Annotated in this window: 107 protein-coding genes and 1 pseudogene (1 of these 108 only partly in view); 64 read left to right on the forward strand and 44 right to left on the reverse strand. The window is 73.1% G+C overall.

The annotated features are described in order from the left end of the window. Both VE546_RS06965 and deoC read right to left on the reverse strand, forming a co-directional pair. Positions 1-1,314 (reverse strand): aldehyde dehydrogenase family protein (locus VE546_RS06965; RefSeq protein WP_324919658.1); only part of this gene is annotated, 1,314 nt, incomplete at its 3' end. 5 nt (positions 1,315-1,319) lie between these two features. Beyond that, entirely contained in the window at positions 1,320-2,303 is a 984-nt protein-coding gene (gene deoC, locus VE546_RS06970; RefSeq protein WP_324919975.1) for a deoxyribose-phosphate aldolase, read from the reverse strand. 130 nt (positions 2,304-2,433) lie between these two features. Here deoC and VE546_RS06975 point away from each other — a divergent pair, with 130 nt between their 5' ends. After that, positions 2,434-3,063, forward strand: a complete 630-nt coding sequence (locus VE546_RS06975; RefSeq protein ID WP_324919660.1) for a PH domain-containing protein — start codon at positions 2,434-2,436, stop codon at positions 3,061-3,063. 46 nt (positions 3,064-3,109) lie between these two features. Here VE546_RS06975 and VE546_RS06980 read toward each other — a convergent pair whose 3' ends face one another. The 3 genes from VE546_RS06980 to VE546_RS06990 all read right to left on the reverse strand — a co-directional run bounded on the left by VE546_RS06980 (position 3,110) and on the right by VE546_RS06990 (position 6,349). Then, positions 3,110-4,792: a phospho-sugar mutase gene (locus VE546_RS06980; RefSeq protein ID WP_324919662.1), complete on the reverse strand. Its 1,683-nt coding sequence runs from the start codon at positions 4,790-4,792 to the stop codon at positions 3,110-3,112. 196 nt (positions 4,793-4,988) lie between these two features. After that, positions 4,989-5,810: a purine-nucleoside phosphorylase gene (locus tag VE546_RS06985; protein WP_324919664.1), complete on the reverse strand. Its 822-nt coding sequence runs from the start codon at positions 5,808-5,810 to the stop codon at positions 4,989-4,991. 101 nt (positions 5,811-5,911) lie between these two features. Beyond that, positions 5,912-6,349, reverse strand: coding sequence for a gamma-glutamylcyclotransferase (locus tag VE546_RS06990; RefSeq protein ID WP_324919666.1), 438 nt, complete (start codon positions 6,347-6,349; stop codon positions 5,912-5,914). Positions 6,350-6,443: 94 nt separating this feature from the next. Between VE546_RS06990 and VE546_RS06995 the strand changes: the two genes are divergently transcribed. After that, positions 6,444-7,892, forward strand: coding sequence for an NAD(P)H-quinone dehydrogenase (locus tag VE546_RS06995; RefSeq protein WP_324919977.1), 1,449 nt, complete (start codon positions 6,444-6,446; stop codon positions 7,890-7,892). A 156-nt stretch (positions 7,893-8,048) separates the two neighbouring features. Then, positions 8,049-9,053 carry a DeoR/GlpR family DNA-binding transcription regulator gene (locus VE546_RS07000; protein ID WP_414720424.1) on the forward strand — a complete coding sequence of 335 codons (1,005 nt, stop codon included), beginning with the start codon at positions 8,049-8,051 and terminating at the stop codon, positions 9,051-9,053. Between the two features lie 100 nt (positions 9,054-9,153). Here the strand turns inward: VE546_RS07000 and VE546_RS07005 are convergent, their stop codons facing one another. From VE546_RS07005 to VE546_RS07020, 5 genes are all read right to left on the reverse strand, one after another. After that, positions 9,154-10,932: an acetyl/propionyl/methylcrotonyl-CoA carboxylase subunit alpha gene (locus tag VE546_RS07005; protein ID WP_324919670.1), complete on the reverse strand. Its 1,779-nt coding sequence runs from the start codon at positions 10,930-10,932 to the stop codon at positions 9,154-9,156. Positions 10,933-11,376: 444 nt separating this feature from the next. Next, positions 11,377-12,006: a nucleoside triphosphate pyrophosphatase gene (locus VE546_RS07010; RefSeq protein WP_324919672.1), complete on the reverse strand. Its 630-nt coding sequence runs from the start codon at positions 12,004-12,006 to the stop codon at positions 11,377-11,379. 63 nt (positions 12,007-12,069) lie between these two features. Further along, the gene (gene mmpB, locus VE546_RS27955) at positions 12,070-12,189 is read right to left on the reverse strand and encodes a morphogenic membrane protein MmpB (protein WP_414720419.1); all 120 of its coding nucleotides are present in this window, start codon (positions 12,187-12,189) and stop codon (positions 12,070-12,072) included. A gap of 92 nt (positions 12,190-12,281) precedes the next feature. Next, positions 12,282-12,497, reverse strand: a complete 216-nt coding sequence (locus VE546_RS07015) for an acyl-CoA carboxylase subunit epsilon (protein WP_324919979.1) — start codon at positions 12,495-12,497, stop codon at positions 12,282-12,284. Positions 12,498-12,539: 42 nt separating this feature from the next. Beyond that, positions 12,540-14,147 (reverse strand): acyl-CoA carboxylase subunit beta, encoded by a 1,608-nt coding sequence (locus VE546_RS07020; RefSeq protein ID WP_324919674.1) that lies wholly within the window; start codon positions 14,145-14,147, stop codon positions 12,540-12,542. Between the two features lie 102 nt (positions 14,148-14,249). On the opposite strand from VE546_RS07020, the gene VE546_RS07025 reads away from it, so the two are divergent. From VE546_RS07025 to hutH, 5 genes are all read left to right on the forward strand, one after another. After that, positions 14,250-15,161: a biotin--[acetyl-CoA-carboxylase] ligase gene (locus VE546_RS07025; protein WP_324919677.1), complete on the forward strand. Its 912-nt coding sequence runs from the start codon at positions 14,250-14,252 to the stop codon at positions 15,159-15,161. A 76-nt stretch (positions 15,162-15,237) separates the two neighbouring features. After that, positions 15,238-16,314, forward strand: a complete 1,077-nt coding sequence (locus tag VE546_RS07030; RefSeq protein ID WP_324919679.1) for an adenylate/guanylate cyclase domain-containing protein — start codon at positions 15,238-15,240, stop codon at positions 16,312-16,314. Positions 16,315-16,499: 185 nt separating this feature from the next. After that, positions 16,500-17,300 carry an enoyl-CoA hydratase/isomerase family protein gene (locus tag VE546_RS07035; protein WP_324919981.1) on the forward strand — a complete coding sequence of 267 codons (801 nt, stop codon included), beginning with the start codon at positions 16,500-16,502 and terminating at the stop codon, positions 17,298-17,300. 58 nt (positions 17,301-17,358) lie between these two features. After that, entirely contained in the window at positions 17,359-18,555 is a 1,197-nt protein-coding gene (locus tag VE546_RS07040) for a GGDEF domain-containing protein (RefSeq protein ID WP_324919681.1), read from the forward strand. Positions 18,556-18,662: 107 nt separating this feature from the next. Beyond that, complete coding sequence (gene hutH, locus VE546_RS07045; protein ID WP_324919683.1) at positions 18,663-20,216, forward strand: histidine ammonia-lyase; 1,554 nt, start codon at positions 18,663-18,665, stop codon at positions 20,214-20,216. Here hutH and VE546_RS07050 read toward each other — a convergent pair. Then, positions 20,197-20,556, reverse strand: a complete 360-nt coding sequence (locus tag VE546_RS07050) for a hypothetical protein (RefSeq protein ID WP_324919684.1) — start codon at positions 20,554-20,556, stop codon at positions 20,197-20,199. The genes hutH and VE546_RS07050 overlap by 20 nt on opposite strands. A 457-nt stretch (positions 20,557-21,013) precedes the next feature. Between VE546_RS07050 and VE546_RS07055 the strand changes: the two genes are divergently transcribed. From VE546_RS07055 to VE546_RS07075, 5 genes are all read left to right on the forward strand, one after another. Next, on the forward strand, positions 21,014-22,282 hold the full coding sequence (locus VE546_RS07055) for a L,D-transpeptidase (protein ID WP_324919686.1): 1,269 nt from the start codon (positions 21,014-21,016) through the stop codon (positions 22,280-22,282). A gap of 129 nt (positions 22,283-22,411) precedes the next feature. Further along, a complete protein-coding gene (locus VE546_RS07060) occupies positions 22,412-23,857 on the forward strand; it encodes an ABC transporter permease (protein ID WP_324919688.1) in 1,446 nt (481 codons plus the stop codon). A gap of 111 nt (positions 23,858-23,968) precedes the next feature. Continuing rightward, positions 23,969-24,730, forward strand: a complete 762-nt coding sequence (locus VE546_RS07065) for an ABC transporter ATP-binding protein (RefSeq protein WP_324919690.1) — start codon at positions 23,969-23,971, stop codon at positions 24,728-24,730. Positions 24,731-24,945: 215 nt separating this feature from the next. After that, complete coding sequence (locus VE546_RS07070) at positions 24,946-28,266, forward strand: S8 family serine peptidase (RefSeq protein WP_324919692.1); 3,321 nt, start codon at positions 24,946-24,948, stop codon at positions 28,264-28,266. Positions 28,267-28,553: 287 nt separating this feature from the next. Beyond that, positions 28,554-29,096: a type 1 glutamine amidotransferase domain-containing protein gene (locus VE546_RS07075; RefSeq protein WP_324919983.1), complete on the forward strand. Its 543-nt coding sequence runs from the start codon at positions 28,554-28,556 to the stop codon at positions 29,094-29,096. Here the strand turns inward: VE546_RS07075 and VE546_RS07080 are convergent. From VE546_RS07080 to VE546_RS07090, 3 genes are all read right to left on the reverse strand, one after another. Then, complete coding sequence (locus VE546_RS07080) at positions 29,044-30,714, reverse strand: SpoIIE family protein phosphatase (RefSeq protein WP_324919694.1); 1,671 nt, start codon at positions 30,712-30,714, stop codon at positions 29,044-29,046. The genes VE546_RS07075 and VE546_RS07080 overlap by 53 nt on opposite strands. Before the next feature lie 16 nt (positions 30,715-30,730). Next, complete coding sequence (locus tag VE546_RS07085; protein ID WP_324919696.1) at positions 30,731-31,276, reverse strand: methanogen output domain 1-containing protein; 546 nt, start codon at positions 31,274-31,276, stop codon at positions 30,731-30,733. Positions 31,277-31,843: 567 nt separating this feature from the next. Continuing rightward, positions 31,844-32,350, reverse strand: a complete 507-nt coding sequence (locus VE546_RS07090) for a DUF4304 domain-containing protein (RefSeq protein WP_324919698.1) — start codon at positions 32,348-32,350, stop codon at positions 31,844-31,846. Between the two features lie 220 nt (positions 32,351-32,570). On the opposite strand from VE546_RS07090, the gene VE546_RS07095 reads away from it, so the two are divergent. Together VE546_RS07095 and VE546_RS07100 are read left to right on the forward strand one after the other, a co-directional pair. Further along, positions 32,571-33,953: an FAD-binding oxidoreductase gene (locus VE546_RS07095; RefSeq protein WP_324919700.1), complete on the forward strand. Its 1,383-nt coding sequence runs from the start codon at positions 32,571-32,573 to the stop codon at positions 33,951-33,953. 108 nt (positions 33,954-34,061) lie between these two features. Further along, positions 34,062-34,421: pseudogene (locus VE546_RS07100) on the forward strand (helix-turn-helix domain-containing protein); the annotation flags it as partial. 259 nt (positions 34,422-34,680) lie between these two features. Here the strand turns inward: VE546_RS07100 and VE546_RS07105 are convergent. Both VE546_RS07105 and VE546_RS07110 read right to left on the reverse strand, forming a co-directional pair. Continuing rightward, on the reverse strand, positions 34,681-35,283 hold the full coding sequence (locus VE546_RS07105) for an ATP-dependent Clp protease proteolytic subunit (RefSeq protein WP_324919702.1): 603 nt from the start codon (positions 35,281-35,283) through the stop codon (positions 34,681-34,683). Position 35,284: 1 nt separating this feature from the next. Further along, positions 35,285-35,938 carry an ATP-dependent Clp protease proteolytic subunit gene (locus tag VE546_RS07110; protein ID WP_324919704.1) on the reverse strand — a complete coding sequence of 218 codons (654 nt, stop codon included), beginning with the start codon at positions 35,936-35,938 and terminating at the stop codon, positions 35,285-35,287. A gap of 295 nt (positions 35,939-36,233) precedes the next feature. Here VE546_RS07110 and VE546_RS07115 point away from each other — a divergent pair, with 295 nt between their 5' ends. Beyond that, entirely contained in the window at positions 36,234-36,998 is a 765-nt protein-coding gene (locus VE546_RS07115) for a GNAT family N-acetyltransferase (RefSeq protein WP_324919706.1), read from the forward strand. A gap of 105 nt (positions 36,999-37,103) precedes the next feature. Here VE546_RS07115 and VE546_RS07120 read toward each other — a convergent pair whose 3' ends face one another. The 3 genes from VE546_RS07120 to VE546_RS07130 form a co-directional block, all read right to left on the reverse strand. Next, positions 37,104-39,506 (reverse strand): excinuclease ABC subunit UvrA, encoded by a 2,403-nt coding sequence (locus VE546_RS07120; protein ID WP_324919708.1) that lies wholly within the window; start codon positions 39,504-39,506, stop codon positions 37,104-37,106. A gap of 226 nt (positions 39,507-39,732) precedes the next feature. Further along, positions 39,733-40,149 (reverse strand): VOC family protein, encoded by a 417-nt coding sequence (locus VE546_RS07125; protein ID WP_324919710.1) that lies wholly within the window; start codon positions 40,147-40,149, stop codon positions 39,733-39,735. Between the two features lie 5 nt (positions 40,150-40,154). Continuing rightward, positions 40,155-40,580, reverse strand: coding sequence for a helix-turn-helix transcriptional regulator (locus tag VE546_RS07130; protein WP_324919712.1), 426 nt, complete (start codon positions 40,578-40,580; stop codon positions 40,155-40,157). 108 nt (positions 40,581-40,688) lie between these two features. Here VE546_RS07130 and VE546_RS07135 point away from each other — a divergent pair, with 108 nt between their 5' ends. The 5 genes from VE546_RS07135 to VE546_RS07155 are packed head-to-tail and all read left to right on the forward strand — an operon-like array spanning position 40,689 to position 44,361. Further along, entirely contained in the window at positions 40,689-41,171 is a 483-nt protein-coding gene (locus VE546_RS07135) for a DUF2975 domain-containing protein (protein WP_324919714.1), read from the forward strand. Beyond that, positions 41,171-41,455: a helix-turn-helix transcriptional regulator gene (locus VE546_RS07140; protein ID WP_324919716.1), complete on the forward strand. Its 285-nt coding sequence runs from the start codon at positions 41,171-41,173 to the stop codon at positions 41,453-41,455. Before VE546_RS07135 ends, VE546_RS07140 begins: the two co-directional genes overlap by 1 nt. Next, complete coding sequence (locus tag VE546_RS07145; protein ID WP_324919718.1) at positions 41,452-42,408, forward strand: ABC transporter ATP-binding protein; 957 nt, start codon at positions 41,452-41,454, stop codon at positions 42,406-42,408. Before VE546_RS07140 ends, VE546_RS07145 begins: the two co-directional genes overlap by 4 nt. Then, positions 42,405-43,172 (forward strand): hypothetical protein, encoded by a 768-nt coding sequence (locus VE546_RS07150; protein WP_324919720.1) that lies wholly within the window; start codon positions 42,405-42,407, stop codon positions 43,170-43,172. The genes VE546_RS07145 and VE546_RS07150 overlap by 4 nt, the downstream gene beginning before the upstream one ends. Before the next feature lie 31 nt (positions 43,173-43,203). Continuing rightward, a complete protein-coding gene (locus tag VE546_RS07155; RefSeq protein WP_324919722.1) occupies positions 43,204-44,361 on the forward strand; it encodes an NAD(P)/FAD-dependent oxidoreductase in 1,158 nt (385 codons plus the stop codon). 36 nt (positions 44,362-44,397) lie between these two features. Here the strand turns inward: VE546_RS07155 and VE546_RS07160 are convergent, their stop codons facing one another. Both VE546_RS07160 and VE546_RS07165 read right to left on the reverse strand, forming a co-directional pair. Then, positions 44,398-44,628, reverse strand: coding sequence for a hypothetical protein (locus VE546_RS07160; protein WP_324919725.1), 231 nt, complete (start codon positions 44,626-44,628; stop codon positions 44,398-44,400). Between the two features lie 558 nt (positions 44,629-45,186). Next, positions 45,187-45,555, reverse strand: a complete 369-nt coding sequence (locus VE546_RS07165; RefSeq protein WP_324919726.1) for a hypothetical protein — start codon at positions 45,553-45,555, stop codon at positions 45,187-45,189. Positions 45,556-45,825: 270 nt separating this feature from the next. On the opposite strand from VE546_RS07165, the gene VE546_RS07170 reads away from it, so the two are divergent. Then, positions 45,826-46,233 carry a hypothetical protein gene (locus VE546_RS07170; RefSeq protein WP_324919728.1) on the forward strand — a complete coding sequence of 136 codons (408 nt, stop codon included), beginning with the start codon at positions 45,826-45,828 and terminating at the stop codon, positions 46,231-46,233. Between the two features lie 175 nt (positions 46,234-46,408). On the opposite strand, the gene VE546_RS07175 is transcribed toward VE546_RS07170, so the two are convergent. The 7 genes from VE546_RS07175 to VE546_RS07205 all read right to left on the reverse strand — a co-directional run bounded on the left by VE546_RS07175 (position 46,409) and on the right by VE546_RS07205 (position 52,755). Further along, positions 46,409-48,550, reverse strand: coding sequence for an Lsr2 family DNA-binding protein (locus tag VE546_RS07175; RefSeq protein ID WP_324919730.1), 2,142 nt, complete (start codon positions 48,548-48,550; stop codon positions 46,409-46,411). A gap of 372 nt (positions 48,551-48,922) precedes the next feature. Continuing rightward, a complete protein-coding gene (locus tag VE546_RS07180) occupies positions 48,923-49,363 on the reverse strand; it encodes a phosphotransferase (RefSeq protein WP_324919732.1) in 441 nt (146 codons plus the stop codon). Between the two features lie 197 nt (positions 49,364-49,560). Beyond that, the gene (locus VE546_RS07185; RefSeq protein ID WP_324919734.1) at positions 49,561-49,860 is read right to left on the reverse strand and encodes a hypothetical protein; all 300 of its coding nucleotides are present in this window, start codon (positions 49,858-49,860) and stop codon (positions 49,561-49,563) included. A gap of 273 nt (positions 49,861-50,133) precedes the next feature. Continuing rightward, a complete protein-coding gene (locus tag VE546_RS07190) occupies positions 50,134-50,406 on the reverse strand; it encodes a hypothetical protein (protein ID WP_324919736.1) in 273 nt (90 codons plus the stop codon). Continuing rightward, entirely contained in the window at positions 50,403-50,759 is a 357-nt protein-coding gene (locus VE546_RS07195; RefSeq protein ID WP_324919985.1) for a DUF6247 family protein, read from the reverse strand. The genes VE546_RS07190 and VE546_RS07195 overlap by 4 nt, the downstream gene beginning before the upstream one ends. A gap of 136 nt (positions 50,760-50,895) precedes the next feature. Beyond that, complete coding sequence (gene msrA, locus VE546_RS07200; protein WP_324919738.1) at positions 50,896-51,561, reverse strand: peptide-methionine (S)-S-oxide reductase MsrA; 666 nt, start codon at positions 51,559-51,561, stop codon at positions 50,896-50,898. Between the two features lie 12 nt (positions 51,562-51,573). Then, on the reverse strand, positions 51,574-52,755 hold the full coding sequence (locus tag VE546_RS07205; protein WP_324919740.1) for a hypothetical protein: 1,182 nt from the start codon (positions 52,753-52,755) through the stop codon (positions 51,574-51,576). 37 nt (positions 52,756-52,792) lie between these two features. On the opposite strand from VE546_RS07205, the gene VE546_RS07210 reads away from it, so the two are divergent. After that, positions 52,793-53,959, forward strand: coding sequence for a cystathionine gamma-synthase (locus VE546_RS07210; protein ID WP_324919742.1), 1,167 nt, complete (start codon positions 52,793-52,795; stop codon positions 53,957-53,959). A gap of 125 nt (positions 53,960-54,084) precedes the next feature. Here the strand turns inward: VE546_RS07210 and VE546_RS07215 are convergent, their stop codons facing one another. The 3 genes from VE546_RS07215 to VE546_RS07225 all read right to left on the reverse strand — a co-directional run bounded on the left by VE546_RS07215 (position 54,085) and on the right by VE546_RS07225 (position 55,767). Then, positions 54,085-54,945 (reverse strand): rod shape-determining protein, encoded by an 861-nt coding sequence (locus tag VE546_RS07215; protein ID WP_324919744.1) that lies wholly within the window; start codon positions 54,943-54,945, stop codon positions 54,085-54,087. Continuing rightward, complete coding sequence (locus VE546_RS07220) at positions 54,942-55,316, reverse strand: TraR/DksA family transcriptional regulator (RefSeq protein ID WP_324919746.1); 375 nt, start codon at positions 55,314-55,316, stop codon at positions 54,942-54,944. Before VE546_RS07220 ends, VE546_RS07215 begins: the two co-directional genes overlap by 4 nt. A gap of 124 nt (positions 55,317-55,440) precedes the next feature. Further along, entirely contained in the window at positions 55,441-55,767 is a 327-nt protein-coding gene (locus tag VE546_RS07225) for a TraR/DksA family transcriptional regulator (RefSeq protein ID WP_324919748.1), read from the reverse strand. 389 nt (positions 55,768-56,156) lie between these two features. Between VE546_RS07225 and VE546_RS07230 the strand changes: the two genes are divergently transcribed. The 4 genes from VE546_RS07230 to secD all read left to right on the forward strand — a co-directional run bounded on the left by VE546_RS07230 (position 56,157) and on the right by secD (position 60,830). Beyond that, positions 56,157-57,140, forward strand: a complete 984-nt coding sequence (locus tag VE546_RS07230; RefSeq protein ID WP_324919987.1) for a HAMP domain-containing sensor histidine kinase — start codon at positions 56,157-56,159, stop codon at positions 57,138-57,140. Continuing rightward, complete coding sequence (locus tag VE546_RS07235) at positions 57,137-57,847, forward strand: response regulator transcription factor (RefSeq protein WP_324919750.1); 711 nt, start codon at positions 57,137-57,139, stop codon at positions 57,845-57,847. Before VE546_RS07230 ends, VE546_RS07235 begins: the two co-directional genes overlap by 4 nt. Positions 57,848-57,924: 77 nt before the next feature. Beyond that, on the forward strand, positions 57,925-58,446 hold the full coding sequence (locus tag VE546_RS07240) for a hypothetical protein (RefSeq protein WP_324919752.1): 522 nt from the start codon (positions 57,925-57,927) through the stop codon (positions 58,444-58,446). A gap of 59 nt (positions 58,447-58,505) precedes the next feature. Next, the gene (gene secD / locus VE546_RS07245; RefSeq protein WP_324919754.1) at positions 58,506-60,830 is read left to right on the forward strand and encodes a protein translocase subunit SecD; all 2,325 of its coding nucleotides are present in this window, start codon (positions 58,506-58,508) and stop codon (positions 60,828-60,830) included. A 109-nt stretch (positions 60,831-60,939) separates the two neighbouring features. Here the strand turns inward: secD and VE546_RS07250 are convergent, their stop codons facing one another. Then, entirely contained in the window at positions 60,940-61,155 is a 216-nt protein-coding gene (locus VE546_RS07250; RefSeq protein WP_324919756.1) for a hypothetical protein, read from the reverse strand. Between the two features lie 4 nt (positions 61,156-61,159). Further along, complete coding sequence (mca, locus tag VE546_RS07255; protein WP_324919758.1) at positions 61,160-62,032, reverse strand: mycothiol conjugate amidase Mca; 873 nt, start codon at positions 62,030-62,032, stop codon at positions 61,160-61,162. Positions 62,033-62,131: 99 nt separating this feature from the next. Between mca and VE546_RS07260 the strand changes: the two genes are divergently transcribed. After that, the gene (locus VE546_RS07260; protein ID WP_324919989.1) at positions 62,132-62,551 is read left to right on the forward strand and encodes a DUF4307 domain-containing protein; all 420 of its coding nucleotides are present in this window, start codon (positions 62,132-62,134) and stop codon (positions 62,549-62,551) included. 140 nt (positions 62,552-62,691) lie between these two features. Beyond that, positions 62,692-63,189: a transcription elongation factor GreA gene (greA, locus tag VE546_RS07265; protein ID WP_324919760.1), complete on the forward strand. Its 498-nt coding sequence runs from the start codon at positions 62,692-62,694 to the stop codon at positions 63,187-63,189. A 117-nt stretch (positions 63,190-63,306) separates the two neighbouring features. Here the strand turns inward: greA and VE546_RS07270 are convergent, their stop codons facing one another. The 3 genes from VE546_RS07270 to ilvA all read right to left on the reverse strand — a co-directional run bounded on the left by VE546_RS07270 (position 63,307) and on the right by ilvA (position 66,664). Further along, positions 63,307-64,167, reverse strand: a complete 861-nt coding sequence (locus VE546_RS07270) for an ABC transporter permease (RefSeq protein WP_324919762.1) — start codon at positions 64,165-64,167, stop codon at positions 63,307-63,309. Then, on the reverse strand, positions 64,164-65,171 hold the full coding sequence (locus VE546_RS07275) for an ATP-binding cassette domain-containing protein (protein ID WP_324919764.1): 1,008 nt from the start codon (positions 65,169-65,171) through the stop codon (positions 64,164-64,166). Before VE546_RS07275 ends, VE546_RS07270 begins: the two co-directional genes overlap by 4 nt. Positions 65,172-65,419: 248 nt before the next feature. Beyond that, positions 65,420-66,664 (reverse strand): threonine ammonia-lyase, encoded by a 1,245-nt coding sequence (gene ilvA / locus VE546_RS07280; RefSeq protein ID WP_324919766.1) that lies wholly within the window; start codon positions 66,662-66,664, stop codon positions 65,420-65,422. 280 nt (positions 66,665-66,944) lie between these two features. On the opposite strand from ilvA, the gene VE546_RS07285 reads away from it, so the two are divergent. After that, complete coding sequence (locus VE546_RS07285; protein ID WP_324919768.1) at positions 66,945-67,502, forward strand: MarR family transcriptional regulator; 558 nt, start codon at positions 66,945-66,947, stop codon at positions 67,500-67,502. Between the two features lie 188 nt (positions 67,503-67,690). Beyond that, complete coding sequence (locus VE546_RS07290) at positions 67,691-69,748, forward strand: thioredoxin domain-containing protein (RefSeq protein WP_324919770.1); 2,058 nt, start codon at positions 67,691-67,693, stop codon at positions 69,746-69,748. A gap of 68 nt (positions 69,749-69,816) precedes the next feature. Here VE546_RS07290 and VE546_RS07295 read toward each other — a convergent pair whose 3' ends face one another. Next, a complete protein-coding gene (locus tag VE546_RS07295; protein WP_324919772.1) occupies positions 69,817-70,434 on the reverse strand; it encodes a TetR/AcrR family transcriptional regulator in 618 nt (205 codons plus the stop codon). A gap of 174 nt (positions 70,435-70,608) precedes the next feature. Here VE546_RS07295 and VE546_RS07300 point away from each other — a divergent pair, with 174 nt between their 5' ends. Together VE546_RS07300 and VE546_RS07305 are read left to right on the forward strand one after the other, a co-directional pair. Beyond that, on the forward strand, positions 70,609-71,820 hold the full coding sequence (locus VE546_RS07300; protein WP_324919774.1) for a pyridoxal phosphate-dependent aminotransferase: 1,212 nt from the start codon (positions 70,609-70,611) through the stop codon (positions 71,818-71,820). 141 nt (positions 71,821-71,961) lie between these two features. Continuing rightward, on the forward strand, positions 71,962-72,387 hold the full coding sequence (locus VE546_RS07305) for a hypothetical protein (RefSeq protein WP_324919776.1): 426 nt from the start codon (positions 71,962-71,964) through the stop codon (positions 72,385-72,387). 156 nt (positions 72,388-72,543) lie between these two features. On the opposite strand, the gene VE546_RS07310 is transcribed toward VE546_RS07305, so the two are convergent. Continuing rightward, entirely contained in the window at positions 72,544-74,379 is a 1,836-nt protein-coding gene (locus tag VE546_RS07310; RefSeq protein ID WP_324919778.1) for a phosphoenolpyruvate carboxykinase (GTP), read from the reverse strand. Positions 74,380-74,616: 237 nt separating this feature from the next. Here VE546_RS07310 and trhA point away from each other — a divergent pair, with 237 nt between their 5' ends. Then, a complete protein-coding gene (trhA, locus tag VE546_RS07315) occupies positions 74,617-75,327 on the forward strand; it encodes a PAQR family membrane homeostasis protein TrhA (protein ID WP_324919780.1) in 711 nt (236 codons plus the stop codon). Positions 75,328-75,393: 66 nt separating this feature from the next. Here trhA and VE546_RS07320 read toward each other — a convergent pair whose 3' ends face one another. Both VE546_RS07320 and VE546_RS07325 read right to left on the reverse strand, forming a co-directional pair. Continuing rightward, on the reverse strand, positions 75,394-77,004 hold the full coding sequence (locus VE546_RS07320; RefSeq protein ID WP_324919782.1) for a D-aminoacylase: 1,611 nt from the start codon (positions 77,002-77,004) through the stop codon (positions 75,394-75,396). 81 nt (positions 77,005-77,085) lie between these two features. Further along, the gene (locus VE546_RS07325) at positions 77,086-78,447 is read right to left on the reverse strand and encodes an alanine racemase (RefSeq protein WP_324919784.1); all 1,362 of its coding nucleotides are present in this window, start codon (positions 78,445-78,447) and stop codon (positions 77,086-77,088) included. A 192-nt stretch (positions 78,448-78,639) separates the two neighbouring features. Here VE546_RS07325 and VE546_RS07330 point away from each other — a divergent pair, with 192 nt between their 5' ends. From VE546_RS07330 to VE546_RS07345, 4 genes are all read left to right on the forward strand, one after another. Then, positions 78,640-79,710: a sugar kinase gene (locus tag VE546_RS07330; protein WP_324919991.1), complete on the forward strand. Its 1,071-nt coding sequence runs from the start codon at positions 78,640-78,642 to the stop codon at positions 79,708-79,710. 3 nt (positions 79,711-79,713) lie between these two features. Beyond that, positions 79,714-80,502, forward strand: coding sequence for an IclR family transcriptional regulator (locus VE546_RS07335; protein WP_324919786.1), 789 nt, complete (start codon positions 79,714-79,716; stop codon positions 80,500-80,502). Further along, positions 80,499-80,924, forward strand: coding sequence for a RidA family protein (locus VE546_RS07340; RefSeq protein ID WP_324919788.1), 426 nt, complete (start codon positions 80,499-80,501; stop codon positions 80,922-80,924). The genes VE546_RS07335 and VE546_RS07340 overlap by 4 nt, the downstream gene beginning before the upstream one ends. 164 nt (positions 80,925-81,088) lie before the next feature. Continuing rightward, positions 81,089-82,450 carry an Nramp family divalent metal transporter gene (locus tag VE546_RS07345; protein ID WP_324919790.1) on the forward strand — a complete coding sequence of 454 codons (1,362 nt, stop codon included), beginning with the start codon at positions 81,089-81,091 and terminating at the stop codon, positions 82,448-82,450. 103 nt (positions 82,451-82,553) lie between these two features. Here the strand turns inward: VE546_RS07345 and VE546_RS07350 are convergent, their stop codons facing one another. Further along, positions 82,554-84,320, reverse strand: a complete 1,767-nt coding sequence (locus VE546_RS07350) for a chitinase (RefSeq protein WP_414720420.1) — start codon at positions 84,318-84,320, stop codon at positions 82,554-82,556. 583 nt (positions 84,321-84,903) lie between these two features. On the opposite strand from VE546_RS07350, the gene VE546_RS07355 reads away from it, so the two are divergent. The 14 genes from VE546_RS07355 (at position 84,904) to VE546_RS07420 (ending at position 96,668) form a co-directional block, all read left to right on the forward strand. Continuing rightward, a complete protein-coding gene (locus VE546_RS07355) occupies positions 84,904-85,797 on the forward strand; it encodes a hypothetical protein (RefSeq protein WP_324919792.1) in 894 nt (297 codons plus the stop codon). 105 nt (positions 85,798-85,902) lie between these two features. Beyond that, positions 85,903-86,607: a Flp pilus assembly protein CpaB gene (cpaB, locus tag VE546_RS07360; RefSeq protein ID WP_324919793.1), complete on the forward strand. Its 705-nt coding sequence runs from the start codon at positions 85,903-85,905 to the stop codon at positions 86,605-86,607. Positions 86,608-86,615: 8 nt separating this feature from the next. Further along, positions 86,616-87,896, forward strand: a complete 1,281-nt coding sequence (locus VE546_RS07365; protein WP_324919795.1) for an AAA family ATPase — start codon at positions 86,616-86,618, stop codon at positions 87,894-87,896. Between the two features lie 52 nt (positions 87,897-87,948). Then, positions 87,949-88,326 (forward strand): TadE/TadG family type IV pilus assembly protein, encoded by a 378-nt coding sequence (locus VE546_RS07370; RefSeq protein WP_324919797.1) that lies wholly within the window; start codon positions 87,949-87,951, stop codon positions 88,324-88,326. Continuing rightward, entirely contained in the window at positions 88,323-88,742 is a 420-nt protein-coding gene (locus VE546_RS07375) for a TadE/TadG family type IV pilus assembly protein (RefSeq protein WP_324919799.1), read from the forward strand. The genes VE546_RS07370 and VE546_RS07375 overlap by 4 nt, the downstream gene beginning before the upstream one ends. 71 nt (positions 88,743-88,813) lie before the next feature. After that, positions 88,814-90,151, forward strand: a complete 1,338-nt coding sequence (locus tag VE546_RS07380; protein WP_324919801.1) for a CpaF family protein — start codon at positions 88,814-88,816, stop codon at positions 90,149-90,151. Between the two features lie 16 nt (positions 90,152-90,167). Next, positions 90,168-91,106 carry a type II secretion system F family protein gene (locus tag VE546_RS07385; protein WP_324919803.1) on the forward strand — a complete coding sequence of 313 codons (939 nt, stop codon included), beginning with the start codon at positions 90,168-90,170 and terminating at the stop codon, positions 91,104-91,106. Positions 91,107-91,120: 14 nt separating this feature from the next. Then, positions 91,121-92,008: a DUF5936 domain-containing protein gene (locus VE546_RS07390; protein WP_324919805.1), complete on the forward strand. Its 888-nt coding sequence runs from the start codon at positions 91,121-91,123 to the stop codon at positions 92,006-92,008. Positions 92,009-92,019: 11 nt separating this feature from the next. Beyond that, positions 92,020-93,378: a sensor histidine kinase gene (locus tag VE546_RS07395; RefSeq protein WP_324919807.1), complete on the forward strand. Its 1,359-nt coding sequence runs from the start codon at positions 92,020-92,022 to the stop codon at positions 93,376-93,378. A 16-nt stretch (positions 93,379-93,394) separates the two neighbouring features. Continuing rightward, positions 93,395-94,306 carry a response regulator gene (locus VE546_RS07400; RefSeq protein ID WP_414720425.1) on the forward strand — a complete coding sequence of 304 codons (912 nt, stop codon included), beginning with the start codon at positions 93,395-93,397 and terminating at the stop codon, positions 94,304-94,306. A gap of 212 nt (positions 94,307-94,518) precedes the next feature. Further along, entirely contained in the window at positions 94,519-94,752 is a 234-nt protein-coding gene (locus VE546_RS07405) for a hypothetical protein (RefSeq protein WP_324919811.1), read from the forward strand. Then, positions 94,749-95,387: a pilus assembly protein TadG-related protein gene (locus tag VE546_RS07410; protein WP_324919813.1), complete on the forward strand. Its 639-nt coding sequence runs from the start codon at positions 94,749-94,751 to the stop codon at positions 95,385-95,387. The genes VE546_RS07405 and VE546_RS07410 overlap by 4 nt, the downstream gene beginning before the upstream one ends. 29 nt (positions 95,388-95,416) lie before the next feature. Beyond that, positions 95,417-96,010, forward strand: coding sequence for a hypothetical protein (locus VE546_RS07415; protein ID WP_324919815.1), 594 nt, complete (start codon positions 95,417-95,419; stop codon positions 96,008-96,010). 13 nt (positions 96,011-96,023) lie between these two features. Next, complete coding sequence (locus tag VE546_RS07420; RefSeq protein WP_324919817.1) at positions 96,024-96,668, forward strand: OmpA family protein; 645 nt, start codon at positions 96,024-96,026, stop codon at positions 96,666-96,668. A gap of 9 nt (positions 96,669-96,677) precedes the next feature. Here the strand turns inward: VE546_RS07420 and VE546_RS07425 are convergent, their stop codons facing one another. Then, a complete protein-coding gene (locus VE546_RS07425; protein ID WP_324919819.1) occupies positions 96,678-97,031 on the reverse strand; it encodes a DUF192 domain-containing protein in 354 nt (117 codons plus the stop codon). 121 nt (positions 97,032-97,152) lie between these two features. Here VE546_RS07425 and VE546_RS07430 point away from each other — a divergent pair, with 121 nt between their 5' ends. Beyond that, a complete protein-coding gene (locus VE546_RS07430) occupies positions 97,153-97,887 on the forward strand; it encodes an A24 family peptidase (protein ID WP_324919822.1) in 735 nt (244 codons plus the stop codon). Positions 97,888-98,048: 161 nt separating this feature from the next. Here the strand turns inward: VE546_RS07430 and mgrA are convergent, their stop codons facing one another. Then, a complete protein-coding gene (gene mgrA / locus VE546_RS07435; RefSeq protein WP_324919824.1) occupies positions 98,049-99,092 on the reverse strand; it encodes an L-glyceraldehyde 3-phosphate reductase in 1,044 nt (347 codons plus the stop codon). A gap of 242 nt (positions 99,093-99,334) precedes the next feature. Here mgrA and VE546_RS07440 point away from each other — a divergent pair, with 242 nt between their 5' ends. The 9 genes from VE546_RS07440 to VE546_RS07480 all read left to right on the forward strand — a co-directional run bounded on the left by VE546_RS07440 (position 99,335) and on the right by VE546_RS07480 (position 109,665). Continuing rightward, a complete protein-coding gene (locus VE546_RS07440; protein ID WP_324919826.1) occupies positions 99,335-100,132 on the forward strand; it encodes an isoprenyl transferase in 798 nt (265 codons plus the stop codon). A 279-nt stretch (positions 100,133-100,411) separates the two neighbouring features. Beyond that, the gene (locus tag VE546_RS07445; RefSeq protein WP_324919828.1) at positions 100,412-101,749 is read left to right on the forward strand and encodes a PhoH family protein; all 1,338 of its coding nucleotides are present in this window, start codon (positions 100,412-100,414) and stop codon (positions 101,747-101,749) included. A gap of 485 nt (positions 101,750-102,234) precedes the next feature. Further along, a complete protein-coding gene (locus VE546_RS07450; RefSeq protein WP_414720421.1) occupies positions 102,235-102,945 on the forward strand; it encodes a transglycosylase SLT domain-containing protein in 711 nt (236 codons plus the stop codon). Positions 102,946-103,157: 212 nt separating this feature from the next. Further along, positions 103,158-104,486 carry an AI-2E family transporter gene (locus VE546_RS07455; protein ID WP_324919830.1) on the forward strand — a complete coding sequence of 443 codons (1,329 nt, stop codon included), beginning with the start codon at positions 103,158-103,160 and terminating at the stop codon, positions 104,484-104,486. A gap of 198 nt (positions 104,487-104,684) precedes the next feature. Next, positions 104,685-105,629, forward strand: a complete 945-nt coding sequence (locus VE546_RS07460; RefSeq protein WP_324919832.1) for an SPFH domain-containing protein — start codon at positions 104,685-104,687, stop codon at positions 105,627-105,629. Then, on the forward strand, positions 105,626-105,925 hold the full coding sequence (locus VE546_RS07465; protein ID WP_324919834.1) for a hypothetical protein: 300 nt from the start codon (positions 105,626-105,628) through the stop codon (positions 105,923-105,925). Before VE546_RS07460 ends, VE546_RS07465 begins: the two co-directional genes overlap by 4 nt. 109 nt (positions 105,926-106,034) lie before the next feature. Next, on the forward strand, positions 106,035-106,559 hold the full coding sequence (locus tag VE546_RS07470) for a PadR family transcriptional regulator (protein WP_324919836.1): 525 nt from the start codon (positions 106,035-106,037) through the stop codon (positions 106,557-106,559). Further along, positions 106,556-107,242, forward strand: coding sequence for an ABC transporter ATP-binding protein (locus tag VE546_RS07475; protein WP_324919838.1), 687 nt, complete (start codon positions 106,556-106,558; stop codon positions 107,240-107,242). Before VE546_RS07470 ends, VE546_RS07475 begins: the two co-directional genes overlap by 4 nt. Continuing rightward, positions 107,239-109,665, forward strand: coding sequence for an ABC transporter permease (locus tag VE546_RS07480; protein ID WP_324919840.1), 2,427 nt, complete (start codon positions 107,239-107,241; stop codon positions 109,663-109,665). Before VE546_RS07475 ends, VE546_RS07480 begins: the two co-directional genes overlap by 4 nt. A 103-nt stretch (positions 109,666-109,768) precedes the next feature. On the opposite strand, the gene VE546_RS07485 is transcribed toward VE546_RS07480, so the two are convergent. Next, on the reverse strand, positions 109,769-110,452 hold the full coding sequence (locus tag VE546_RS07485) for a DUF1707 SHOCT-like domain-containing protein (RefSeq protein WP_414720422.1): 684 nt from the start codon (positions 110,450-110,452) through the stop codon (positions 109,769-109,771). A 142-nt stretch (positions 110,453-110,594) separates the two neighbouring features. Here VE546_RS07485 and VE546_RS07490 point away from each other — a divergent pair, with 142 nt between their 5' ends. Together VE546_RS07490 and VE546_RS07495 are read left to right on the forward strand one after the other, a co-directional pair. Further along, a complete protein-coding gene (locus VE546_RS07490; protein WP_324919842.1) occupies positions 110,595-112,301 on the forward strand; it encodes a fumarate hydratase in 1,707 nt (568 codons plus the stop codon). 42 nt (positions 112,302-112,343) lie between these two features. After that, a protein-coding gene (locus VE546_RS07495) for a class II fumarate hydratase (RefSeq protein WP_324919844.1) crosses the window boundary here: on the forward strand, positions 112,344-113,169 show its 5' portion. The gene runs 593 nt beyond the window's last position; only the first 826 of its 1,419 coding nucleotides appear in the window; the start codon lies at positions 112,344-112,346; its stop codon lies beyond the right edge, outside the window.

Genomic DNA, 113,169 nt, shown 5'->3' on the forward strand with positions numbered 1-113,169 from the left:
GGCCCGGAGCTTGTCGGCCACGGCCAGGATCAGCGAGCCCTTCTCCGACCAGATGCCGGCGGAGAGACCGTACGGCGTGTTGTTGGCCTTCTCGATCGCCTCCTCCGGCGTGCGGAAGGTAAGCACCGACAGCACCGGGCCGAAGATCTCCTCCCGGGCGATCCGGTGCGCCTGGGTGACGCCGGTGAACACCGTCGGCGCGAACCAGAAGCCCTGATCCGGCAGCTCGCACGGCGGCGACCAGCGCTCGGCGCCTTCGGCGGCGCCGATGTCCGACAGCTCGCGGATGCGGGCCAGTTGCGCGGCCGAGTTGATCGCGCCGATGTCGGTGTTCTTGTCCAGCGGGTCGCCGACCCGCAGGGTCGCCAGGCGGCGCTTGAGCGCCTCCAGCAGCTCGTCGTGGACCGACTCCTGGACCAGCAGCCGGGAGCCCGCGCAGCAGACCTGGCCCTGGTTGAAGTAGATGCCGTTCACGATGCCCTCGACGGCCTGGTCGATCGGCGCGTCGTCGAAGACGATGTTGGCGCCCTTGCCGCCCAGCTCCAGGGTGAGCCTCTTGCGCGTGCCCGCGACCGTGCGGGCGATCTGCCTGCCCACGGCGGTGGAGCCGGTGAAGGCGACCTTGTCGACGCCCTCGTGCGCCACCAGCGCGGCACCGGTGGAGCCGTCGCCGGTGAGGATGTTGACCACGCCCCGCGGCAGCCCGGCCTGGCGGCAGACGTCCGCGAAGAACAGGGCGGACAGCGGAGTGGTCTCGGCGGGCTTGAGGACGACGGTGTTGCCGGTCGCCAGCGCCGGGGCGACCTTCCAGGCCAGCATCAGCAGCGGGAAGTTCCACGGGATGACCTGGCCCGCCACGCCCAGCGGACGGGGGTCGGGGCCGAAGCCGGCGTGGGCGAGCTTGTCGGCCCAGCCCGCGTAGTAGAAGAAGTGCGCGGCGACCAGCGGCAGGTCCACGTCGCGGGTCTCGCGGATCGGCTTGCCGTTGTCCAGGGTCTCCAGCACGGCCAGCTCGCGCGAGCGCTCCTGGATGATCCGGGCGATCCGGAACAGGTACTTGGCGCGCTCGGCGCCGGGCAGGGCCGACCAGGACGGGAAGGCCCGGCGGGCGGCGGCCACGGCGGCGTCCACGTCCTCGGCGCCCGCGTGGGCGACCTCCGACAGGACCTCCTCGGTGGACGGCGAGACGGTCTTGAAGACCCGGCCGTCGGCGGCCTCGCGGAACTCTCCGTCGACGAACAGGCCGTAGGAGGGCGCGATGTCCACGACCGCGCGGGACTCGGGCGCGGGTGCGTACTCGAAGATGGGGCTCATCGTGATCAGTCCACCGTCACGTAGTCGGGGCCGGAGTAGCGCCCGGTGGTCAGCTTCTGACGCTGCATCAGCAGGTCGTTGAGGAGACTGGAGGCGCCGAAGCGGAACCAGTCGGGGTGCAGCCAGTCCGCGCCGAGGGTCTCGTTCACCAGCACCAGGTACTTGATCGCGTCCTTGGCGGTGCGGATGCCGCCCGCGGGCTTGACGCCGACCTGGCGTCCGCCGGCGGCGCGGAAGTCGCGCACGGCCTCCAGCATCACCAGCGTGTTCGCCGGCGTGGCGTTGACCGCCACCTTGCCGGTGGAGGTCTTGATGAAGTCCGCCCCGGCGAGCATCGCCAGCCAGGAGGCGCGGCGGACGTTGTCGTACGTGGCCAGCTCGCCGTTCTCGAAGATGACCTTCAGGTGCGCGTCGGTCCCGTCCGGGCGGGCGCACGCCTCCTTCACGGCCCTGATCTCCTCGAAGACCTTCATGTATCGGCCGGAGAGGAAGGCGCCGCGGTCGATCACCATGTCGATCTCGTCGGCCCCGGCGGCGACCGCATCGCGGGTGTCCGCCAGCTTGACCGGCAGGTCGGCGCGGCCCGAGGGGAAGGCGGTGGCGACGGAGGCGACCTTGACGTCCCGGTCCCCGGCGGCGGCCAGCGCCTCCCGGGCGGTGGCCACCATGTCCGGATAGACGCAGATCGCGGCGACCTTCGGGGTGGTGCGGTCGGTGGGGTCGGGGTTGACGCCCTTGGCGCACAGCGCCCGGACCTTGCCCGGGGTGTCGGCGCCCTCCAGGGTCGTCAGGTCGATCATCGAGATGGCCAGGTCGATGGCGTACGCCTTCGCCGTGGTCTTGATCGAGCGGGTGCCGAGCTGGGCGGCGCGGGCTTCGAGACCGACCGCGTCGACCCCGGGCAGGCCGTGCAGGAAGCGGCGCAGCGCGGTGTCGGACGCGGTGGCGTCGGCCAGCGCGGCGGGTGTGCTGGGAGACGTGGCAGGCATGGTCACCAGAGGAGCATATCTACGCGCGTAGCGACCTGTCATCCCCTCCAGGTCCCGCCGCCGCCCGCCCGTCCCCGGCCGGTCCCCGCCGCTCCGATGCCCCCGCCGGGGCATCGGGCAGAATCAGGGCATGACGCGTGAGCAGACCGGGTACGCCGACCACACCTACCGCTCCGGCTCGGCGATGGTGGGAGGCTCGCTGCTGCTGTTGCTCGTCCTGCTGCTGGCGGGCGACGGGCTCCTCAACGGAGAGGGCCGCACCCGGTGGACCGCGCTGGCCGGCCTGCTGTTCCTGGCGCCGCTGATCGTGGCCTTCTCCCTGCGGCCCGCGGTGTTCGCGGGCCGCGAGCGGCTGCGCGTGCGCAACCCGTTCCGCACGATCACGCTGCCGTGGGCGGCCGTGGAGGACGTCCGGGCCGGCTACTCCAGCGAGGTCTTCGCGGCCGGCCGGAAGTACCAGATGTGGGCGATCCCGGTTTCGCTGCGGCAGCGCAAGAGGGCTCTTCGGCAGGGCGGCGGCCGGGCCCCGGCGAACCTGTCCGGACCCGGTTCGGTGTTCGCCGGCAACCACCCGGCGGGCCCGGAGGGGACGTACCGGGCCCAGGCCGACCAGGCGGTGGCGGAGATCCGCACACTGGCCGGGCGCCACGCCTCCGACGAGGGGGCGCAGGGCGCCCCGGACGTCCGGTGGGCCTACGAGATCCTGGCCCCCGCGGCGGCCGGCGGGATCGCCCTGCTGTTCCTGCAGCTCCTGGGCTGAAGCCCCGCGGCCCGGGACCGTCCCCGGGCCGCGGGCGCACGCCGGATCAGATCCCCGCGGCGGCGGCGAGGTCCGTCCGCAGGGCTCCCAGCACCCGGTCCGCCGTGGCGCGGGCCGTGGCCAGCTCCGAGGCGTCCGCGACGGGGACGACCACCTCCAGGTAGCACTTCAGCTTCGGCTCCGTACCGCTGGGACGGACCACGATCCGCGCCCCGGCGACCCCCTGCCGGGGGTCGCCGGCCAGCCGGTAGCGCAGGGCGTCGGTCGGCGGGAGGGTCTCGTCGCCCCGGCTCAGGTCCTCGGCGGAGGTCACGGTCAGGCCGGCCAGCGCCACCGGCGGCGTCCGCCGCAGCCGGCGCATCACCGCGTCGATGCGGGACAGGTCCGCCACCCGCACCGAGAGCTGGTCGGTGGCGTGCAGCCCGTACCGCGCCGCGAGGTCGTCCAGCAGCTCGGTCAGGGTGCGGCCGCTCTCCTTCAGCTCCGCGGCCAGCTCGGCGACGAGCAGCGCGGCCGTGATGCCGTCCTTGTCGCGGACGCCCTCGGGGTCGACGCAGTAGCCCAGCGCCTCCTCGTAGGCGTAGCGCAGGCCGTCCACGCGGGCCAGCCACTTGAAACCGGTCAGCGTCTCGGCGTACGGCACGCCCGCCTCGGCCGCGATCTTGGACAGCAGCGAGGACGAGACGATCGTGGTGGCGAAGGCGCCCCGCGCCCGCTTGTGCACCAGGTGGGTGGCCAGCAGCGCCCCCACCTCGTCACCGCGCAGCATCCGCCAGCCCGCGTCGGTGCCGGGGTCGGGCACCGCCACCGCGCAGCGGTCGGCGTCGGGGTCGTTGGCGATGATCAGGTCGATGCCGTCGGCCTGGTGGGCGCGGGCCGTGGCGAAGGCCAGGTCCATCGCCCCGGGCTCCTCGGGGTTGGGGAAGGCGACGGTGGGGAAGTCGGGGTCGGGCTCGGCCTGCTCGGCGACGGCGACCGGGGCGGGGAAGCCCGCGCGTTCGAAGGCCGCGGCGAGCGTGGCGCCGCCGACGCCGTGCAGGGCGGTGTGGACGACCCGCACGTTCCGGGGGGAGCGCGGGGTGAGGACCGTGACCGCCCGGTCCAGGTAGGCGTCGACGACCTCCTCGCCGAGGACGTCCCAGCCGGAGTCGGCGCGCGGGACGTCGGCGAGCGAGCCGATCGAGGCGATCTCGTCGGCGATCCCGGCGTCGGCCGGCGGCACGATCTGGGAGCCCCCGCCCAGGTACACCTTGTAGCCGTTGTCGCGCGGCGGGTTGTGGCTGGCGGTGACCATGACGCCCGCGACGGCGCCCAGGTGCCGGATGGCGAAGGCCAGCACGGGGGTGGGCAGGGGCCGGGGCAGCAGGGCCGCCCGGAGCCCGGCGCCGACCATCACGGCGGCGGTGTCGCGCGCGAAGTCGGCGCTCTTGCGGCGGGCGTCGTACCCGACGACCACCAGGCCGCCGTCGTGCCCGTTCTTGCGGAGGTACGCCGCGAGCCCGGCGGCGGCCCGGATGACCACCACGCGGTTCATCCGCATCGGTCCGGCGCCCAGCTCCCCGCGCAGCCCCGCGGTGCCGAACCGGAGGGTGCCGGAGAACCGGTCGGCCAGCTCGTCGAGATCCCTGGCCTCGACGAGTCCGGCCAGTTCCTCCCGGGTCTGCGGGTCCGGGTCCTCGGCCAGCCAGGACCGCGCCCGCGCGGTCAGATCCTCGTGCACGGTTGCCACGGTTCTCTCCGTCTCTCGCGTGTCGCCTCGCGGACGGCGCCGGGCGCCGCTCCCGCTTCACTGCACTTCCGCGCCGGGCGGGCGCGGAACCTCCCACCCACGCCTACCCGGGACGCCCCCGGACCCCGCCCGCGCTCGGCTGTCCGTGGCGGGTGTCCGTGGTGGCCGTCCGCGGTGGGGCCTCCCGGGCGCCGGGTCAGACGCGCCCGAGGACCCGGGCCAGGAGGGAACCCATCCGGGCGGCCGAGTCGCGGCCCGCCTGGAGGACCTCCTCGTGGTTCAGCGGCTCGCCCGTCATGCCCGCGGCCAGGTTGGTGACCAGGGAGATGCCCAGCACCTCCGCGCCCGCCTCGCGGGCGGCGATCGCCTCCAGGACGGTGGACATGCCCACCAGGTCGCCGCCGATCGCCCGGAGCATGCCGATCTCGGCGGGCGTCTCGTAGTGCGGGCCGGGGAGCTGGACGTAGACGCCCTCCTCCAGGGTGTCGTCCACCTCCTGGCACAGCGTGCGCAGCCGCGGCGAGTAGAGGTCGGTCAGGTCGACGAACCGGGCGCCGACGATCGGCGAGACGCCGGTCAGGTTGATGTGGTCCCGGATGAGGACCGGCTGGCCGGGACGCATCCCCGGGCGGAGGCCGCCGCAGCCGTTGGTCAGCACGACGGTCTTGCAGCCGGCGGCCACGGCGGTGCGGATGCCGTGGACGACGGGCGCGACACCACGGCCCTCGTACAGGTGCGTGCGGCCGAGGAAGACCAGCGCCCGCTTGTCGCCGACGCGGTGGGAGCGGATCTTCCCGGCGTGCCCCGCCACCATCGGCGGGGGGAAGCCGGGCAGGTCGGTGAAGGGGAACTCGTGGTCCGGCTCCCCGAGCGCGTCGGCGGCGGGCACCCAGCCCGAGCCCATGACCAGGGCGACGTCATGGCTCTGCGCGCCGGTCAGTTCGCGCAGGCGGGTCGCTGCGGCGTCGGCGGCGGCGTACGGGTCGCCTGAGTAGTCCGTGGTGGCAGATGCGTTCACGCCGATGAGGGTAGCCGGTAATTGCCTACGCGCGTAGACGGCCGGGGGAGGTGGGCTTCTCTCCGGACGGCGAGGGCCGCCGGGGGATGCCGGCGGGGGTTTCAGCAGGGGCGCTTGCGCAGCTCCGTCACGTAGTCGTGGGGGGCTCCGGCGGACTCCGCCGCGTCGGCGATCTCCCCCAGGTAGCGGGCCGAGGGCAGCCCGCCCTCGTACCCGTTCAGCACGTAGCACCACGCCGCCTCGTCGCCGTCCAGGGTGTGCACCCGCACCCGGGTGCGGCGGTAGATGCCCATGCCCACGCCCTCCCAGCGGTCCATGGAGTCCTCGTCCATGGGCGCGATGTCGTACAGCGCCACGAAGACCGTGGACAGCGGCGCCTCGACGATGGTCGCCAGCGACCCCTCCCAGCCCATGTGCTCGCCGCCGAAGGTGAGCCGCCACCCGGTGAGCCACCCGGTGCCGCGCAGGGGGGAGTGCGGGGCGCGACGGGACATCAGCCGGGCGTCGAGGTTTCCGGCGTATGCGGCGTAGAGCGACATGCGACGAGGTTAGCGGGCCCCGCGTCCGCGCCCCGGGGAAGCCGCCGCACCGGCCCGGCGGGTGGTGGGCGGTGCGCGGAGGGGGCGTGCGAGACTGGAGAACGTGACTCGGATCGTGATCATCGGTGGTGGACCGGGCGGCTACGAGGCGGCGCTGGTGGCCGCCCAGCTCGGAGCGGAAGTGACCGTCGTCGACCGCGACGGGCTGGGCGGGGCATCGGTGCTGACCGACTGCGTTCCGTCCAAGACGCTGATCGCCACGGCCGAGGTGATGACGAACTTCGACTCCTCCTACGAGGAGCTCGGCATCATCGTCGAGGACGGCACCCCCGACCCGGAGCGCCCCGCCCGGGTCGTCGGCGTGGACCTCGGCAGGGTCAACCGGCGCGTCAAGCGCCTCGCGCTCGCCCAGTCGCACGACATCACCGCCTCCGTCACCCGGGCCGGCGCACGCGTGCTGCGCGGCCGGGGCCGCCTGGAGCCGCACCAGGCGCCGGACGGCACGCGCCGGGTCGCCGTGGAGCTGGCGGACGGCGGCGAGGAGCGGCTGACCGCCGACGCCGTGCTGATCGCGACCGGCGGCAAGCCGCGCGAGCTGCCCGACGCCCGGCCGGACGGCGAGCGCATCCTGAACTGGACCCAGGTGTACGACCTGGAGGAGCAGCCCGAGGAGCTGATCGTGGTCGGCTCCGGCGTCACCGGCGCCGAGTTCGCGGGCGCCTACCAGGCGCTGGGCTCCCGGGTGACGCTGGTCTCCTCGCGCGACCGCGTGCTGCCCGGCGAGGACCCGGACGCGGCCGCGGTGCTGGAGGACGTCTTCCGCCGCCGCGGCATGAACGTGATGTCCCGCTCCCGGGCGGCCTCGGCCAAGCGCGTCGGGGACCGGGTGGAGGTCACCCTCTCGGACGGCCGGGTCATCACCGGCAGCCACTGCCTGATGGCCGTCGGAGCCGTCCCGAACACCTCGGGCATCGGCCTGGAGGAGGCCGGGGTCAAGCTGAAGGAGTCCGGCCACATCAAGACGGACCGGGTCTCCCGCACCAGCGCCCCCGGCGTCTACGCGGCCGGCGACTGCACGGGCGTCCTCGCGCTCGCCTCGGTCGCCGCGATGCAGGGCCGCATCGCGATGTACCACTTCCTGGGCGAGCCGGTGGCGCCGCTGAACCTCAAGACGGTCTCGGCGAACGTCTTCACCGACCCGGAGATCGCCACCGTCGGCTACTCGCAGGCCGACGTGGACAGCGGCCGGATCGACGCCCGCGCCGTCAAGCTGCCGCTGCTGCGCAACCCGCGCGCGAAGATGCAGGGCATCCGGGACGGTTTCGTGAAGCTGTTCTGCCGCCCCGGCACGGGCATCGTGGTCGGCGGCGTGGTGGTGGCGCCGCGCGCGAGCGAGCTGATCCATCCGATTTCGATAGCGGTCGACAACAATCTGACGGTCGAACAGATCGCGAACACGTTCACGGTCTATCCCTCCCTGTCGGGTTCGATCGCCGAGGTGGCGCGGCAGCTCCAGACGCGGAAGGCCGCCGAGGAGGGCTGACCGGCGCCCGGTTCGCCGGAGCGGTCGCGTATACCACGGCAGGGGCGCGCCTACGAACAACTTCCGTTATTCAGCGGAAAGAGCTGAAAGCAGACGGTCGCTCGCGTTACTGTCAGTTTCGTGTTCGCTGCAGAACGTCGCCAACTGATCCTCGAAATGGTGCGCGCCAACGGAGCGGTCTCCCTCCGGGAACTCGCACGCGTCGTCCAGACCTCCGAAGTGACCGTACGGCGCGACGTCCGGGCGCTGGAGGCCGAAGGGCTGCTCGACCGCCGCCACGGAGGCGCGGTGCTGCCCGGCGGCTTCACCCGGGAGTCCGGCTTCCCCCAGAAGGCCCACCTGGCGACCGCGGAGAAGGCGGCCATCGCCGATCTGGCCGCGGGCCTCGTCCAGGAGGGCGAGGCCATCGTCGTCGGGGCGGGGACGACCACCCAGGAGCTGGCCCGGCGCCTGGCGCGCGTCCCGGGCCTGACGGTGGTCACCAACTCCCTGCTGGTGGCGCAGGCGCTGGCGCACGCCAACCGCGTCGAGGTGGTCATGACCGGCGGCACGCTGCGCGGTTCCAACTACGCGCTGGTCGGCAGCGGCGCCGAGCAGGCCCTGCAGGGGCTGCGGGTCTCGCGCGCCTTCCTGTCCGGCAGCGGGCTGACGGCCGAGCGCGGCCTGTCCACCTCCAACATGCTCTCGGCGAGCGTGGACCGGGCCCTGGTCCAGGCCGCCGCGGAGGTCGTCGTCCTCGCGGACCACACCAAGCTGGGCGTCGACACGATGTTCCAGACGGTGCCCCCGGACCTCATCGCCCGTCTGGTGACTGACGAGCCGCCGCCGCAGGAGGAACGGGCGGCGGCCGAGCTCCAGGCGCTGGCGGACCTGGGCGTGCAGGTCTCGGTGGCCGCGGGCCACGGCACGGCGCAGGGCGCGCCGCACGGCACGGCGGCGGGTACGGCGCAGCACGGCGGCCCGGAGGGCGAGGGCACGGCGGCGGGGGGCGCGGGCGCACCGGTGCGGCAGCCCCGCCGCGAGGTCCCCCTGCCGGGGCAGCGCCGCCAGCACCCGCCGGGCGGCGGTGGCGGGGCGCAGTTGCGCGCGGCTCCCCCGGCCGCGCCGGGCGAGGGGCAGACGGCGGGCCGGGCGACCGACCTGACCCAGCGGCGCCCCTGACGCGCCGCTCCGGCGCTCTGCTGCGCCCGGCGGGGAGAGAGTTGCGGAAAAAAGGGGGCGGGGCGGCCGTACGGCCGCCCCGCCCCGTGTGCCGCCCGGGTCAGTCCTTGATCTCGCAGATGGCGGCGCCGGAGCTGATGCTCGCGCCGATGTCGGCGGTCAGCCCCTTGATGGTGCCGGCCTTGTGCGCGGTGATGGGCTGCTCCATCTTCATCGCCTCCAGGACGACGACCAGGTCACCCTCGGCGACCTGCTGGCCCTCCTCCACCGCGATCTTCACGATGGTGCCCTGCATCGGGGAGGCCAGGGTGTCGCCGGTGACGGCCGGGCCGGACTTCCGGGCCGCGCGCCGCTTGGGACGGGCGCCGCCGGCCGCGGCGGTGCGGGCCAGCGTCATGCCCAGCGAGGCGGGCAGGGAGACCTCCAGGCGCTTGCCGCCGACCTCGACCACCACGGTCTCCCGGCCGGGCTCGTCCTCCTCCGCCTCGGCCTCGGCGGGACCGGCGAACGGCTTGATGTCGTTGACGAACTCGGTCTCGATCCACCGGGTGTGGACGTCGAACGGCCCCTCGGGACGGCCGTTTACCTCCGGCGCGAAGGCCGGGTCGCGCACCACCTTGCGGTGGAAGGGCAGGACCGTGGCCATGCCCTCGACCCGGAACTCCTCCAGGGCGCGGGCGGCGCGCTGGAGGGCCTGCTGCCGGGTGGCGCCGGTGACGATCAGCTTGGCCAGCAGCGAGTCCCAGGCGGGGCCGATGACGGACCCGGACTCCACGCCCGCGTCCAGCCGCACGCCCGGACCCGACGGCGGGGCGAACGTCGTCACGGTGCCGGGGGCCGGGAGGAAGTTGCGGCCCGCGTCCTCGCCGTTGATGCGGAACTCGAACGAGTGACCGCGCAGCGGCGGGTCGTCGTAGCCCAGCTCCTCGCCGTCGGCGATGCGGAACATCTCGCGCACCAGGTCGATGCCGGTGACCTCCTCGGTCACCGGGTGCTCCACCTGGAGGCGGGTGTTGACCTCCAGGAAGGAGATGGTGCCGTCCTGGCCGACCAGGAACTCGCAGGTGCCCGCGCCCTCGTAGCCCGCCTCCTTCAGGATGGCCTTGGACGCGCGGTACAGCTCGGCGTTCTGCTCGGGCGTCAGGAACGGCGCGGGCGCCTCCTCCACTAGCTTCTGGTGGCGCCGCTGGAGGGAGCAGTCACGGGTGGAGACCACCACCACGTTGCCGTGCTTGTCGGCCAGGCACTGGGTCTCCACGTGCCGCGGCCGGTCCAGGTAGCGCTCCACGAAGCACTCGCCGCGGCCGAAGGCGGCCACCGCCTCGCGGACGGCCGACTCGTACAGCTCCGGGATCTCCTCCATGGTGCGGGCGACCTTCAGACCGCGCCCGCCGCCGCCGAAGGCGGCCTTGATGGCGATCGGCAGGCCGTGTTCCTCGGCGAAGGCGATGACCTCCTCGGCACCCGAGACCGGGTCCGGGGTACCCGCCACCAGGGGGGCGCCGGCCCGCTGGGCGATGTGCCGGGCGGCGACCTTGTCGCCCAGCGCCCGGATGGCGTGCGGAGGCGGGCCGATCCAGATCAGCCCGGCGTCGATGACGGCCTGGGCGAACTCGGCGTTCTCCGACAGGAAGCCGTAGCCGGGGTGGACCGCGTCCGCGCCGGAGTCGGCGGCGGCCTTGAGGACCTTGGCGATGTCCAGGTAGCTGGTGGCGGGGGTGTCACCGCCCAGGGCGAAAGCCTCGTCCGCCACCCGGACGTGCAGTGCGTCCCGGTCCGGATCGGCGTAGACGGCCACGCTCGCGATTCCGGCGTCCCGGCAGGCACGGGCGACGCGGACAGCGATTTCACCGCGATTGGCGATGAGCACCTTGCGCACGATGACTCCCTCCTTGAAACAAGGTGAGTTTAGGTATCGGCGACATCGCACGCCGAGTCGCCCTGGGTGGTGAGCTTGCCCACACGGATTGTGACCCCGAGAACTCGTGGGAGGCTCAAATCCCTTGTGAGTACACGGTACGCCGGGTCTTCCGTCCTGGTGGGACATCCCGGATGTGGCCAAGGTTACTGTCGGGGCGGGGTGCGGATCTCCCCGTTCCTTTGTGGACTTCCTACGAACGGCGGGGCGAAACTTTGCCGGAGCGCGAATTCCCTCTTCTGGCCTTACCCGCTGGTAACACGCGTGCCGCCGCCCGGACACGACGCGGAAGGACACCGTCCGCGGATGCCGCGGCGACGGGCGGCCCCGGGCCGGAGGACACGGACGCCCGTCAGCCGCGCAACGGCGCGCCGTTGCTCCGTACGGCCCCGGGCCGGCCGCCGGTCAGGTCCACAGCTCCGTGATCCCCACGCCCAGCTCGGCCAGCAGGCGGCGCAGCAGCGGCAGCGAGAGCCCGATGACGGTGCCGGGGTCGCCGTCGATGCCGTCGACGAAGGGCGCGGACCGGCCGTCGAGGGTGAAGGCGCCCGCGACGTGCAGCGGTTCGCCGCTGGCCACGTAGGCGGCGATCTCCGCGTCGCTGGGCTCGCCGAAGCGGACGGCCGTGGCGGCGGTCGCACAGGCGCGGCGGCCGGCGGCCGTGTCGATGACGCAGTGCCCGGTGACCAGGACGCCCGTGCGCCCGCGCATGGCCTTCCAGCGGGCGGTGGCCTCCTCGGCGTCCGCGGGCTTGCCCAGCGGCTGCCCGTCCAGCTCCAGCACCGAGTCGCAGCCGATGACGAGCGCGCCGGCGGCCTCGGGCCGTCCCGCGACGGTCTCCGCCTTCGCCTCGGCCAGGCGCTGGGCCAGCTCGGCCGGTGTGGGGGCGCTGATGGCGTCCTCGTCCACCCCGCTGACGATCACCTCGGGGGCCAGACCGGCCTGGCGCAGCAGCCCGAGCCGGGCGGGGGACTGGGAGGCGAGGACGAGACGGCGGCGGCCGGACGCGGCGCCGGAAGTGGTGTCGTGGGCCATGCGGCCCATCCTAGGAAGGGCCGCGGCGGCTCGCGGCGGCGGTCGGCGGTCGTGGCAGGGCGGTCACAGCAGCAGGAAGACCACGACCATGGACACGGCGAGCAGCCAGCCGGCGCGGCGGAGCCTGGCCTGGGCGGCGCGCAGCTCCTCGGGGGGTTCGTCGGCCGGGTCGGACCAGAGCATGACACCGATCCTGCGCGACGGGCGGCCCGGGCGCCTGAGTACGCGTACTCAGGCGCCCGGGCCGCTCGGGGCCGGGCCGGTGCCTGTCCGCCTCAGCCGGGCCAGTACGTCGTCCGCCACGCCCGCGGCCCCGGGTGCGGCAGCCGGCGGCCGGGGACGGTGCGGGCCGGGTCGGACCACTCCGAGGCGCGCCCGGCGGCGGCCTCGGCGGGCCCTGCGGCCGCCAGTGCCGCCGCCCGCGTCCGCACCACCGCCAGGGCGGCGGCCAGCTCCTCGGGGGTGGGATTGCCGCGTACGACCTTGATCACTGTCACGGTCTCCTCGGGGGCTGGGGAAGCTGCGGGTGGCGGTCAGAGCGGGATGTTGCCGTGCTTCTTCGGCGGCAGCGCCTCGCGCTTGGTGCGCAGCGAGCGCAGGCCGCGCACGATGTGGCGCCGGGTGTCGGACGGCAGGACCACCGCGTCCACGTACCCGCGCTCGGCGGCGACATACGGGTTGAGGAGGGCGTCCTCGTACTCGGCGGTGAGCTTCGCCCGCAGTTCCTCCCGCTCCTCGTCGGTGGCGGCCGCCGCCAGGGCCTTGCGGTGCAGGATGTTGACCGCGCCCTGGGCGCCCATCACCGCGATCTGGGCCGTCGGCCAGGCGAAGTTGAGGTCCGCGCCCAGGTGCTTGGAGCCCATGACGTCGTACGCGCCGCCGAACGCCTTGCGCGTGATGACGGTGATCAGCGGCACCGTCGCCTCGGCGTAGGCGTAGATCAGCTTGGCGCCGCGCCGGATGATGCCGCCGTACTCCTGGTCGGTGCCGGGCAGGAAGCCGGGCACGTCCACGAAGGTCAGCACCGGCACGTTGAACGCGTCGCAGGTCCGCACGAAGCGCGCGGCCTTCTCGGACGCGTCGATGTCCAGGCAGCCGGCGAACTGCATCGGCTGGTTGGCCACGACTCCGACCGGGTGGCCCTCCACCCGTCCGAAGCCGGTGATGATGTTCGGTGCGAACAGCGGCTGGGTCTCCAGGAACTCGCCGTCGTCCAGCACGTGCTCGATCACGGTGTGCATGTCGTACGGCTGGTTGGCCGAGTCCGGGATCAGCGTGTCCAGCTCGCGGTCGGCGTCCGTGACCTCCAGGTCCGCCTCCTCGGGGAAGGCGGGCGGCTCGGAGAGGTTGTTGGACGGCAGGTACGACAGCAGCGCCTTGACGTACTCGATGGCGTCCTTCTCGTCGGCGGCCATGTAGTGCGCGACGCCGGAGGTGGCGTTGTGGGTGCGGGCGCCGCCCAGCTCCTCGAAGCCGACGTCCTCGCCGGTGACCGTCTTGATGACGTCCGGGCCGGTGATGAACATGTGCGAGGTCTGGTCGACCATCACGGTGAAGTCGGTGATCGCCGGGGAGTAGACCGCGCCGCCCGCGCACGGGCCCATCACCAGCGAGATCTGCGGGATCACGCCGGAGGCGTGGGTGTTGCGGCGGAAGATCTCGCCGTACGCGCCGAGGGAGGCCACGCCCTCCTGGATGCGGGCGCCGCCGGAGTCGTTGATGCCGATGACCGGGCAGCCGGTCTTCAGCGCGAAGTCCATCACCTTGGCGATCTTCTGGCCGAAGACCTCGCCCAGCGCGCCGCCGAAGACGGTGAAGTCCTGGGAGAAGACGGCCACCGGACGCCCGTCCACCGTGCCGTAGCCGGTGACGACGCCGTCGCCGTACGGGCGGTTCTCCTCCAGCCCGAAGTTGGTCGAGCGGTGGCGGGCGAACTCGTCCAGCTCGGTGAAGGACCCCTCGTCCAGCAGCAGCGCGATCCGTTCGCGGGCTGTCAGCTTGCCCTTGGCGTGCTGCTTCTCCACGGCGCGCGCCGAACCCGCGTGGGTGGCCTCCTCGACGCGCCGCCGCAGGTCCGCGAGCTTGCCCGCGGTGGTGTGGCGCTGCTGTTCCTCGGGGGCTGGGCTCTGCTGTCCGGACACGGGCTGCCGCTCCTCGTCGTGAACGTCGGGCTACCGGTTCGTAGCGTATCGGCGGCGGAGTGCTCCGTCGGTGCGGTGTTTGCCACACCTAGTCTGTCTTGCATGACACCGAAGGACCCCTCGGACCATCCCTGGTCCGACCTGGAGCGGCCGCCCCTGAGCGCCGCCGCGCTGCGCCGCGCGCTGCTGCGGCCCGGATCCCTGTGGACCTCCCTGGAGGTGGTCGCCAGCACCGGTTCCACCAACACCGACCTGGCCGCGCGGGCGGCCCGGGGCGAGGCGGCGCCGGGCGCGGTGCTGGTCGCCGAGCAGCAGACCGCCGGCCGCGGGCGGCTGGAGCGGGCCTGGACGGCGCCGCCCCGCTCGGGACTGTTCTTCTCGGTGCTGCTCGCCCCGGACGTGCCCGCCGCGCGCTGGGGCTGGCTGCCGCTGCTCGCCGGGATCGCCACGGCCGGCGCCCTGGCCCGCACCGCCGGGGTGGACACGGCGCTGAAGTGGCCCAACGACGTCCTGGTGCGGTACCGGGGCGAGGAGCGCAAGGTCGGCGGCATCCTCGCCGAGCGGGTCGCGCGGCCCGGCGGGGCCGCCTGCGTGGTGCTCGGCATCGGGCTCAACGTCTCGCTGCGCGCGGAGGAGCTGCCGGTGCCCACGGCCGGCTCGCTGGTGCTGGCGGGCGCGTCCGGCACCGACCGCGACCCGCTGCTGCGCTCGGTGCTCCGCTCGCTGGAGGAGTGGTACGGCCGCTGGCGCGCGGCGGACGGCGACCCGGAGGCGAGCCGGGTGCGGGAGGCGTACACCGCCGGATGCGCCACGCTCGGCAGGCGGGTGCGCGCCCTGCTGCCCGGCGACCGCGAGCTGCTGGGCGAGGCGGTCGCGGTGGACGGCGACGGGCGGCTGGTCCTGGCGAGCGGCGAGGGGGTGCAGCAGCCGGTGGACGCGGGCGACATCGTGCACCTCAGGCCCGCCTCCGGGACGTCGCCGGACCGGCCGCCGCAGGAGTCGCCGGGAGAGTGAGCCAGGGCACACCTGCCGTATCGTTGACTCGACCCAGCGCGGCGGGCGCGGCGGCAGTGAGTGGATCGGAAGGGCAGTGGACGACTCGGGCACCCCAGCCGAAGAGCCGACGGCCGAGGAGGCCGCGGCCCATACCGAGGAGGACCCCCTCGCACTCCGCATCGAGCAGCTGATCCTGGGTGCCGAGCGGCGCTACACCCCCTTCCAGGCGGCCCGCGCCGCCGACGTCCCGATGGAGCTGGCGGCCCGCTTCTGGCGCGCCATGGGGTTCGCCGACATCGGCCAGGCCCGGGCGCTGACCGAGGCCGACGTGATCGCGTTGCGGCGGCTGGCGGGCCTGGTGGAGGCCGGGCTGCTCAGCGAGGCGATGGCGGTCCAGGTGGCGCGCTCCACCGGGCAGACGACCGCACGGCTGGCGGAGTGGCAGATCGACTCCTTCCTGGAGGGCCTGACCGAGCCGCCCGAGCCGGGGATGACCCGCACCGAGGTGGCGTACCCGCTGGTGGAGCTGCTGCTGCCCGAACTCCAGGAGTTCCTGGTGTACGTCTGGCGCCGGCAGCTCGCCGCCGCCACCGGACGGGTGGTGCAGGCGGCGGACGACGAGGAGATGGTGGACCGGCGCCTCGCGGTCGCCTTCGCCGACCTGGTGGGCTTCACCCGGCTGACCCGGCGGCTGGAGGAGGAGGAGCTGGGCGAGCTGGTCGAGGCGTTCGAGACCACGGCCGCCGACCTGGTCGCCGCGCACGGCGGGCGGCTGATCAAGACCCTGGGCGACGAGGTGCTCTACGTCGCCGACGACGCGGGCACGGCGGCCGAGATCGGCCTGCGGCTGATCGAGACCCTGGCCAACGACCCGACCATGCCGGAGCTGCGCGTGGGCATGGCCTTCGGCACCGTCACCACGCGGATGGGGGACGTCTTCGGCAACACGGTGAACCTGGCCAGCCGGCTGACCTCGATAGCGCCCAAGGACGCGGTGCTGATCGACGAGGCGCTGCGCGCGGAGCTGATCGAGGCGGGGGCCGCGCCGGAGTCGGAGAAGGAGACCGACGACATCACGGCGTACCGCTTCGTGCTCCAGCCCCTCTACCAGCGGCCGGTGCGCGGGCTCGGCGTCATCGAGCCGTGGCTGCTGGCCCGCCGCACGTCCTGATCCGTCCTGGTTCCCGTCCTGTTTTCCGGCCCCCCGCCCCCGGTACCGGCCCTTCGGCCCCTGCCCCGTCGGGCGGGGGGATGGCATGATGCGCTCTACACCAGTGAGCGATCGTTAACCGGAAGGGCTGCGTGAACGACGTGAACGACGTGAACGGTGACGTGAACGGCGGCGCGAGCGGCGGTGTGAGCGAGGAGCGGTACGGCGAGTGGGTCGGCGTGCGGCGGGAGGCGGACACGCACGTCGCCGAGCTGGTGCTGGACCGGCCGAAGGCGATGAACGCCGTCTCCACCGAGCTGGCCCGCCGCATCGGCGAGGCGTGCGCCGCGCTCGCCGCCGACCGGGACGTGCGGGCCGTGGTGCTCAGCTCCACCCACGAGCGGGCCTTCTGCGTGGGCGCCGACCTCAAGGAGCGGAACTCCTTCAGCGACGCGGACCTGGCGCGGCAGCGGCCGTACGCCCGCGCCGCCTACACCGGGGTGCTGGAGCTGCCGGTGCCCACGATCGCCGCCGTGCACGGGTACGCGCTCGGCGGCGGCTTCGAGCTGGCCCTGTCCTGCGACCTGATCGTCGCCGACCGCACCGCCGTGGTCGGCCTGCCGGAGGTGTCCGTCGGGGTGATCCCCGGCGGCGGCGGCACGCAACTGCTGCCGCGCCGGGTGGGCGCGGCCCGCGCCGCGGAGCTGATCTTCACCGCGCGGCGGGTGGAGGCCGCCGAGGCCCGCGAGCTGGGCCTGATCGACCACCTGGTGGCCGAGGGCGAGGACCGCGCCGAGGCGCTGGCGCTGGCCCGGCGCATCGCCGCCAACTCCCCGGTGGGCCTGCGGGCGGCCAAGCGGGCGCTGCGCACCGGCTGGGGCATGGACCTGCGCGCCGGCCTGGAGGTGGAGGACGCGGCCTGGCGCACGGTGGCGTTCTCCGGCGACCGCGCCGAGGGGGTGGCCGCCTTCAACGAGAAGCGGGCCCCGCGCTGGCCCGGGGAGTGAGCCGATCGGCGCATCGGGAGGAAGGCCCATAACCTGGGACGTATGAGTTGGGTACGGCATGGGTGACGACGCGCGGCTGCGGGCCGTGGTGGCACTGGCGCAGGCGATGGCCGACGCCCCCACCCTGCGCGACGTCGCCCACGCCGCCGCCGAGGGCGCGCGGGTCGCGATGGACGGGGCCTTCGCGGCCGTCTCCGTCTGGGAGCGCGAGCGCGGACGGCTGCGGGTGCTGGTGAACACGGGCAAGCGGCACGGGGACGAGGAGGAGTTCCCCGAGGACGAGTCGTACCCGGTCCACGACTTCCCGGAGATCACCGAGGTCCTGCACCGGCGCTGGGCGGGCGGCGGCGAGCCGCGCGCCTGGGTGGAGACGGCGGACGGCGCGCAGGAGGACGTGCGGGACGGCACGGGGGGCGGACGGAGGCCGCCGAACGCCCGGCGCACGGCCGCGCTGCGCCGCCGCGGACGGGGCTGCTGCGTGGTCGCCCCGATCGTGCTGCACGGACGGGCGTGGGGCGAGCTGTACGTGGCGCGGGAGCACGGGCAACTGGTCTTCGGCCGTGCCGACGCCGACTTCGCCACCGTGCTGGCGTCGGTGATCGCGGCCGGGATAGCCCAGACCGAGCGCCTGGAGGAGGTGCGGCGGCTGGCCTTCACCGACCCCCTCACCGGACTGGCGAACCGGCGCGCGGTGGACGCGCGCCTGGACGAGGCCCTGGAGCGGCACCGCGCGGACGGGACGGTGGTGAGCCTGCTGGTCTGCGACGTCAACGGGCTCAAGACGGTCAACGACCACCTGGGCCACGAGGCGGGCGACCGGCTGCTGGAACGTTTCGCCTCGGTGCTGTCGCTGTGCGGCGCGATGCTCCCGGACACCCTGGCCGCCCGGCTGGGCGGGGACGAGTTCTGCCTGCTGGCGGTGGGGCCGTCGGCGGACGAGGTGGTCCGGGTCGCGGACGAGGTCTGCCGCCGGGCGGCCGAGCTGGAGACGGGCCAGGGGGTGGCCTGCGGGGTGGCCTCCACGGGCGATCCGATAGGACCGGTCCCCTCGGCCCGCCGGCTGTTCCGCCTCGCCGACGCCGCCCAGTACCGCGCGAAGGCCGCCCGTACCGCCAAACCGGTGGTGGCGGGCCGGGAGGGCGGAGAGGACGCGGGCCGGGAGCGCGGGGAGGATCCGGTGGTCCGCCTCGCGGACGAGGCGGAGGCGGCCGGCCTCTCCGGCGAGCGCCGCCGCATCCGCGGCCTGGACGCGTGACGCCCGGCCCCCGGCGGCCGCGGGGGCTCCGGTGGGCGGGGCCCGCGGCCGGCGGTCACGTCCCCGGACCGTGACAGAACTCGATTCACTCTTTAGTGTTCCTGAATATGGATATGCAGCACCGCGTAGTGGTCGGACCCTCCGGCACCACCGCCGAGGACGTCGTCGCCGTCGCCCGCGGCCTGGCGCGCGTCGAGCTGTCGGCGCAGGCGCTCGACGCCCTCGCCGCCGCCCGGCGCACCATCGACGACCTGGCCGCCAAGCCCGACCCCGTCTACGGCGTCTCCACCGGCTTCGGTGCCCTCGCCGTCCGCCACATCCCCACCGACCTGCGCGTGAGGCTCCAGCGCAACATCGTCCGCTCGCACGCCGCCGGAATGGGGCCGCGCGTGGAGCGCGAGGTGGTGCGGGCGCTGATGTTCCTGCGGCTGAAGACCCTCGCCTCCGGGCACACCGGCGTACGGCCCGAGGTCGCCCGCGCCATGGCCGGCCTGCTCAACGCGCGGATCACCCCCGTCGTCCACGAGTACGGCTCGCTCGGCTGCTCCGGCGACCTGGCACCGCTGTCGCACTGCGCGCTGGCCCTGATGGGCGAGGGCGAGGCCGAGGGGCCCGACGGGACGGTGCGCCCGGCGGCCGAGCTGCTGGCCGAGCACGGCCTGTCCCCCGTCGAGCTGCGGGAGAAGGAGGGCCTGGCCCTGATCAACGGCACCGACGGCATGCTCGGCATGCTGGTGCTCGCCTGCGCCGACCTCGCCCGGCTGTTCACCGCCGCCGACGTCACCGCCGCCCTCACCCTGGAGGCGCTGCTGGGGACGGACCGGGTGCTCGCGCCCGAGCTGCACGCCATCCGCCCGCACCCCGGTCAGGCCGCGTCCGCCGCCAACATGCTGAAGATCCTTCAGGGGTCCGGGCTCACCGGCCACCACCAGGACGACGCCCCGCGCGTGCAGGACGCCTACTCCGTGCGCTGCGCCCCCCAGGTCGCCGGCGCGGGCCGCGACACCCTGGCGCACGCCCGTACCGTCGCCGAGCGGGAGCTGGCGGCGGCCGTGGACAACCCCGTGGTGCTCCCCGACGGGAGGGTGGAGTCCAACGGGAACTTCCACGGCGCGCCCGTCGGCTACGTGCTGGACTTCCTCGCCATCGCCGCCGCCGACCTGGCGTCCATCGCCGAGCGCCGCACCGACCGGCTGCTGGACCGCAACCGCTCGCACGGGCTGCCGCCCTTCCTGGCGGGCGACGCGGGCGTGGACTCGGGCCTGATGATCGCGCAGTACACCCAGGCCGCCCTGGTCAGCGAGATGAAGCGGCTCGCGGTCCCGGCGTCGGTGGACTCGGTCCCGTCCTCGGCGATGCAGGAGGACCACGTCTCGATGGGCTGGTCGGCCGCCCGCAAGCTGCGCACCGCCGTCGACAACCTGGGCCGCGTACTGGCCGTCGAACTGTGTGCCGCGGCCCGCGCGGTCGAGCTGCGCGCCGCCGACGGGCTGACCCCGGCGCCCGCCACCCGGGCCGTGCTGGCCGCGGCGCGCGAGGCGGGACTGGCCGGGCCGGGGGAGGACCGCTACCTGGCGCCGGAGTTGGCGGCGGCGGAGGCGTTCGTGCGCGGCGGAGGACTGGTGGCGGCGGCCGAGACCGTCACCGGGCCGCTGGCGTGAGGGCGGCGCGGCCGGAGCGGATGCGCGCGTGGGCCACCAGGGCGGTGCCCGCGCACAGGAAGCCGAGGCCGCCCACCAGGTACGGCGTGGTGTCGAAGCTGCCGGTGTCGGCCAGGTCGGTCCCGCCCCCGGACGCGGTCGCCCGCGCCTGGAACCGGGCCTGCTCCGGGGACTGCGGCCGGGTCTGCGACGGGGTGTGGACCTGCGGCTGGGTCTGCGAGACCTCGGCCCGGGCGGGAGCGCCGTCACCGGTGGCGTTCGCGGACGGTACGAACCACAGGCCGCACAGGAGGCCGCCCGCGACGGCGGTGGTCACCAGCGGTCGGCGGTGTGCTCGCACGAAGAGCCCCCTCGGAACAGCGAATCGGCGGTGCGGGGAACGATGCTAGCCACGGTACGGGACGGCGGGAAGGGCGGCCCGGGCCACGGTCGCTCCCCCGCCGCGCGCCGGTGGTCCGCCGCCGTGCGCCGTCAATCCGCCGTCCGCCCGGGTCCGTCCGGTGATCTGCGATTCCGGTCACATCGCCCCGTACGGGAGCCGATGTGTGAAAAGTTGTGGGACGCACCCGGGCGCCGCCCCGCGGTGAGCGCCCGACGACGGTCAGGAGCCGCGGGGGGAAATCCCGTTCGTTGCTGCAACCCCTGACCGGGAACGGGTGTCTTACCCCACAGTCTTACCCTGGGTGGAACGGGTCACAGCTCCTGAGCGTTCTCTTACTGCGGCTGTGGGGTTGGACATCCCGTTTCCCCCACCGACGGCGTGGGACGCGGATCGGGAGCCAGAGGTTCGTAAGCGGATGGAGAAGCGTGTGATGACGGACGGCAAGCGCCGCAGGAGCGTCGCGGCGGTGGCCGCGTTGCTCAGTGGGGTACTCACCCTGTCGGCGTGCGGGGGGGACGGCGACGGCGGGTCCGACGCCGGTGACAAGCCGGACAAGGGGCAGTCCCAGGTGGACAGGGCGGCGGCCGAGGAGGCCTCCGACGCCCGAATAGTCATCACCCCCAAGAACGGTGAGGACAACACCAGCATTCACGCCGCCAAGGTCACCGTGAAGGGCGGCAAGCTCACCACGGTGACGATGAAGGCCACCGCCACGGGGCAGGAGGTGGAGGGCGAGCTGTCGGCCGACGGCACCACCTGGAAGCCGAACGGCCAGCTCGAGCGCGCCACCCAGTACACGATCTCCGCGGAGGCCAAGGACTCCAAGGGGCGTGAGGTGCACGAGAACGCCACCTTCACCACGGTCTCGCCCGACAACAGCTTCATCGGCTACTTCACGCCCGAGGACGGCTCGACCGTGGGCGTCGGCATGCCGGTCTCGATCAACTTCGACAAGGGGATCACCAACAAGAAGGCCGTGCAGGCCGCGATCGAGGTGAACTCGACCAGCGGTCAGGAGATCGTGGGCCACTGGTTCAGCGACACGCGGCTGGACTTCCGTCCCCAGGAGTACTGGAAGGCCGGCTCCAAGGTCACCGTCGACCTCAAGCTCGACGGCGTGGAGGGCGCGGAGGGCATCACCGGCGTCCAGAACAAGAGCATCAGCTTCACCGTCGGCCGCGCCCAGGTCAGCACGGTCGACGTGAAGGCCAAGACGATGAAGGTCGTCCGGGACGGCAAGACCATCAGGACCATCAAGATCTCGGCGGGTGCTCCCGAGACCCCGACGTACAACGGCCAGATGGTGATCTCCGAGAAGTTCAAGGAGACCCGGATGAACGGCGCCACCGTCGGCTTCACCGACGACGACGGCAAGGGCGAGTACGACATCCCCGACGTGCCGCACGCCATGCGCCTGTCGACGTCCGGCACCTTCATACACGGCAACTACTGGGGCGCCGACTCGGTCTTCGGCAACGTCAACACCAGCCACGGCTGCGTGGGCCTGAACGACGTCAAGGGCGCGAACGACCCGGGCCAGGACGGTGCCTGGTTCTTCGACAACTCGCTCCTCGGCGACGTCGTCGTGGTGAAGAACTCGCCGGACAAGCACATCGCCCCGGACAACGGGCTCAACGGCTGGAACATGTCCTGGGAGGACTGGAAGGCCGGCTCCGCCCTCTGACACCTCCGATCTGACGAGCCGACACACGACCGTCCGCCGCCTTCGGCGTTCCCGGGGCGGACGGGCTTCTCATGGCCCTCTCAGACGGCACTCAGCGAACTGTCAGCGGGCCTTCCTACCGTCCCGGCCATGTTCCTCACCTACCTCCGGCGGGAGTTGCGCCGCCGCAGAAGGGCGGCGCTCGTCGTCGCCTCCGGGCTCGCGCTCGGCATCGCGCTGGTCATCGTCGTCAGCTCCGTCTCCACCGGGATGAACCGGGCCCAGGACGAGGTCCTGGAGTCCCTCTACGGCCTGGGCACGGACATGACCGTCACCAAGGCCCTGCCGGACCCGGAGGACGACGCACCCCTCCAGCGCCCCAAGTTCCGTTTCGACGCCCGGGAGGGCGAGGAGGAGCAGAGCAACGAGCGCCTGATGGTCCAGGGCTTCCAGACGCTGGACTCCGGCACGGTCGGCGAGGTCGCCGGCCAGGACGGCGTGGCCGCCGCCGCGGGCGGGCTGAGCCTGACCTCCGTCACGGTCGACGGCACGTTCGACCCGGGCGAGCTGCGCAAGGGCGCCCCCGGCAAACCGGGCGGGCCGGGCGACCGGATCGAGGGCGGCGGCGCCGACTTCCGGGTGGACACCTACAACCTCCACGGCGTCGACGTCCGCACCCCGGACCTGGGTCCGCTGACCTCCTCCGCCATCACCGACGGCCGCGGATTCCGCACGGGCGAGACCGGCGCCGCGGTCGCCGTCGTGGACAGCGCGTACGCCGAGAAGGAGGACCTGTCCGTCGGCGACACCCTCGACATCACCGGCACCGGCTTCGAGGTCGTCGGCATCGCCACCGCCGAGAGCGACCAGCCCGCCGCCCAGGTCTACATCCCGCTGGAGCGCGCCCAGCGACTCGCCGACGCCGAGGACGAGGTCACCACCGTCTACGTCCGGGCCACCGACTCGCAGCGGATCGACGAGGTCAAGTCGGCCGTCCAGCGGGAGATTCCGGGCACCACCGTCACCACCTCCGCCGACCTGGCCAAGACGGTCTCCGGATCGCTCAGCACGGCGGCCGACCTCGCCGAGGGCGTCGGCCGGTGGCTGTCGGTCACCGTGCTGGCCGTCGCCTTCCTGGTGGCCGGGCTGCTCACCTCATCGGCCGTCAGCCGCCGGGTGCGCGAGTTCGGCACCCTCAAGGCGCTGGGCTGGCGCAGCGGCCGGGTCACCCGCCAGGTGATGGGCGAGGCCCTGGTCAACGGACTGCTCGGCGGCGCGCTGGGCATCGCCCTGGGATGCGCGGGCGCGTACGCGGTGACCGCCGTCAGCCCGACCCTCACCGCCTCGCTGGGCGCCGCTCCCGGCCCGGCCTCCTTCGGACCCGGCGGCGGCCCGGGCGGTGGCGGTGGCGCCCTGCGCGTCCTGGGGAAGGAGGGCGAGCGGACCCTGGACATCGCGCTCACCGCCCCCGTCGACCTCCGCGTCATCGCCCTCGCCGTCGCCCTGGCCGTCACCGGCGGCCTCGTCGCGGGCGCCTTCGGCGCCTGGCGCGCCTCCCGGCTGCGCCCCGCGGACGCGCTGCGCCGCGTCGCCTGACGGTCCCTCACCGGCCGGTCCCGGCCCGTACCGGCCCCGCGCGGGCCGCCCCGATCCGGTGCCGCGTCCGCCCCCGGGCGCGGCACCCCCGTCCTCCCAGGAGAGCAGCTCATGTACCGACTCACCGGCGTCACCAAGCACTACGCGCGCGGCGAGAAGACCGTCAACGCCCTCGACGGCGTGGACCTGACCATCGAGGACGGCGAACGCCTCGTCATCCAGGGCCCCACCGGGGGCGGCAAGTCCACCCTGCTGCAGATGCTCGGCGGGCTCGACCGCCCCACCTCCGGCAGCGTCGAGCTCGACGGCACCGACCTCGCCCGGCTCGGCGAGGCGAAGCTGACGAGGCTGCGCGCCGAGCGGATCGGCTTCGTCTTCCAGAGCTTCAACCTCATCCCCACCCTCACCGCGCAGGAGAACGTCGAGACCGCGCTCGTCCCCCTCGGCGTCCGGGCCGCCGCCCGGCGCAGGCGCGCCGCCGAGGCCCTGGAGGCCGTCGGGCTCGGCGATCGGCTCGGGCACCTGCCCGGCGAGATGTCCGGCGGCCAGCAGCAGCGCGTCGCCATCGCCCGCGCCCTCGTCAAGCAGCCGCAGGTGCTGCTCGCCGACGAACCCACCGGCAACCTCGACGAGTCGATGCGGGACGAGGTGATGGAGGTGCTCGAAGGGCAGTGGAAGACGCAGGGTCTGACGTTCGTGCTCGTCACGCACGACAGTGCCATCGCCCGCCGCGCGGCCCGCGTGGCCACCATCAGCCGGGGACGGATCACCACGGAGGACAGGAGCGGCGCGGGAGGGAGCGGCGCGGAGGGGAGCGGCGCGGGGAGGGCGGTGACGGGAGGGACGGCAGACGAAAACGCGGCACCGGAGTGAACCGAACGGGCTGCGGTGACGTCTTCCCCCTCGCGAAGGCCGGGAGCCGGAGCGGCGGCGTCCCGGCCAGGGGCGTCCGCGCTCGTGGTACCAGATAGAACGTCAGTCCCATATGTCGCCATATGGCACCGGCGAAACGGCCTCCCGCATACTGTCCGGCGCGGGGGGCCGCTGGGGTCCCCCGACGTGTGGTGATGAATTCACCAGGGGGAAAGTTGACACAACCGAAGAGAGCGGGCGCCGCCGCGATAGCCACCGCCGTGGCCGTCGCACTGACGATGGGGCTGACCACCACGTCGTCCGCCGCCCCGAAGCCCTCGCCGCCGAGCGCCGGCGTCCCGCGGGACGCCGACCGGGCGGCACCGGGCCACCGCACCGTCACGCTCATCACCGGCGACCGGGTCGTGCTCGACCGGCACGGCAAGGTCGCCGGAATGGTCCGCGCCAAGGGGCGCGAGACCGTTCCCGTCCAGATCGTCCGCACCAAGGGCCACACCTATGTGCTCCCGCAGGACGTCACCCGGCTCATACGGGAACGCAAGCTCGACAAGCGGCTGTTCGACGTCACCGAGCTGAGCCGCGAGCGCCACCGCAGGACGGCCGGGAGCGGAGTGCCGGTCATCGTCACCTACCGGGGCGCACGCCCCGCGGCCAAGGCCGAGCTCCACGCCCAGGCCGACCCGACGGTGCGCGCCACCCTCCGGTCCGTCAACGGCGAGGCGCTGACCGTCTCCGAGGACGCCGCCGCCGACGCCTGGAGGGCACTGACCCGCCCGTCCGCCACCGGCGGACAGCTCACGGCGGCCTCCGGCGTCGCCACCGTCTCGCTCGACGGAATCCACCGGGCCGCGCTCGACAAGAGCGTCGCGCAGATCGGCGCCCCCGCGGCGTGGCAGGCCGGCCACGACGGAACGGGCGTCACCATCGCCGTCCTGGACACCGGCATCGACACCACCCACCAGGACTTCGCCGGGCGGATCGCCGGCGAGAAGAACTTCTCCGCCTCCAAGGACACCAAGGACCGCTACGGGCACGGCACCCACGTCGCCTCCATCGCGGCCGGCTCCGGAGCGAAGTCGAACGGCACGTACAAGGGCGTGGCGCCCGGTGCCGAGCTGCTCAACGCCAAGGTCCTCGACGACGACGGCTACGGCAACGCCTCGGAGATCATCGCGGGCATGGAGTGGGCCGTGGCGCAGGGCGCCGAGGTCGTCAACCTCAGCCTCGGCGACGTCGACACCCCCGAGGTGGACCCGATGGAGGACGCCGTCAACCGGCTGTCGAAGGACAGCGGCGCCCTCTTCGTGGTCGCGGCGGGCAACTCGGGCCCCGGCGCCGCCACCGTCGGCACCCCGGGCAGCGCGGACGCCGCGCTGACGGTCGGCGCCGTGGACAAGCAGGACAAGCTCGCCGACTTCTCCTCCACCGGCCCGCGGATCGGCGACGGCGCGGTCAAGCCCGACCTGACCGCCCCCGGCGTGGACATCGGCGCCGCGGCGGCCAAGGGCAGCGTCGTCGAGCAGGAGGGCGACCCGGTCGCCGACGGCTACGTGGCCATCTCGGGCACCTCCATGGCGGCCCCGCACGTCGCGGGCGCGGCGGCGCTGCTGGCGCAGCAGCACCCCGACTGGACCGGCGAGCGGATCAAGGCCGCGCTGACGGCCTCCACCACGCCCGGCAAGGGCTACACCGCCTTCCAGCAGGGCTCGGGCCGGGCCGACGTGGCCAAGGCGATCAAGCAGACGATCGTCGCGGAACCGGTGTCGGTCAGCTTCGGCACCGCCCAGTGGCCGCACGGCGACGACCAGCCGATCACCAAGGGCATCACCTACCGCAACCTCGGCACCGAGGACGTCACCCTGACCCTGACCGCCACCGGCACCGACCCCAAGGGGAAGGCCGCTCCGGCGGGCATGTTCACCCTCGGCGCCGAGCAGGTCACCGTCCCCGCCGGAGGCACGGCCACGGTCGACGTCACCGCCGACACCCGGCTCGGCGGCAGCCTGAACGGCGCGTACAGCCTGACGGTCACGGCGACCGGCGGCGGCCAGACCGTCCGCACCGCGGGCGCCGTCGACCGCGAGGCGGAGTCCTACGACCTGACCGTGAAGAACATCGGGCGCGACGGCAAGACCGCCCGGTCGTGGCACGCCGTCGTGGCCGACTACGCGGACGGCGGGGAACACGACCTGTACGGCGAGAACGGCACCGCCACGGTCCGGCTGCCCAAGGGCACCTACGGCCTGTCCGGCACCATCCTCCTGCCCGGCAGGACGGCGGAGGAGACCGACGGCCTGGACTGGCTCGTCGCACCGACGGTCCGGCTCACCAAGGACACCACCCTCACCCTCGACGCGCGCAAGGCGAAGAAGGTCGCACTGACGGTGCCCGACAAGAAGGCCGGAGAGGCCGACCTGACGGTCGAGTTCAGCGCCTTCACCGACGACGGCTACGTCGGCTTCTACAGCAGCGCGCCCGGCCTGCGGCACGGCTTCCGCACCGCGCAGATCGGCACCGTGGCCGGCGGCGTCGAGGCCCAGTCGAGCGCCAGCGCCACCTGGGTCAACGGCAGCACCGAGTACCACACCGCCCACGCGCGCCAGGGCGGCTTCTACAACGGCCTGACACTGCACACCAAGCAGTCGGAGATGGCCAGGATCACCACCCGGATGGGCGCCTCGGCCACCGGCCGCACCGGCACGCTGGCCACCATGCCGTCCAGCTCGGGCTCGTTCTTCGCCGTCGAGCGCACGCTGCCGCGCACCGCGACGGTGTACGTCAGGGCCAAGGGCGCCAAGTGGAGCCAGTACTTCTCCCAGCACGCCAAGAACGGCGACTACGAGGCCGAGTACCTCAGCGACGAGAAGACGTACACCGCGGGCAAGAACTACACCAGCACCTTCAACAACGGCGTCTTCGGCCCGTACCTGGGCGCGGGCGACGGCGTCTTCCGCGACGGCGACAGCCTCTACGGCTATGTGAACCCGCTGGCGGACGGCTCCGGCCACTACGGCGGCAGCCTGTACGACTCGGCGAAGACGACGCTGTACCGCAACGGCAAGAAGTACGCGACGGAGGACGACGTCCTCGACTTCGTCGAGTTCACCCTGCCGAAGGGCAAGGCGACGTACAAACTGGTCACCACCATCAACCGCAGCAAGGTCAGCAAGCTGAGCACCACGGTGAGCGCCACCTACACCTTCACCTCGGCCCGCACCAAGGAGGAGACCAGGGTCCCGGCGTCGGCGGTGCGCTTCGCGCCCTCGCTGGGCCTGGACGGCACCTCCAAGGCCAAGGCCACCGTGTCCGTTCCGGTGACCGTCCAGGGGGCGGCCGCGGGCAAGAACCTGAAGTCGCTCACCGTCCACGTCTCCCACGACGGCGGCAAGAAGTGGACGAAGCTCACGGTCAAGAAGGGCAAGGTCTCGGTCAAGAACCCGGCCAAGGGCAAGACCGTCTCCTTCAAGGCGAGCGTCACGGACAAGAAGGGCAACACCCTGTCCCAGACGATCATCGGCGCCTACCTCGCCAAGTGACGCCCCGGAGCGCACGCGGTACGGGCGGTGCGTGAGGCACTGACGCACCGCACGGCACGATCGGCGGCCCGCCGGAGCACCCAGCTCCGGCGGGCCGTCCGCTTTCCCGCCGGGACCGCCCGCCGCCTGCCGGCCGTCCGCCGGAGCATCCGCCCGGAACATTCGGAACATCCGGAACACCTGGAACGAGGCATAAGAGCGGCCCCGGTGGGGAGCCGATCGAGTACGGGGGAAGTACGGGGGGAACGCGCAACGAGAACCCTGACTGCCGAAAGGACGTGGCAGAAGTGAAGGTCGCCTTTCTCGTGGCCCCGGAAGGTGTGGAGCAGATCGAGCTGACCGACCCCTGGCGGGCCGTGGAGGAGGCGGGGGGAACACCGACCCTGCTCTCCACGGGCGGCGGGCGCATCCAGGCGTTCAACCACCTCGACAAGGCCGACACCTTCCCGGTGGACCGGCAGGTCGGCGACGTGTCGGTCGAGGACTTCGACGGCCTGGTGCTGCCCGGCGGCGTCGCCAACCCCGACGCGCTGCGGACGGACGAGGAGGCCGTCGCCTTCGTCCGGGAGTTCTTCCAGGCCGGGAAGCCGGTCGCCTCGATCTGCCACGGACCGTGGACGCTGATCGAGGCGGACGTGGTGCGCGGCCGGATGCTCACCTCGTGGCCCAGCCTGCGGACGGACATCCGCAACGCGGGCGGCAACTGGGTCGACGAACAGGTCGTGGTCTGCACGGCCGGACCCAACGCCCTGATCACCAGCCGCAAGCCGGACGACCTCAAGGCGTTCGAGGAGGCGCTCCTGCGGGAGTTCTCCGCCGTCTCGGCCTGAGGCCCCCGCGCTTCTCCGGGGCCCGGTCGTCGGGGAACTCGGCGCCGGGCTGGTGGTGGAGGAACAGGTCGCACAGCTCCTCGACGGTGAGGCCGGTGCTGTCGCGGGCGAGGGCGGCGAGCCGGGCGAGCCCGACGTCCAGGGACTCCCCGCGCCGCTCGATCAGCCCGTCGGTGTAGAGCAGCAGGGTGTCCCCGCCGCCGACGGCGATCTCGGCCTCGCGGTACCGCACCCCCGGCACCGGTCCCAGCGGCGGCGCGAGCGCCCGGTCCAGGTGGCGGCTGCCGCCGTCGGCGCCGATCAGCAGGGGCGGCGGATGACCGGCCCGGGAGTAGCGCACGGTGCGGGTGCGGCGGTCGAAGACCAGGTAGCAGGCGGTGGCCATCAGACCGGGGTGGTAGGTGTCGAGGAAGGCGTTGAGCTCGTGCAGCACGGTGGCGGGGGAGGTGCCGCAGCGCAGGACGATGCTGCGCAGGGCGGCGCTGATCCGCGCCATGGCGGCGGCCTCCGCCAGGCCGTGCCCGGCGACGTCGCCCACGGTCAGTCCGGTGCGGTCCTCGTCCAGCGCGTAGACGTCGTACCAGTCGCCGCCGACCTCCACCATGCTGGTGCCGGGGGCGTAGCGGCTGGAGATCCCCAGGTCGGCGACGTCCGGGAGCTGGGGCAGCAGGCTGCGCTGCAGCCGTTCGGCCAGGCGGTGCTCGTGCTCGTACAGCCCGGCCCGGCGCAGGGCCTGGGCGATCTGCTGGACGACGGCGGTGATGTGGTCCGGCTCCGGGGGAGTGCCGGTTCCGTAGTGGACGGTCAGGCGCCCCAGGACCAGACCGGCCGCCTCCAGCGGCATCCGCACCGTGGCGCCCCCGCCCTGTGAACCCGGTGCGTCCGACGCGTCCCGTACGGGGCGCTCGCCGGCCGTGCGCCGCCGGCCGTCGGCGCCGCGGACGGCGACCCGGTCCAGGTCGACCCAGGCGTCGCCCGAGGTCGCCAGCAGGCTCTCGGCCGGCTCCAGGGACGGCACCAGCCGTCGCGAGTGCAGCTCCAGGACCACGTCCGCCGCGTCCAGGGCGTCGGGGGCGGACTCCCGGGCCGCCCGGACGACCTCGGCCAGCGTGGTCGCCGAGGCCAGGGCGGTGGTGAGCCGGTACAGGCGCTGCAGTCTCGACCGTCCCGCCTGCTCGGCGGCCAGCAGCTTCCGGCGCTCGGCCTCGATCGCGCGGCGGAAGGCCACCTCCTGGTTGAGGGCGGCCACCTGCTGACTCAGCGCCACGAACCGGTCGGTGCCGTCCAGTCGGGTCAGGTGGAGCTGCACCGCCGCCTCCGGGCCGTTCCACCAGGTCGCCCGGGCGCCGTGGCAGCGGAACCGCACCGGTTCGCCGTCCGTGCCCTTGACCGTCACGGCGCCCGGCAGGGGGTCGCCGCTGCGCAGCCAGTGGTCCAGGTGGCGGCGGAGCCCGTCCGGGTCGTCGGCCACCAGCTCGAACAGGTCGGCGCAGGCGGACAGTTGGGGCAGGGTGCGGACGGCGGCGAGGTTCGCGGCGAGGATCCGCCCGTCCGCCGCGCACAGCAGGATCAGATCGGGCAGCGGCTTGGTGACGGCCCGGAACAGGCCACGGCTCATCGGGCACCCGCCCCGGTCAGGGCCGCTGTCCCCGGGGGAGGAGAGCGGTGCCGTCGAAGTACTCCCGCCCCTCGCCCTCCTCCGCCTCCGGGTCGGCCTTCAGGTGCACCACGACGCGGCACCCCGCGTCCCCGCGGGCGATCGTCTCCAGCAGCTCGATCCGGGCGTAGCCGAGGTTCCGCGCGGCGACGGTGCCGAAGACGTTCGAGGTCATCATGCACATCGACTCGCGCCCGAGGACCTTCTCGGCGAAGGGGCAACTGCGGCTGCCCAGCACGATCTTCTCGTCGTCCTGCTCGATGACGTGGAAGTCGCCGCGGATGCGCTGCTTGAGGTCCACCAGCACCTCGGCCACCTGCTCCCGGGTGAGCCGTTCCACGGCCAGGGCCCGGGTGTAGGCCTCGTTGATCTGGGCGCCCACCGCCTGGCCGACCAGGCTGATGTAGCCGGACGCCTCCTGGAGCCCGACGACCTCCTCCAGGGAGGTGGCCAGCTCCCGCACCAACGTCCGCATGAACACATCGCGGTCGAGCGCGATATCGAGGTCCGCCGCGTGCTCCACGCTCTTCCTCCGCGCCGCCGTGTCCGCTCACCGCACCGTGTGCGCGGCTCGTACAAAGTAAGGGGAAAGTTGCACAAGGGCAATTGTGAGAGCCCCTTACCCGTTCCCGTACCTTTCAGGCCCGCCCGGTGGCGGACGGGCCCGTGGTGAAGGCGCACGACGGCGCCCCGCGCCGGGCAGCGCGCCCCCGCGCAGGCCCGGTGCGACCCCGCGCCGTGGTCGGCGGGGCGCCCGCCTGCCGGTCGGAGCCGATCCGGCGCCTCGTGGACCGGGAGAGGACGAGCGGAACCTGCCGCCCGTACCGGTGCGGGAGGAGTGAGCGGGCCCCGCCGAACCCGGCGGCGCGCCGCCGGAAGGCCGTGGCGCGGTGGCCGTACCCCCGTACCGGCCACGGCGCCACGGCCCGCGGCGGCCCGCCCGGCATCCCGCCCGCCGGGGACCGCGCATGCGCCGATCCTTCCCCGCGACGGGACCTCGGCCCACCGATTTGAGGCACTTCTGAGGTATGTCGCCGGCCCGGCGGCCCGCGTACGGCGGGCCGCCCCGGCCGCCGGAAGTGACGGACCGTCAGGTACGGTGCGCCCGGCCGGCGGTCCCGGGCGCCCGCGGCACGAACCGGAGCAGGTGCGGGAGCGCGTGGTCCCCGATCGCCGCGCAGACCTCCGCCACCACCGGCTCGGCCAGCTCCCCGGCGGGCTCCGGGCCGGAGCGGAAGCTCCACCAGACGTCCCGGCCGCCGGGCATCAGCGAGCCGATGCGGACCGTCTCGCCCACGGCGTGGTGGACGTTCGGGCTCGGACGGGCGGGCCCGGGCCGGCCCGGACGGCCGGCGAGGAGGCGCGGGGACTGCGCGCACGCGCGCTCCCACTCCGCCCTGCCGATCACCGAGACGTTGACGGTGAAGGCCACCTCGTCCGCCGAGTTGCCCCGGGAGCGCTGGAGGCCGAGCTGGGCCCAGACGGTGTCGGACGGCAGCGCGTAGCGGGCGCCGGAGCCCCGGAAGCCGAGCCCGCGCAGGAACGGTGCGATCCGGGCGCGCACGGCATGGTCGTAGACCTCGTGGGCCGTGGTCATGGAGCCGTCGGCCCTCCCTCCCGGTGACGCCCGCCGGACGGTCGGCGGTGGTCCACGAGCTCCTCCCTTCCCCCCGCGGCCATCGGTGCGCGGGGGAATCCTCTCCCGGGCCACCGACAACGCGGGCCCGCCGGCGGGTCCGCGTCCGGAGTGCGGCGGGACCGGGCCCGGGGTTACGGTCGAAGCAGGTGTGACCAGTGTCCCGAGGAAGGGGGGCACCATGGTGCCCCAGGACGTGGACGGCGCGGCCCTCTCCGGCCTCCGGACCGGCTTCGCGGGCGATGTCGTGGTGCCCGGCGACCCGGCGTACGACGAGGCCCGCACGGTCTTCAACGCGATGATCGACCGGCGCCCCGCCGTCATCGCCCAGTGCGCGACCGTGCGGGACGTCGCCCGGGCGATCCGGTTCGGACGCGACCTCGGCCTGGAGATCGCGGTGCGCGGCGGCGGGCACAGCGTGGCGGGCATGGCCCTGACCGACGGCGGCGTCGTCGTCGACCTGCGCCGGATGAACGCGGTCACGGTCGACCCCGGCGCCCGGACGGCGCGCGTCGGCGGCGGCGCCACCATGAGCCACCTGGACCGGGCGGCGGAACCGTACGGCCTGGCCACGACCGGCGGCCGGGTCTCCACCACCGGGGTGGGCGGTTTCGTGCTCGGCGGGGGAGCGGGCTGGCTGGACCGCACGTTCGGCCTGGCCTGCGACAACCTGCTCTCCGTCGAGCTGGTGACCGCGGACGGCGACACCGTGCGCGCGAGTGGGGAGGAGAACCGGGAACTGTTCTGGGCGCTCCACGGCGGGGGCGGCAACTTCGGCGTGGCCACCTCCTTCACCCTGCGGCTCCACCCGCTCCCGGTGGTGACCGCGGGCCTGCTGCTGTGGCGGCCCGAGGCGGGCGGCGACGTGGCGCGCGCCTACCGCGACGTCCTCGAATCCGCCCCGGACGAGCTCGGCGGAGGACTGCTGTACCTCACCGCGCCGCCCGAGGACTTCGTCCCTGAGGACATGGCCGGACGGCTCGCCTGCGCGGTCCTGCTCACCTACGCGGGCCCCGCGCGGGAGGCGCGCGAGGCGGCCGCGCCCCTGCTCCGCCTCGGCCACGACGCCGAGATGATCACCGAGGCCTCCTACGCCGACCTGCAGAGCATGTTCGACGATCCGCCCGGCTACCGGAACTACTGGTCCGCGGAGTACCTCGCCGGCTTCCCGGACGAGGCCGTGGACGCCTTCTGCGCCCGCGCCGCCGACATGATCGTCCCCTCGCCGTCCCAGCACGTGCTGTTCCCCCAGGGCGGCGCGGTCGCACGGGGACCGGCGGACCACCCGGTCCCCTGGCGCCGGGCACCCTGGGTCGTCCATCCGTTCGGGCTGTGGAGCGATCCGGCCGACGACGAGCGCGCCCGGCGGTGGGCCCACGACGTCCGCACCGCCGTCAAGCCCTGGTCCACCGGCGCCGTCTACCTCAACTTCATCGGGCGCGAGGGCGCCGAACGCGTCGTCGCCGGGCTCGGCGAGGAGAACTACCGCCGCCTGGCGGCGGTGAAGGCCCGCTACGACCCCGACAACGTCTTCCACCTCAACCACAACATCAAGCCCGGCTGAGGCGGCCCGGCTGAGGCGAGGACGGCACCGGCCCCGCCCCCGGCGGTTTCGCCGGAGGCGGAACGGCACACCCTTCCGGCGGGGCGCGGCGCTCCTACCCTTGAGGAGATGAGCAGCCACGAGCGCAACCGAGCCCGCGTGATCCCCCTGCGTCCGCCCGCGACGGGCCCGGCCCCCGCGCCTCCCGCACCTCGCTCGGTCAGGGAGCCCCTGTGGCGGCATGTCGTGGGCGACGCCCTGCGTCGCGAGCGCCGCGCCCAGGAGCGCACGCTCAAGGACGTGGCCGAGGCGGCCCGGATCTCGATGCCCTACCTCTCCGAACTCGAACGCGGTCGCAAGGAGGCGTCCTCCGAGGTCCTCGCGGCCGTCGCCCGCGCCCTCGGCCTCGGGCTCGCCGACCTGCTCGCCCTGGCCCACGGCGAGCTCGTCCGCCTCACCGGGGCGAGGCGGCCCCGGAGGGCCGCCCCCGTCCCCGTCCCGGCCGCCCCGGGGCGCGGCCTCGGCCCCGGGCGTCCCGCCGCCACCGTGGACGACGCTGTAGGCGACGCCGCGGACGACGACAGGGACGCGGCGGGCGACGGCACGGCGACGGGCGCGGTGGCGGGTCCGGTGACGTCCACCGCGGAGCGCGGCACCCGGCACACCGGGGCCCGGGCGGCCCTGCGGCCGGGCGACGTGCGCCTCGCCGCCTGACCGCACCCGGCGGACGACCGCACCCGAGGGGCCGTCAGAAGGCGGCGCTCCGCTTGCTGATGACCTGGTCGGCGAGCCCGTACGCCACCGCCTCGTGCGCGGTGAAGACCTTGTCCCGGTCCATGTCCGCGCGGAGGGTCGCGACGTCGTGGTGCGTGTGCCGGGCCAGCACCTCCTCCACCTGGGAGCGGATCCGGAGCATCTCCTTGGCCTGGAGGCTGAGATCGGAGACCGTGCCCTGCCGGCCGGAGCTCGCCGGCTGCCCCAGCAGCACCCGGGCGTGCTCCAGGACGAACCGCCGCCCGGGATCTCCCCCGGCCAGGAGCACCGCCGCGGTGGAGGCCGCCTGCCCGACGCAGAACGTCGAGATCGGCGTGCCGACGAAGGTCATCGTGTCGTAGATCGCCATGAGGGACGTGAACGAGCCGCCGGGCGAGTTGATGTAGAGCGCGATCTCACGCTCGGGGTTCGACGCCTCCAGGTGGAACAACTGGGCGATGACGACGTTCGCTACGCCGTCGTCGATCTCGGTGCCGAGGAAGATGATCCGCTCGGACAGCAGCCGGCTGAAGACGTCGTACGACCGCTCTCCGTACGGCGTGCGCTCGATGACGTTCGGGATCGTGTACTGGCCCATGTCAGATCCCCACCCGTCGCCGCGGACCGGCCGGCCGGACGTCGTCGAGCGAGTCGACGACGCGGTCGACCATGCCGTACTCCACCGCCTGTCCGGCCGTGAACCACCGGTCGCGGTCACCGTCGCGGGAGATCGTCTCCGGGCTCTGGCCGGTGTGCTCGGCGGTGATCCGCTCGACGGTCCTCTTCATGAACTCCAGGTTCTCGGCCTGGATCGCGATGTCGGCGGTGGTGCCGCCGATGCCGGCCGACGGCTGGTGCATCATGATCCGCGCGTTCGGCAGCGCGTAGCGCTTCCCCCTCGTCCCGACGGTGAGCAGGAACTGGCCCATGCTCGCGGCGAAGCCCATGGCGAGGGTCGAGACGTCGTTCGGGATCAGCCGCATCGTGTCGTAGATCGCCAGCCCCGCCGTCACCGACCCGCCCGGGCTGTTGATGTACAGGCCGATGTCGGAGCGCGGGTCCTCCGCCGACAGCAGGAGGAGCTGCGCGCAGACCCGGTTCGCGGAGACCTCGTCGACCTGGGTGCCGAGGAAGACGATCCGCTGCGCGAGGAGCTGCGCGGCCAGGTGGTCGTCGAACCGCGTGGGCGGGGTGTCCCCTTCGGCGGCCCTGGGCCGCAGGGCCGGATCCCAGCCGGTGGTGAGTGATGGCATCGGTCGGACCTCCTCGTCGTGGCGCGGCCCGGCGGCCGCGGTCCCTCCACTCTCGGCCCGCCCGCGCCGCCGCGCCGGGCGTCTCGGCCGGCAGCAGATTCGCCGACGGCAGAGCGCGCCGGCCCGGTTCCCGCCGCCCGGCCCGGCCCGCCGTCGCCGGTGCGCATCCCCTCGGAGTCCGGAGGCGCCGCCGGACGGGGAATTCGGATGCCGGCCGCGCACGGGCATGGTGTGATGGTGCGCTGTGAACAGAACCGGATCTTCCACTGCCGGTGGCTCTGACCTGCAGTTCAGGATGGAGCAGAACCTCGCCGAGCACGCCTGCCACGCGCACCGGCACCTGGAGCGTGCGACCGTCGTGGAGACGGACGACCTCCTGATCGCCGACAGCGGACTGGACGACGACACCTTCAACATCGTCGCGGCGGCGCGTTTTGCCCCGGGCACGGCCCCGGCCCGGATCGCGGAGACCGTCCGGTACCTGGCCGCCACCGGCCGTCCCTTCTCCTGGTGGGTCGGCCCCGCCTCCACGCCGTCGGACCTCGCCTCGCTCCTGGAGTCGGCCGGTCTGCGGGCGTCCGAGACGGAGACGGGCATGTGGAAGGAGCTGCAGGCGCCCCCGCCCGAGCCACGCGCCGGGGACCTGGACATCCGCCGGGTGACCACCCCCGGCGAGCTCGCCGACCACGCGGCCGTCCTGGCCGCGCTCTGGGACCCGCCGGCCGCCACCGTGCGCCGCTTCTTCGCCGATGCGGCCGAGTGGATCCTGGCCCCGGACTGCCCCGCCCGCTACCTGGTCGGCTACGTCGACGGCCGCCCGGTGTGCTCGGCCGAGGTCTTCCTCCACGCGGGAGTCGCCGGGATCTACAACATCGCCACCCTGGCGAGCCACCGCCGGCGCGGCTACGGCGGCGCCATCACCCTGGCCGCCCTGCGCGTCGCGTACGACGAGGGCTTCCGCACCGTGGTCCTGCAGGCGTCCCCGGAGGGCGAACCCGTCTACCGCCGCCTGGGGTTCGAGCCCTGCGGCGCGTTCACCGAGTACGCCGTCGTTCCCTGACACCGCCTCGGGGCGGCGCGGTCGCCGGTCCGCGGCACGACTGCGGGTCCGGCCCGGTGGACGGGGCCGTCCCGGTACGCCGGCCGCGGACCGTGGTGCCGCCGGTCAGGCGCCGACGTAGGCCGCGAGGTGCTCACCGGTGAGGGTGGAGCGGGCGGCGACGAGGTCGGCGGGTGTGCCCTCGAAGACGATCCGGCCGCCGTCGTGGCCGGCGCCGGGACCGAGGTCGATGATCCAGTCGGCGTGCGCCATGACCGCCTGGTGGTGCTCGATGACGACGACCGACTTGCCGGAGTCGACGAGCCGGTCGAGCAGGCCGAGCAACTGCTCGACGTCGGCGAGGTGGAGACCGGCGGTCGGCTCGTCGAGGACGTAGACGCCGCCCTTCTCGCCCATGTGGACGGCCAGCTTGAGGCGCTGCCGCTCGCCACCGGAGAGCGTGGTCAGCGGCTGCCCCAGCGACAGGTAGCCGAGCCCGACGTCGGAGAGCCGGCCGAGGACGGCGTGCGCGGCCGGGGTGCGCGCCTCGCCGGTGCCGAAGAACTCCTCGGCCTCGGTCACCGACATCGCCAGCACCTCGCTGATGTCGCGGCCACCGAGGCGGTACTCCAGCACCGAGGCCTGGAACCGCCTCCCCTCGCACTCCTCGCAGGTGGTGGCGACACCGGCCATCATCGCCAGGTCGGTGTAGACGACGCCGGCGCCGTTGCAGGTGGGGCAGGCGCCCTCGGAGTTGGCGCTGAACAGCGACGGCTTCACGCCGTTGGCCTTCGCGAACGCCTTGCGGATCGGGTCGAGCAGTCCGGTGTACGTCGCCGGGTTGCTCCGCCGCGAGCCGCGGATCGGGCTCTGGTCGATCGACACCACATCCGTGCCGGCGGCTCCCGGCCGCCGGCGCAGCGACCCGTGCACGAGCGAACTCTTGCCGGAGCCGGCGACGCCGGTGACGACGACCAGCACCCCGAGCGGGATGTCGACGTCGACGCCCCGCAGGTTGTGCGTCGTCGCGCCGCGGATCTCCAGCGCGCCGGTGGGCTTGCGCACCGTCTCCTTGAGGGCGGCCCGGTCGTCGAGGTGGCGGCCGGTGACCGTGCCGCTGGACCGCAGCCCCTCGACGGTGCCCTCGAAGCAGACGGTGCCGCCCGCCGTACCGGCGCCGGGACCGAGGTCGACGACGTGGTCGGCGATCGCGATCACCTCCGGCTTGTGCTCCACGACGAGCACCGTGTTGCCCTTGTCCCGCAGCCGCAGCAGCAGGTCGTTCATCCGCTGGATGTCGTGGGGGTGCAGGCCCGTGGTGGGCTCGTCGAAGACGTAGGTGACGTCGGTGAGCGGGGAGCCGAGGTGACGGATCATCTTGACGCGCTGCGCCTCGCCGCCCGACAGCGTGCCCGACGGCCGGTCGAGCGAGAGGTAGCCCAGCCCGATCTCCACGAACGAGTCGAGGGTCTGCCGCAGCGTCGCGAGCAGCGGCGCCATCGAGGGCTCGTCGAGGCCGCGGACCCATTCGGCCAGGTCGCGGATCTCCATCGCGCACGCGTCGGCGATGCTGATGCCCTTGATCTTCGACGACCGGGCCGCCTCGCTGAGCCGGGTGCCGTCGCACTCGGGGCAGGTGGTGAAGGTGACCGCACGCTCCACGAACGCCCGGATGTGCGGCTGCATCGCCTCCTTGTCCTTGGCCAGGAACGACTTCTGGATCTTGGGGATCAGCCCCTCGTAGGTGAGGTTCACGCCCTCGACCTTCACCTTGGTCGGCTCCCGGTGGAGGAAGTCGTGCATCTCCTGCTCGGTGAACTCGCGGATGGGCTTGTCCGGGTCGAGGAAGCCCGACGCGGTGAATATCCGCACCATCCAGCCGTCCGCGGTGTAGCCGGGGATGGTGATCGCGCCCTCGGCGATCGACTTGTTCTCGTCGTAGAGCTGGGTGAGGTCGATGTCGGAGACCGTCCCCCGGCCCTCGCAGCGCGTGCACATGCCGCCGGTGCGGCTGTAGGTCGCCTTCACCGCCTTCTTGGCGCCGCGCTCGACGGTGATCGAACCGCTGGCCCGGACCGAGGGGACGTTGAAGGAGAACGCGGCGGGCGGGCCGATGTACGGCTGCCCGAGCCGGCTGAAGAGGACGCGCAGCAGGGCGTTGGCGTCGGTGGCGGTGCCGACCGTGGAGCGGGGGTCGGCGCCCATCCGCTGCTGGTCGACGATGATCGCGGTCGTCAGCCCTTCGAGCACGTCGACCTCGGGCCGCGCCGGTGTCGCCATGAAGCCCTGGATGAAGGCGCTGTAGGTCTCGTTGATCAGCCGCTGCGACTCCGCGGCGATCGTGTCGAACACCAGAGAGCTCTTGCCCGAGCCGGAGACGCCGGTGAACACCGTCAGCCGGCGCTTGGGGATCTCGACGCTGACGTCCTTGAGGTTGTTCTCGCGCGCGCCGTGGACGCGGATCAGATCGTGGCTGTCGGCAACATGCGGCGCGGACGACTGCGTGTCCGCTCTCGTGGCCATGCTCATCGTGTCTCCGTTGGGTGGTGGGCGAAGCCGTCTCCGCCGTCTCCGGCGGTGTCGCCAGGCTCGGTCCGGACCGGCTTCGAACAGTACGCCCGGCCCGCTCGCGCCGGTGCGGTCGCGGCAGCGGTCCGCCGTCCGCCCCGGCCGGCGGTGCCGGCCGGGGCGGCGCTCCCGGGGGCCGGCCCCCGGCGCGGGGCCCGGCGCGGGGCCCGGTCCGCGGGATCGGGCCTCACTGCTTGCGCGGCTGGTTGAAGCGCAGCATGTTGCCGGAGGGGTCGCGGAAGGCGCAGTCGCGGACGCCGTACGGCTGGTCCATCGGCTCCTGCAGCACCTCGCCGCCCGCGGCCCGGATGCGCTCGAAGGTGGCGTCGCAGTCGTCGGTCTGGAAGATGACACCGCGCAGCAGGCCCTTGGCCAGCAGTTCTGCCATGGCCTGCCGGTCGGCCGGGGAGGCGTTCGGGTCCGCGAGGGGCGGTTCGAGGACGATGTCCACGCCGGGCTGCGACGGCGCGCCGACGGTCACCCAGCGCATCCCCTCGAACCCGACGTCGTTGCGCACCTCCAGGCCGAGGACGTCCCGGTAGAAGGCGAGCGCCTCGTCGTGGTCGTGGACGGCGATGAAGCACTGCGAGAGCTTGATGTCCATGCCCGTCACGCTACGGGCAGGGGGACCGGCCTCGCTTCTCCATTCCTGACCGGTCGCGTGCGGATCTTGGCGATGCAGGCCGGGATGGCGGCGCCCTCGTCATGGCGGCGGGCCCGGTACGAGCTCGGGCTCTCGCCGACCAGCTCGGTGAACCGCGAGCTGAACGATCCCAGCGAGGTGCAGCCGACCGCGAAGCAGACCTCCGTCACCGTCAGGTCGCCCCGCCGCAGCAGCGCCTTGGCCCGCTCGATCCGGCGTGTCATCAGGTAGCTGTACGGCGTCTCCCCGAAGGCGGCGCGGAAGCTGCGGGAGAAGTGTCCCGGCGACATGAGGGCGGCGCGCGCCAGCGCCGGGACGTCGAGCGGCTTCGCGTAGTCGCGGTCCATCAGGTCACGGGCCCGGCGCAGCCGGACGAGGTCTTCCAGCGTCACGCGACCACCATTCCACAGCGGACTGACAACGGGCGCCGACGGACCCGACCTTGCTCGCCCTATCGATTTTCGATAGGTTCCCATCGTGTTTCGATCGAAGGAGCGACGATGGGAAAACTGACGGTGCTGGCGCTGCGCGCCGTGATCGTGGCGCTGCTCGCCGGTTCGGTGTTCGTCCAGACGGTGATGGTGGCGCTGCTGGCCGCCGACCTGAGGGAGTTCGACCGGCGCATCCCGGTCCTCGTGATCGTGGTCCTGGGCATCGTGACGGTCCAGGTCGTCCTGGTCTGCGTATGGCGGCTGGTGACGATGGTGCGGCGCGGAACGGTGTTCTCCCACGCCGCCTTCCGGTACGTGCACGTCGTGATCGGCGCGTTCACGGCGGCCGCCCTCCTGGTGTTCGCGCTCGCGGTGGTCCTGGCACCGGGCGAGGAAGTGGCCCCGGGCATCGTGCTCCTGCTGTGCGGGATCTCCCTGGCGGTCTTCGGGGTCGCGCTCATCGTGCTCGTCCTGCGGATGCTGCTCGCCCAGGCCGTCGCGCGCGACATCGAGGCGGCGCGGATGCAGGCCGAGCTGGCAGAGGTGATCTGATGCCGATCGTCGTCGACATCGACGTGATGCTGGCCAGGCGGAAGATGTCCGTGGGCGAACTCGCGAGCCGCGTGGGGATCACGCCCGCCAACCTGGCGGTGCTCAAGAACGGCCGCGCCAAGGCGGTGCGCTTCACCACGCTCGCCGCGCTCTGCGAGGTGCTCCAGTGCCAGCCGGGAGACCTGCTGCGCTGGGAGCCCGAGAACGAGAACCCGGCGGACCCGGTGAACCCGGAGAACCCGGCGGACCTGGCGGACGGGGCCGCGCACGGGGGGCACCGGTGATCGAGGTACGCGGGCTGACGAAGCGCTACGGCGACGTCCTGGCCGTCGACGACCTGACCTTCGACGTCGAGGCCGGAAAGGTCACCGGGTTCCTGGGCCCCAACGGCGCCGGCAAGTCCACCACCATGCGGATGGTGATGGGCCTGGACCGGCCCACCGCCGGCACGGCCACCGTCAACGGCCGCCGGTACGCCGACCTCGCCGAGCCGCTGCGCGAGGTCGGGGCCCTGCTCGACGCCGGGGCGATGCACCCCGGCCGCACCGGCCGGGCCCACCTGCGGATCGGGGCCCGCGCCAACGGCATCCCCCTGTCACGGGTCGAGGAGGTCATCGACCAGGTCGGCCTCGGCGCGGCGGCCGGGCGGCGGATCAAGGGCTACTCGCTGGGCATGCGGCAGCGGCTCGGCATCGCGGCCGCGCTGCTGGGCGACCCGCCCGTGCTGCTCTTCGACGAACCGGTCAACGGTCTCGACCTCGACGGGGTCCGCTGGGTCCGGTCCCTGCTCCGCGGCTTCGCCGACGAGGGCCGCACCGTGCTGGTCTCCAGCCACCTGATGAGCGAGCTGCAACTGATCGCCGACCGCGTCGTGATCATCGGCCGGGGCCGGCTCATCCGCGACGCCGGCATCGACGAGGTGCTGCGTGGCCTGGGCGGCCGGCGGGTACGGGTCCGCAGCCCGCGCGCCGACGACCTGCACCGCGCCCTGACCGCCCGCGGTGCCGGTGCGGTTGCCGGTGCCGTTGCCGTGGAGCGCACCGCCCCCGGCGAACTGGAGGTCACCGGCCCGGCCGCCGACGAGATCGGCGACCTCGCCCACTCCCTCGGCCTCCCCGTGCACCACCTGGCGGAGGTCGAGCAGTCGCTCGAACACGCCTACCTCTCCCTCACCGAGGACAGCGTCGACTACCACGGCCGCGCACCCGAGCCGGCCGCGAACGGAGCGGACCGATGAGCACCACCACCGTCCTCGCTCGCGCCGGCCGGGCCGAATGGAGCCGGATCTGGAGCGTCCGCTCCAGTTGGGCCTTCGCCGCGGCGACCGCGGTCGCGGTGATCGGCCTCGGCGCGATCCTCGGCCACGAAGCCGCCGGCGACCCCTCCGGCCTCACCCCGGGCGCGAGCGCTTGGAACGGGGGCCGGATGACCGGGATGTTCGCGCTCTTCGGAATCCTCGCGATGTCCGTGGTCACCAGCACCGCCGACCACGGCACCGGCGGCATCGTGCCGACCCTGCAGTGGACGCCCCGGCGGGGCGTCCTGCTCACCGCCCGGGCCGGCGTCATCGTCGCCACCACGACACTCCTCGGAGTGCTGCTGGTGACCGCGGCGAGCACGGTGGTGTGGGCGCTCCTGCCCGAACTCGGGCTGCCGGCCGGCGACGGCGCGGAGGTCCTCGGAGGACTCGGCTACGTCTTCGCCACCGGCGCGGCGCTCGCGGTGGGCCTGGGACTGGCCCTCCGCAGCACCGCCGGCGCACTGGTGACCGTCATCGCACTCGTACTCGTCCTGCCCATGCTGCTGGCGCAGCTCCCCTACGACTGGTCCACCGGCCTCTCCGCCCGCATGCCCGGCTCGGGGGCCCTCTACCTGATCTTCGGCGAGGGCCCGAGCGACGACATGACGACGACGTCGGCACGGCTCACCCTCGCCGCCTGGGCCGTCGCCGCACTGCTGGCCGGCGGCCGGCGCCTGCTGCGCGCCGACGCGAACCGATGACGGCCCCCACGGCCCCCACAGGAAGCAGACCATGACCACAGCCGACATCCCCCGCCGCCCCGGGGGCACCGCCAGTACCGACGTACTGGTGGTCGGGGCCGGGCTGGCCGGCCTCCACACCGCCACGCTCCTCGCCCGGCAGGGCCACGACGTCCTCCTGGTCGAGCGGCGCACCAGCCTCGCCGGCGCGATCCGCACCACGGGGATCTTCGTGCGCAAGACGCTCGACGACTTCCCGCTGCCCCCCGAGCACCTCGGCCCGCCGATCCGCCGCGTGGTGCTCTACCCCCCTGGCCTGCGCCGCCCGGTCAGCCTGGTCAGCGACCGCGACGAGTACCGGGTGGGCGACATGGGGCCGCTCTACGAATCGGCCGCCGCCGTCGCGGCCGACGCCGGCGTACGGATGGCGCTGGGCACGCGCTACGCCGGCCGGCAGGGCGACACCTTCCGCCTGATCGGCCCCGACGGGCCGACGGCGGTCCGGGCCCGCTTCGTCGTCGGCGCCGACGGGGCCCGCTCACGCGTCGCCCGCGACCTCGGCCTGGACCGCAACCACCACCTGCTGGTCGGTGCCGAGGAGGTCTTCGAGCTGCCCGGCAGCGACGAACCACCCACGTTCCACTGCGTGCTCGACCCCTCCCTCGCCCCCGGCTACCTGGCCTGGGTGGTCAACGACGGGCAACACGCCCACGTCGGCGTCGCGGGCTACGCCGACCGCTTCCCGGAAGGTCTCCGACGGACCCTGGAGCGGTTCAGCGCCTCGGCGCCCGGGCTGCCCGGCGTCAACCGCCCGGAGGCGGTGGAGCGGCGCGGCGGCCCGATCCCCGTCGGCGGCGTGCTGCGCCGGATCAGTTGTCCCGACGGGCTCCTGGTCGGGGACGCGGCGGGCGCGGTCTCCCCGCTCACCGCCGGCGGCCTGGACCCGTGCCTGCGGCTGTCGGAGCACGCGGCCGAGGTCCTCCACGACGCACTGCGGACCGGGAGGCCGGACGCGCTGGCCCACTACGACGGAGCCGCCCTGCGCGCCTGCTTCCGGGGACGGCTCACGCTGCGCAGGGGACTGGCCCAGGTACGGACGCCGGCCATGGCAGCGGCGGCGTTCACACTGCTGCGCACACCGCTCGGCCGCGCCGCGGCCGGCCGGGTCCTCTTCGGCGACCGCTCCTTCCCCGACCCGGTCCGCGCGTGAGCACGGGCGGCCCCGCCCGTACGCACCGGGACGGACTCATGGCGCCGCGAAGGGCGACAGCCCCCTGGCCTCAAGTCGCGCAAGCAGAACGTCCAGACAGCCGTCCACCGTGCGCGCATCGACGCGCACTGCGTCACCCGCCAGCGGACCGCCGCTCGCGATGACCATCCACGCCGCTCGCCGCTCGGCCACGCGCTCGCCGTCGACCTTCAGCACGGTGGTGATGCCCTGCTGCGCCAGCCACTCCATCAACTCCGTGATGTCCATCCGCCGCCCTCTCAGCCCGACGACCGTTCCCGGCCCAGGCCGAAAGGGCCGAAGGCTCCCCGATCGTAGGGAGGGATCCCAGGACCCGTACACCGCGGTTCCGTCCGGGCCTGTGTCGCACGCGTACGTCAGTGGGCCTCTCTCCGCCGGGTGCGGAGAGAGGCCCACCCGTACTCGCCACGAGGCGCGCGTTCAGTGCTTCGTGCGGCACCTCACGCACCGCAACGTGACATGGGGGTCGGCCGAGGAATCCAGTGCTACCGGACAAGACCACGGCCGCCATGGGCCCACTTCTCACCCTGAGCAAGGGCCAAGCCCTCTTCAGCGTTGACCGACTCCTGGTCGACCCGGCCACCAGCACCCGCGTGCTGCACCGGACCCTGATCCGTTCAACCGTGCCCCTCGCGTGCCCCACCAGGAGGTAAGCCAGAGGGAACAGCGGACACTCACGGATTAGCTCATACAAAGGGCCTCTGGTATTTTGCGCAGGTCAGAGGCCGTTTATGTGCGGAGGCTGTGGGATTTGAACCCACCGTGACGTTGTCGCCACGACAGTTTTCAAGATCGTCTAATGGTGCTGTAGTGGGCGAACACGCGGTCGCGTTCATCTTCCCAGGTCCAACCCGGATCGGTGCGGTGGAACGGGCTCGTCTTGGCTAGCTCGAAGAATTGCCCGGAAGGCTTTCCCCCCACCTTGTTGACGACAATGGCAGACAGTATCAGGCCCCCGTTGCTGTACTCGCGGCGGCAGGCATCCTCTAGGAGCTCGCTCATCGTCTTAGAACGGTGGTGCACCGGATGGTCGAGCTCCTTCAACTCGGCACTCAGCGCGCTGTACCACCCGGTCCGGCCTTCCCGCGCCCATTGCTGAAGGATCGTGACTGTCGCGTCCAGTGCAGCTGCGTACGCCTCTGTGCCTCGCTTCATGCGAGTCCTCCCCCTAACCGAAGACACTGCGCAGCATCGTGCTGTACGGCAGGGAAGTACAGCAATCCCGATAGCCAGCAAGGTCCGTCCCGGTTTCCGTCTCATTCGCCAGCGTCCGCCCGTTCAGCCCGGTGCAGCGGTAGCGTCCGGGAGGCACCGCTAGACGAATGCAGACGCAGGTGAGCGACTTCGAACATACCGCTCAGCAGAACCCACAGGCTTGGAAAGCGCGCGTCCAGGTCTGTCAGTGCTAGGGCGTACGGTCCGCACATGGCAACCAGACCACCTGAGAACTGGCGGGCCAGCATGGCTGAGGAGACTCGCGAGCTGGCGGCCGGGACGTTGGACCCGGAGTGTGCCTGCATGGCCCAGCTCTACCCGGAGTCGCTGCTGCGGGCCACGGAGGAAGTCCTCCAAGCCTTCGAGGAGGACGTACGCGCACTGACGGCACCATCCGACGAACAGGTCTTCGACACGATCAGGCGAGTCGTCCAGCGCCTCAATGCGATCAATGAGGACGAGCAGCACGGCGGTGCCGGGTACGAGACGGACGAGCGTGAGCAGCTGTGCGAGTACATCGACCAGACCCTGAGCGAACACGGCATCGACGTGGCGGCTCTGGCGGCAAAGAACGGTATCGGGCGCGCCGAGATCACCGACGCGTGGCGCGACTGGTGACGGCCCTCAGTGCAGCAGCGAGGTACGGCAACCATGGTGACCACAACCGACCGTCAGCGGCTCCGGGTGGCCGACTGACCGGGTGGGGAGACCACAACGACCGCGGTGCCGGTAGTTCAGGGCGAAATGGTCTGCACCCTTCTCACGTTTTGAAGACAGTGCCGTGTCAACCGTCTCAATCGGTCGACAAGCCGTGGGCCCGCTTGTACTCCCTGACCAATGAGTCAGGGAGTCGACCTCGGGTGTTCACCGGTCGGCCCTCAGCCTTGGCCCAGGCGCGTACTTGCGCCGGCTCGATGTCGTTCGAGGATGGGATGGGCTTCGTTAGGTCATCAAGCAGGAAGCTAGAGGATGCTGCGATCGCATTCGCCGGGGTGTTCCATAGTGAGTTCGTACCGACAGCCTTCGCCTCGATCGCCGAAGCCAGTGAGCGTAGCCGCAAAGCGATCAGTTCCGGCGGTGCCGTGATCGCGTGATCGCCGCCTCGTTCGAGCACGCCTGCGACGCAGGGACTGCTGAGGAAGGCCAGCGCCTCTTCGATCTCCTTCTTGTCGAGCGGCACCTCCAGCGATGTCTTCGTCTCACGCCAGATGTCTCGTACGTCCAGCGCGCCAGCGCCGAACTCGATGTCGACAGGATCGTTCGCGCTCTTCCACATGGCGTTGACCACGAGCGCCAGTGCTTCGGTCCGCCGTTCCGTCTCGCTCCAGGTGTGCTCGAGTGCGTCGGCTTGGCCCGCGAGAAGCAAGGCGACGAGTTCATGTGGATAGAGCGGGGTCTCGGAGTGGCGGACGACTACCGCTGCGAACTGCTTGGCCGTCAGTACTGCCACGCCTTCCTTTTCTGCCTCCTGAAACACCCAAGTGTCGAACCCGGGACCGACCAGCACAGTGTGGTCGGCGTGGTGGCGAGCGCGATGCTTGCTGAGACGCATGAATTTCACGTCCCGATCGGTTACCAGACCGGCACCGTCCGTCTTGGCTTCCACAGCGATGCGTCGTCGGCTTGTTGGGGAAAGCCACAGTGTGACAACCATGTCTGTCTTGGCTGGCCCGCTGTGCACCTCGACATCCGCACCGAGGTATCGGAAAGCCTCCGCCAAAGCATGCTCGAACCGCTGGTAGTTCGCACTATCCGTGGACGAGCTCACCACTTCGGCCGCCAATCGCTCAGGCAGGGGAAGGCGCTGGCCGTCCTCTGCCGCGATGGTGTGCGCCCCACTTACCACGCTGCCCTGGTGGACATCGTGGCGTTGCTGAAGAGGCAGTGAGCCGGCAAGTGCCGTACCGAGCGCGGTCCTGCGCGTCACATTCCCGATGCGCTCGGCGAGCTCCGCTTCCACGAGGAGAGCGACGCGTGCCGTTACGTCCTTCCGGGCGATACCGGACGTGGGGTACCTCTCGGCCAGGATTGCGGTCAACGTGCCCGAGTCGGATTCGGTTTCCAGAGCGTCCAGGGTTTCTCCGAGCAGGGCCAGGTTGAGATGCAGGTGGCGGATGAGGTCCACGGCCTCCCCGGAGGCGAACCACTCCGCCGCGAGGTCGGTCGCCGCGAATTGGTCCGGCCCCACCTGGACCAGTAGATCGAGGCCTTGGAGAGTGTTGAACGACTGCTCGGCAGATGACTTGCTGACTTCGAAGGCTTCAACGGAGAACTGGATGAACTCGCTGCGGGACAAGCTGGCCGCCGCAGCATCGACGAGGCGGCTGAGGGCCATCACGTTCGCTCCGCCTGCGATGTATCCCAATACTCGCTTGCGCGCCCGCAGCTCCTCCTCAGTGACCTCGTTGAGACGCTCGGCAAGCAGATGCGGAGGTTCTGGAAGCTCTGTGGCAAGGCTGGCCGCCTGTCTCTGCGACTCCAGGTCGCCTGGACGAACCAGGCTCAGCCGGGACAGCAGTGTTAGGCCATCCTTTGTCGGGGTGATCTTTCCATTGGTCCAGTATTCAACCATGCCCGTGCCGCGCATCCAGTGCACTCGCCGGCGAACCTGGTCGAGTGACTTCCAGTTCAGCCCGTAGCTATCGACAGCGATGCGATTCAACTCATCGTAGGTGAGGCCTTCGCCGACCACCTCCAACGTCTCGCCGAAGAAGCGGACATGGGCGTGAAGCACAGCAGTGAGGTACGCGATGTCACCGGTGTCGAGGAAGTGCCTGGCCTCAGGCGTCAGGAGTACACGCGACGGGCGGCCCTCCCGAGCGAACAGGCCGCAGTTCCCCATGTAATGGAGCACCTGACGCAGTGGGACAGGAGAGGCGGCCCCCGGCCAGGTGAACGTTCGGTCCACTAGGGGATCGGCGTTGATGTCCTTCAACAGAGCCGTGAGGTTATCTATGAGCTCGGAGAAGTGGCCCGGAATGTAGGGAGCCGTCCCGGCCCGGGCCAGCCACGGGAGAGGGGTGGGGAAGTCTCCGCCGTCCGGCTCGGGCGCTTGTGACATGGTTGGGGCTCCCGCTAGAGATGGTTAAGCATGTGATGCGGAGCATCACGAGTGCCGCCAATGATGGTCTCAAGTTTCCAGTATTGCCACCGGTTTGGCTCATGTCGGCAATATTTTGGGTGCTTGCTCGGTTGTGCCAGAAGGGGAGTAGGTCGCCGCCTTCGAAGAGCACGCCGGGTGTGCTCGCCGGCAGGATGCCGCCGCATGGTTTGTTGGCGGCGAGGTCAGGAGGATCCGGTAGTGGCGTTACCAGCCCAACTTCCGGTCGTCCTCCGGTATGCCGGTTGCCTTCTCGACCCGCAGGTCGGTACGGCCGAAGGCGTCGTAGGAAGGTAGTTCCAGGTCTGCGGGGAGCCGCATCGCGTGGAGGTCCCGCAGCAGGCCGCCCAGCTCCCCGTAGGTGGGCTTCCGGTCGCCCTCTTCGATCAGGTGCCAGAAGGTCACCGGGCGGCCGGCGACGACCACCGGCTGTTCGAGGTCGTCCACGGTGCGCGCGGCCGGGAAGCCCTCCTCGGCCAGCCAGCGCGAGACCGCCACCTCTCTTCTCACCGAGGGCAGGTAGTCGGTGGACCGCGCAATGCGCACGATCACCCGATGCGCCGCCAGCTGGAAGAGGGCGTTCTCGCCGAGGCGGATCAGCCGCGCGCCGTCGCTGTCGAGCCCGGCGGACCGGCACGCCGCAGTCATGACTTTCGCGGCTTTCTCCGACGTAAACCCCTCTTCCGTCCCCCGCGCAGCGTCGGACGGCATGCCGAACCAACTCCCCATGGCTGTGACTGGCTGCGTGCCGCCGAGGCAGACGACGGCACGCAGCGAACATCAACCCGACCGTACCCAGGGGGAGTGATCGCGACGAGGCCAAGACGTGATGGGTGGCCGACTGCCTACTTCAATGCCAGGCCGGGGATGAAGGCGATGAGTCCGGAGAGGAAGCTTCCTACGCCTGCGAGCGTGACCACGGCAGCCTTGCCATCCGAGAACAGGCCGGAGCAGAACTCCCTGAACCTTCGGCGGAAGATGAGCAGCTTCAGTTTCTGCCACCGGTGCTGCCGTATGCGGCAGCCCAGCAGCAGGCCGTACGCGTTGTTCCGGCAGCCGTCCGCATGTCCCCGTACCGGGGCACCGCACGTAACGGGTGTCTGGAAGAAGCACCACACCGCTGTGGCCGCGGAGAGGATGGCCACGATTGCTGGTCCGACAGCCTTGTCAATCCATGCCGCAATGAGCAGGGCCCCGTCAGAACGCCCCACCAACGTTCCAGTCCGCCGAATCTGCTACGTGCCGAGCGAGCCATGCCGGAAACATATTTTCAGGAGGGCAGCAGTGCTCGGCATTGATCCACATTGGCCGAATCCGTATTACAGGGTCAGCCGTCACTCCCCGGCGGGGCGAAGCCGTGGTAGCCGCTAGGGGTCTTGTCCGGGTACTGGTGGCTGGGGCCGCCCGCACATCGCCGTTCACAACTGGTCGAAGGGCGGGACGATCCTCACGACGATGATCAGGTGGTCTCTGGGGGAGGCCAGGAAGTAGAACCAGCCGTCGGCCGCGTCCATGCGGCGCAGTCCTCCGGTCCGTGGCCCGTTGCCCATGTCGCCGATGTCGACGCCCATGTCGGCCAGCTCGGTGAGCTGGGCGGCGAGGCGTTCCACCTCGGCGACGATCTCGGCCGGTACGCCGCCGGTGACGTGGGCACCGTCCGGGTCGTACTCCCAGCGCCAGGCGCCGCTCACCGCTGGGACGGGGCGGCGAGCGCGGCGTGTGCGTCGTCCAGGATGCGGCCGATCTCGGAGGCCGCCTTGCGGGCCTGGTCGGCGTCGCCGCCGGCGGCGAGTTCCTCCAGGTGCCGCAGCCGCTCCGCGAGGCGCGGCTGCCGCTGGATGTGCACGTAGACGGCCCACTGGGCGACGAAGCGCCGCAGCGGGGCGAGGTCGGAGCCCTGCCGTGCCTGGTCGGCGGCCTGGTCCAGTTCCCGGGTGAAGGCGGGCAGGGCCGCCGGTGCGATCTGGGCGATGGCCTGCCGCAGCGCGGCCACCGTGGCGGGTGGCTGGGGAATGAGCGGTCGGCCTGCGGCGGGGGTGGTCATGGCGTCTCCCATGGGCGGGATTCTGCTCACTGCGGGCAGCGTATGCGGCGGGGCCGCCCGCCGTCCTCCGAACGAGCGACAGCGGCGGGCGGCCCCCACAGGCTCCGGTCAGCCGGTCAGCCGGTCGGCCGGCCGGTCAGCCCTCGGCCTTCGCCACGCCCACCGGGCAGGCCACGCCCGTGCCGCCGATGCCGCAGTAGCCGTTCGGGTTCTTGTCCAGGTACTGCTGGTGGTAGGGCTCGGCCGGGTAGAAGGGGCGGGTGTCGGCGGGGAGGATCTCCGTGGTGATCTCGCCGTAGCCCGAGGACGTCAGGACCGACTGGTAGGCGTCGCGCGAGGCCTTCGCGGCGGCCTCCTGGGCCGGGGAGTGGGTGTAGACGGCGGAGCGGTACTGGGTGCCCACGTCGTTGCCCTGGCGGAAGCCCTGCGTGGGGTCGTGGGACTCCCAGAAGAGCTTCAGCAGCGACTCGTACGAGACCTTCGCCGGGTCGAAGACGACGCGGACGACCTCCGTGTGGCCGGTCAGGCCCGAGCAGACCTCCTCGTACGTCGGGTTCTCGGTGTGGCCGCCCTGGTAGCCGGCCAGGGTGGTCCACACGCCCTCCGTCTGCCAGAACTTCCGCTCCGCGCCCCAGAAGCAGCCCAGGCCGAAGTCGGCGACCTCCAGGCCCTCCGGGTAGGGGCCCAGCAGCGGGTTGCCCAGGACCGTGTGGCGGTCCGGTACGGGGAAGGGGCGCTCCGGGCGGCCGGTGAGGGCCTGCTCCGGGGTCGGGAGGGACGTCTTGTGGTGGCCGAACAGCATCCGCAACTCTCCTCAGTGTGTCGGCGGTGTGTGCGCCGCGTCGCCGCCCCGGCTCTCGTAGCCCGCGACCGCCAGGGCGCGGTACGCCGCGTACTCCGCCGCCGGGTCGCCGCCGTCGACCCAGGGCACGGCACCGACATAACCATCGACGGCCCGCACCTGTTCCATGGCCTCCGCGTACCGCTCGGCGCGCACCAGGAAGCACAGCAGCAGGTGGCGCACGTGCGGCGCGACCGGGTGGTCGTCGGGGGCGTGGTGGAGGGCGTACCGGGCGCCCTCGATGGCCTGTTCGACGACCGCGCTGTGGTACAGGCCGCTCACCATGTTGGCCTCGGGCAGGTGGTCGTAGACCGCGAAGAGCGGCAGCGCCGGGAGCAGGCTGCCCTCGGGGGCGCTGCCCGCCGCGGTCTGCGCGAAGGCGTAGGCGTCCTCCCGGGAGCCCTGGTTCCTGGCGGACCAGTACGGGAGCGCCACCAGGTGCGCGCCCATGTGGTGCGGCACCCGCCTGCGGACCTCCTCCCACAGCTCCTCGAAGTCGGCGCGGCGCACCCCCTGGGCGCGGGCGGCGAACAGCTCGACGATGTGCGCCGTGGGGTCGGCCGGGGCCAGCCGGGCCGCCTCGCGGGCGATGTCGCGGGCCTCCTCCAGGATGATCCGCCGGTCCGCCGAACCGGTGTCGCCCAGCGCCTGCCAGACCAGGAACTGCGCGTACACCTGCGCGCAGGCCGCGTCCCGCGGGGAGGAGGCGCGCCACTCGCGCAGCCAGCGCGCGTCCCGGGGCGCGGCGGGTTCCACCGGCGCGTCCTTGCGCAGGGAGGGGGCGGAGGGTTCCACCGGGGCCTCCGGTGAGGGGGCCGTGCGCGACTGCGCCAGTTCCACCGCCGCCGCGCCCGCCAGCGACTGGACGCGCTGCCAGCGCAGCTCCCAGTCGTCACCGGTCAGGGCGAGCAGCCGGGCGACGGGCCGCCAGTCCTGGGTCCGCTGGGTCTCCTCCAGCGCCTCGATCAGCTCCCGGTCGGGGCCCGGCAGCCGGACGTCGAGCCGTTCGGGAGGCACGAAGCCGTAGCGGTCGGGTCCGGGGACCCGGACCGGGAACCCCCCGCCGCCCCTCAGCTCCCGGCGGCGGCGGACCGCGGGGACGATCAGGAGGCCGATGACGGCGGCGGTGGCGATGAGGAACAGCAGCGCTTCCATGTCTCCACCGTACGGCCCGCCCATTACGCTCGTGGCCATGAGCGACCAGCACGCAGACCGGAACGCGGTACAGCACTTCGAGACCCTCGCCATCCACGCCGGGCAGGAACCCGACGCCGCCACCGGGGCGGTGGTGCCGCCGATCCACCAGGTGTCGACGTTCAAGCAGGACGGGGTCGGCGGGCTGCGCGGCGGCTACGAGTACAGCCGCAGCGCCAATCCGACCCGCACCGCCCTGGAGGAGAACCTCGCCGCCCTGGAGGGCGGACGGCGCGGTCTGGCCTTCGCCTCCGGACTGGCCGCGGAGGACTGCCTGCTGAGAACCCTGCTGGTGCCGGGCGACCACGTCGTCATCCCCAACGACGCCTACGGCGGCACCTTCCGGCTCTTCGCCAAGGTCGCCGGGCGGTGGGGCGTGGAGTGGTCGGTCGCCGACTCCTCCGACCCGGCCGCCGTACGCGCCGCCCTGCGCCCGCGCACGAAGGTGATCTGGGTGGAGACCCCGAGCAACCCGCTGCTGGGCATCACCGACATCGCCGCCGTCGCCGACGTGGCCCGGACGGCGGGCGCCCGTCTGGTGGTGGACAACACCTTCGCCAGCCCCTACCTCCAGCAGCCGCTCGCGCTCGGCGCGGACGTCGTGGTGCACTCGACGACGAAGTACATGGGCGGCCACTCCGACGTCGTCGGCGGTGCGCTGATCACCGCCGACACGGCCCTCGGCGAGGAACTGGCCTTCCACCAGAACGCCATGGGCGCCATCGCCGGGCCGTTCGACTCCTGGCTGGTGCTGCGCGGCATCAAGACGCTGGCGGTGCGGATGGACCGGCACTGCGCCAACGCCGCCCGGATCGCCGAACTGCTGGCCTCCCACCCGAAGGTCACCCAGGTCTACTACCCGGGCCTGGAGACGCACCCCGGGCACGAGACCGCCGCCAAGCAGATGCGCGACTTCGGCGGCATGGTGTCCTTCCGGGTCGCCGGGGGCGAGGAGGCCGCGGTCGAGGTCTGCAACCGGGCGGAGCTGTTCACCCTGGGCGAGTCGCTGGGCGGGGTGGAGTCCCTGATCGAGCACCCGGGCCGGATGACCCACGCCTCGGCGGCGGGCTCGGCGCTGGAGGTGCCCTCGGACCTGGTGCGGCTGTCGGTCGGCATCGAGGCGGTCGACGACCTGGTGGCGGACCTGACCCAGGCGCTCGGCTGAGCGGCTGAGCACGGGCCGCAGGGCCCACCGGAGACGGACCGCGGACGCCCGCCGCGGTCCGTCTCCGTATCTCCGCGTCGCCCTCGCGCCGTGTCCGGACCGCCTCCGCGCCGCCCTTGCGCCGTTCAGCGGTGGGCGTCGTCGGGGTCGGGGGCGAGCGCGGGGTGGCGGCGCGCCGCCAGCAGGGCCGCGGCGGCGCCCCGTACGGCGGCCGTGTGGGGTGCGGGCGCGGGCTGGACGGGGGTGCGCAGCCGCCGGGCCAGGTGGTGGACGACGTCCGGGCGCCGGGCGCCGCCGCCCGACAGCAGCAGGCCGCGGTGGAGGGCGTCGAGCGTCCGCGGGGTCCCGTCCTCGCGCAGCATGCCGGTCACCGTCTCGACGACCGACCCGGCCAGGGCGGCGGCGGTGGTGGACCCGCCGAGGTCGGCGGCGCCCAGGGCGGTGCGGTGGGCGGCGGCCACGGCGCCCCCGGCCAGCAGCGCGATCTCGGTGAGACGGGCCCCGACGTCCACCACCAGCAGCGGTTCGTCCAGGTCGGCGCCCGTGCCCAGGGCGACGGCCCGGACGCTGTCGATGGTCAGGACCGTGCGCGGACGCAGGAACTCCAGCGTCGCCGACGCGGCGGCGCGGTGGTCGCCGCCGCACCCCACGGGGGTGGTGAGGACGACCACGGGGCGGCGGCCGGAGCGGGGCAGGTGGCCGGCCAGCAGGCGGCCGAGCAGCCGGGCGGCGCCCTCGGCGTCGACGATGCCGCCGCGCCGGACGGGACGGGTGCCGCCGGGGCCGGGGGAGGTCACCGTGGGGGCGTCGGCGATCAGGCCCCGGCCGGACAGCCACACCCGGGTGCGGGCGCTGCCCAGGTCGATCGCCAGCCCCGGGGACGGCCGGCGCACCGGCCACGCCCGGTCGCGCAGCGGGGGGAACAGCAGCGGGACCGGGGGCGGCGCCGGCTGGGGTGCCGGGCGCGGCGCCGGGGAGGAGGTCATCGCCCCGCCTCCCCGACCTGCTGGCAGCGCGCGCAGTACCGGGCCTGCGGCACGACCTCCAGGTGGTGCAGGGGGATGGGGCGGGCGCACAGGTGGCAGACGCCGTACCGGCCCCGGTCCATCCGCTCCAGGGCGGCCTCCACGTCGGCGAGGACCATGCGGGCGGACGCCCGGAGCTTGGCGTCGACCTCGGCCAGGCCCGCCGTCCGCCGCCCGCCGTGCCGTCCGTGCCGGGAGCCGGCCCGGGAGCGGGCGAACTCCCGGAGCTGGTCGAGGCGGAACCGGCGCTGCTCCTCCAGGTCCTCCCGCAGTGCGGCCAGCTCCTGGGGGGTGAGTCCGGCGCCGCCGATGTCGGCGGCCTGGTCGTTCACGTGCTTCACGTCCTTGTGTGGGGGGCGCTGGGGCTGGGCGGGGCGCGCGGGAGCGCGGAGGTCGTGGAGGCGGGTGTACGGCCGCCCGTCCGCGCTCCCGGGAGAGGCGCTCCGTCAGGCCGTGTCAGGCCGTGCGCCGCTGGCAGCCGACACAGCAGCGCGCGTACGGCAGGATCTCCAGCCGCTCGGCCGGGATGGCGGTCCCGCAGTCCTGGCAGGTTCCGTAGGTGCCGCGGTCCAGCCGCTCGAAGGCGGCGTCGATCTCCTTCAGCACCCGGCGGACGGCGGCGGCCTGGACCGCCATCAGGTCGTCGGCCGCGTGGTGCTCGTCGTTCTCGACCGCGGCGAGCTGGGAGAGGCGCGAGGTGCGCTCGTGCTCCAGGAGCTGCCGGGCGTCGTGTGCCGTGAGGCGTTCGGGAGGGTCTTCGGCGCGGGCCGCGTCGATCGTCATCGCGGTCGTGGTCCTTCCTGCCGCGGGGGCGTACGGATCGGTGCAACACGGGAGGGCGCGCGGTCCCGTCGTGACGGGGCCGCGCGCCCCTGTGCTCTCCACCATGGACGGCGCGCCGGGCGGTGGCCATCGGTGGCAGCACCCATCCGGGCGGGGGGACGGGCTGTACGCGGCGGGTGGGGGGAGGCGGACGGGGCCGCCGCGGATGGCGGTCGCCCCCGATCGACCGGGGCGCCCCGCCCCCGGCAGGCTGGCCGGAGTCCGGCGGGCCGCGTCCGGCCCGGGCACCGGCGGCACCGGGCGGCGACCGGTCAGCACCGCCCGGCACCGGGCGACAGGAGTGGCGGATAGTGGAGGGGACGCAGGTGATCGAGGAGGTCGTGCGCACCGTGTCCCTGTTCTGGCGGATCTTCGGGCTCAACGCCGTGGTGCTCGGCACGGCCACGGCGCTGCTGCTGTGGGCGCCGGTGACCGTCTCGGTGCCGGTGCTGCTCACCGAGGCCCTCGTCCTGGTGGGCGGCCTGGCCGTCATGCTGGTGGCCAACGCCGCCCTGCTGCGCGTCGGCCTGGCCCCGCTGGAGCGGCTGACCCGCCTGATGACCACGGTCGACCTGCTCCGCCCGGGCCAGCGGCTGCCGGTCGCCGGCCACGGCGGGGTCGCCGACCTGATCCGCACCTTCAACGACATGCTCGACCGGCTGGAGGCCGAGCGCGCCGCCAGCAGCGCCCGCGTGCTCTCCGCCCAGGAGGCCGAGCGGCGCCGCATCGCCCAGGAGCTCCACGACGAGGTGGGCCAGAGCATGACGGCCGTCCTGCTGGAGCTGAAGCGGGCCGCGGACCGCACGTCCGACCGGGAACTGCGCGCCGAACTGCAGCACGCCCAGGAGACCACCCGCGAGAGCCTGGACGAGGTGCGGCGGCTCGCCCGCCGGCTGCGTCCCGGCGTGCTGGAGGACCTCGGCCTGGTCAGCGCCCTGACCGCGCTGGCCACCGACTTCTCCACCCACACCGGGCTGGCCGTGCGGCGCCGCCTGGACGCCGACCTGCCACCGCTGGACCGGGAGAGGGAACTCGTGCTCTACCGCGTCGCCCAGGAGAGCCTGACCAACGCCGCCCGCCACGCCGACGCCGGGAACGTCGAGCTGCGGCTGCGGCGCACCGCCGACGGCGTGGTGCTGAGCGTGAGCGACGACGGCCGGGGGCTGGGCGCCGCCCGCGAGGGCGCCGGAATCCGCGGCATGCGGGAGCGCGCGCTGCTGGTCGGGGCCGCCCTGGACATCGACTCCGCCCCCGGCGGCGGCACCCGGGTGCGGCTGTCCGTGCCCACGGCCGAGGACGCGTCCGCCCCGGGAACGGCGGAGGCGGTCGCATGACCGGCCCGATCACCGGCCCGACGGCTGTCCCGGCGACCGGCCCGGCCGTGCCGGAGCGGGGCGCCACCCGCATCCTGCTCGCCGACGACCACGCGCTGGTCCGCCGCGGGGTACGGCTCATCCTCGACGGCGAGCCGGACCTGTGCGTGGTCGCCGAGGCCGGCGACGGCGCCGAGGCGGTCGCCGCGGCCCGCGAGCACCCCGCCGACCTGGCCGTCCTCGACGTCGCCATGCCGCGCATGACCGGCCTGCAGGCGGCCCGCGAGCTGTCCGCCCGCCACCCGGGCCTGCGCATCCTGATGCTGACGATGTACGACAACGAGCAGTACCTCTTCGAGGCCCTCAAGGCCGGCGCCTCGGGGTACGTGCTGAAGTCGGTGGCCGACCGCGACCTGGTCGAGGCGTGCCGCGCGGCGATGCGCGGCGAGCCGTTCCTCTACCCCGGCGCGGTCACCGCGCTGATCCGCAACTACCTCGACCGCGTCCGGCAGGGCGAGGACGTCCCCGAGCGGGTGCTCACCGCCCGCGAGGAGGAGGTGCTCAAACTGGTGGCCGAGGGGCACTCCTCGAAGGAGATCGCCGAGACACTGGTCATCAGCGTCAAGACCGTCGAGCGCCACCGTGCGAACATGCTGCACAAGCTCGGTCTGCGGGACCGTCTGGAGCTGACCCGCTACGCGATCCGGGCGGGACTGATCGAGCCCTGAGCCGCGGCGCCACGGAGCGTCCGCGGCACCACGCGTCCCGGCCGGGAACCGCCCGGGAACCCCGAGGAGGAGGCGGCATGGCGCAGCGGACCACCGCGTCCTCCGCCCGGGCGGTGCGGCACCGGGCGGTGTGCCGCCGGCCGGACGCGCGCCCGGCCCGCGGCGCGGCCGGGGTGCTCCTGGCGGTGGTGGTCCTCCTGTTGGGAGCCCTGGCACCCTCCGCCGGGGCCGGGACCGCCGGCGGCACGCCGTGGCCGTGGGGCGGGTACGGCACCCCGTACGAGCACGAGCACGAGCACGAGCACGAGTACGAGGCCGACGCGCACCCCGCCTCCCCCCACGCGGCCCTCCCCGCCGGCCCGTACGCCGCCGGCGCGCCCTGCCCGGCCGGGTGCGACCGGCCGCCGCTGCTGTACCGGGCCGCCGCCGGGGAGCGGCACGCCGCGCACCCGGGCGGCGCGGCGCTGCCGGGGGGCGCCCACCTCCCCGGGCCCGCCGCGGGGGCGCGCCCGTCCGCCCTCCCGCCGGCCGCCGCCGGTCCCCTCCTGCACACCGCCCGCCATCCGGGCCGGGCGCCGCCGCCCGCGCGGGGCACCTGACGTTCCCGTCCCGTTCCACCGCGGCCGGACCGGCCGCGGTGCCCCGCAGGAGGAATCCCGTGAAACGCGCCACCCTGGTGCGGGCGCTCCTCGCCCTCACCGTCGTCGCCCTGTCCGTCTACTTCACCGTCACCACCTCCCCCCGCCTCGGGCTCGATCTGCGCGGCGGCACCCAGATCGTGCTGGAGACCCGCGACTCGCCCACCGCCCGGGCCGACCGGGAGGCCACCGACCGCACCCTCGAAGTGCTCCGCCGCCGGGTCGACGCGCTCGGCGTCGCCGAGCCCGGCATCGCCCGGTCCGGGGACAGGCGGATCATCGTCGAGCTGCCCGGCCTCCAGGACCCGCGCGAGGCCGCCGACGTCCTCGGCCGTACCGCCCAGCTCTCCTTCCACCCCGTCCTGGGCGTCGCCGGGGAAGACCGGAAGGCGGAGAAGGCGGGGGAGGGGGAGCGCGTGCTGCCCGACGAGTCCGGGCAGCGGCTGCGGCTGGGCCCGGCCGAGCTCACCGGGGCCGAGGTGGCGGACGCCGAGGCCCAGCTCGACCAGCAGACCGGCGGCGGCTGGTTCGTCACCGTCGACCTGCGCGGCAGGGGGAAGGACGCGTGGGCCGAGCTGACCGGCGAGGCCGCCTGCGCGCAGCCGGGCGACCCCAGGCGCCGGGTCGCGATCGTCCTGGACGACCGGGTCATCTCCTCGCCGCAGGTCGATCCCTCGGTCGCCTGCGACACCGGCATCACCGGCGGGTCCACCCAGATCACCGGCAGCTTCAGCCAGGAGGAGGCCAAGGAACTGGCGCTGCTCATCGACGGCGGCGCGCTGCCGGTGCCGGTGGAGATCATCGAGCAGCGGACCGTCGGTCCGACCCTGGGCGCCGAGGCCATCAGGGCCAGCGCCTGGGCCGCCGTCATCGGCACGGCGCTGACCGCGCTGTTCATCATCGCCGTCTACCGGCTCCTGGGCGCCCTGGCCGCCGTGGCGCTGGCCTGCTACGGGCTCATCTCCTACGCCGCGCTGGTCGCGCTCGGCGCCACCCTCACCCTGCCGGGCCTGGCCGGCTTCGTGCTGGCGATCGGCATGGCCGTGGACGCCAACGTGCTGGTCTTCGAACGCGCCCGGGAGGAGTACGCCGCCCGCCGCGGCAGGAGCCTGCGCACCGCCGTCACGGAGGGCTTCCGCAACGCCCTCAGCGCCATCGCCGACTCCAACATCACCACGCTGCTCGCCGCCGGGCTGCTGTTCTTCTTCGCCTCCGGGCCGGTGCGCGGGTTCGGCGTGACGCTCTCCATCGGCGTGCTGGCCTCCATGGTCAGCGCCCTGATCGTCACCCGGGTGCTGGTGGAGTTCGCCGTCGCCCGCCGCACGGTCCGGGAGCACCCCCAGGTCACCGGGATCGCCCGCGTGGGCAAGGTGCGGGAGTGGCTGACCGAACGGCAGCCGGACCTGATGCGCCACCGGCGGCGCTGGCTGGCCGCCTCCCTCGCCGCCGTCGTCCTGGCCGGCTCGGGGATCGCGGTGCGCGGTCTGGAGTTCGGGGTGGAGTTCACCGGCGGGCGGCTGATCGAGTACTCCACCACCCGGCCCGTCGATCCCGAACAGGCCCGCTCCGCGCTGGCCGACGCGGGCTTCCCCCGCGCGGTCGTGCAGTCCTCGGGGGACGACGACCTCACGGTGCGCACCGAGGAGCTGTCCAACGCGCAGGAGGCCGAGGTGGCCGAGACGCTCGGCGAGCTCGGCGGCGGGGTGGAGAAGGTCCGCGACGAGCTGATCGGCCCCAGCCTGGGGGAGGAGCTGCGCCGGGGCGCCCTGATCGCCCTCGGCATCGCCCTGGCCGCCCAGATGCTCTACCTGGCCATCCGCTTCCGGTGGACCTTCGGGGCGGCGGCGGTCGTCGCGATGGCCCACGACGTGCTGGTCCTCGTCGGCGTCTTCGCCTGGCTGGGCAAGCCGGTCGACGGGGTGTTCCTGGCCGCGCTGCTCACCGTGATCGGCTACTCGGTCAACGACTCGGTGGTGGTCTTCGACCGGGTCCGCGAGCTGTGGGCCGCCAACCGCAGGACGCCCTTCGCGCAGGTCGCCAACGCCGCGATCCTCCAGACCGTGCCCCGGACGGTCAACACCGGCATGGGCGCGCTGTTCATCCTGGCCGCGCTCGCCGTGCTCGGCGGCGACACCCTGACGGACTTCGCCCTGGCGCTGCTGATCGGCATCACGGTGGGCACCTGGTCCTCGATGTTCACCGCGACCCCCGTCGCCATCGAGCTGGAGGCCCGCAGCAGCGCCCCGCCGCCCCGCAGGGGCGGGAAGTCCTCCGTCGCCACCCTGTCCCGCTCCGGCCGGCGGCCGGAGCGCAGGAAGCCCGGCGACACCGGCGCCCAGGTGTGAGCCGGGCCCGGGCCCGGTGAGCGCCCGGCCGTGAGCGCACCGGCGCGCCGTCGTACGCCTGCCAGGTGTACGACGGCGCGCCGGCGTGTGCGTGCGCGCGTGCGCGGGGTCAGGACCGCCGGGCGTCCCCGGAGGGCTGCTCCTCGAAGTCGACCTTCCCGATGTGGCGGTTCATCGACTTCAGCAGCATCCAGACGGCCAGGCCCAGCGCGGCGAAGACCAGGAAGCCGAGGATTCCGGGCGTCACCTTGTTCTCGTCGAACTCCTTGGCGAGGTCGACGAGGCCGGGGGCGTGGGTCAGGGCGAGGGAGGTGGTCGGGCTCATGCCGTCAATTGTCGCGGATGCCCGCGAAGAGGTCGTCCTCGGGGAGGGAGGTGTCCACCAGGGACTTCGCCAGCTCGTACTCCTCCGTCGGCCAGACCTCCCTCTGGATCTCCAGCGGGACCTTGAACCAGCCGCCGTCGGGGTCGATCTGGGTGGCGTGGGCGATCAGCGCCTTGTCCCGGATCTCGAAGAAGTCCGCGCAGGGCACGTACGTGGTCAGCGTGCGCTCGGGCCGCTGGAACTCGTCCCAGCGCTTGAGCCACTCCTCGTAGGGCGACTCCAGGCCGCGCTCCAGCATCGCGTTGTGGAGGGCGAGGGTGCGGGGGCGGTTGAAGCCCTGGTTGTAGTAGAGCTTCAGCGGCTGCCAGGGCTCGCCCGCCTCCGGGTACCGCTCGGGGTCGCCCGCGGCGTCGAAGGCCACCATCGTGATCTTGTGGGTCATGATGTGGTCCGGGTGCGGGTAGCCGCCGTTCTCGTCGTACGTCGTGATGACCTGCGGCTTGAAGGAGCGGATCAGCTTCACCAGCCGTCCGGCCGCCTCCTCCACGTCCTGGAGGGCGAAGCAGCCCTCCGGCAGCGGCGGCAGCGGGTCGCCCTCGGGCAGGCCCGAGTCGACGAAGCCCAGCCACTCCTGCTTCACGCCCAGGATCTCGCGGGCCTCGGCCATCTCCTTGGCCCGTACCTCGTGGATGTGCTCCTCGATGTACGGGTCGCCCTGGAGCTTGGGGTTGAGGATGGAACCGCGCTCACCGCCCGTGCAGGTCACGACCAGCACGTCCACCCCTTCGGACACGTACTTCGCCATGGTCGCCGCACCCTTGCTCGACTCGTCGTCGGGGTGCGCGTGCACGGCCATCAGTCTGAGCTGTTCAGTCAAGGCTCGATCCTCGTTACCTGGTCACGGGAGACGGCTTCTATAGTGACCGAAACGGCATCCGCTTGTATTCCCGATGAGGACCGACAGGACGTGACCCCGATGACCTCGGCGACCCCGGCCCGCGACGGGCTCCCCCAGGGGCGGTACGGACGCTCCGGGGACGAGCGCGCGGACCGCCGGCTGAAGGCGGTCGGCGCGGTGCTGGGCGTGGTGTTCCTGGCGGTGATCGGCTGGTTCGGGGTGTCGTACGTGGGAGGCACCCAGGTCAGCGGCGAACTGATCAAGTTCGACGTGGTCTCCGACCGGGAGGTCGCCGTCCACCTGGAGATCCGCAAGGACGCGGACGTCACGGGCGTGTGCACCGTCAGCTCGCTCTCCAGGGACGGCGCCGAGGTCGGGCGTGCGGACTTCACCTTCGACCAGCGGCGGAGCCGGATCGACGAGGTCGTCACCCTCCGCACCACCGAGCGGGCGACCAGCGCCCGGCTGGTCGGCTGTACGGCGGCCGACGGAACCTGACGATCTTCCCCGAGCCCCGGCGGTTGACCTTCTTCCCTTTTCCGGCGGAATTGTTAGGCTCGTGGTTTCGCCCACCCATGAAGGCGCACGCTTGCGGGTAGGGCGTTGCTTTATATCCCGAGTACCGACGAGGAGCACCTGTGACCCAGACCAGCGACAACGTCACCTGGCTCACCCAGGAGGCGTACGACCAGCTCAAGGCCGAGCTGGAGTACCTGTCGGGTCCTGCCCGCGCCGAGATCGCCAAGAAGATCGAGGCGGCCCGCGAGGAGGGTGACCTCCGTGAGAACGGCGGTTACCACGCGGCCAAGGAGGAGCAGGGCAAGCAGGAGCTGAGGGTACGCCAGCTCACCCAGTTGCTGGAGAACGCCAAGGTCGGCGAGCCCCCGGCGGACACCGGCGTGGTCGCACCCGGCATGGTGGTCACCGTCGCGTTCGACGGCGACGAGGACGACACGCTGACCTTCCTCCTCGCCTCCCGTGAGTACGCGAGCTCGGACGTCGAGACCTACTCCCCGCAGTCCCCGCTGGGCTCGGCCGTGAACGGCAAGAAGGTCGGCTCGGACGCGCAGTACGAGCTGCCCAACGGCAAGCAGGCGTCGGTGAGGATCCTCGACGCCAAGCCGTACCAGGGCTGACCTCCGCGCGCCCCCGCGCACCCGCACGCCCCAGACGAACGCCCCCGGCGGTCACGGGACGTCCCGTGACCGCCGGGGGCGGTGTGCCGCGTGCCGGGCGGGCCTGCGCCGGCCGGGTCAGGCGGCCGAGCGGTACTTGCGCACCGCCAGGGTGCGGAAGAGCGCGATGATCAGCACCGACCACAGCAGCGAGGCCAGCTCCGGGTTCTGCATGGGCCAGGCGTCGGGCGCCCGGTAGCCCGCCGGGAGGTTGCCGAACAGCTCGCGGGCCGCCAGCACGGTGGCGCTGAACGGGTTCCACTCGGCGATGTGCTGGAGGAAGGACGGCATGTTCTCCGACGGCACGAAGGCGATCGAGATGAACGTCAGCGGGAACAGCCAGATCAGCCCGCCGGAGGTCGCCGCCTCCGGGGTGCGCACGGACAGGCCGATCAGCGCGCCGATCCAGGTGAAGGCGTACCCCAGCAGGAGCAGCAGGCCGAAGCCCGCCAGCGCCTTGAGGACGCCCTCGTGGGCCCGCCAGCCGACGAGCAGCGCCACGACGGCCAGCACCACCAGGGTCAGCGCGGTCTGGACGAGGTCGGCGAGGGTCCGGCCGGTGAGGACCGCGCCGCGTGCCATCGGCAGGGAGCGGAAGCGGTCGATGAGGCCCTTGTGCATGTCCTCGGCGATGCCCGCGCCCGCGCCGGCCGTGGCGAAGGTGACCGTCTGGGCGAAGATGCCCGCCATCAGGAACTCGCGGTAGGCGTCCGGGTCCAGGCCGGCGCCGGGGATGTTGATCGAGCCGCCGAAGACGTAGCTGAACAGCACCACGAACATGATCGGCTGGATCAGGCCGAAGATGACCACTTCCGGGATGCGGAGCATCCGGATCAGGTTGCGCTGGGCGATGATCAGCGAGTCCGTCAGGGACTGGCGGAGGCCGCCGCCCGACGAGGGGACCCGGGTGGCGGTCGCCGGGCCGGTGGTGGTGCTCACTGGACACTCTCCTTCCGAGCGGCGGGGCGGCCGGCGCTCCCGGGGACGTCTTCGCCGCCGGTCTCCTCGGCGGCGTGGCCGGTCAGCGAGATGAACACGTCGTCGAGGGTCGGACGGCGCAGGCCGATGTCGTCGATCTCGACGCCGCGGGCGTCCAGCTCGCGGATGGCCTCGGCGAGCAGCTTGGCGCCGCCGACCACCGGGACGGTCAGCTTGCGGGTGTGCTCCTCCAGGGTGACCGCGCCCTTGCCGATGCCGCGCAGGACCTCCTCGGCGGTGCCGATGGTGTCGCGCTCGTGCACGACCACCTCGATGCGCTCGCCGCCGATCTGCGCCTTGAGCTGGTCGGAGGTGCCGCGGGCGATGACCCGCCCGTGGTCGACGACCGCGATGTCGTGGGCGAGGCGGTCGGCCTCCTCCAGGTACTGCGTGGTCAGCAGCAGCGTGGTGCCGCCGGAGACCAGCTCCTCGATGACCTCCCACAGCGCCTGGCGGTTGCGGGGGTCCAGGCCGGTGGTCGGCTCGTCCATGAACATCACGGGCGGGCTGACGACCAGCGCGGCGGCGAGGTCGAGCCGGCGGCGCATGCCGCCGGAGTACGTCTTGGTGGTCCGGTCGGCGGCCTCGGTGAGGTTGAACCGCTCCAGCAGCTCGTCCGCCCGGCGCTTCGCGTCACGTGCGGACATCTGGTAGAGGCGGCCGACCATCTGGAGGTTCTCCCGGCCCGTCAGGTACTCGTCGACGGCGGCGAACTGTCCCGACAGGCCGATGGAGCGGCGGACCTCGTGGGGATGGGCGAGGACGTCGATCCCCGCCACGACGGCGCGGCCGCTGTCGGGCCGCAGCAGGGTGGTCAGCACACGGACGGTGGTGGTCTTCCCGGCGCCGTTCGGCCCCAGCAGGCCCAGCACGGTGCCTTCCGGGACGTCGAGGTCGACACCGTCCAGAGCCCTGACGTCGCCGAAGGTCTTGACCAGCCCCTCGGCGTAGATGGCACCTGGCATGGAGTTCTCCCATGGGTGTGGGTGGTCGTGAAAGTCGGAAGGGATTCGTCCGTGCCGGACGTGTCCGGCACGGACGGGAACGCGCGGTCACACCGCGGGCACGGTGTGGGTCAGCACTATGCACGACGCGATATATCGCGTCAAATCAATCGCGATACGCGATGGTCCGTGCCGTGTCCGCCCGGTGCCCGCGGCATCCTCCCGGGACGGCCGAGGCACCCGGGGCGCGCCGGGCGCCCGCGCCCGACTCAGCCCATCACCGTGTAACCGGCACGACGGAGCGCCGCCGTCACCTCGGCGCAGTGCTGTGGACCCTTGGTCTCCAGATGCACCTCCACCTCCGCCTCCGTGAGCCCGAGGCGGGGATCGGTCCGTACGTGGCTCACGTCGAGGACGTTAGCGTCCGCCACTGACAACTCCCCCAGGAGCGCGGCCAGCGCCCCCGGCCGGTCCGTCAGCCGCAGCCGGAGCGACAGGTACCGCCCCGCCGCCGCCATGCCGTGCCGCAGCGTCCGCTGCAGCACCAGCGGATCGACGTTGCCCCCGGAGAGCACGGCCACCACCGGCCCCTCGAAGGACTCCGGGTCGGACAGCAGGGCCGCCACCGGACTGGCCCCGGCGGGTTCGACGACGAGCTTGGCCCGCTCCAGGCAGAGCAGCAGCGCGCTGGAGAGCGCGTCCTCGGACACCGTACGGACCTCGTCCACCAGTTCGCCAACGATTTTGAACGGCACGTCGCCGGGCCGCCCGACCTTGATGCCGTCCGCCATCGTCGAGACCGACTCCAGCGCCACCGGGCGGCCGGCGGCCAGCGAGGGCGGGTACGCCGCCGCGCCCTCGGCCTGCACCCCGATCACGCGCACGTCCGGACGGAGCGACTTCACCGCCAGCGCCACCCCGGCCACCAGCCCGCCGCCGCCGACGCCGACGACGATCGTGCGCACCTCCGGGCACTGCTCCAGGATCTCCAGGCCGACCGTGCCCTGCCCGGCCACGACGTCGGGGTGGTCGAAGGGGTGGATGAAGACCGCGCCGGTCTCGGCCGCGTACTCCTGCGCCGCCCGCAGCGTCTCGTCCACCACCTGCCCGTGCAGCCGCACCCGGGCGCCGTAGTCGCGCGTCGCGGCCACCTTCGGCAGCGGCGCGCCCGCCGGCATGAAGACCGTCGAGCGCACCCCGAGCAGGGAGGCGGCCAGGGCGACGCCCTGCGCGTGGTTGCCCGCGCTGGCCGCGACGACCCCGCGGGCCCGCTCCCGCGCGGGCATCGCGGCGATCCGCACGTACGCGCCGCGCACCTTGAACGAGCCGGTGCGCTGGAGGTTCTCGCACTTGAGGTGGACCGGTGCGCCCACCAGTTCGCTCAGGTGACGGCTGCCCTCCAGCGCCGTCACCCGGGCCACCCCGGAGAGCGTCTTCTGGGCGGCCCTGATGTCGTCGAGGGAGAGGGCCGGAGCGTCATCGGGACCGGTGTGCCGGTCAGGGCTTGCGACCATGCCGCCAGTCTGGCAGCCCGGTGCCGCGACGGCGCCCCCCGGACCGCCTCCGGACCGTGTCCCCGACCGTTTCCCGGGCCGTCCCGCGGGGCTTTCCGGAGCGTCCCCGGAGCGTTCCGGGACCGTCCGCGGAGGGGCCCGACGGCGGTCACCTGCGGCGCCGCGGACGGTGCCGGCCTATTCGTACGGCGCCGGTACGGGGCGGGCCCGGGCCGCGTACTCTGTGGCAAACCCTCAGACCGTCGTACCCCCGTACTTCCATAGAAGCGAGCAACCGGCCATGCCCACGCACCCGGACATGACGACCGCCCACCCCCACGACGAAACGAGCGACGCCAGCGTGTCCCCCACACCCAGCCCCGCGGACCGGGACCAGGAACGGGACGACCCCACCGCCCTCCTCGACGCCCTCCAGCACCAGGTCGCCCTCTTCGCGCGCCGTGCGGAGCAGACCCGGCTCGGCGGTGTCGGACAGGCCCGCAACTCCATGGACCGGGCCGCGTACCTGCTGCTCAACCGGCTCGACCAGGACGGACCGACGGGCGTCAAGGCGCTCGCCGCGGGCATGGGGATCGACTCCTCGACCGTGACCCGCCAGGTGGCGCCGCTGGTCGAGTCCGGCCTCGTCAAGCGCACCTCGCACCCCGACGACGGCCGCGCGGTCGTCCTCCAGCTCTCCCCCCGCGGCGTCTCGCGGCTGGAGCAGGTCCGCGCCTCGCGGCGCGAGTTGATGGCGCTGCTGACGCGGGAGTGGAGCGAGGACGAGCGCACCGTCTTCTGCGACCTGCTCACGCGCTTCAACCAGGCGCTGTCGGACATCCAGGCGGCGAACTCCTGACCCCCGCCGGCGCCCCCTCGGCGCGCCGCGCGTCCTGACCGGCCGGCGGCCCGCCCGCGTCCCATGGAGTACGGGGAGGCGCGGGCGGGCCGCGGACGCCGCCCGGAACCGGCGGTCCCCGGCGCGGCTTACGGCGCGGCCTTCGGCGGGGTTCCCGGTCCGGGACGCGGAAGAGGCAGGATGGGGACATGGCCAACCGACTCGCCGCCGAGACGTCCCCCTACCTCCTGCAGCACGCCGACAACCCGGTCGACTGGTGGCCCTGGTCGCCGGAGGCGTTCGACGAGGCGCGCCGGCGGGACGTGCCGGTGCTGCTCAGCGTCGGCTACTCGAGCTGCCACTGGTGCCACGTGATGGCCGAGGAGTCCTTCGCCGACGAGGCCACCGCCGCCTACCTCAACGCCCACTACGTGTCCGTCAAGGTCGACCGCGAGGAGCGGCCGGACGTCGACGCCGTCTACATGGAGGCCGTCCAGGCCGCCACCGGGCACGGCGGCTGGCCCATGACCGTCTTCCTCACCCCCGACGGCGAGCCGTTCTACTTCGGCACCTACTTCCCGCCGGAGCCCCGGAGCGGCATGCCGTCCTTCCGGCAGGTGCTGGAAGGGGTGCACGCCGCCTGGACCGGCCGCCGGGAGGAGGTCGCCGAGGTCGCGGGGCGGATCGTGACGGAACTGTCCGGACGGAGCATCGGGTACGCCGAGGGCACGCGGCCCCAGCCGCCCGGCCCCGAGGAGCTGGGGGCCGCGCTGCTCGCGCTGACCCGCGACTTCGACCCCGCGTACGGCGGCTTCGGCGGCGCGCCCAAGTTCCCGCCGTCGATGGTGCTGGAGTTCCTGCTGCGGCACCACGCCCGCACCGGCTCCGAGGGCGCGCTGCAGATGGCCGAGGCGACCTGCGAGGCGATGGCCCGCGGCGGGATCTACGACCAGCTCGGCGGCGGCTTCGCCCGCTACTCGGTGGACGCGCGGTGGGTGGTGCCCCACTTCGAGAAGATGCTCTACGACAACGCGCTGCTGTGCCGGGCGTACGCGCACCTGTGGCGCGCCACCGGCAGCGAGCGGGCGCGGCGGGTCGCGCTGGAGACCGCCGACTTCATGGTGCGCGAACTGCGCACGCCCCAGGGCGGGTTCGCCTCCGCGCTGGACGCCGACAGCGACGACGGCACCGGCCGCCACAAGGAGGGCGCCTACTACGTCTGGACGCCCGCGCAGCTCCGCGAGGTCCTCGGCGAGGAGGACGCCGAACTGGCCGCCGCGTACTTCGGGGTGACCGACGAGGGCACCTTCGAGGAGGGCGCCTCCGTCCTCCAACTGCCCGACGGCGACGGGCCCGTCGACGCCGGGCGGATCGAGTCCGTGCGGCAGCGGCTGCTGGCCGCCCGCGAGCGGCGCCCGCGCCCCGGCCGGGACGACAAGGTCGTCACCGCCTGGAACGGGCTGGCCGTCGCCGCGCTCGCCGAGACCGGCGCGTACTTCGGCCGCCCGGACCTGGTCGAGGCAGCCACCGCCGCCGCCGACCTCCTCATCGCCGTCCACACCGACGAGCGCGGACGCCTGGTGCGCACCTCCCGCGACGGGGTGGCGGGCTCCGGGGCCGGGGTGCTGGAGGACTACGGCGACGTGGCCGAGGGCTTCCTCGCCCTGTACTCGGTGACCGGCGAGACCTGCTGGCTGGAGCTGGCCGGCACCCTGCTCCAGACCGTGCTGGACCGCTTCACCGCCGACGACGGCACCCTGTACGACACCGCCGACGACGCCGAGCGGCTCATCCGCCGCCCCCAGGACCCCACCGACAACGCGGCCCCCTCCGGCTGGACGGCCGCCGCCGCGGCCCTGCTGGCCTACGCCGCCCACACCGGCAGCGCCCGGCACCGCGAGGCGGCGGAGCGGGCGCTGGGCGTCGTACGGGCGCTGGGCCCGCGCGTCCCGCGCTTCATCGGCTGGGGACTGGCCGCCGCCGAGGCGGCCCTGGACGGCCCGCGCGAGATCGCGGTGGTCGGCCCGGCCGGCGATCCCGCCACCGCCGAGCTGCACCGCACCGCCCTGCTGGCCACCGCACCCGGCGCCGTGGTGGCCGTCGGGGAGCCGGGGGCGGACGAGGCCGGGCCGCTGCTGCGGGACCGGCCGCTGCTGGACGGCCGTCCGGCGGCGTACGTCTGCCACCACTTCGTGTGCGACGCCCCCACGGCCGACGCGGAGCGGCTGGCGGACACGGTGGGGACGGCGGAGGCCGTCAGGGCCTGAGCCGCCCGGGCCCCGCGGAACCCGCGGGTTCTCAGCGGGGCGTGCGGGGCGGGTCTTCGGAGGGGCCTTCAGAGGGTGAGGCCGCGCTCCAGCACGGCGAGGGCGCGGCCGACCTGCTCGCCCACGTCGCCCCGCATGCCGTGCTCCGCCCAGTGGAACAGCGCCTCGTTCAGGCAGCCCAGCATCGCGGCCGTGACGACGCGCAGCTCCAGGTCGTCCTCCGGCCGCCCGGTCCGCTCCGACAGCACCCGGGTCAGCATCCGGCCGGTGACCGCGTTGTGCTCGGCCAGACGGGCGCGGACGGCCGGCACGCCGAGGACCAGCCGGACGCGCTGGTCGATCTCGGCGAAGTCCTCCTCGTACATCCGCTCCAGGGCCGAGCACAGGGCCTCCCGCACGGCCCGCACCGGGGGCTCGCCGGGCGGGCGGCCGCGCAGCTCCTCCTCGATCAGGGAGTCGTACTCGTCGGCGAGGACGATGTCCTCCTTGGTCGGGAAGTACCGGAAGACGGTGCTCGGGGAGACCTCCGCGGCCTCGGCGATCTGGTCGACGGGGGTGGCGTCGTACCCCTGCTCGGCGAAGAGCCGGTATGCCGCCTGCCGGATCGCCCTGCGGGTCCGGATCTTCTTCCGCTCCCGCAGGCCGAGCTTGGGCGCGGCGGCGGACGAGGTGCGTGCAGGGGCCATGGAGACCATTGTCGGACATCGGCCCACGTCGACGCCACGGTCCGTGCGGGCACCGTGACCCGGCGGACGGCCGGGCGCGTGCGGGCGGGCACCGCGCACCCGCGTCACCCGCGCGTCACCCGCGTGGGGAAAAACACGGAGCGGCCCGTACGGGGCCCCCGTACAGTGGCCGGTATGCAGGTGATCCAGTCGACGAAACTCGCCAATGTCTGCTACGAGATCCGGGGTCCGGTTCTCGAGGAAGCCATGCGGTTGGAGGCGGCGGGTCACCGCATCCTCAAGCTCAACACCGGCAACCCCGCGCCCTTCGGGTTCGAGTGCCCGCCGGAGATCCTGGAGGACATGCTCCGCAACGCGGGGTCCGCGCACGGCTACGGCGACGCCAAGGGCCTGCCGGCGGCCCGGCGCGCGGTGATGCAGCACTACCAGACCAAGGGCATCGACCTGGACATCGAGGACGTCTACCTCGGCAACGGCGTCTCCGAGCTCATCCAGATGGCGATGCAGGCGCTGCTCGACGACGGCGACGAGGTGCTGGTGCCGGCGCCGGACTACCCGCTGTGGACGGCGGCGGTGGCCCTGTCGGGCGGGACGGCCGTGCACTACCGCTGCGACGAGCAGTCCGACTGGATGCCCGACCTCACCGACGTCGAACGCAAGGTGACCGACCGCACCAAGGCGATCGTCGTCATCAATCCCAACAACCCGACCGGCGCGGTCTACGACGACGAGCTGCTGCGCGGGCTGACGGACATCGCCCGCCGGCACAACCTGATCGTCTACTCCGACGAGATCTACGACAAGATCCTCTACGACGGCGCCACCCACACCCCCACCGCCGCCATCGCCCCGGACCTGCTCACCATCACCTTCAACGGGCTCTCCAAGGCGTACCGGGTGGCCGGCTACCGCAGCGGCTGGATGGCCGTGTGCGGTCCCAAGGCGCACGCCGCCAGCTACATCGAGGGCCTGACGATCCTGGCGAACATGCGGCTGTGCGCCAACATGCCCGCCCAGTACACGGTGGCCGCCGCGCTGGGCGGCCGGCAGTCGATCAACGACCTGGTGCTGCCGGGCGGCCGGCTGCTGGAGCAGCGCGACGCGGCGTACGACCTGCTCACCGCCATCCCGGGCGTGACGTGCGTGAAGCCCAAGGGCGCGCTGTACCTCTTCCCGCGGCTGGACCCCAAGGTCTACAAGATCAAGGACGACCGGCAGATGGTCCTCGACCTGCTGCGGGAGGAGAAGATCATGGTCGTCCACGGCACGGGCTTCAACTGGCCCGAGCCGGACCACTTCCGCATCGTCACGCTGCCGACCGTGCAGGACCTCTCCGACGCGGTGCGGCGGATCGGGTCCTTCCTCGACGGTTACAGCCAGTACTGACCGGCAGTACCGAGCGGTACCGGCCGGCGCACGGTGCTTTCCGTGCCCGGTCCCGAACGCTCCGAAGTACCCTTGTACCGACGGCAACTTTAGACACTGTCTAAGTTAGGATGGACTCCTGCACCTGCCAGGAGGCCATCCATGTACGAACCGATCCGCACGCCGTCGGTCCACACCATGGCCGATCCGGCCAAGACCGAGGGCGGTTTCCCGCGTCGTTCCCGCGAGGAGGAGCTGGACAACCGGCTCGCCGGCCATCTGACCGCTCTGCTGACCGTGACCGACGAGCTCCGGGTGTTCGCCCCGAGCGCGGAGCTGGACGAGGCCGCGCAGCGGCTGGAGGCCCAGGTCGCCCGGCTGTGCGGGGGCCGCGCCCCGCTGCGGGCCACCCCGTCGGCCGGTGCGGGCGGCGACTCCCGGGTGGCCGCCCTCCACCAGCGGGCCCACACCCTCGCCGGGCAGGCCCTGGTGGTGGCCACCTCCCGCTCGAACACCGAGGCCGCCGGACTGGCCGCCGAGCGGATGGAGGCCCACGCCCGGGCGCTCGGCCTGACCGAGGTCGGCTGACCGGCCGGGACCGGTCGGACGCAGGCCCGGCGGACCGTGTTCCGCCGGCGGGGCGCGGGCCGCTCCCGCCGCGGTCCCCCCGCGCCGGAAGGCCGTCGGCCCCCGTCCCGGTGCGCCGCACCGGGACGGGGGCCGACGGGCCGGACCCGGCCGGGCTCAGCCCAGCCGCTCGACCAGGGCGCGGTACTCGTCCCACATCTCCTTCGGCGTGCGGTCGCCGAAGGTGTTCAGGTGCTCGGGGATGAGGGCGGCCTCCTCGCGCCAGACGTCCCTGTCCACGGTCAGCAGGAACCGCAGGTCCTCCCGGGACAGCTCCAGGCCGTCGGTGTCCAGGGCCTCCTCCGTCGGGACGATGCCGATGGGCGTCTCCACGCCCTCCGCCTCGCCGTTCAGGCGGCCGACGATCCACTTCAGCACGCGGCTGTTCTCGCCGAAGCCCGGCCAGACGAACTCGCCCGCGTCGTTCTTGCGGAACCAGTTGACGTAGTAGATCTTCGGCAGCTTCGCCGGGTCGGCCTTGGCGCCGACCTCCAGCCAGTGACCCATGTAGTCGCCCATGTTGTAGCCGCAGAACGGCAGCATGGCGAACGGGTCGCGGCGCAGCTCGCCGACCTTGCCCTCGGCCGCCGCCGTCTTCTCCGACGCCACGTTGGCGCCGAGGAAGACGCCGTGCTGCCAGTCGAACGACTCCGTCACCAGCGGCACCGCGCTCGCCCGGCGGCCGCCGAAGAGGATCGCCGAGATCGGCACGCCCCTGGGGTCCTCCCACTCCGGCGCGATGATCGGGCACTGCGACGCCGGCACGGTGAAGCGGGCGTTGGGGTGCGCGGCCGGGGTGCCGGACCCGGGCGTCCAGTCGTTGCCCCGCCAGTCCGTCAGGTGGGCCGGGGGCTCCTCGGTCATGCCCTCCCACCACACGTCGCCGTCGTCGGTGAGCGCGACGTTGGTGAAGATCGCGTTGCCCCACAGGGTCTTCATCGCGTTGGCGTTGGTGTGCTCGCCCGTGCCCGGCGCCACGCCGAAGAAGCCCGCCTCGGGGTTGATCGCGTAGAGGCGGCCGTCCTCGCCGAAGCGCATCCAGGCGATGTCGTCGCCGATCGTCTCGACCGTCCAGCCGGGGATCGTCGGCTCCAGCATCGCGAGGTTGGTCTTGCCGCACGCGCTGGGGAAGGCCGCGGCCACGTACTTCGCCTCGCCGCGGGGCGGCGTCAGCTTCAGGATGAGCATGTGCTCGGCGAGCCAGCCCTCGTCGCGGGCCATCACCGAGGCGATGCGCAGGGCGTAGCACTTCTTGCCCAGCAGGGCGTTGCCGCCGTAGCCCGAGCCGTAGGACCAGATCTCGCGCGTCTCGGGGAAGTGGGAGATGTACTTGGTGGAGTTGCACGGCCACGGCACGTCGGCCTGGCCCGGCTCCAGCGGGGCGCCGACGCTGTGCACCGCCTTGACGAACGTCCCGTCCTCGCCCAGCTCCTCCAGCACGGCGCTGCCCATGCGGGTCATCGTCCGCATGGAGACGGCCACGTACGCGGAGTCCGTGATCTCCACGCCCAGCGCCGAGAGAGGGGAGCCCAGCGGGCCCATGCAGAAGGGGACCACGTACATCGTCCGGCCGCGCATCGAACCACGGAAGATGCCGCCCCGGCCGTCCTTGCCCGTGAAGATCTCCCGCATCTCCGCGGGGTCCATCCAGTGGTTGGTCGGGCCCGCGTCCTCCTGCTTCTCGGAGCAGATGAAGGTGCGGTCCTCCACGCGTGCCACGTCCGTCGGGTCGGAGGCGGCGTAGTACGAGTTGGGGCGCTTGATCGGATCGAGTTTGGTGAAGGTGCCCTTCTCGACCAGTTCTGCGCACAACCGCTCGTACTCCGCCTCCGAGCCGTCGCACCACACGATGCGGTCGGGCTGGGTGAGGGCGGCGATCTCGTCCACCCAGGCGATCAGTTCCCGATGCCGGGTGGGGGTCGTGTTGCCGGGAGCCGCAGTACTGCGCGCCACAATCGCTCCAGAGGTTGAGGGTTTTTGACGGATATCGCACGTATATCCGTTTTCTGGTGTCCGTATTTCAGGCTCGGCCCCGTGGGGGCTGCGACCCGGATGCTGCGGCATGCTCATCCGGTGCCGACCGTGCTCATTTGATACTCCGCCTCCGGAGCGCTTCTGTCCAGATGGCCAACCCGTGAGTATCGCCACGCGAAGGCAGAAACCTACGCTTGCGTAGGTACGATGAGGTGCATGACCGTCGCAGTATCCGACGCCCCCTCCGGGGCCGTATCCACCGCCGGCCGCGACCCCCTCCACGCGGCCCACCCGGTCAAGCCCCGGCTGCGTGGCTGGCTGCACGCCGGGATGTTCCCGGCGGTGCTGGTCTCGGGAGTCCTCCTGACCGCGTTCGCGCAGACCCCGCGCGGCCGCGCCGCCTGCGCGGTCTACACGCTGACCGCCTGTCTGCTGTTCGGCGTCAGCGCCCTGTACCACCGGGGGAACTGGAGCCCGCGCGCCGCAGCGGTGCTCCGCCGCCTGGACCACGCCAACATCTTCCTGATCATCGCGGGCACCTACACGCCGCTGACGATCCTGCTCGTCCCCGGCGGGCGCGGCCAGTTGCTGCTGTGGGGCATCTGGGCCGCCGCCCTCGCCGGGATCGCCTTCCGCGTCCTGTGGGTGGGCGCGCCGCGCTGGCTCTACACCCCGTGCTACCTCGCGATGGGGTGGGCCGCGGTGTTCTTCCTCCCCGACTTCCTGCGCGCGGGCGGCGTCGCCGTGCTGGTGTGCGTGGTGGCCGGCGGCCTGCTCTACAGCGCGGGCGGTGTCGTCTACGGCATCAGGCGGCCCAACCCCTCACCGCGCTGGTTCGGCTTCCACGAGGTCTTCCACTCCTTCACGCTGGCCGCGTTCGCGGTGCACTACGTGGGGATCTCGCTGGCGGCCTACAACGTCTCCTGACCGGCCGTCGGGAAGTTCTTCCCCGGCCGCACCCGAGCACCCGTCAGGTCCGCCGCCGACACCCCGTCAGCGCCCCCGGTGGCCGGTGCGCCGCACCGAGCGGCCCGCCAGCACGTCCGTACGGCGGCCGTCCTCGATCACGAACCGGCCGTCGACCAGGACGTACGGGATGCCCACCGGCGGGGTGCGCGGTCTGTCGAACGTCGCGCCCGCCGCCACCGTCTCCGGATCGAACAGCACCAGGTCCGCGCGGTGCCCCTCGCGCACCAGCCCCCGGTCCGGCAGCCGCAGACGGGCGGCGGGCCGTCCGGTCAGGTGCGCCACGCACTCCTCCAGCGACAGCACGCCCAGCTCGCGCACGTAGTGGCCGAGGTAGTGCGGGAAGGTGCCGTACGCCCGCGGGTGCGGCCGGTCGCCGACGAGGATGCCGTCGCTGCCGCCGGTGTGGACGCGGTGCCGCATGATCGCCCGGACGTTCTCCTCGTGCCCGACGTGCTGCAGGACCGTGGTGCCCAGCCGGTCCGCCAGCAGCAGCCGCCGTGCCACGGCGAACGGCTCCTCGCCCAGGTCGGCCGCCGACCGCGCCACCGTACGGCCGACGTACCCGGCCAGGGCGGGGTCGGCGGTGCCGGAGACCTCCACGGTGTCCCAGTCCACCGGCACCCCGTGGCAGCCGTCCGAGCCCTCGACCTCCAGCGCGTGCCGGATGCGGGCGCACGCCTCCGGGTCCCGCAGCCGGGCGAGGACCGCCTCCGGACCGCCCTCGAAGGCCCAGCTCGGCAGCAGGGCGGCCAGCGTGGTGCAGCCGGGCAGGTACGGGTAGCTGTCCAGTGAGAGGTCCACGCCGTCGGCCAGCGCCGCGTCCAGCAGCGCCAGCAGCTCGGGAGCGCGGCCGGCGTTGACGGAGAAGTTCACGGTGGCGTGCGCCAGGTGCAGCGCGCAGCCCGCCGCACGCGCCACCTCGACCATCTGCGCATAGGCGTCGAGCGCGCCCGCGCCGTAGGAGCGGTGGTGCGGGCAGAAGTAGCCGCCGTACTCCGCCACCACCCGGCACAGCTCCACCAGCTCGGCGTCCGAGGCGTACATCCCCGGCGCGTAGGTCAGGCCGGACGACAGCCCCACCGCGCCCTGCTCCAGGCCCTCGGCCACCAGGCGCCGCATGCGCCGCAGCTCCCCGTCGGTGGCGGGCCGGTCCTCCCAGCCGAGGACGAGCGCCCGCACCGTGCCCTGGGGGACGAGGTAGGCGGCGTTGACGGCGATGCCGCGGTCGAGCCGGTCCAGGTACTCCCCGACGGTCCGCCAGTCGACGTCGACGCCGGTGCCGTCCCCGTTCCAGCCGGTGATCGCCTGCCGCACCGCGTCGAGCGTGCGGTCGTCCACCGGCGCGTACGACAGCCCGTCCTGCCCGATCACCTCCAGCGTCACGCCCTGGGCGGCCTTCGCAAAGTGGTCGGGATCGCGCAGCAGCGCCAGGTCGCTGTGGGCGTGCATGTCGATGAAGCCGGGGGCGAGGACGAGCCCGTCCGCCCGGAGCACGCGCCGCCCGCCGGGGCGCGGACCGCCCTCGCCCTCCCGCCGGATCACGGCGATCCGCCCGCCGGCGATGCCGACGTCGGCCCGGTAGGCGGGGCCCGCGGTGCCGTCGACGACGCGTGCGTCACGCAGGACGAGGTCCATGGCGGGCTCCCGGGGGTCGTGGCGGGCTCTCGGAGGGGATCGCGGAGGTCTCGGGGTCTCGCGGTGCGCCCGGCGGGGCGCTCAGAAGAACGTGCGGACGAAGTCCGTGACGGTGCCGTCCGCCTCGGTGACCGGGATGAGCTGCCAGCGGTCGAAGACCGTGCAGGGGTGCGACAGGCCCAGGGCCACCCAGTCGCCCACCTCCAGCGCGGTGCCCGGCGCGACGGTGAGGAAGGCGTGCTGGTCGGCCAGCTTCACCACCGACAGGCCGGCCGCGCCGCGCTCCGTCCCGTCCGGCGCGCGGACGGCCACGGGCCGGGGCAGGTCCAGGTCGTAGGAGGCGTCCCGCTTGCCCGCGTTGAGGAAGGCCAGACCCGGCTCGGGCCGGGAGACCACCTGGGCCCACAGCCGGAACGCGGGCCGCAGCGACCCCTGGTCGGGGATGCGGTTGAACGGCGTCAGGCGGTGGTAGTGGACGTCGTCGTGCGCCACGTACGCGCCCGAGCGCAGCAGCCTCAGCACCGGCCGGGACAGTCCGGGCAGGGCCGCGAACTCCTCGGCCACCACGTCGAACCACGCGCTGCCGCCCGCGCTCACCACGATCTCCTCGCCGTCCCCCAGCCCGGCGAAGCGGCCCGCCGCGTCCAGGGCGGCGGCCAGCGCGCCGAGGTCGCGCAGCCACGCCCGCACGCGGTCGGCGTCGGCGTCCGGCACCTCGCCCTCGTAGCCGGCGACGCCGACCAGCCGCAGCGTCGGCACCGCCGCGACCGCCTCGGCGACCCGCGCCGCCTCCGCGGCCGTGCGGACGCCCGTACGGCCGCCGGGGGCGCCGAGCTCGACGACGACGTCGAGCGGGCGGGCGGTCGCCGGACGTGCCGCGTCCGCCGCGTGTGCCGCCGCGCGCAGCGCGGCGTCCATCAGCTCCACGCCGCGCACCGAGTCCACGTAGCAGACGAACCTCACCTCCGGGTCCGCCGCCAGCTCGCCGGCCATCCAGCGCAGCGCGGCGGCGTCCACCACCTCGTTGGCCAGGAAGATCCGCCGGATGCCGAACGCCCGGTAGACGCGCGCCTGCGCCGGCAGCGCCGCCGTGATGCCCCACGCGCCCAGGCCGAGCTGCCGGGCGAAGAGCCGCGGGGACATCGAGGTCTTGCCGTGGGGGGCGAGGGCGAGGCCGTGGCGGGCGCAGAAGCCGGCGAGCTGCCGCAGGTTGTGCTCCACGGCCCCGGCCGACAGCGTCAGCAGCGGCGTGGTGAAGCCGCCGGTGAACACGTTCCGCCGCTCGGCGGCGAGCGCGCCCACGGTCAGCCCGGCCGCGTCCGGGGGCAGACCCTTGAAGCGGTGGTCGACGACCTCGCCGTCGAGACCGGCGAGGCCGTCGAGGCCGGTGGGATCGGCGGGCCGGACGGCGTGCCCGGTGCGTTCGGCGTGCTCGGCGGCCATGGGAACTCCGAACTCCGTGGTGGACGCGACAGGCGTTGCGACATGTGCAACACTCATTGCGTATAGTGCTCGATGCTGTCTAGCATCCCGGCGAACACCCGGTCAACGGGCACGCAGGACCACGCAGGACGGTGTCCGCGGCACCGGGGAGCAGGCGGACCGGAGAGCCGAGGAGCGGAACCGACGGTGACGATGCCCCCCGCCCCTCCCGGCGGCGCCCCCGCCGGGCCCCCCGCCGAACCGGCCGGCCCGCCCTTCGACGTGGTCTGCCTGGGGGAGACCATGGTCGCCTTCCGGCCCGCCGGGCCCGGGCGGCTGGCCGACGCGCCGGTCTTCGTACGCGGCATCGGCGGCGCCGAGTCCAACGTCGCGTGCCTGCTGGCGCGCGCCGGGCACGCGGTGCGCTGGATCGGCCGGGTGGGCGCCGACGGCTTCGGCGACCACGTCCTGGCCGAGATCGCCGCCCGCGGCGTGGACGTCTCCGCCGTCCGGCGTGACCCGCACCGTCCCACCGGCGTGTACTTCCGCACCGACGGCGAGCGCTCCACCACCGGCGAGCGTCCCACCGACCGCGCGCTGGCCGAGGTGCTCTACCACCGCGCCGGATCGGCCGCCTCCGCCATGTCCCCCGAGACCGTCGACCGCGCCGCCGCCGACGCCGGCCGCGTCCTCCACCTCAGCGGCATCACCCCGGCCCTCTCCGCCGGGTGCCGCGCCCTGGTCCAGGAGCTGACCGCCCCCCGGCCCGGGCGCCCGCTGCTGTCCTTCGACGTCAACTACCGGGTGGGCCTGTGGAAGGGCCGGGACCCCGCCCTGCTGCTCGACCTCGCGCGCCGCTGCGACCTGGTGTTCGTGGGGGCGGACGAGGCGCGGGCCGCCTGGGGGATCGAGGACCCCGAAGCCCTGCGGGCCGCGCTGCCCGAACCGTCCGTCCTGGTCGTCAAGGACGGCGGCCGGGGCGCGACGGCCCACACCGTGGACGGGGCCGGCCCCGTCCACGTGCCCGCCCTGTCCGTGGAGGTCGTGGGGCCCGTCGGGGCCGGGGACGCGTTCGCCGCCGGCTTCCTCTCGGCGACCCTGCGCGGGCTGCCCGTGCGCGCGCGGCTGCGGCACGGCCACCTGATGGCCGCCGCCGCGCTCACCGTCCCCGGGGACCTCGCCGAACCGCCCGGCCGGCACACCGCCGACGAGCTGGCCGCCCTCGACGACCGGGCCTGGGGCAGACTGCGGCTCGGCCCCGGCTGGACCACACGGAAGGCGTGACCCATGAGCCAGACCGTCGACCGAGCGCTGAGCATCCTCCCGCTGCTGGCGCGGGGACCGGCGAGCCTCGAACAGGTCGCCCGGAACCTGGAGGTGCACAAGTCCACCGCCCTGCGCCTGCTGCGCACCCTCCACGAGCACGGCCTGGTCTACCGCCAGCCGGACCAGCGCTACCGCCTCGGGGTGCGGCTGTTCGCCCTCGCCCAGGAGGCCGTGGAGAGCCTCGACGTGCGGGCGGTCGCCCACCCGCACCTGACCGAGCTGGGCGCGGCGTGCGGGCACACCGTCCACCTGGCCGTCCGCCAGGAGGACGAGGTCGTCTACATCGACAAGGTCGAGAGCCGCTACCCGGTGCGGATGTACTCGCGCATCGGCAGGCCCGTGGCGATCACCGTCGCCGCCGTCGCCAAGGTCCTCCTCGCCGACCTCCCCGAACCCGAGCGGCGCGCCCTCGCCGAACGGCTCGACTACCCCCGCCACACGCCCCGTTCGACCCCCGGCCCCGCCGCCTTCCTGGAGGAACTGGCCAGGGTGCGCGAGCAGGGCTGGGCCACCGACCTCGGCGGCCACGAGGAGACGATCAACTGCGTCGCCGCGCCCGTGCGCGGCCCGGACGGCCGGGCCGTCGCCGCGGTGTCGGTCTCCGCGCCCACCGTCGCCGCCGGCCCCGACGAACTCCTCCGCCTGCTGCCGCTGGTGCGCCGTACGGCCGACGCCATCGGCGCCGAGTACTCCGGGAAGACCCCGGACGCCCGATCCCGACCCGCCGACCCCCGAGGAGAGCACCCGTGACCACCACGTCCAGTCCGGCCACCGGCAAGACCGCCGTGACCCCGCCGACCCACACCACCCCGACCGCGCGGTTCTCGCACGGGGTGCGCAAGGGCGGCATCCTCCAGGTGGCCGGCCAGGTCGGGTTCCTGCCCGCCGTCCCCGGACAGCCGCCCACCCCGGCCGGGCCGACCCTGCGCGAGCAGACCCTCCAGACCCTCGACAACGTCCGGGCGGTCCTGAAGGAGGGCGGCGCCGACTGGGAGGACGTGGTGATGATCCGCGTCTACCTCACCGACACCGGCCACTTCGCCGAGTTCAACGAGATCTACGACGCCTACTTCGCCGACCTCGCCGGGCCCCCGGCGGCCCGTACGACCGTCTACGTCGGCCTGCCCCCGGGCCTGCTGGTCGAGATCGACGCCATGGCCGTCCTGGACTGACCCGCCCCCGTCCCGCCGCCGTCCCCGTCCCGCCACCCGTCCCGGCCCTCCGCCCTCCGGCCCCGCGCCCGGTGTGCCCCCTTGTGCCGGCCGGTGGCGCACTGTTGTATGCGCCACGCCGGTCACCGGGCAGGAGTCACCGGGCACGAGAGCGGAGGTCGACCATGACCAGTACGGGTGAGACGGACGGGACGGGCCGGACGGACAAGACGGCGGGAACGGCGGAGACGGCGGGGACGGGCGGCGGCGCGGCGCCACCGCCCGACCGGAAGGCGAGCTGGCGGCTCATCGGCCCCGGCATCGTCGTGGCGGCCACCGGGGTGGGCGCCGGAGACCTGGTGGCGACCCTCATCGCGGGCAGCAAATTCGGCTACACCCTGCTGTGGGCGGCCGTCCTCGGCTGCCTGGTGAAGATCTCGCTCGCCGAGGCGACCGGCCGCTGGCACCTGTCCACCGGCCGGACCCTCTTCGACGGCTGGCGCAGCCTGGGCGCGTGGACCACGGTCTACTTCGCGATCTACGTCGTCGTCTGGGGCTTCGTCTACGGCGCGACCGCCATGTCCTCCAGCGCGCTGCCGATCGTCGCGCTCTTCCCCGACACGCTGAGCCTGCGGACGTGGGCCATCCTGTGCGGACTGGCCGGCCTGGCGTTCGTCTGGTTCAACCGGTACGCGGTCGTCGAGAAGATCATGACGGTCTTCGTCGGCGTGATGTTCGCGGTCGTCGTCTACGTGGCGGTCCGCGCCACGCCCCACCTCGGCGACACCGTCGCCGGGCTGCTGCCCGTCCTGCCCGAGGGCTCGCTGGTCTACACGCTCGGGCTGGTCGGCGGCGTCGGCGGGACGATCACCATGGCCGCGTACGGCTACTGGGTCAACGCCAAGGGCTGGACCGACAGCGGCTGGATGCGGATGATGCGGCTGGACAACCGGGTCGCGTACCTCACCACCGGCGTCTTCGTCGTGTCGATGCTGATCGTCGGCGCCGAGCTGCTGCACGCCACCAACACCGCCATCGGCTCCGGCGACCGGGGCCTGCTCGACCTGAGCGATGTGCTGGAGGAGCGCTTCGACACCGTCACGGCCAAGCTCTTCCTGGTCGGCTTCTTCGCCACCTCCTTCTCCTCGGTGGTGGGCGTCTGGCACGGGGTCAGCCTGCTGTTCGCCGACTTCGTGGAGCGCACGCGCGCCGCCCGGGCGCAGCGCACCGGCGGCGAGCCCCCCGTCCTGGAGGTCGCCCGCGGGCAGCGCGAGCGGTCCTGGCCCTTCCGCGGCTACCTGCTGTGGCTGACGTTCCCGCCGATGGGACTGCTGTGGCTGGACAAGCCCTTCGGCCTGGTCGTCGCCTACGGCGTGCTGGGCGCCTTCTTCATGCCCTTCCTCGCCGCGACCCTGCTGTGGCTGCTGAACACCGACCGCACCCCGCGCGAGTGGCGCAACGGGCCGCTCAGCAACGTCATGCTGGCGGTGGCGGGACTGCTCTTCGTCGTCCTGTGCGTCCACGAGCTGCGCGAGCTGCTCTGGTAGGGGCGGGGGAACGCGAGGCGCCGGCGGGAGGACGGGGTCTTCCGTCCTCCCGCCGGCGCCGGGTGCGGAATCCGTTCCGCGGCGGTGCCGTGCGGCGGTGCGGCTACGGCAGCGCGTGGACGTGCGGGCCGACCGTGTTCGACCACCGGTTGCCGTTCGTGGCGTCCCAGTTGGTGGACCAGGTCATCGCGCCGCGGATGCCCGGGTAGGTCTTCGCGGGCTTGAACGAGCCGCAGCCGGTGCCCTTGGCCAGGCAGTCCAGCGCGGCGTTCACCACGGACGGGTCGACGTAGCCGGAGCCCGCGCCCCGGGTGGAGGCGGGGGTGCCCAGACCGACCTGGGACGGGTCGAGGCCGCCTTCGAGCTGGATGCAGGCGAGCGCGGTGAGGAAGTCGACCGAGCCCTGCGAGTACACCTTGCCGTCGCAGCCCAGCATCGAACCGCTGTTGTAGTACTGCATGTTGACGACCGTGAGGATGTCCTTCACGTTCAGCGCCAGCTTGAAGTACTCCGACGACGTGGACTGCATGTCGATCGTCTGCGGCGCCATCGTGAGCACCATGCCGGGGCCGGCCTTCGCCGACAGCGAGCGCAGCGCCTGGGTGAGCCAGGTGGAGTTGATGCCGTGCTCGAGGTCGATGTCCACGCCGTCGAACCCGTACTCCTGCATCAGCCGGTGGGCGCTGTCGGCGAAGCGGGCGGCGGAGGCGGAGTCGTTGACGATGACGTTGCCCTTCTCACCGCCCACCGAGATGATCACCTTCTTGCCCTCGGCCTGCTTGGCGGCGATGTCGTCCTTGAACTCCTGGACCGAGCCGTAGCCGACGGCCGGGTCGAGGTTGAAGGTGATCTCGCCGGGGCTGGCCGTGGAGTCGGCGAACGAGACCGCGATGATGTCGTACTGGTCCTGCACGTCGCGCAGCTTCTGCACCTGCGCGCCGTTGTCGAAGTTCTGCCAGTAGCCCGTCACGGCGTGCTTGGGCACGCCCGTGTCCGGGGTGCCGCCGCTGTCGCCGCGGGTCGTGCCGGTCACGGGGGCGGACTTCGCCGACTCGCCCGCGCCGTTGACCGCGCTGACCCGGAACTCGTACGAGGTGGCGGCCTTCAGGCCGGTCACGGTCGCCGAGGTGCCCTGGACCGCCTGCACCTTCTGGCCGTCCCGGTAGACGTTGTAGCCGGTGGCGCCCTGGACGGTGTTCCAGGTCAGGGTGACCGAGGAGGAGGTGGTCGCGCCGACGGCCAGCCCGCCGGGGGCGGCCGGGGGCTCGGGGTCGGGGTCGCCCGGGTCGCCGGGGTCGCCGCCGGGGCCGGTGAGGGAGACGTCGTCCACGTGGTACGCGCCCTGGCCGTACCAGCCGTGGGTGTAGACGGTGACCGACGTGGTGTTCGGGCCGGTCTTGAAGGAGGTCTTCAACTGCTGCCAGCCGGACGCCCCCGGGGTCCAGGTGGAGACGTCGGTGGTGCCGGTCCCGGTGGCGCCGAGGTAGGCGTAGGAGCCCTGCACCCAGGCGCTGAGCTGGTACTCCGAGCCGGGCTGGACGGTCACGGTCTGGGAGCAGCGGGCGTTGTCGCCGTCCGAGGGGGTCGCCTTCAGCGCGGCCGCGCCGCCGTGCACCGGGGAGCCGACGACCGTGCCGCTGCCCGCGGAGCAGGTCCAGCCGCCCAGGCCGGACTCGAAGCCGGCGTTCTTCACCAGGTTCGGCTCGGCGGCCCCGGCGCTGCCGGTCAGACCGCTGAACGCCACCGTGCCGGCCGCGACCGCCGCCGCGCCGAACGCCGCGACGATCCGGGTACGGGTGCCGATCCTCCGGTGCTTCCCGGGCGTTCCGCCTCTCCCGTCCCTGCGGGCTCTTCGCGTCGTGCCTTCCACTGACTGCCTCCGTGCTGTGGGGGGTGGGGGTGAGCGCGCGTGGGGAGACGGTGGCCACCGTACTGGGCCGGAAGAATGGTTCAGACCAATGAGAATGTCAAGCGGCCGGGAATTCTTGCGCACCTGCGACAAGATCCACACCGTGCACGTGGAGCTGTGGTATGGGGCCGGTTCCCCGGCCGTCCGGAAGAGGGGTGGGCGGCGCACGCGGGCGCGGGACGCGACCGGCCGCGCGGAAATGCGCGGGACTTTCCCCGGGTCCCGCCGGGAGCCGGCGGAACGCTTGCCGAGCATGTGATGTGCCTTTTCAACTTCCATGCGCACAACGGCACTTGATCGGAAAAACCGCCCCGGACCCCGGGCGGTGAAGCGTGAAAACAACGGAACGGCAGTTGCTCTGTCATCAGTTGTCCGTCTTTGGCGGGGCATTGCCGACGAGGTGCGCCCCCTGGTTTCCGATAAGTGTTCTCTGTCGCCTAAAGCGTGGATAAGCTGCTGAGTCGGCAGAACCAGCAGGACTCGACAGGGCAGAGCACGACCAGAGCAGGACCGCAGAACAGTTCTTGGACAGGGGAAGCCCCACGTGCCCACCGCGATAGCCGTCACCAGCGCCGATCTGGCGCTCCCCCCGCCCGACGCGCACACGCCGCCGGCACACGTGCTGACACCGCCCGACCGGCAGCCCCTGGACGCCGCGCTCGCCGAGACGCACCTGCTGCTCGAACAGCACGGCTACCTCGTCGTGCTGTACCCCTCCTCCCTCCCCGCCGCCTTCGTCCAGCGGCTGCACACCGTCCGCTCCGTCCTGGAGAGCGACCGCATCGCCCTGCTGGAGGCCGACCTCCCGCCGCTGGCGACCGGCGTCCTGGCCGGGCAGTTGCGCCAGCTCTCCGTCTGCGACTTCAGCCCCGGCGTCCTCGCCGCCGCCGCCCGCCTGCTGGCGCACTACATCTACGCGGGCGCCCTGCTGAACTCCGTCGCCCGGCTCGACCGCGTGCCCGTCAGCCTCACCGCACACGCCAGGTCCTGGATGCCCGGCACGCAGTTCGCCGTGCTCGCCAGCCCCATGCCCCGTCTGGTGAAGGTCGGCGACGGCCAGCTCACCGGGCCGGAGTTCGGCACGTACCTCACCGTCGCCTCCGGCCAGCTCGCCCCCGACTGGGTGAAGAGCACGCTCGCCCCGCAGTGGAGGGTGCTCGGCCTGCGGGAGACCCCGCTGCCGGAGGACTCCCCACGCTGGTGGGGGACCGGCAAGCTGGTCGAGTTCGCCGCCGCCATCCCGGACATCTCCATCCTGTACCAGCTCGTCAGCTCGGTACGGCGGGAGGAGTGCCACTGGTGCGGGCTGGAGCTGATCGGCGACCGCTGCGCCTTCTGCTCCGCGCCCGTGGCGCCGCCGGACGACCAGCGGAGCCTCCCGGCCACCGCGGGCCGCGCGGCCCGCGCCTCCGGAAGCGCCTCCGGAAGGGCGCGCTGAGGTGCGCCGCCCCGTGCCGGAAGGGCCCGCGGCCCGGCCGCGCGCGACCGCCTCCCCCGTCCGTCCCGCTCACCGCCGACGTCCCTGAACGAGGTAGCCGCAACCATGAACTCACGCCAGCGCCGCGGCGTCATCCTGCTGCTCCTGTCCGTCCTGTGCGCCCTCGGCGCCTTCGCGGGAGTGCTGTCGGTGATCAGCGACGTGGAGTCCAAGGTCGGACCGGAGGTCACGGCGTACCGGCTGGCCAAGAACGTACCGGCCTACCGGACCCTGGACGAGAGCGTGGTGGAGAAGACCGCGATACCCGAGCGCTGGCTGCCGGACACCGCGATCACCGACCTCGACGACATCGACGGCAAGATCGCCACCAACCCGCTGAAGAAGGGATCGCTGCTCCAGTCCGACATGGTGACCGACCAGCCGGAACTGAGAAGGGGCGAGCAGGAGATCGCCATCATGATCGACGCGGCCACCGGTGTCGCCGGCAAGATCCGGCCCGGCTCCCGGGTCAACATCTACGCGACCTTCCGCGACAAGGAGGAGAACGAGGTCTCGAAGGTGATCGTCGACAACGCCCGCGTGATCGACGTCGGCAAGCTCACCTCCATCTCCCGGGAGCGGGAGGACGAGCGCGTGGACCGCGAGTCCGAGGCGGTGCCGATCACCTTCGCGCTGGGTACGCTCGACGCCCAGCGGGTGGCCTTCGCCGAGTCCTTCGCCGTGAACGTCCGCCTGGCCCTCGTCGCACCCGGCGGCGAGGCCGCCATTCCCGAGGACGAACGCACCTACACCCTCACCGGGGACAAGTGAGGCAACGGATGGTCACACGCATCCTCCCGGCCGTCGGCGACGCCGACGCGGCCCGGTCCGTCGCGGCGCTGCTGAGCCGGCTCCCCGACAGCGAACCCGCACGGCCGGCCGGCGACTCCACCTCGCTGCTGGACACCCTCACGGCCCTGGCGGGCGAGTCGGTGGGCGAACTCCCCGAGGTCGTCCTGGTCCACGAGCGCATCGGGCCGCTCCCCGCGCTGGAACTCATCCGGGAGGTCGCGCTGCGCTTCCCGGCCGTCGGGGTGGTCCTGGTCACCACGGACACCTCCCCGGGGCTGTACTCCGCGGCCATGGACGCCGGCGCGCGCGGCGTGGTCGGACTGCCCCTGTCCTACGACGAGCTGGCGGCACGGGTGAGCGCAGCCGCCCAGTGGGCGGCGGGCGTACGACGCCACCTCGGCCCCGGCGGCGACGCCTCCACCGGCCCCGGCGGCACCGCGGTCGCGGTCACCGGAGCCAAGGGCGGCGTGGGCACCACGCTGCTGTCGGTCCAACTGGCGCTCGCGGCGCGCGCCTCGGGCCGCAGCACCGCCCTGGTCGACATGAACCTCCAGGCGGGCGACGTGGCCTCCTACCTCGACGTCCAGTTCCGCCGCTCGATCGCCGACCTCGCAGGCATCAGCGACCTCTCCCCGCGCGTGCTGCAGGACGCCCTCTTCACGCACTCCACCGGACTCGCGCTGCTCCTCGCCCCGGCCGAGGGCGAACGCGGCGAGGAGGTCGACGACCGCGCCGCCCGGCAGATCGTCGGCGCGCTGCGCTCCCGCTACGAGGTCGTGGTCGTCGACTGCGGCACGCAGATGAACGGGGCCAACGCCGCCGCCGTCGAGATGGCCGACACGGCCGTCCTGGTCACCACCCCCGACGTCGTCGCCGTCCGCGCGGCCAAGCGCATGATCCGGCTCTGGGACCGGCTCCAGATCCGCAAGGCGGAGGAGACGGTGACGGTCGTCAACCGCCACACCCGCAGCGCGGAGATCCAGCCGCAGCTCATCGCGCAGATCGTCCGGACCCAGGTGGCGCGCAACGCCGTCCCGGCGAACTTCCGGGAGCTGCAGGCGTCCGTGGACTCCGGCCGGGTGCACGAGCTGGACAGCCGCAGCACCGTCAAACAGGCGATGTGGGCGCTGGCCGGGGAACTGGGACTGGTCAAGGGGGCCGATACGGACCCGGCCGGCAGGGGCAGGGGCAGGAGCGGCGGACAGCACGGCGACCGCGGCTCGATCGGCTTCCGCCGCCGCCGGGGAGGCGTCGACCGGCGCCCGTAGGGGCACCACCGCAACAGCGGGGACATGCGGGCGAACCGGGGAGGGAGGACCGATGCGCGGCACGCGGACACCGGCCGGAGGCGGCCGGGACCGGGGACAGGTGACCGTGGAGTTCGTGGGCATGCTGCCCCTGATCCTGGTCCTGCTGGCCCTGATGTGGCAGCTCGTCCTGGTCGGCTACACCTTCACCCTCGCCGGCAACGCGGCCGACGAGGGCGCCCGGGAGGCGGCGGTGGACGGGGACTGCCAGGAGGCGGCCCGGGAAGACCTGCCGGACGCCTGGCAGGGAGAGGTCCACTGCGGCCCCGGGGAGTCCGGCATGGCCACGGCCACGGTCCGCCTGAAGGTGCCGGTGCTCTTCCCGGGCGCGGCGAACCTCCCCCTGACGGTCACCGGGAAGGCGGGAGCAGTGAGGGAGGAACCGCGATGAGCGTCCACCGGCCCCACGACGGGGACGAGGAGAACCCCGCGCGCCGCCCACGGCGGCTCCGCGCGGACGACGGCCAGGCCTCGCTGGAGTTCGTCGGCTTCCTCCCGCTGCTGCTGCTGATCGGCCTCGCCGCCGTCCAACTCGGCCTCGTGGCGTACGCCGCCCAGCAGGCCGGCACGGCGGCCCGCGCCGCCGCCCGCGCCGAGTCCCTCGGGGAGGAGTCGATCGGCGGCGAGCAGGCCGGCCGCGCGGCCATCAGCGAGTGGCTCGCCGACAGGACCACGTTCGGCCTGTCGGCGTCGGGGGAGGAGGTGACCGCCACCGCCACGGTGGCCATCCCGTCGGTCATCCCCGGCATCGACGGCCTCGGGGAGGTGAGCAGGGAGTCCACCATGCCGCGCGACCGGGACGACTGAGGACCACCGGCACACCGCCGGAGGCACCCGCACCACCCCGCACCACCCGTTCGAACCGGAGGAGTCGGCACATGAGCCTGAGGGCGCGCATCAACGCCCCCGAGACGGCCGGCGGACAGCAGGAGGAGAGCCACCTCGTCGCCGCCTACCGGGTCAAGCTGCTGGAGGAGATCGACCTCGCGGAGATGTCGGCGCTCGCCGCGGCCGAGCGCCGGGTCCGCCTGGAGCGGGTCCTGGGGCACATCATCAGCCGGGAAGGCCCCGTGCTGTCCACGCACGAACGCGCGCTCCTCATCCGCCGGGTGGTGGACGAGGCCCTGGGCCTGGGCATCCTGGAACCGCTGCTGGAGGACGCCTCCATCACCGAGATCATGGTCAACGGCCCCGACCAGGTGTTCGTGGAGCGGGCCGGGCGCGTCGAACGCCTCCCCCTGCGCTTCGCCTCCACCGAGCAACTGATGCAGACCATCGAGCGCATCGTCTCCACGGTCAACCGCCGGGTGGACGAGTCCAACCCCATGGTCGACGCCCGGCTCCCCTCCGGCGAACGCGTGAACGTCATCATCCCGCCGCTGTCCCTGTCCGGCCCCACGCTCACCATCCGCCGCTTCCCCCGCGCCTACACCCTGCGGGAGATGATCGGGCTGGGCTCCCTGGACGAGCAGATGCTCCTGCTGCTCTCGGGCCTGGTGCGCGCCAAGTTCAACATCGTCGTCTCCGGCGCCACCGGCTCCGGCAAGACCACCCTGCTCAACGCCCTCTCCGGCCTGATCCCCGACGGCGAGCGCATCATCACCATCGAGGACGCCGCCGAACTCCAGCTCCAGCAGAGCCACGTCATCAGCCTGGAGAGCCGCCCGGCCAACGTCGAGGGCAAGGGCCGGATCACCATCCGCGACCTGGTGCGCAACTCCCTGCGGATGCGCCCCGACCGCATCATCGTCGGCGAGGTCCGCGGCGGGGAGACCCTGGACATGCTGCAGGCGATGTCCACCGGACACGACGGCTCGCTCGCCACCGTCCACGCCAACAGCGCCGAGGACGCCCTGATGCGGCTGCAGACGCTCGCCTCGATGTCGGAGGTGAAGGTCCCCTTCGAGGCCCTCCGGGACCAGATCAACAGCGCCCTGGACGTCATCGTCCAGCTCAGCCGCTACCCGGACGGGTCGCGCCGCATCAGCGAGATCGCCGTACTGGACTCCCGCGGCCGCCAGGAGTACCGCATCGCGACCGTGTGCCGCTTCGACTCCCGGCCCATGGGCGCGGACGGCGTCGTGCGCGGCGCGTTCCGCTACCTGCCCCTGCCGCGCCGCGTGGCCGAACGCCTCCACCTGAAGGGGGAGCCCATCCCGCCGGCCTTCGGCGTCGCCCGGGACGACAGCCAACTGCTCACCAGAGAAGCCACCTAGGAAGCCAGCACCCGACATGGACAATCTCGCGTTGCCGACGATCGGCGCCACCCTGCTCAGCGGTGTGCTCGCGGTCGCGGGCCTCCACGCCTACGTCTCCGGCAGGGCGCAGCGCCAGGCGCTGATCGACCGGCTCTCGCAGACCGGACAGGCGGGGACGGGCGGGCGCCGCCGCCGGTTCCGGGGCGTCGACCGGCGGCTGAGGAGGACCGGGCTCGGGCGGAGGATCGAACAGCGGCTGGCCGCCACCGGCCTCGACCTGACACCGGGTGAGTTCCTCGTCTACCTGGTCGCGGTGGTGGCCGGCCTGTGGCTGCTGGCCTCCTCCGTCCTGGCCCCCTTCTTCGGGCCGATCGCCGGACTGGTCGGCGTGTGGGCCGCCAACGCCTTCCTCACCTGGCAGCGGAACAGGCGGATCGAGGCGTTCATCGCCCAGCTCCCCGAGCTGTCCCGGGTGCTGGCCAACGCCACCCGGGCGGGGCTCGCCCTCCGTACGGCCCTGTCCATGGCGGCGGAGGAACTCGACGCGCCCGCGGGCGACGAACTCGGCAAGGTGGCCGCCCAGTTGGCCGTGGGCCACTCCATCGACGACGCCCTGAACGAGCTCGCCGACCGGCTGCCCTCCCGCGAACTGGTCGTCCTGGTCACCACCCTGGTGCTCTCCAACCGGGCCGGAGGCGCGGTCGTCAGCTCCCTGCAGAACCTCACCCGCACCCTGGAGGAGCGCAAGGAGACCCGGCGCGAGGTCCGCACGCAACTCTCCCAGGTGAACGTCACGGCCTACACGGTGCCGGCCATCGGCCTGGGCGCCATGCTGCTGATCAACGCCATCGAACCCGGCGCCCTGGACCGGGTCACCGGGAGCTTCGCCGGCCAGGTGGCCGTGGTGGTGGCCCTGGGGCTGTACGTCCTGGGGTTCGTCGCCATCCGCCGCGTCTCCAGGATCGACGTCTGAGAGGGGGAGAGACCGTGGCCGTACTGCTCGCGCTCGCCGTCGGGCTCGGCGTCTACGGGATGTTCGCCGGGATCCGCATGTACCGCGCCGAAACCCGGCTGCCCGGTGACCTCGCGATCGCCCTGGAGGTCGGCTCCTCGCGCACCGGCGCCGTGGGCTCGGCCGTGGACCGGCTGGGCATGCGCTGGGCCCCGGTGGTGCTGCGCCTGATGGGGCCGGCCCGCGTGGACCGCAAGCGCCGCCAGATCAGCATGGCGGGCAACCCCGGCGGCCTGACCATCGACCGCTACGCGGCCCGCCGCGCCGTCTACGGCTTCCTGGGGTTCTTCGGCGCCCTGGTGATGCTGGCCGACGGGCAGCCGGTCCCGGCCGTCCTGCTGGTCGCCTTCGGGCTGTTCTGGGCCGAGGTCGGCCTGTGGGCCGCCGTCCGCAAACGCCGGGAGGACATCGAACGCGCCCTCCCCGACTTCCTGGACGTCCTCGCGGTCGTCGTCAGCGCCGGGCTCGGCTTCCGCCAGGCCCTGGAACGGGTGGCGGAGCGGTACGAGGGGCCCTGGGCCGACGAGCTGCGCATCACCCTGCGCCAGATGGACATGGGCGTCAGCCGCCGCCAGGCCTTCGACGAGCTGCGCCGGCGCAACGACTCCGAACAGGTCGCGATGTTCGTCACCGCGCTCCAGCAGGGGGAGGAACTGGGCGCCCCGATCGTCGACACCCTGATCGCCATCGCGAACGACATGCGGCGCGCCGACGCGCAGAACGCGCGGCGCAGGGCGGCCAGGGCGATCCCCAAGGCCACCATGATCGTCACCACTTTCATGGTGCCCGCGACCATCATCCTGATGGGCGCCGGCCTCCTCCTGGGCTCCGGCACCGACTTCGGCTCCTTCACGGGGGAGTAGGAGCGCGGGCCATGGCGACGACACCGACGGACGCGCCTCCGCGCCCCGCGGCGGCGCCGGGGAGCGCGGAGGCGGACGCCGGGGTGCCCGAGCCCGCCGTCCCGATCCAGGTGAACGCCTTACAGGCGATGTGCCGCCAGGTGTTCCTCTTCCGCCTGGCGATGGTCGCGGTGTCCACCCCGATCGCCCTGGGCCGCACGGCGGACGGCCCGGCCGCCTGGCTGGTGGGCGGCGCGGTCCTGGTCACGTTCATGGGGTCGTACGTCCCCTGCCGCGACTGGGAGAGGTTCGGCCCCCTGCTGCTGCGGCACCCCGTCCTGCTGGGGGTGGACACGCTCTTCGGGGCGCTCCTGCTCGTCACCGCCACCCCCGGCTCCCCCCTCGGCTACGCGGTCGTCTGCACGCCCCTGCTGGCGGGCCTGATGTACGGCCCGCGGGGCGCGGGGGTCTTCGCCGCCCTCCAGCTCCCCGTCCTGGGCGCCGCGTACGCGGCGCACCCAGGGAACCGGGCGGCACTGGCCAGCGCGCTGCTCCTGGCGGGCTTCTGCCTCCTGGCCGGAACCGCCGGCGTCACCGTCCGGAATCTGCTGTTCCGGTTCGGTGAGGCGACCCGGGCCCTGGCGGAGGCCCGCGCCCGCCTCGCCGTCGGCGAGGCGGTGGAGCAGGAACGGTCCCGCCTGGCACGCGAGTTGCACGACTCCGTGGCCAAGACCCTGCACGGCCTCGCCCTGGCCGCGGACGCCCTGGCCGAATCCGCCCACCGCATGGACCCCTCCGCCGTCCGGCACCGGGCCGGACTGGTCGCCCGGTCCGCCCGCCGCGCCGCGGCCGAGTCCCGCGAGCTGCTGTCCGACCTGCGCGGCGAGCCGGACCCGGACGGCGGGGTGGACATCGTCGGCGAACTGTCCGCCCGCACCGCGGACTTCGCCCGCCGCACGGGCCTGCACGCCGTCTTCCGCCCGCCGGGCGCGGCACCCGTGCCGCCCGTCCCGTCCGCCGCGGCGCGGCACGTGCTGACCATCGTCTCCGAGGCGATGGAGAACGCCCACCGGCACGCGCGGCCCACCCGCCTGGAGGTCTCGGCCGGCGTCACCGACGGCACGCTGCGGATCAGCGTCCGCGACGACGGCCGCGGCCTGCCCCCGGACACCGACCTCGACCGGCTCCGGCACGCGGGCCGTTTCGGACTCGTCGGCATGGTGGAGCGCGCCGCCGCGATCGGCGCCCGCCTCCGCATCGGCAGGGGGCGTGCGGCCTCCGGCACCGAGGTCCGGCTCGATCTGCCCCTGGCGGCCCTGCCGCCGCCCGGCACGGCGGCTACGGCGCGGCGCCTCCCCGCCCGGCCACCCCGTACGGCCCCACGGCCCTGACCGCCCGACAGACCCGATCGCCCCGACCGATCCGCCGACCCGAGACCGTCCGCTCCCCGCTCCCGGGAGGAGGCCGCCCGTGACACACCGCGCCCCGCCGCTCCGGATCGTCGTCGCCGACGACAACCCGGTCGTACGGGCGGGCCTGACCGCCCTGCTCCAGGGCCGCGACGGCATACGGGTGGTCGCCGAGGCCGCCGACGGCCGACAGGCCTGCGAGGCCGTGCGGCGACAGCGGCCCGACGTGGTGCTCCTGGACGTCCGGATGCCGGGCGTCGACGGCCTGGCGGCCCTGCCGCACCTGGTCGGCACCGCACCCGTGCTGATGCTGACGTACAGCCGCGAGAGCGAGGTCGTCCACGAGGCGCTGCGGCTGGGGGCGAGGGGCTACCTCGTCCACGGTGAGTTCACCTGCGACCAACTGGCCGCGGCGGTCCGCGACGTCGCGGAGGGCAGGACGTACTTCACCCCCTCGGCCGCCGCCGCGCTGGCGCCCCCGGCGCGAGGGGACACGGCGGACGCTCCGGACGCTCCGGCGCATTCGCGTACACCCGCACACGGACATCCGGGGAAAACCGCCAGTCCGCGCTCAAGTGGCCAGTTAAAAAAGGGAGTACGAGGAGTCTCGAATGCGCCACATCGTTTCCTGACGTCTTCGCAGACGCAATTTGATGTGGCACAGTCAGTACCGGTCCGGGGGGCTTCCCGGGCGGAACGGTTCGGGCTGAGCGGCAGGGAGGCAGAGGTGATGGAACTGATCGCGTCCGGCATGACCAACTCCCAGATCGCCGCCGCCTGCTTCATCAGCGAGAAGACGGTCAAGAACCACGTCAACCGCATCTTCGCCAAACTGCGCGTCACCAGCCGCAGCGAGGCCATCGCGGTCTGGCTGGGCACGGTGTGGAGGGGGAGGGGCCGCCATGGCTGAACGGGACACAGGCCCGCGACCCCACTGCAGCCGGGGCCGCGATCAGGCGGATTGGGCCCTGGGACCCTGGGCCGAGCCGGGTGAACCCGCGTACGTTTCTCGTGTCGCCGACGAGACCTGTCCGAAGCAAGCCGGTGACGGGGACGGCGTCAGGAGCCCAGAATCGTACGCGTCGGCCGATGCACGGTCGGCCGGACTCGGAGGGGAACACCGTGAGCGACAAACTGCTGAAGACCGCCGTCAACGCCCGGATCCGCGTGCGCGGCTGGCGGGACAGCACGGTCGACGCCATGCGGCGGCGCGCGGACGAGGGGCAGTCCGCGGTCGAGTACATGGGCATCATCGTGGTGGTCGTGGCGATCATCATCGCGATCCTCAGCACCAACTTCGGCGACAAGATCTCGGCGGAGATCAGCGAGCAGATCGAGAAGATCACGTCCAGGTGATCCACAGGCACTCCGACGCGGGGCAGGCCTTCCCCATCTACATCACGGCGGTGGCGGGCCTGCTCTTCCTCGCGTTCGCCTACTTCGCGGTCGGAATGGCGTCGGCGAGCCGGAACGACGCCCAGGGCGCGGCGGACGCCGCCGCGCTGGCCGCGGCCCAGGACGCCAGGGACGGACTGCGGGACGACCTCCTGGAACTCTTCGACCCGGACGTCTGGGAATACCTGCTCAGCGGCGAAGGGCTGGACGACACGGTCGGCCCCTGCGGCAGGGCCGCCGAGTTCGCGCAGAAGAACGGCGCGGAGCGGATCGGCTGCGACCCGGTGTACTCCCCCTCCGGTTTCACGGTGGAGGTCAGGAACACCGAGCCGGTCGGGGACTCGCTGATCCCCGGTACGGAGAACGAGTACGCCACGGCCACCGCCACGGCCGTCATCGAGCCCCGCTGCCGCCTCGGGGAAGCCGAGGACCCCGGGGGTGGCGGTGAGGCGAACGAGGAGGACAAGCAGGCGCACGAGCTGCTCTGCGACGGGATCGACGACCCCATCGAAATCGACCCCGACCGTCTCGAAGACCTCGAAGACGTCCTCCCGGACCCCGAAGACCTGTTCTCCGTCCACTTGGCGGACCGGTGAGCGAACGACGAGCAGAGGAAGCGCAATTCATGGGCACACGCGAGATCGGGAAGCTGCTGCGAAGCGCCGCCGCCGTGGTGATGACGGCGGCCCTGGCCTTCACCCTGACTGCGTGCGGTGGCGAGGACGACAAGGCACCGGATGCCGGCTCCTCCTCCCAGCCGTCCGGGGAGGAGAACCAGGGAGGCGGCGAGGCCAACCCGGACAGCGGTTCCGAGGACGGCGAGGCCATGGCGACGGTCAACGGCGCGAACGGGGTGAACATCGTCGTGACCTCGGCGGTCCGGGACGAGGGCGGGTTCGTCACCGTCAAGGGCAGGGTCGAGAACACCAGCGACCAGGCCTACACATTCGACGGCTGGGCCAAGGGAGATCAGGACTTCCTCGACAAGGGTGCTTCGGTCGGCGGCATGACGCTCGTCGACAAGGAAGGGAAGAAGCGCTACTACATCCTCCGCGACACCGACAACAACTGCCTGTGCACGATGTTCCCGGGAGGACTGGGCGCCGGGAAGACCGCGGACTTCTTCGCCCAGTTCCCGGCCCCGCCGGCGAGCACGACCGAGGTCGACCTCCAGGTCCCCACCATGAGCAGCGCCACCATCCGGATCACCGACAAGTGAGGGGCGCGCAGTGATGACCACCCGACCGCGTACCCCCGTGGTGCGCCGCACCGTGGCGGCGAGCGCCGGTGTCCTCCTGACCGCCGTCGCCCTGACGGCGACGGCGGGGGGAACCGCCCTCGCCGACCCCGGCCCCAGCGCGCCCCCGGACTTCGCCCCCTCCCCCTCCCCGCCGATGGAGGTGGACCAGAACGCGCCCGGCCTGATGATGAAGGACGGGGCCACCCTCAAAGCGCCCAAGGTCCTCGACATCCGCTCCATCATCGAGGAGCAGGGCGGTGCCGAACGGCGCGAGGACTCCAACAGCCAGACCAAGTTCACGCTCCAGGCCGAGGTGCTCTTCGGCCGGAACAGCGCCCGGCTGAACGGCGAGGCGTACGCCCGCATCAAGGACATCGCCGAGGAGATCGACAAGCAGGGCGCCACGGCGGTCAACGTCTTCGGCTTCACCGACAACCTCGGCTCCTACGAGCACGGCAGGAAGCTCTCCAAGGACCGCGCCGCCGCCGTCCACCGGCAGTTGGTGAGGGAGCTCGCCTCCAACGTCACCTTCAACATCCGCGGCTACAGCGAGGACTACCCGATCGCCGACAACTCTACGGAAGAGGGCCGTAAGAAGAACCGCCGCGTGGAGGTCTCCTTCCCGCGCGGCGGGTGACCGCCGGGTTCACACCTCCAGCGTGACCCGCACGCCCGGCCGCAGCCCCCAGCGCGCCATGGCGCCCGCCTCGGCCTCCAGCACGTGGCGGGCGCGCGGCCGGGGGAGGCCGAGGCGGCCGGGCCTCATCGTCCGTACGGCCAGGACGTTCAGGCGGCGGTCGAGGTAGGCGACGTCGATCGGGAACCGCATCCGGAAGGTGTGCACGCCGCCGGCGGGGGTCAGCAGGATCGCCCCCTCGACGCCGTCGCGCCCCAGCAGGCCGCGGGTGCGGGCCCGGTAGGACGCGGCGATCTCCACCGGGACGCCGGTCGCGCCCCCCGCGACGCGCAGCGTTCCCCTGCCGTCCCGTAGGCGGCCCATGCCCCTCCTCCCCGCCGCCCCCGCTCCGGTGCGCGGCTCCGCGGCTTCGCGGCGCCGTTCTACCAGAGGACGGCGGGGCAGGGCAGGGGACGGCGCGGCCCGGCCGCCGTACGCTCACCACGTGCTTCTCACCCTGATCGCCCTCGCCGCCTGCTACGGCACGGCCACCGGGCTGCTCGTGCCGCGCGCCGCCTACCGGCTCGCCGTCGAGCCGGAGGCGCCGTGGCGCGCGCACTGTCCCGGCGGGCACGTGCTGCCGGGGTGGGCGGGACCGGCCCGGTGCGGGGAGTGCGGGCGGGGCAGGAGCGGGGCGTACGGGCCGAGCGCCGCGGCGGCGGCCGGGATCACGGCGGTGGTGTGCGCGCTGCTCGCCGCGGCCGTCGGTGGGCGGCCGGAGCTGGGCGTGTGGCTGCTGCTGGCGCCGCCCGTGGTGCTGCTGGCGTTCGTGGACCACGCGGTCCACCGGCTGCCGGACGTCGTGACCCTGCCGCTCGCGGCGGGCGCCGCCGTCCTGCTCGGCGTCGCCGCGCTGCTGCCCGGCGCGGGCGGGAGCTGGACCCGGGCCCTGCTGGGCGGGGTGGTGCTGGGCGGGGCGTACCTCGTGCTGTTCCTGATCAACCCGCGTGGCATGGGCCTGGGCGACGTCAAGCTGGCGGTCCCGCTGGGGGTAGTCCTTGGGTGGTACGGCTGGGGCACGCTCCTGACCGGGGCCTTCGCGGGCTTCCTGTTCGGCGCGGTCTACGGGATGTCGCTGGTCGCCGTGCGGCGGGCCGGCCGCAAGGAGGCCATGCCGTTCGGACCGTTCATGGCGGCGGGGGCCTTCGCCGGCGTGCTGCTGGGGGGACTGACCGCGTGAATCCGGCAGTCGGTGCACGGAGCACACCGCCGCAGGGGCTATGGTGGAATCCCCCCCTCGGGCCGGTCCGTATCCCCCCCACGGACCGGCCCGCTTTTTGTTGCCCGCTCCCGCGCCCGGCGCCGGCGGCCCGGTGGGGGCCTCTGAAGGGACGGGGCGGCTCAGCTCTCGCTGCTGCGGGCCCAGAGGTTCACCCCGGGGGCCGAGACCGCGTACCTGTCGATCTCCGCCAGCTCCTCCTCGGTCAGTTCCGGGCCGTCGAGCGCGGCGACGTTCGCCTCCAGTTGCGCCACGCTGCTCGCGCCGATCAGGGCCGACGTCATCCGCGGGTCCCGCAGCACCCAGGTCAGCGCGAGCTGCGCCAGGGACTGGCCGCGGCGTTCGGCCATGGCGTTCAGGCCGCGCAGCCGTCCGACCACCTCGTCGGTCAGCAGCCCCGGGTCCAGGGAGGTCCCCCGGGCGGCGCGGGAGCCCTCGGGGATGCCGTTCAGGTACTTGCCGGTGAGCAGTCCCTGCGCCAGCGGGGCGAAGCAGATGCAGCCCATGCCCTCCGCCTCCAGGGCGTCCAGGAGGCGGTCCTCCTCCGTCCAGCGGTTGATCATGGAGTAGGAGGGCTGGTGGATCAGCGGCCGGACGCCCATGTCGCGCAGGATCCGCGCCGCCTCGCGCGTCCGCCGCGCGCTGTAGGAGGAGAGGCCGACGTACAGCGCCTTGCCCTGCTGGACGGCGGACGCCAGCGCGCCCATCGTCTCCTCCAGCGGGGTGTCGGGGTCGAAGCGGTGGGAGTAGAAGATGTCGACGTAGTCCAGCCCCATCCGCCTCAGCGAGGCGTCCAGCGAGGACAGCAGGTACTTCCGCGAGCCCCACTCGCCGTACGGGCCGGGGTGCATCAGGTAGCCCGCCTTGGTCGATATGACCAGCTCGTCGCGGTACGGGCGGAAGTCCCGGGCGAGGATCCTGCCGAAGTTCAGCTCGGCCGCGCCGGGCGGCGGGCCGTAGTTGTTGGCCAGGTCGAAGTGCGTGATCCCCAGGTCGAACGCGCGGCGCAGGATCGCGCGCTGCGTCTCCAGCGTCCGGTCGTCGCCGAAGTTGTGCCACAGGCCCAGCGATATCTCCGGGAGCTTCAGCCCGCTGCGGCCGGTGCGGCGGTAGCGCATGGCGTCGTAGCGGGAATCGGCGGCGAGGTACGGATGTGCGTCGTTCATGCGTTCCTGCTTATCACTGTTCTGTGACGTTCCCGGTTCGTGCGGCCGAGTGAACGCGCAGTAAGGTGCTTAGGCCCTGTCCGGCCGATCCCCGCGGGCCACAACTCCCCTTCTCCTGGTCTTTTGCCGGGAGTGTCCCCTTTTCTCCCCTGCCGGAGGCGGGAAGTCGCGGGACGGTCCACGGAGGTCGGCCGGACAGGAGACCTGGTGCTCGGGACCGGCATGGAGGGGCTGACAAACCGATGCTGCAATCTTCCCGGGGACGCACCCGGTATCCCCAGTGGCTGCGCCGACTGGTCTACAGGCTCTACGCCCACCGGGTGGAGGGCCGTCTGGACCATGAGCAGGTGCCCAAGCACATCGGCGTGATCCTCGACGGCAACCGCCGCTGGGCGCGGGCCGCCGGCGGTACGACCGAGCAGGGCCACCAGGCCGGGGCCGAGAAGATCCGGGAGCTGCTGGGCTGGTGCGCCGAGACGGACGTCGAGGTGGTCACGCTGTGGCTGCTGTCCACGGACAACCTCAACCGGCCCGCCGAGGAACTCACCCCGCTGCTGGGCATCATCGAGGACGCGGTGCGCGACCTGGCCGCGGACGGCCGCTGGCGCGTGCACCACGTCGGCACGCTGGACCTGCTGCCCGACCACACCCAGCGGGTCCTGAAGGAGGCCGAGCAGGCCACCGCGGACAACCGCGGGATACTCGTCAACGTCGCCGTCGGCTACGGCGGGCGGCAGGAGATCGTCGACGCGGTGCGCTCCCTGCTCGCCGAGCGGGCCGCGCAGGGCGTGACCCTGGAGGAGCTGGCGGAGAACCTCGAGGTCGAGGACATCGCGGAGCACCTGTACACGCGCGGGCAGCCCGATCCGGACCTGGTGATCCGCACCAGCGGCGAGCAGCGGCTGTCCGGCTTCATGCTCTGGCAGAGCGCCCATTCGGAGTACTACTTCTGCGAGGTGTTCTGGCCGGCCTTCCGGAAGGTGGACTTCCTGCGCGCGCTGCGGGACTACGCGGCACGCCACCGCCGTTACGGCACCTGAGGCATCCGGGGCCCGCCCGGGGCTGCGGTCACCGTCCGTTCGTCTGGCCTTGGCATATGCCATGGCATGGCGTCGGCGAGGACAGGGAATATCCCCTGCAGGCCGACTCCCGATCCAGGGAGGCGGCCCCGGGAGGCCCTTTGCACACCACGGACGCCCGTGCGCACCGCACGGAGGACGCGGAGGGCCGGTGCCCGGCCCGTGCACGGGGCCGGAGCCCGGCCGCATCCCCCGCGACGCCGTCGCACCCCGAACTCCTCCGAGGGGGTAGGTCCATCCGTGGTGACCAGCACCAAGCGCCGAGACCACGACCGGCGCACCTACGTCATCGACACCAGCGTCCTGCTCGCCGACCCGGCGGCCATGACCCGCTTCGACGAGCACGAGGTCGTGCTCCCGGTGGTCGTGGTCACGGAGTTGGAGGCCAAGCGCCACCACCCGGAACTGGGCTACTTCGCCCGTCAGGCGCTCCGGCGGCTGGACGAGTACCGCGTGCGGTACGGGCGGCTGGACGCGCCGATCCCGATCGGTGAGCTGGGCGGCACGCTCAGGGTCGAGCTGAACCACTCCGACCCGGCCGTCCTGCCCTCCACCATGCTGAACGACCACGGCAGGCTGGGGGACAACGACGCGCGCATCCTGGCGGTGGCCCGGAACCTCCAGGCCGAGGGGCACGACGTCACCGTCGTCTCCAAGGACCTGCCGCTGCGCATCAAGGCGTCGTCCGTCGGCCTCCTGGCCGAGGAGTACCGGGCCGAGCTGGCCATCACCGAGTCCGGCTGGACGGGCATGGCCGAGCTGACCCTGGCCGCCGAGGACATAGACGAGCTGTTCGCCGCGGAGAGCGTCCACGTGCCGGAGGCCGCGGAGCTGCCCGTGCACACCGGCCTCGTCCTGCACTCCGAGCGGGGCCGGGCCCTGGGGCGGGTGACGCCCGACGGGCGGATCAGGCTCGTGCGCGGGGACCGCGAGGCGTTCGGCATCCACGGGCGCAGCGCCGAGCAGCGCGTCGCGCTGGACCTGCTGCTCGACCCGGAGGTCGGCATCGTCTCGATGGGCGGCCGGGCCGGCACCGGCAAGTCCGCGCTGGCCCTGTGCGCCGGCCTGGAGGCCGTGCTGGAGAGACGCCAGCACCGCAAGGTGATGGTGTTCCGCCCGCTGTACGCCGTCGGCGGCCAGGACCTGGGCTACCTGCCGGGCACCGCCGACGAGAAGATGAACCCCTGGGCGCAGGCGGTCTTCGACACCCTCTCGGCGGTGACGACCGGTGAGGTCATCGAGGAGATCGTGGCCCGCGGCATGCTGGAGGTGCTGCCGCTCACGCACATCCGCGGCCGTTCGCTGCACGACGCGTTCGTGATCGTCGACGAGGCCCAGTCGCTGGAGCGGAACGTCCTGCTGACGGTGCTGTCGCGCATCGGCCAGGACTCGCGGGTCGTCCTCACCCACGACGTCGCCCAGCGCGACAACCTGCGCGTCGGGCGGTACGACGGGGTGGCCGCCGTGGTCGAGCGGCTCAAGGGGCACCCGCTCTTCGCGCACATCACCCTCACCCGGTCCGAGCGGTCGCCGATCGCGGCCCTGGTGACCGAGATGCTGGAGGACGGAAGGATCTGATCCTTTTCCGCCCGATGCGGCGCCGAGTCCGAAAAGGGATGGAAAAGGAGAAGAATCGTCCCTGATCCGCTCCGCTCCTGATTCGCCCGTACATCGGGCCAGTTGGGCGACGGACCCCGTGCGGCAAAACCCAGCAGCGTAGCCGTACGGGGCCCGTCGCGCGTCGTTTTCCGAGTAATCCGAGCACCGAACGCGGTGTGAGCTTTCCCACGTGTCACGGAATTGCATCTGCCGTTTCGTTTCCGGCAGTGTGTGGTTCCTGTCAGGCCCCGCATACGGCACACACGCACCATCCGCACCACCCGGTGCGGCCCCACAAGTCAACAGCAGCGCGCCGTATGCCGCCCGAAGCACCACGCGGGCTCTCCCGGGAGGAGAGACCCCAGCCGGGCCAGAGCCTCCCGTGGCCAGCACGAGGGAGGCCCGTGCCAGGGGCACGATTGCGCCCGCGAGGTCACCTGGCGGGCAGTGTGGAAGGAAACCGTGTGACTCGGATCTCGGTCCGGGGATTCGCCGTGGCATCCGCCACCGCGGTCACCACCGTCGGCGCCGTCGTCGGTGTGGCCGCGGGAAGTGAGCAGGGCACGACCGAACCGGTCGAGGCCACTGCGGCGGACGCGACGCTCCTCGCAGACATACCCGTCGGCCAGCAGGCCCAGGTACAGACCGCTTCCCTCACACAGCAGGCGGACAACGCCGCCATCGCCGCGGACGCGGCAGCGAAGAAGGCAGCCGAGGAAGCCGCCCGCAAGCAGGCCGCCAAGGACGCGGAGGCCAAGAGGGAAGCGGCGGAGAAGGCGGCCAAGGCGGCCAAGGCGGCGGAGGAGGCCAAGAAGCGCGAGCAGGCGCAGCAGGCCGCCAGCCGCTCGGCGGAGCGCACCGACTTCGCGGTGCAGAGCTCCTACACGATCGCCGAGGTCAAGGCGATGGCCCAGCAGATCGTGGGCGCCGGCCAGTTCCAGTGCTTCTCCAACATCGTCGAGCGTGAGAGCGGCTGGAACTACCAGGCCCAGAACCCGTCCTCGGGCGCGTACGGCCTCGTCCAGGCGCTGCCCGGCTCGAAGATGGCCTCGGCCGGGGCCGACTGGCGGACCAACCCCGCCACCCAGATCAAGTGGGGCCTGAACTACATGAACGAGCGCTACGGCAGCCCCTGCGGCGCCTGGGAGTTCTGGCAGGCCAACCACTGGTACTGACACCGGCCCGCGGACCCCGCGAGCCGTGCCGCTCCGGCACCTCGAACCCCCTGCCCGCCGGGCAGGGGGTTTAGCGTGCCTGATGGGAAGCAACCCTTTACCCCGGTAACGTCGTCCCAGGACGGGACGGCCGGTACGGCGCACGCCGGACCGGACGGGGCCGGGCCGCACCGGACCGGTCCTACAAGGACACAGGGGGCGAAGGAAGCGGCATGTCGAAACTTCAGAGGCTGAGGGTTGGTGTGTCGCGCCTCGCCGACCGGCTGACCGAGACCCGGGCGCGCGCCGAGAAGGCGGACGACGACCTGCCACCCCCCGTACCGGCCGGAGTCGACGCCCGGCACCCGGGCCGCTCGTCCGCCGTACCGCCCGGGCCGCCCCCGCCCGCGTACATGGTGCCGTGGGGAATCCGGGTGGCGGCCGAGGCGGGATGGCGGCTGCTGATCCTGGCCGGGGTCATCTACGTCCTGATCAAGGTGATCAGCGCCGTCAGCCTGCTCGTGCTGGCCTTCACCGTCGGTCTGCTGTTCACCGCGCTGCTCCAGCCGACGGTCGCCCGGCTGCGGCGGCTGGGCATAGGGCGCGGCCTGGCGACCATGATCACCTTCATCACCGGGGTGGCGGCGCTGGGCCTGGTCGGCTGGTTCGTGGTCTGGCAGGTGATGGAGAACCTCGACGACCTCACCAAGCAGGTCCAGGGCGGCATCGAGGAGTTGAAGACCTGGCTGCTCAACAGCCCCTTCCACGTCACCGAGGGCCAGATCAACAACATCGCCGACAGCCTGAACGAGTGGCTCGGCAGCAACAGTCAGGAGATCACCAGCGCGGGACTGCAGGGCGTGACCGTCGTCCTGGAGTTCCTCTCCGGTGCGCTGCTGGCGGCGTTCGTCACCATCTTCCTGCTCTACGACGGGCGGAACGTGTGGAACTGGACGCTCAACTTCGTGCCCCGGGTCGCGCGCGCCGGCGTCGCGGGCGCCGGTCCCAGGGCGTGGACGACGCTCACCCGCTATGTGCGCGGCACGGTGATCGTGGCCTTCATCGACGGCTTCTTCATCGGCATCGGGCTCTACTTCCTGGACGTCCCGATGGCCGTGCCGCTGGCCGTCTTCATCTTCCTCTTCTCCTTCATCCCGATCGTCGGTGCGGTGGCCTCCGGCGCGCTGGCGGTCATCGTCGCGTTCGTGGCCAACGGCGTGGTCACCGCGCTGCTGGTCCTCGCGGTGGTCCTGGCCGTGCAGCAGTTGGAGGGGCACGTGCTCCAGCCGCTCATCCTCGGCCGGCTGGTACGGGTGCACCCCCTGGGCGTGGTGCTGGCGGTGACCGGCGGCAGCCTCATCGCGGGCATCCCCGGCGCGGTGACGGCCGTGCCGCTGGTGGCGGTGCTCAAGTCCGTGGTCATCTCCCTGCGGAGGTACGCGGCGGAGAACGCGCTGCACGGCGGGGTCACCCCCCACGGCGCCACCGCTGCGGCGGCCGCGCCGCCACAGGAACCGAAGGCTCCGAAGGCCGGGGGTTCCGCGGACCTCCCGGAGCGGTAGCCGGAGCAGCGGAGCGCGTTCCCGGACCCTCGGGCCCCGCCGTGCGGCGGGGCCCGAGGTGTTCGGCGCGCCTTCCGCGGGCGTCCGCCGGGCCCGGCCGGTCCGGTACGGCGGGGCAGGTCTTCCGGTGGTGCCCTCCGCCGGGTTAAAGTGCTATCACTTTGCTAGAAAAACGATCCATGGAAACGGGGGACTGCCATGTCCGCTGCCGCCGCACAGACCGTCGGAGACCTTCCCGAGATGCCCGCGCCGCGGGTGCGCGAGATACCCGCGCACTCCGTCTCCGGCGGGCTCGCCCTGCTGCTGGGCCTGCTGGGGCTGCTGGCCGGGGCCGGCGGCGTCGTCGCCGGGGCGCGGCTCGCCTCCGGGGAGTCGGGGGGAGTGGGGGCGGCGCTGATCGTCACCGGGGTGCTGCTGGTGATCGGCTCGGTCTTCGCGATGGCCGGGCTCAACATGGTCGAGCCGGGCGAGGCCCGGGTCGTCCAGCTCTTCGGGCGCTACACCGGCACCGTCCGCAAGGACGGACTGCGCTGGGTCAACCCGCTGACCACCCGTAAGAAGATCTCCACGCGGGTGCGCAACCACGAGACGGCCGTGCTCAAGGTCAACGACGCCTACGGCAACCCGGTCGAACTGGCGGCCGTCGTCGTCTGGCAGGTGGAGGACACCGCGCAGGCCACCTTCGAGGTGGACGACTTCGTGGAGTTCGTCTCCACGCAGACCGAGGCCGCCGTGCGGCACATCGCCATCGAGTACCCCTACGACGCCCACGACGAGGACGGCCTGTCGCTGCGCGGCAACGCCGAGGAGATCACCGAGAAGCTGGCCGCCGAGCTGACCGCCCGGGTGCGGGCGGCGGGCGTGCGGATCATCGAGTCGCGCTTCACGCACCTGGCGTACGCCCCCGAGATCGCCGCCGCGATGCTCCAGCGCCAGCAGGCCGGCGCGGTGGTCGCGGCCCGCCGGACGATCGTGGACGGCGCCTGCGGCATGGTGGAGGACGCCGTCGCCCGGATCGCCGCGCAGGACTTCGTCGAACTGGACGAGGAGCGCAAGGCCGCCATGGTGAGCAACCTGCTGGTCGTGCTCTGCGGCGACCGCTCCCCGCAGCCGGTCCTCAACGCGGGATCGCTCTACCAGTGACCACGCCACCGAAGGGCGAGGGCCCCGGACGGGACGTCCCCGGCGAGGACGTCCCCGCCGGGGACGGGCCCGGGCAGGAGCCGCGGCAGCGGCGCCGGCGCGAGCGCAAGCAGGTGCTGCTGCGGCTGGACCCCGCCGTCCACGACGCGCTCGCGAAGTGGGCCGCGGACGAGCTGCGCAGCACCAACGCGCAGATCGACTACCTGCTGCGCAGGGCCCTGACCCAGGCCGGCCGCATGCCCGGGGACGCCCGCCCCCATCCCCGCCGGGGCCGCCCGCCGCGCACGGAGGACTGACCGCCGCGCGGCGGGCCGCCGCCGCTCCGGAGGCGGGCCGGAACGCCGGAGAAGAGCCGTACACCGCGTGTATACGTCGCGTGTATACACGTGGTGTACAGTCCTCGGCATGTCCATCGGCCACACCCTGCTCGGACTCCTGGAGACCGGGCCCCGCCACGGTTACGACCTCAAGCGCGCCTTCGACGAACGCTTCGGCCACGACCGCCCGCTGCACTACGGGCAGGTCTACTCGACCATGTCCAGGCTGTTGAAGAACGGCCTGGTGGAGGTGGAGGGCATCGAGCCCGGGGAAGGCCCCGAGCGCAAGCGCTACGCCATCACCGACGCCGGGATCACCGACGTCGCCGCCTGGCTGGGCCGCCCCGAGAAGCCCGAGCCGTACCTCCAGTCCACCCTCTACACCAAGGTGGTCCTCGCGCTGCTGACCGGCCGCGACGCGGCGGAGCTGCTGGACGTCCAGCGCTCCGAGCACCTGCGGCTGATGCGCGAGCTGACCCGGCGCAAGAAGGGCGGCGACCTCGCCGACCAGCTCATCTGCGACCACGCCCTGTTCCACCTCGAAGCCGACCTGCGCTGGCTGGAGCTGACCGCCGCGCGCCTGGACCAACTCGCCCGGGAGGTGCGCGGATGACCACCGCCGACCTGCTGCTGACCGCCAGGGACCTGCGCAAGTCCTACGGCCCCACCCCCGCCCTGGACGGCGCGGACTTCTCCGCCCGCCCCGGCGAGGTCGTCGCCGTGATGGGCCCCTCCGGCTCGGGCAAGTCCACCCTGCTGCACTGCCTGGCCGGGATCGTCCGGCCCGACTCCGGCACGGTCCACTACCGCGGCCGCGAGCTGTCCGCGATGCCGGACGCCGAGCGCAGCGCCCTGCGCCGCTCCGAGTTCGGCTTCGTCTTCCAGTTCGGCCAGCTCGTGCCCGAACTGACCTGCGTGGAGAACGTCGCCCTGCCGCTGCGGCTGACCGGCACGGCCCGCAAGGAGGCCGAGGCCCGGGCCACCGAGTGGCTGGAGCGGCTGGAGGTCCACGACGTGCGCCACCACCGGCCCGGCCAGGTCTCCGGCGGGCAGGGCCAGCGCGTCGCCGTCGCCCGTGCCCTGGTCACCGAGCCGCGCGTGATCTTCGCCGACGAGCCCACCGGCGCACTGGACTCCCTCAACGGCGAGCGGGTGATGCAGCTCCTCACCGACGCCGCCCGGGACACCGGCGCCGCCGTGGTGCTGGTCACCCACGAGGCCCGGGTCGCCGCCTACTCCGACCGCGAGATCGTCGTCCGCGACGGCAGGGTGCGGGACATGGCGGGAGCGGCATGAGCGCCCTGGACTCCAGGCGGCCACCGGCCCCGGACCGGACGCCGCCCCCGCCGTCCGCACCGTCCCCGCAGCCCGCCGGACCGGCCCGCTGGGCCGCCGACCTGGTGCTGGGGGCCCGCTTCGCGCTCGCCGGAGGACGCGAGGGCTGGGCGCGCACCGTGCTCACGGCGGTCGGCGTCGGCCTCGGCGTCGCCGTGCTGCTGGTCGCCACCTCCGTGCCGAACATGCTCGGCGCCCGTGAGGCCCGGGCCGAGGCCCGGGAGAACTACGGCATCTCCGAGGAGGTGAAGCCCTCCGACCGCAGCGCGCTCTACCTCCACGCCGACACCGAGTACCGCGGCGAGAACGTCCGCGGCCGGTACCTCCAGCCCGACGGCGACCGCCCGCCGCTGCCCCCGGGCGTGGAGAAGTTGCCCGGTCCCGGTGAGATGGTCGTCTCGCCCGCCCTCGCGGACCTGCTCTCCTCCCCGGAGGGCGCCCTGCTCGGGGAGCGGCTGCCCGGCCGGATCACGGGCACCATCGGCGACGAGGGACTGCTCGATCCGGGGGAACTCGCCTATGTGGCGGGCAGCGACGCCCTCGACGAGACGGACAGGGCCTACCGCATCGACCGCTTCGACCAGGTGGGCGAACCGGAGCCGCTGGACGCCGTACTGCTGCTGCTGGTGGTGGTCGTCTGCGTGGTGCTGCTGTTCCCGGTCGGGGTGTTCATCGCCACCGCCGTCCGCTTCGGCGGCGAGCGCCGCGACCGCAGGCTCGCCGCGCTGCGGCTGGTCGGCGCCGACGCCCGGATGGTCCGGCGCATCGCCGCCGGCGAGTCGGCGGTCGGCGCGCTCCTCGGGCTCGCCGCGGGCGTCGCGCTGTTCCTGCCGGCGCGTCAGCTCGTCGGCATGGTCGAGGTGTTCGACATCGCCGTCTTCCCGGCGGACGTACGGCCCAGCGCCCCGCTGGCCGCGCTGATCCTGCTGGCCGTGCCCGTCTCCGCCGTGGTCGTCACCCTGCTCGCGCTGCGCGGGGTCGCCATCGAGCCGCTGGGCGTCGTGCGAAACGCCGGGGTCCGCCGGCGCCGGCTGTGGTGGCGCCTGGTGCCGCCCGCGCTCGGCCTGCTGCTCCTGCTGCCGCTGGTCGGCGGGATCGACCCCGACCAGTCCTCGATCGACGCCTACCGCATCGCCACGGGCGTGGTGCTGCTGCTGGCCGGCGTCACGGCACTGCTGCCCTGGCTGGTCGAGGCGGTGGTGCGCCGGATGCGCGGCGGTCCGCTGCTGCCCCTCCAGCTCGCCGTCCGCCGCCTCCAGCTCGACAGCGGTCCGGCCGCCCGCGCGGTCAGCGGCATCGCCGTCGCGGTCGCCGGCGCCATCGCCGTCCAGATGCTGTTCAGCGGTACGGGCGCGATGTACACCGAGGAGACGGGCCAGGACCCGGGCCGCGCCCAGGTGCGCGTCATGGCCGAGGCCCGCGACGGCGACGACGTCCGCGAGCTGACCGGACGGCTCGCCGCCACCCCGGGCGTGCGCCGGGCGCTGGGGATGGCCGTCGGCTACGCCCCGCCGATCGGCGCGCACCCGGACGCCTCCCACACCCCGATCACCGTGGCCGACTGCGCCACCCTGGAGGAGCTGGCCCGGCTCGGCCCCTGCGCGGACGGGGACGTCTTCCTGGTGCCGGCCGGGGAGGGCGAGGACAGTCCCGGCGCCCGCCGCGGCGCGTCGCTCAACCTCAACCCCCCGCGGTACACCGACCCGGCCCAGAACGAGCCCGTGCAGGTGGGCGACCCCGTCCCGTGGACCGTCCCCCGCGACGCCCGTACGGTGCCGTCCCGGCCGGACCCCATGGGACAGCGGGTCGGGGGCGTCCTCGCCACCCCGGGCGCGATCGACGTCTCCCGGATGCCGGAACCCAAGGCCGAGATCCTGCTGCGGATCGACCCCGCGGTGCCCGACGCGGTGGAGCACGTCCGCAACACCGCGGAGGCCGGTACCCCCTGGGTCCAGGTGATGGAGCTGCGGAGCAGGGACCGCGCCAAGGAGTTCGTCACCATCCAGCGCGCCCTGTACGCCGGTGCCGCCGGGGTGCTGCTGCTGATCGGCGCCAGCATGGTCGTCTCGACGCTGGAGCAGCTCCGCGAGCGCAGGCGGCTGCTGTCGGTGCTGGTCGCCTTCGGCACCCGGCGCTCCACGCTGAGCTGGTCGGTGCTGTGGCAGACCGCGCTGCCCGTGCTCCTCGGGCTGGCGCTGGCGGTCGCCGGCGGGATCGGGCTGGGAGCCGTCCTGATGGCGATGGTCTCCACGCCGGTCGCGGTCGACTGGGCGAGCCTGGGGATCATGACGGGCATCGGCGGCGCCGTGATCCTGCTGGTGACCGGCCTCAGCCTGCCGCCGCTGTGGCGGATGATGCGCCCGGACGGGCTGCGCACGGAGTGACCGCCCGTGCGCCGGGACCGGCCGCCGGGCCCGCCGCGCGCCGCCGCCCGTACGGCCCGCCCCGGGCCGTACGGGCGGCGCGTACGGCGCTCCCCACGGGGAGTCAGCGGCGCAGGTCCCGCAGGCGCTTGCCGCGCCTGGGCTTGGCCTCGACCCCGCCGAAGACCGCCGCGCCGCGCACCACGATCACCGGCGCGTCCGGATCCGCGGACTCCAGGGACCGCACGTCGTAGCCGCCCATGATGCCGGTGCCGCTGCCGCGCAGGGTCACGTTCTCCGGGACCTTGATCTCGACGCCGCCGAAGACCGCCGTGGCGTTGATGACGATCTCCCGCTGCTCGAACAGGGCCTCGGACAGGTCGATCTCGACCCCGCCGAAGAGGGCGAAGGCGTTGATCCTGCCTCCCACGCGCCAGCGGCCCTTGCGGGAGGCGCCGCTGAAGATCGCCACCAGGTTCTCGCCGCCGCCCGCGCCGCACGGGGAGCGCGGGACGGCGGTGTGCGGGGCCGCCCCGGGGGCGGGCCGGGGAGTCTCCTGCCGGCCCGCGGGCAGGTCGCGGACCAGCGGCGTCAGTTCGCCGATCGTCTTGGCCCGGTACACCGCGTCGATCCGCTCGGCGTGCTCCTCGGTGTCCAGCCGTCCCTCCGCGAGCGCCTCGCGCAGGATCTCCGCGATCCGGTCGCGGTCGGCGTCCGACGCGCGCACGTCCGCCTCGGCCACGGGCCGGATGGGCTGTTCCGCGGGGTGTTTCCGCAGGGAGGTCTTGTCGTCCACGCTGTCGTCCACGCACTCAGACTAGCGAACGCGATACATCGCGACTAGGGGGTGAGGGGAAGCGGCGACCGCCGGGTGAGCCCGACCTCACACCTCCGCCGCCCGCGCGGAGTCTTACCCTGTGAGACGCCGTCATCGAGAGGAAGAGACGTCCATGCCTGCTGGTTCCAGCCCGGCCCCCGCCGCCGGCTCCCGTCCGGCCGCCCCGGAGTTCGCCTACACGGACCTGCTCCCCCTGGGCGAGGACACCACCCCGTACCGCCTGGTCACCTCCGAGGGCGTGAGCACCTTCGAGGCCGGCGGGCGGACCTTCCTGAAGGTCGAGCCGGAGGCGCTGCGCACGCTCGCCGCCGAGGCGATGCGCGACATCTCGCACTTCCTGCGCCCCGCGCACCTGGCCCAGCTCCGCCGCATCCTGGACGACCCCGAGGCGTCCCCCAACGACCGCTTCGTGGCGCTGGACCTGCTGAAGAACGCCAACATCGCCGCCGCCGGGGTGCTCCCGATGTGCCAGGACACCGGCACCGCGATCGTGATGGGCAAGCGCGGCCAGAACGTGCTGACGGCCGGGCGCGACGAGGAGGCCCTCTCGCGCGGCATCCACGACGCGTACACCAAGCTCAACCTGCGCTACTCCCAGATGGCCCCGCTGACCATGTGGGAGGAGAAGAACACCGGCACCAACCTCCCGGCGCAGATCGAGCTGTACGCCACCGACGGCGACGCCTACAAGTTCCTGTTCATGGCCAAGGGCGGCGGCAGCGCCAACAAGTCCTTCCTCTACCAGGAGACCAAGGCCGTCCTGAACGAGGCGTCCATGATGCGCTTCCTGGAGGAGAAGATCCGCTCGCTGGGCACGGCGGCCTGCCCGCCGTACCACCTGGCGATCGTCGTCGGCGGCACCTCGGCCGAGTACGCGCTCAAGACCGCCAAGTACGCCTCCGCGCACTACCTGGACTCCCTGCCCACCTCCGGCTCCCCGACCGGCCACGGCTTCCGCGACCTGGAGCTGGAGGAGAAGGTCTTCGAGCTGACCCAGAAGCTGGGCATCGGCGCCCAGTTCGGCGGCAAGTACTTCTGCCACGACGTGCGCGTGGTGCGGCTGCCCCGCCACGGCGCGTCCTGCCCGGTGGCCATCGCCGTCTCCTGCTCCGCCGACCGCCAGGCGCTGGCGAAGATCACGGCCGAGGGCGTCTTCCTGGAGCAGTTGGAGACCGACCCGGCGCGCTTCCTGCCCGACACCACGGACGCCGAGCTGGACGCGGACGTGGTGCGGATCGACCTCAACCGCCCGATGGACGAGATCCGCGCCGAGCTGTCCAAGTACCCGGTCAAGACCCGCCTGTCGCTGAGCGGCCCGCTGGTCGTCGCCCGCGACATCGCCCACGCCAAGATCAAGGAGCGGCTGGACGCGGGCGAGGAGATGCCGCGGTACCTGCGCGACCACGCCGTGTACTACGCGGGCCCGGCCAAGACCCCCGAGGGCTACGCGTCCGGCTCCTTCGGCCCCACGACCGCGGGCCGGATGGACGCCTACGTCGAGCAGTTCCAGGCGGCCGGCGGCTCCTTCGTCATGCTGGCCAAGGGCAACCGCTCCCGGCAGGTCACCGAGGCGTGCAGGAAGCACGGCGGTTTCTACCTCGGCTCGATCGGCGGCCCGGCCGCCCGCCTCGCCCAGGACTGCATCAAGAAGGTCGAGGTCCTGGAGTACGAGGAACTGGGCATGGAGGCCGTCTGGAAGATCGAGGTGGAGGACTTCCCGGCGTTCATCGTCGTCGACGACAAGGGCAACGACTTCTTCACCGACCCCGGTCCGGCCAAGCCCTTCGTCACCTCCATCCCGGTCCGCTCCGCCGACTGACGGCACGGGTCCCGCCGGCCGGCCGGGAAGTAGATTCGTCCCATGACCGGGACGAGCGAGGAACACCAGGACGACAGGCAGGACTACAGGATCGAACGCGACTCCATGGGCGAGGTGCGGGTGCCGGCGCACGCCAGATGGCGGGCGCAGACCCAGCGCGCCGTGGAGAACTTCCCGATCTCGGGCCAGCGCCTGGAGCGCGCGCACATCCAGGCGCTGGCCCGGATCAAGGAGGCGGCCGCCAGGGTCAACGCCGACCTCGGCGTCCTGGAGACGGACATGGCCCGGGCCATCGCCGAGGCCGCCGCCGAGGTCGCCGAGGGGCGCTGGGACGACCACTTCCCGGTGGACGTCTTCCAGACCGGCTCCGGCACCTCCTCCAACATGAACATGAACGAGGTCGTCGCCACCCTCGCCGCCGAGCGGCTGGGCGCGCCGGTGCACCCCAACGACCACGTCAACGCCAGCCAGTCCTCCAACGACGTCTTCCCCTCCTCCATCCACATCGCGGCGACCGCGGCCGTCACCGGGGACCTGATCCCGGCGCTGGAGCACCTGGCGGGCGCGCTGGAGCGCAAGGCGGAGGAGTTCGCCGAGGTCGTCAAGTCCGGCCGCACCCACCTGATGGACGCCACGCCCGTCACGCTCGGCCAGGAGTTCGGCGGCTACGCGGCGCAGGTGCGGTACGGCGTGGAGCGGCTGCGCGCCTGCCTGCCGCGCCTGGCCGAGCTGCCGCTGGGCGGCACGGCGGTGGGCACCGGCATCAACACCCCGCCCGGCTTCTCGGCGGCGGTGATCGCGGAGGTGGCCCGCACCACGGGGCTGCCGCTGACCGAGGCCCGCGACCACTTCGAGGCGCAGGGGGCCC

Source organism: Streptomyces sp., from assembly GCF_035644915.1.
In the GTDB taxonomy this organism is placed as follows: Bacteria; Actinomycetota; Actinomycetes; order Streptomycetales; family Streptomycetaceae; genus Streptomyces.

Excerpts from the sequence above, each read along its gene's own strand:
- VE546_RS07475 (WP_324919838.1), top strand. The coding sequence starts at position 106,556 with ATGACCACCGCCGACCTGCTGCTGACCGCCAGGGACCTGCGCAAGTCC.
- VE546_RS07295 (WP_324919772.1), bottom strand. The coding sequence starts at position 70,434 with ATGGCCCCTGCACGCACCTCGTCCGCCGCCGCGCCCAAGCTCGGCCTG.
- VE546_RS07455 (WP_324919830.1), top strand. The coding sequence starts at position 103,158 with ATGTCGAAACTTCAGAGGCTGAGGGTTGGTGTGTCGCGCCTCGCCGAC.
- VE546_RS07370 (WP_324919797.1), top strand. The coding sequence starts at position 87,949 with ATGCGCGGCACGCGGACACCGGCCGGAGGCGGCCGGGACCGGGGACAG.
- VE546_RS07195 (WP_324919985.1), bottom strand. The coding sequence starts at position 50,759 with ATGACCACCCCCGCCGCAGGCCGACCGCTCATTCCCCAGCCACCCGCC.
- VE546_RS07010 (WP_324919672.1), bottom strand. The coding sequence starts at position 12,006 with ATGGCCCACGACACCACTTCCGGCGCCGCGTCCGGCCGCCGCCGTCTC.
- hutH (WP_324919683.1), top strand. The coding sequence starts at position 18,663 with ATGGATATGCAGCACCGCGTAGTGGTCGGACCCTCCGGCACCACCGCC.
- mmpB (WP_414720419.1), bottom strand. The coding sequence starts at position 12,189 with ATGCTCTGGTCCGACCCGGCCGACGAACCCCCCGAGGAGCTGCGCGCC.
- VE546_RS07395 (WP_324919807.1), top strand. The coding sequence starts at position 92,020 with ATGGCGACGACACCGACGGACGCGCCTCCGCGCCCCGCGGCGGCGCCG.
- VE546_RS07470 (WP_324919836.1), top strand. The coding sequence starts at position 106,035 with ATGTCCATCGGCCACACCCTGCTCGGACTCCTGGAGACCGGGCCCCGC.
- VE546_RS07300 (WP_324919774.1), top strand. The coding sequence starts at position 70,609 with ATGCAGGTGATCCAGTCGACGAAACTCGCCAATGTCTGCTACGAGATC.
- VE546_RS07000 (WP_414720424.1), top strand. The coding sequence starts at position 8,049 with ATGGTGCGCGCCAACGGAGCGGTCTCCCTCCGGGAACTCGCACGCGTC.
- VE546_RS07135 (WP_324919714.1), top strand. The coding sequence starts at position 40,689 with ATGGGAAAACTGACGGTGCTGGCGCTGCGCGCCGTGATCGTGGCGCTG.
- VE546_RS07440 (WP_324919826.1), top strand. The coding sequence starts at position 99,335 with ATGCTGCAATCTTCCCGGGGACGCACCCGGTATCCCCAGTGGCTGCGC.
- VE546_RS07325 (WP_324919784.1), bottom strand. The coding sequence starts at position 78,447 with ATGGCCGCCGAGCACGCCGAACGCACCGGGCACGCCGTCCGGCCCGCC.
- VE546_RS07490 (WP_324919842.1), top strand. The coding sequence starts at position 110,595 with ATGCCTGCTGGTTCCAGCCCGGCCCCCGCCGCCGGCTCCCGTCCGGCC.
- VE546_RS07120 (WP_324919708.1), bottom strand. The coding sequence starts at position 39,506 with ATGAGCATGGCCACGAGAGCGGACACGCAGTCGTCCGCGCCGCATGTT.
- VE546_RS07040 (WP_324919681.1), top strand. The coding sequence starts at position 17,359 with ATGGGTGACGACGCGCGGCTGCGGGCCGTGGTGGCACTGGCGCAGGCG.
- VE546_RS07095 (WP_324919700.1), top strand. The coding sequence starts at position 32,571 with ATGGTGCCCCAGGACGTGGACGGCGCGGCCCTCTCCGGCCTCCGGACC.
- VE546_RS07235 (WP_324919750.1), top strand. The coding sequence starts at position 57,137 with ATGACCGGCCCGATCACCGGCCCGACGGCTGTCCCGGCGACCGGCCCG.
- VE546_RS07060 (WP_324919688.1), top strand. The coding sequence starts at position 22,412 with ATGTTCCTCACCTACCTCCGGCGGGAGTTGCGCCGCCGCAGAAGGGCG.
- deoC (WP_324919975.1), bottom strand. The coding sequence starts at position 2,303 with ATGCCTGCCACGTCTCCCAGCACACCCGCCGCGCTGGCCGACGCCACC.
- VE546_RS07065 (WP_324919690.1), top strand. The coding sequence starts at position 23,969 with ATGTACCGACTCACCGGCGTCACCAAGCACTACGCGCGCGGCGAGAAG.
- VE546_RS07275 (WP_324919764.1), bottom strand. The coding sequence starts at position 65,171 with ATGCCAGGTGCCATCTACGCCGAGGGGCTGGTCAAGACCTTCGGCGAC.
- VE546_RS07140 (WP_324919716.1), top strand. The coding sequence starts at position 41,171 with ATGCCGATCGTCGTCGACATCGACGTGATGCTGGCCAGGCGGAAGATG.
- trhA (WP_324919780.1), top strand. The coding sequence starts at position 74,617 with ATGACCGTCGCAGTATCCGACGCCCCCTCCGGGGCCGTATCCACCGCC.
- VE546_RS07250 (WP_324919756.1), bottom strand. The coding sequence starts at position 61,155 with ATGAGCCCGACCACCTCCCTCGCCCTGACCCACGCCCCCGGCCTCGTC.
- VE546_RS07225 (WP_324919748.1), bottom strand. The coding sequence starts at position 55,767 with ATGACGATCGACGCGGCCCGCGCCGAAGACCCTCCCGAACGCCTCACG.
- VE546_RS07380 (WP_324919801.1), top strand. The coding sequence starts at position 88,814 with ATGAGCCTGAGGGCGCGCATCAACGCCCCCGAGACGGCCGGCGGACAG.
- VE546_RS07025 (WP_324919677.1), top strand. The coding sequence starts at position 14,250 with ATGACACCGAAGGACCCCTCGGACCATCCCTGGTCCGACCTGGAGCGG.
- VE546_RS07080 (WP_324919694.1), bottom strand. The coding sequence starts at position 30,714 with ATGAGCCGTGGCCTGTTCCGGGCCGTCACCAAGCCGCTGCCCGATCTG.
- VE546_RS07110 (WP_324919704.1), bottom strand. The coding sequence starts at position 35,938 with ATGCCATCACTCACCACCGGCTGGGATCCGGCCCTGCGGCCCAGGGCC.
- VE546_RS07375 (WP_324919799.1), top strand. The coding sequence starts at position 88,323 with ATGAGCGTCCACCGGCCCCACGACGGGGACGAGGAGAACCCCGCGCGC.
- VE546_RS07210 (WP_324919742.1), top strand. The coding sequence starts at position 52,793 with ATGAGCGACCAGCACGCAGACCGGAACGCGGTACAGCACTTCGAGACC.
- VE546_RS07090 (WP_324919698.1), bottom strand. The coding sequence starts at position 32,350 with ATGACCACGGCCCACGAGGTCTACGACCATGCCGTGCGCGCCCGGATC.
- VE546_RS07115 (WP_324919706.1), top strand. The coding sequence starts at position 36,234 with ATGGAGCAGAACCTCGCCGAGCACGCCTGCCACGCGCACCGGCACCTG.
- VE546_RS07155 (WP_324919722.1), top strand. The coding sequence starts at position 43,204 with ATGACCACAGCCGACATCCCCCGCCGCCCCGGGGGCACCGCCAGTACC.
- VE546_RS07240 (WP_324919752.1), top strand. The coding sequence starts at position 57,925 with ATGGCGCAGCGGACCACCGCGTCCTCCGCCCGGGCGGTGCGGCACCGG.
- VE546_RS07425 (WP_324919819.1), bottom strand. The coding sequence starts at position 97,031 with ATGGGCCGCCTACGGGACGGCAGGGGAACGCTGCGCGTCGCGGGGGGC.
- VE546_RS07415 (WP_324919815.1), top strand. The coding sequence starts at position 95,417 with ATGGGCACACGCGAGATCGGGAAGCTGCTGCGAAGCGCCGCCGCCGTG.
- VE546_RS07460 (WP_324919832.1), top strand. The coding sequence starts at position 104,685 with ATGTCCGCTGCCGCCGCACAGACCGTCGGAGACCTTCCCGAGATGCCC.
- VE546_RS07105 (WP_324919702.1), bottom strand. The coding sequence starts at position 35,283 with ATGGGCCAGTACACGATCCCGAACGTCATCGAGCGCACGCCGTACGGA.
- msrA (WP_324919738.1), bottom strand. The coding sequence starts at position 51,561 with ATGCTGTTCGGCCACCACAAGACGTCCCTCCCGACCCCGGAGCAGGCC.
- VE546_RS07285 (WP_324919768.1), top strand. The coding sequence starts at position 66,945 with ATGCCCACGCACCCGGACATGACGACCGCCCACCCCCACGACGAAACG.
- VE546_RS07420 (WP_324919817.1), top strand. The coding sequence starts at position 96,024 with ATGACCACCCGACCGCGTACCCCCGTGGTGCGCCGCACCGTGGCGGCG.
- VE546_RS07180 (WP_324919732.1), bottom strand. The coding sequence starts at position 49,363 with ATGACTGCGGCGTGCCGGTCCGCCGGGCTCGACAGCGACGGCGCGCGG.
- VE546_RS07170 (WP_324919728.1), top strand. The coding sequence starts at position 45,826 with ATGGCAACCAGACCACCTGAGAACTGGCGGGCCAGCATGGCTGAGGAG.
- VE546_RS07480 (WP_324919840.1), top strand. The coding sequence starts at position 107,239 with ATGAGCGCCCTGGACTCCAGGCGGCCACCGGCCCCGGACCGGACGCCG.
- VE546_RS07330 (WP_324919991.1), top strand. The coding sequence starts at position 78,640 with ATGCCCCCCGCCCCTCCCGGCGGCGCCCCCGCCGGGCCCCCCGCCGAA.
- VE546_RS07320 (WP_324919782.1), bottom strand. The coding sequence starts at position 77,004 with ATGGACCTCGTCCTGCGTGACGCACGCGTCGTCGACGGCACCGCGGGC.
- VE546_RS07260 (WP_324919989.1), top strand. The coding sequence starts at position 62,132 with ATGACCTCGGCGACCCCGGCCCGCGACGGGCTCCCCCAGGGGCGGTAC.
- ilvA (WP_324919766.1), bottom strand. The coding sequence starts at position 66,664 with ATGGTCGCAAGCCCTGACCGGCACACCGGTCCCGATGACGCTCCGGCC.
- VE546_RS07160 (WP_324919725.1), bottom strand. The coding sequence starts at position 44,628 with ATGGACATCACGGAGTTGATGGAGTGGCTGGCGCAGCAGGGCATCACC.
- VE546_RS06990 (WP_324919666.1), bottom strand. The coding sequence starts at position 6,349 with ATGTCGCTCTACGCCGCATACGCCGGAAACCTCGACGCCCGGCTGATG.
- VE546_RS07290 (WP_324919770.1), top strand. The coding sequence starts at position 67,691 with ATGGCCAACCGACTCGCCGCCGAGACGTCCCCCTACCTCCTGCAGCAC.
- VE546_RS07150 (WP_324919720.1), top strand. The coding sequence starts at position 42,405 with ATGAGCACCACCACCGTCCTCGCTCGCGCCGGCCGGGCCGAATGGAGC.
- VE546_RS07345 (WP_324919790.1), top strand. The coding sequence starts at position 81,089 with ATGACCAGTACGGGTGAGACGGACGGGACGGGCCGGACGGACAAGACG.
- VE546_RS06975 (WP_324919660.1), top strand. The coding sequence starts at position 2,434 with ATGACGCGTGAGCAGACCGGGTACGCCGACCACACCTACCGCTCCGGC.
- VE546_RS07055 (WP_324919686.1), top strand. The coding sequence starts at position 21,014 with ATGGAGAAGCGTGTGATGACGGACGGCAAGCGCCGCAGGAGCGTCGCG.
- VE546_RS07365 (WP_324919795.1), top strand. The coding sequence starts at position 86,616 with ATGGTCACACGCATCCTCCCGGCCGTCGGCGACGCCGACGCGGCCCGG.
- VE546_RS07165 (WP_324919726.1), bottom strand. The coding sequence starts at position 45,555 with ATGAAGCGAGGCACAGAGGCGTACGCAGCTGCACTGGACGCGACAGTC.
- VE546_RS07385 (WP_324919803.1), top strand. The coding sequence starts at position 90,168 with ATGGACAATCTCGCGTTGCCGACGATCGGCGCCACCCTGCTCAGCGGT.
- VE546_RS07305 (WP_324919776.1), top strand. The coding sequence starts at position 71,962 with ATGTACGAACCGATCCGCACGCCGTCGGTCCACACCATGGCCGATCCG.
- VE546_RS07215 (WP_324919744.1), bottom strand. The coding sequence starts at position 54,945 with ATGACCTCCTCCCCGGCGCCGCGCCCGGCACCCCAGCCGGCGCCGCCC.
- cpaB (WP_324919793.1), top strand. The coding sequence starts at position 85,903 with ATGAACTCACGCCAGCGCCGCGGCGTCATCCTGCTGCTCCTGTCCGTC.
- VE546_RS07335 (WP_324919786.1), top strand. The coding sequence starts at position 79,714 with ATGAGCCAGACCGTCGACCGAGCGCTGAGCATCCTCCCGCTGCTGGCG.
- VE546_RS07125 (WP_324919710.1), bottom strand. The coding sequence starts at position 40,149 with ATGGACATCAAGCTCTCGCAGTGCTTCATCGCCGTCCACGACCACGAC.
- VE546_RS07205 (WP_324919740.1), bottom strand. The coding sequence starts at position 52,755 with ATGGAAGCGCTGCTGTTCCTCATCGCCACCGCCGCCGTCATCGGCCTC.
- mgrA (WP_324919824.1), bottom strand. The coding sequence starts at position 99,092 with ATGAACGACGCACATCCGTACCTCGCCGCCGATTCCCGCTACGACGCC.